A 115,343-nucleotide genomic window follows, 5' to 3' on the forward strand; every position below is an offset into this window, starting at 1 on the left:
AACCAGATGTGCAAAACCCGATCGCGATGACCTGGGATTCGAAAGGTCGATTGTGGGTGGCCGAAAACTACACGTACGCCGAACGCACTCAGCGATTTCAATTGGATCTTCGCGACCGTGTCGTGATCTTTGATGGCACCGATGGCGATCACTTCAAAAAGCGCACTGTGTTCACTGACAACGTGCAAATGTTGACAGGCATCGAGGTCGGCCATGATGGCGTTTGGTTGATGTGTCCGCCAAAGCTGATCTTCATTCCCGATCGCAATCACGATGACATCCCCGACAATGATGGCGAAGTGATCTTGGACGGATTCACGGTTGCCCAAGCTAACTATCACAATTTTGCGAACGGACTGCAATTTGGACCGGACGGTTGGTTGTACGGTCGATGCGGCGGGTCGTGCCCCGGTCGTATTGGTAAACCGGGGGCGCCTGACCACACACGATTAGCCTTAGAAGGTGGCATCTGGCGTTATCACCCCATCACCGGACAGACCGAGGTGCTGACCACGGGGACCACGAATCCATGGGGCCATGACTGGAACAACGTCGGCGAAATGTTCTTCGTCAACACAGTCAATGGGCACCTTTGGCACATGATTCCCGGCGCCCACTTCACTCGCCCGTTCACACTTGACCCAAATCCACGCACCTACGAACTGATCGACTTCCACGCCGACCATTGGCACTTTGACACCAAGGGGGCGTGGAACGAGTCTCGTGATGGAGTGGCCAATGCTTTCGGCGGTGGCCACGCGCACTGCGGAACGATGATCTATCAAGGCGGACGTTGGCCGGAATCCTACAACGGTAAACTGTTCACACTGAATTTCCATGGCCGCCGGGCAAACCAAGAATTCCTAGAACCCAAGGGCAGTGGCTACATCGCCCGCCACGGTGATGATTTCATGCTATCCGCGGATCCGTGGTTCCGCGGGATGGAACTGTCCAGTGGCCCCGACGGAAACGTCTTTGTGTTGGATTGGGCGGATGCGGGCGAGTGCCATGAACACACGGGCGTCCACCGAACCAGCGGTCGAGTCTTCAAGATCTCAAGCGACTCGCAGCACGATACATCGGAGACCGCCCACACGGATCTGCAAACCTGGACTACTCAACAACTCGTTGCCACTCATGATCAACCAAACGACTGGCTAGTCCGCCAGGCTCGCCTGGAACTGGCACGCCGGCATGCCAAAGAAGTTGACATGTCCGACGCAGTCGCGATCTTGAAACAGTCGATCGCAGATCCAACGGATGAAACCATTTTGGTACAGTCGCTGCTGACGCTGCATTCGATTGGCGGGACCGATCATCAATACTTGGTCGCGGCCCTTGATCACGCCAATCCACACGTTCGGTCTTGGATCATTCGCATGCTGACCGAAACGTGGCCAATCGATGACGCGCTCGGCCTGGCATGGATGGAACCAACGATCGCAAAATCGGTTAACGACCAAGCAAACGACCTGATCACAAAGCTCTGCGAACTTGCCAGCACAGAACCCGCCGCAAGTGTTCATTTGACGCTCGCATCAACGATCCAACGACTGCCCGTTGCTCTGCGACCGTCGTTGGCCAAGGCACTTGTTGGTCACGTCGCGAATGCCGACGATCACAACTTGCCGCTGATGATCTGGTACGGGCTGATCCCTGTCTCGATGGAAGATCCGACACAACTCGTCGATGTCGCCATGGCTTGCCAATTGCCGACGACACTGCGTCTGATTTCTCGGTCGTTGGCCGAACAGATCACCGAGCATCCAGAGGCAATCAACAATCTGCTTGCTGCCACGGCCAAGCAAAGTGACGACTCGTTCACGACCACCGTATTGATGGGTATCAGTGAGGGACTAAAGGGTTTAGCATCGGCACCCCAACCGGAATCATGGAACCAATTGACGAGTCTCGATTCACCCGCGATCAAATCGTACGTTCGCGAACTGAGCGTCGTTTTCGGGGATGGCCGCGCGATCGACGAACTCAAAAAAATCGTCAGCGGTAAGGTCCAAGCCGATGACGAAATCCGATTGTCGGCGCTAGCGTCGTTGATCCAAAACAACCCCGATGATCTGCGTCAGATTTGCGAGAGCCTGCTTCAGAATCCGAAAATGAACGTATTGGCCGCGCAGGGTTTGTCGAGGTTTGACGACCCCGAAATCGGAAAGGCGTTGGTCAAATCCTACAACCGATTCCGTGCTCCCCAGCGGCCCAAGATCATGTCGATCCTGGCGTCACGTCCGTCATTCGCAACCGCGATGCTGGCCGCCATCGAGAAGGGGTCCATCAATCGCCAAGATCTGTCTGCCTTTCAAGTACGTCAAATCCACAGCATGAACGATGCAGATTTAACGAAAACAGTGGGCGAAGTTTGGGGCGAAGTTCGCGATACGCCCGACGCCAAACAAGCGACGATCGATTCGCTGAAGAAGTCACTCGTTCCGAAACAATTGGCCGAAGGCGACAAGAGCCAGGGTCGGGCGTTGTTTGCCAAAGCCTGCCAAACTTGTCATCGCTTGTATGGCGAAGGTGCCCAAGTGGGTCCCGATCTGACCGGCGCGAACCGGGCGAACTTGGACTACTTGTTGACCAATATCATCGACCCCAGCGCGGTGGTCGACAAAGACTTTCGGATGACCATTTTGTTGCTTGAAGACGACCGAATCGTGAACGGATTGGTGACCAGCGAAAATGAGCGAACGTTGTCGATGCAAACAGCAACCGAATCATTCACGATTGACAAAGCAACCATCGCGTCGCGAAAGATCACCGAGAAATCGCCCATGCCGGATGGCTTGTTCGACACGTTATCGGCCGATCAAATCCGTGACCTGGTCGCCTACTTAAGCCATCCCAGCCAGGTACCCATGCCAACCGGTGATGCCAAGCCGTAGCCGGCGATAGTGCAGCTAACATCTGCCAGGATCCCGTTCATAAACGGGATCAATCCTTGGCTGGTACTTGTCCAAATGCTTCGCTAATCAGTTTGCGAACTCGCGCGCCGCTGGACTCGGCCATCGCCTGTTCCGCAACATTTTGAAGCGTTTTGATATCGAGCTTCGACAACAGCGCCTTCAATGCAAAAATCGAAGGCGACGACACCGAAAACTCTCGCAGCCCCAACCCCACCAGCAGTGCAAAGCTGGCGGGATCGCTAGCCATCTCTCCGCAAATGCACAGGTTCTTCCCACAACGTTTCGCCGTAGCGACGGTCTGGGCGATGGCAGCCAGCACGGCAGGGTGTAACGAATCGTAATAATGACTCACGGACGAGTTCCCTCGATCGGCCGCCAACAAGTACTGGATCAAGTCGTTGGTACCGAGCGCGAAAAAGTCAACTTCTTTTGCAAAATGAGTTGCCATCGCGATTGCACCTGGAACTTCGATCATCACTCCAAGCGGCACGTCAGGAATCGTCCAACCCTCGTTCATCAGATTCTGTTTGGCTTCGGCAACGACCATCTTGCACGCTAATACTTCATCCAACGTCGTGACCATTGGAAACATCAACTTGACGTTTCCGTGAGTCGCCGCCATCAAGATCGCTTCGATCTGCGTGCGAAACATATCGCGATGGTCTAACGAGACTCGCACACTTCGCCAACCCAAGAACGGATTGAGTTCTCGCGGCGTATCGAAGTAAGGCAACGACTTGTCGCCACCGATGTCGAGTGTCCGAACCGTCACCGATTGACTAGGAAACCCTTCAACGACGCGGCGATAGATTTCATATTGTGTTTTGCGATCTGGAAAACTTGCTCGCGCCATGTAGGGCAATTCGGTGCGGTAAAGCCCAACGCCTTCGGCACCAAACTGCTGAGCGATTGAAACATCGCTTAACAAACCGATGTTTGCACGCAGCGTGACTTTTGTCCCGTTGACCGTGACCGCGTCGCGCGTCTTGAACTGCTCGAGTTCCTCTTGATGGCGAAGACCGTCAATTTTCAGACGTCGATATTCGGATCGAATTTGCTTGGCGGGCTCGATATGCAACGCGCCGCTTGCCGAATCCAAAATCAAGTTGTTGCCCGGCCGAATTCGACGCGTCGCGTCGGCAACGCCCACCAACGTGGGAATACCTAACGATTTGGCGATGATCACCGCATGTCCGTTTGAATCGGACGCTTCCAAAACCAATCCCAAAATGCGTGCGTGATCCAATAATGCGATATCGGACGGCAACATTTCCTTGGCGACGACAATGGCTTCGTAAGGCAACTGAATGATGTCACGCACCTGTCCGCTTAAATTCGACAACAACCGGCGACCGATGTCCTCCATGTCGGCAGCGCGTTCCTGCAAGTACGGATCGTCCAACCGGCGAAACGCTCGGACGTAGTCTCCGATCACATGTTTGATCGCCGATGCGGCACTCCGTCCGTCATGGATGTCGGCACGCAGTTTCTCCAACAAGACTCGGTCCTGAAGAATCATCAAGTGACTATGGAAAATTGCTGCATCTTCTTCGCTGAGTCGCTGGGCAACTCGCTTTTCGAGACACAACGTTTCGATCTTTGCTTTTTCAATCGCCTCGGACAACCGTTCCTGTTCGGTCCCCAAATCGAAGGGTTCGTCATCGCCAATCTCTGACACGCCAAGATCTTCGTCGATCAGATAAGCCGGCCCCATCGCAACGCCACCGAAACCTAATTCGCCCTTTAACAATAGTGAATCAGTTGGCTCGACCCGTTCAGCGACGACCTGACCATCGGTGCCGACCGGAACGATGGCAACGTCCGTTGATGGCGAATCGTTGTTCCTGAAAGGTTCGTGATCGAGTTGGTCCAACAAACGAGCACTCGCAACGACTGCTGACAACTGAAACGCGATCGTCGTCAACGTGCTGATCTCGATTGGGCCAAACTGGCGCGGCTCGATGGTTTGGATCGCCATCACGCCAATCAAACGTTGACGATCTTGCAGCGGAATGCCAAGAAACGAGTGATAGATTTCTTCGTTCGAATCGGCGATGTAATGGAACCGCGGATGCGATTGCGGTTCACCCACATTGACGATGCTACGAGTTTCCGCGGTGTATCCGATCAAACCTTCGTTGAAACCCAAACTGATCCGACCGGTCGAATCGGATGCCAGCCCCAGAGTCGCTCGCAACACCAACCGATCATTTTCGCAGAGGTAGATCGAACAAACTTCGGACTGCATTCGATCGGCAACCAAACGAACGATATTCCGAAGCGTTTGATCGAGCCCACTCGATTGCAGGATCAGCTTGCTAATGTCCTCCAACGTCGAAAGCCCTAGTCGTTCGCTCTTCGCTGTGTCGGTATCGCGGATTGAATGAGGTTGAACCATGAATCAGCAGACGTCAGCGGAAGCGACGTTGAACGGGCAGACAGAGAATGGAAGGGTCGTAAGAAAGGTTCTGACGTCCTCGCAATCAGCATACCGAATCACAACGATCGACGCCTTCACGACCTCGGATCCCATGAAATCACTTGCAGACACGCAGAAACTAACCTTCGAATACGATTCTTAACAATCTAGCGAGCTAAAGAATGCGGTTTGCCACGATGACTGGCAAGACGAATGCCTTACCAGCGGGCATGTTTCGCTCAATCTGCGGGCATGAAAGATTGACGAAGACGCTTACTGGAAACCCAAGCCCCCGAAGACACCGTTTATCAGCAATTCGACGCCCTCAACAGACACCTTGGCATGAATGAAAGACGAGGTACGGTAACTGCTATCGAGTTGCTGCCGTACGCGACTCTTCTGCTGTTTCCCCAATTTTCGATCGGTCCATGCTCCATGGAGGCTAAGTTCCCCAACTATCGTCACACCAAGATCATTGCGACTCTGGGCCCAGCAACGGAATCGCGCGAGAAGCTAAGTCAGCTGATCAATGTTGGCGTCGATGTATTTCGATTGAACATGGCTCATGCAACTGGCCAGTGGGTCAACGATGTGATCGGATTGGTGCGAGAAGTTTCGGCCCAGATTGGTCGCGACGTCGCTGTGATGATCGACGTCAAAGGCCCCGAGATTCGGACCGGCAGCGTCGACGAACCGATTGAGTTAGTCGCTGGTGAGGAACTGCACCTGTACACCGCCAACGCTGAAGCTCCGATCGAAGGCGAGAAAAGTGTTTCGGTGAACTACCCAGACTTGCCACGCGACATTGACGTTGGCGCGACAGTGTTGATCGACAGTGGATTGATGCGACTGAAAGTTATTTCGAAGACCACCACTACCGTTCGATGCAAAGTGCTAACCCCCGGTTCGATCGGGTCACGCCGACACATCAACCTGCCTGGTGTCGAAGTCAACTTACCGGCACTGACCAAGAAAGACGAAGCCGACTTGATCGCGGGCATTGCTGCGGGCGTGGACTTTGTGGCACTTTCGTTTGTCCGCCGAGCTGCCGACATCCACACGCTTCGCAAATTTCTGGACGAACGCGGATCCAACGCTCGCATCATTGCAAAAATTGAAGAACAAGCCGGCGTTCGGAACATGGACGAGATCATCGACGCGGCTGACGCGATCATGGTCGCGCGAGGTGACCTGGGAATCGAAATCGATTACCACCGCTTACCACTGGTTCAAACTCAGTTGGTCAGCGCATGTCAGTTGCGTGGCAAACCCGTGATCATTGCGACTCACCTTTTGGAATCGATGATCCAATCACCGATTCCAACTCGCGCAGAGATTTCCGATGTTTCCAATGCTGTTCGCGAACAAGCCGACGCGGTCATGTTGTCAGGCGAAACGACGACGGGTCTATATCCACTTGAATCTGTCGATGCGCTCAAGAACATCATCCAAAGTATCGAACCATCGGTCAGCAGTGACTTGAACTCGCGGATTGAACTGCTTGAACCAAAAGCAAAGATGCTGCGAGCGGCAGCGGTACTGGCCCAAGATCTCGGTCAGTCGGGTATCGTTGTGTTCACGCGCAGCGGATTCCTGGCGTATGTGCTTGGCGCATTGCGACCGCGCGGCGTACCGATTTTTGCGTTCACGGACGTCGAATCGACCTTCCGACAATTGCTTTTGCCTTGGGGTGTTGAACCATTTCTGATGGAATTTTCAGACGACCCCGAACAAACAATTCAGGACTCGTTAGACAGGTTGAAACAGAACCGTTGGTGCGTTCCTGGTTCATGGTTGGTGGTGATCACCAATGCGCTAGCGAACGAAAAAGTGATCGACACGATGCAACTTAGAAAAGTCGAGTGACTAAGTCTTGCGATGAATGCGAATCGCAAGTTCGAAACCATCGACTCGAATCAACGACAAGGAACTTCCATGGCTATCGGATTCAATGCACAAAAACCATCCCACGATTTCGTGGGCCAAGTCGACGGTTGGCTCAAAGAGGCAAAGTGCACTGCCGAGAACTGTGATCATGCTGAAGTGATCGTTGATCTAAGCGACGTTACCCGAGTCAGCAGCCATGACCTAAACGAATTGATTCGGCTGCAATTGCACATCAAGAACGGCGGTCAACGATTGGTGTTGTCCAACGTGCAGGAAACAGTCTTTCAAGTCTTCACCTTAACGCGACTCGATCGGCTGATTGAACTGCGTCATGACGGCCATTTCGAACCGCCGAAACCCCACAAACAGCGTTGATGCACTTGAGTGCATTTCGCTTCAAGTACTCGCCGCAACTATGACGTTGATTTTGCTGGCTTGTCTTCTACGACGCTGTCGTCATCGATGTGATCCATCAGCAGTGTCGGACACGATTCTTGTTCGCCACATTGCTTGCAGACAATTCGGACCAAGTCGGATGCACCGATCTTGATGTCTTCTTTGGCACAGAGGTCGTATAACTTCTTCAGGTGAGCGCAGCTCATCAGTCTTCTCTGGGTTACAAGCGATATGGTTGGGAAACAGTCGACTCGTCCAGTGCGCCGCCTTCGCAGTAGCGATGAAATCAACATGGAAACAAGCCGAACTTTACTGTTTCATCGGAAGGTTTCCGACTACGATCCATCAGCGGCGTCAGTCTTGAAATTCTTGTTCGATCGATCGTCGACTCGCAACTTTGCAAGCGGCTTTTCGCTGACCGTTCCCGGCACCAACCAAGGCCCTTGGCTGTGCTGGCGAATCAATCGCATCAGTTCTTCGTTGTCGATCGCTTCGACCTCTAGCAAACGCTGCGTTACGGCTTCTAAAACGTCACGCCGCTGTTCCAAAATCTCGCGAGTTTGGGCCAGCGAATCGTCAATGATACGAGTCACTTCTTTATCAATCAGCTTCGCCATTTCTTCGCTGTGCACAGTTTGGTATCCCTCCCCGCCACCAGCCAAGAAAGCCGATCGATTGCTGCGACGGAAATTGACTCGACCAAGCCGACTCATGCCGTAATCCATGACCATGCTGCGAGCAATTTCAGTGCATCGTTCAAGGTCGTTTTGCGCACCGGTGCTGATGTCTTGGAACGTCATTTCTTCGGTCAACGTTCCGGCCAACAACACTTTCATGTTGCTTTCCAGTTCGGTCTTGGTCATCAAATAACGTTCCGAATCGGGACGTTGCATCGTGTAACCGAGCGCCGCCAAACCACGCGGAATGATGCTGACCTTGTGGACCGGGTCGGTGTTGGGAAGCGCGGCAGCGACAATCGCATGACCGGCTTCGTGATACGCAACACGAATCTTTTCGTCCGCGTTCATCACCCGGTTCTTCTTCTCTAAACCGGCTGTGACCCGTTCAACAGCGTCATTGAATTGATCGCTGCCGACCGTGTTCTTTTCCGCTCGCGCGGCCAACAGTGCCGCTTCGTTGACAAGATTAGCCAAGTCGGCCCCGACGAATCCAGGCGTAATCGACGCGATCTCTCGAAGGTCGACCTTCTCGTCCAATTTCACATTCTTGACGTGGACTTTAAGAATCGCTTCGCGGCCACCAACATCGGGCCGGTCCACCAACACGTGACGGTCAAAACGACCGGGACGAAGCAGTGCCGGGTCAAGTGTTTCTGGACGGTTCGTCGCGGCGATGACGATCACACCCGAGTTCGATACGAATCCGTCCATCTCGACCAACAGAGCATTGAGTGTCTGTTCGCGTTCATCATGACCGCCCACCGAGTTACCGCTGCGGCTCTTTCCGAGCGCATCGAGTTCGTCGATGAAGATGATGCACGGCGCTCGATTGGTGGCTTGCTGGAACATGTCACGAACACGCGCCGCCCCTACGCCGACATACATTTCGACAAAGTCGCTGCCCGAGAGACTAAAGAAAGGCACACCGGCCTCGCCTGCGATCGCTTTGGCAAGCAACGTCTTTCCTGTTCCCGGTGGTCCGACCAAGAGGACACCCTTGGGGATGCGTCCGCCAAGCGCCTGATACTTGTCGCTGTTCTTTAAGAAGTCGACAATTTCGCGGACTTCTTCGACTGCTTCGTCGATGCCCGCGGCGTCATCAAACGACAGGGCAAGCTCTTCTTGGCTGTACAGTTTGCCACGGCTGCGTGAGAACGACATTGGCGATCCAACTCCACCGATGCGGCGCAGCATCATGATGCCCAAGAACACCAGAATGCCGATCATCAACAGTTCAGGCCAATGATCTTGCAACAATCGGCTGGGGCGGGCGTTATCCCAGGTCACACCGGATGCTTCCAAATAACTGACCAAACGTTCGTGTTCGGATTCGTTGTAAGTGTCACGGATGGTCTGAAACTCAACCCGTTTGGCTGCTTCCTTTGGCGCGTTTCCGCCCATGCCAAGGGATCGGTACATCACGGTTCCCGTGATCAATTCGTCAGCCACTAAGACGTCTTGAAGTTCACTGTACTCGATCAAAATTTCTGGATTTTTGGTCGACTTGACGACCAATGTCGGCCTCGCCCGCGACGTTTTTTTGGTTGACGGCAATGCGACCGAAGACGCAGATCCAGCGTCTTTTGAGTCCGATTTCTTGATGTCGACGGACTCCGATTTCTGGTCTCCCGCTTCGTCGACCGGCGATTCCGCTAGATCGGCTTTGGCGACCGTTGTTTCGTCAACCTTTGGTTCGTCGCCGGCAGATTCGTCAACAATGGGTTCATCGACAGCGGCTGTCGCATCCGCGGCCACTTGCGTTTTTGCCTCAGCCGCCATTTCCAGCAATGACATCAGTTCCGGATAACGGAGCTGGCGCTGGGTGCTGCCAAACAGAAACGCGCTGACCAATACCGCCGTGGTGACCAACACCAGAACCAACCAGACATTTCCGCCCGGCTTGGAGTCACCATTTCGCTGTGGATTGTCGCTCATGGGCTATCGAATGTTCGCTTTTGGAAAACAAGAGTTCGTAAGGGGTTCAGAAGGCATCTTACCCCACTTCGCCAACAGAACGAATCGTCAGTCAAAATGGCGTAGATTGCCCAATCTTCAGTCTCGTTACGCATTGTCGGACTGACTATGTTCTTCGGCAACCGTCTGGCGTCACAACCTTCTTTGCGACCGGGTCGTAACGATGGTTCGGATCGTCCATCATGGTAAGCGATCGATTTTCTGCGGCTGCATCATTCGCGTTCCTCTCACTTTGTGCCACTTCGCTGTGATTGACCCTGGTTCCGACGCAACATCGACGCCCAATTCCACCCCACAGTCGGGTAAATCAGGGTCCGTTACCTCAGAGTCCCACCACTCCGATGACGCACCTGCTGCAGTCCAAGAACTCAAATCCAGCAATCGCAAAGTCCAAAACGTGGCAGTTTTGGGGGCCACCGGCAGCATCGGCACCGCGACCGCCGAAGTGATCACCCATCTGAATCAAACCGACACCGAGTCAGAATGGCGAATGTGGGCAGCCTCGGGACACCGCAATCTGGACGGATTGATGCAAATCGCCGCTGCCGCCGATCCTGGCCCGCAGTGGTTGGTGATGTCCGATCCGGAATCGGCCAAAACATTCGCGGATACCCGCAAAGATTTGATTGCTAGCAACAATCTGACCGGCATCCGGCTCGACTACGGATCGGATGCGTTGATCGAAGTCGCCCAGCACCCGGAGGTGGACGTCGTAGTGGCAGCGATCGTGGGGCGAGCCGGGCTGGAAAGCACTTTGGCCGCCGTCGAAGCAGGCAAACGGGTAGCTTTGGCGAATAAAGAGACTTTGGTCGTCGCTGGGCCGCTAGTTCGGCGGGCGATGCAGGCCAGCGGAGCCGAGATTCTGCCCGTCGACAGCGAGCATTCGGCAATCTTCCAGTGTATGGGGCCGGCGACGATCGCGGGATCAGATTGTCCAGCGCCGAAGCCCAAAAAGCTGATTCTAACCGCCAGTGGAGGCCCATTTCGCACCTGGTCCAAGCAACAGATGCAGTCCGCCACGATCGAATCGGCGCTCGACCACCCGACGTGGGATATGGGGCCGAAAATCACGATCGATTCCGCCACGATGATGAACAAGGCATTGGAAATCATCGAAGCACGCTGGCTATTTGATTTGCCGGCCGACGCGATCGAGGTGGTCATTCATCCGCAATCGATCATCCATTCCATGGTCGAATTCGATGACGGATCAGTGTTAGCTCAGTTGAGCCCCCCAGATATGAAATTGCCGATCCAGTACGCGCTGACCTACCCGCGGCGGCTGCCCTGCGCCTCGCCGGGTCTGGACCGAGGCCGGCAATGGGATTTGACGCTCGAAGTCGCTGACCTCGAGCGTTTTCCCGGTTTGGCGTTAGGATTCGAGGTTGCTGCGGCTGGCGGTACCGCTGGTGCAGTCGTCAACGCGGCCAACGAAGAGGCGGTCGGCCTGTTCCTAGACGGGCAAATTCGGTTTACTGACATTGTTTCGGGGTGCCGCGACGTGTTGGCAAACCACACTCACGAATCCGACCCACCGCTGGCTCGGTTACTGGAACTGGACCGTTGGGCTCGGCTAGAAACCCGAAACCGATTTAAGCTGTAAACCAATCAACGCGGATTCGCGTCGAACACGATAAGACATACCGAACTGAAACCCTGCATTCCCCACCCATCCGGACGCCGACATTTTGGTCGACAAATTTATCCCCGTCCGGACCGAACGTTTTAGGCACAACTGAAGATGTTGATTGACTCGATCGCAGCGGCGATTCCAATTTTTGATGCGATCGCTTTGGCGGCTTCCCTGCCGATTGCTGACCTTTCGCTGGTCGACCTGCCGCTGGCCGCCACGGATGACCCTGGATTCGTATCATCCTTGCTGACCAACATCATGCTGTGGGGCCGAGTCGCGCTGGGCATTGGCTTGGTGATTTTCGTTCATGAACTCGGGCACTTCGTCGCCGCCAAATCGTTCGGCGTCAAATGCGAAAAGTTCTATGTCGGCTTTGACGTGCCGATCAAAATCGGACCGATCAAGTTTCCGCGGACGCTGGGCAAGTTCACCTACGGCGAAACCGAATACGGCATCGGCATCATCCCGCTTGGCGGATACGTGAAGATGCTCGGCCAAGACGACGATCCGCGCAAACTCGAAGAAGAAAACAAACGCATCACCGTCGACAGTGACACGGCCGAAGAACCCGTGCTGGACCCGCGCAGTTTCCCCGCCAAACCTGTTTGGCAGCGAATGATCATCATCAGCGCCGGCGTCGTGGTGAATGTCATCACCGGTATCTTGTTCGCTGCGATGGCGTTCGGATACGGCGTCACTTACAGCCCCGCGATCGTCGGCGGCGTCACGCCAGGCGGCCCTGCGTGGCAAGCCGGAATCGAACCGGGCGGAAAAGTTCTATCGATCGGAACGTTGCATGACGACAACATGCACTTTCGTGAAATGAAGATGGAGATCCTGACGCAAGGATTCGAAAAGCCCGACCAACCGATCGACGTGGCCATCCAGTACGACGACGGTGTCCGCAACTTTAAACTGCAACCCAAGGGGCTGCCGGACAATAAAGAGTTCCGCATGATCGGTGTCGCGATTCCCGAATCAGTCACACTCGACACGAAATCATACGCACGCCCTCAAAGCGTCGCTGCCGAAGCATTCACCGAAGCCGATGCTGGCGCGACCATCACGGCATTCGGCGATACGGCGATCGACGATTCCTCGATCGTGCCCGGCACCAACTTCTTTGATTACTTGTACACACACCCAAGTGAATCCATCGAGTTGACCCTAACGCGCGCGGACGAGGCCAAGACCGTTACCAAGGTCACCCTGCCGCCGCAAAAAGCAAAATCGATCGGCATCCGCTACGCCGTCGGCCCGATCGTTGCCTTGGTTGACGGCGGACCAGCCGATAAAGCCGGACTAAAAGTCGGCGACATGATCGAAGCGGTTGCTGACAACGAATCGGTTGACGCCTACAGCTTGCCAAACCAACTGGTCGGATCGACCGAACCACTGACCTTCCGAGTCCGCCGAGGACAAGACGATGCAGCAGAGACCGTGTCGATCACGATCACTCCCAACGATTCGCTGCAAACGCTTTCGCCAACTGCGGTGCTGTCGGGCGACATCGGTGTCAACTCGTTTGGATTTGCTTACAAGCCATTGCCCACGGTAAGCCGTGTGCTGGATGAACAGTCCACCGATGGCGAGGCTTTGCAACCCGGCGATCAACTGCAAGAAGTCCGTTTGGTGATGGACGATGCAGACATGCCCGAGTGGTTGAAGGACGAACGATACGCACCGGTCCTTGAATCGCTGCGTGAAGGCCAGGAATTCACTTCGACGACGCCATTAAATGCGTTTGTCGATACGATCCAGTACTTGCCCATCGGGGCAAAGCTGGAAGTCAAAGCGACTCGCGGAACCGACAATAAAATCGTTTCATCAACGCTGGCCATCCAGGAAGACGACCGATACTTGTTCGATCGAGGACTCGGATTGCCTCCGCGCGAAGCCGTCCAGCAAGCCGACTCGATCGGCCAGGCGTTATCGCTGGGATTCCGCGAAGGTCAACGTCGTTTCAAAGATGTCGTGCGATTCTTGAAGATGTTGCCGCAAGGTCGCATCGGTCTGAAACACGTTGGCGGCCCGCTGGCGATTGTCGACATCGCCAAGAATGAAGCCGAAAAAGGGATCTCTCCCCAATTGATGTTCTTGACGATGTTGAGCATGAACTTGGCGATCTTGAACTTCCTGCCGATCCCTGCGCTCGACGGAGGTCACATGATGTTCCTGCTGTATGAATTGGTCGTCGGCAAGCGTGCGAACGAACAACTGGAATTCCGCCTGACCATCATCGGACTGCTATCGCTGTTGACCTTGATGGTCGTGGTCTTCGCCAATGACTTGTTCCGGTATCTGAACTAGCTGTCATGCCATCCGGCGAAGCATAGCTCGTCGGTCCCTGCCGCGTTTGCAGCAGGGACCCAAACCCATGCGTCTATTTTGCCAGATCAACAGCTACGATCTCTTTGTCGTTGCGTGCGAAAACAGTCTGTCCAGAATACGCGGGATGACTCCACACCACGGACCGGCCAAAACACTCTGAGGTCGGTTCGAGGACGTGGAAGCGACCGAGGTCTTCGTAACCCGTCGCCGTCAATTTTGCCATTTGCAGGTCGCCGGTTTCGCTGAAAATCAAATAGCGATCGGTGTCGGCCACTCGAGTCAAGAAAGCGGTTCCGTGTTTAATGAATCGTTTCTCGTCGGGCTTGGTGGCTTCGAACGTTGACCACAACCGCGAACCGTCTTTGGCATCGACCGCGATCAAGCTGCCTTGGTCACAATCGGTTCCGTAGACGACACCGTCTGCGAAAATCGGTGTCGCATTGGCGCTGTGAACTGCGTTCTTTGGTTCGCCTCGCCAAATTTCTTTGGCGCTAGGACGATCGTTTGCCAGTTCGATCATCACCGCTTCGGTGCGAATGCCACTGGCATACATCAGGTCACCGTCAACCATGGGACGCGCGATCGACATTTCAAAGCTCGGTTCGATCGGGATGCTCCAGTACTGTTTGCCGGTCGCAGGATCCAAACTAGTCACTGACGTTGGCGTGTAAGCGATCAATTGCCTCGCACCACCATGCTCGATAATCGACGGAGGACAATAACCGGCTGCCGAATCGATTGCTTTCCATTTCACTTCGCCGGTCAACTTGTCGAATGCGACGATGCCTTGTCCGTCGCCGCCGACCATGGTGTAAAGCAGATCACTATCGACCAACGGGTGTGCAGAAAATCCCCAGATTGGCACTTCCGCAGAAAAGTCTTCCTTCAGGCTTCGTTTCCAAACCAATTCGCCGTCGGTGACTCGCAAAGCCTGCAAGTCGCCTTCGCTGCCCAGAATGTAAACATGTCCGCCATCAACGGTCGGCGTGCAACGTGGGCCGGCTGGATAGGAAATGCTGTAGGGGCAATTGTAAGCATATTGCCAAAGCTGTTTTCCGGACCCGGCCTCCAGCACGGTCAAACGTTCTTGCCCTTGCAAATTGGCTCGTTCGCCGGGATTGTTAAACGCTTCGCCAGCGGTTTTTTGATAGTCAAACACGAACACGCGGCCGTCTACGACCGCAGGACCAGCGTAGCCGCCTGCGATCGGCGTTCGCCATTTGACCTTCAAGCCTTCGGCAGGCACCTCGTCGATGATTCCCTTTTCACGGTACACTCCATCCCGAGACGGCCCCATCCATCCCGGCCAATTATCAGCCATGGAATCACTCGCCGTGATTGCGGTAAAACAAAACGCCGCGACCGTTGAAAAGAGTCGCATTCGGCCAAAGGGTCGATAGAGCATGGATCAAGAGGTCCGTTATAAAGAGTGTGGGCAGCAAGACTTTTCATTGTAGGCTAGGACGAAAGTTTAAATGACCACCGATGCAGCCCAACCGCCCCCCATGCCAAGTCGAGCAACGAAAACGTTGGTTTTGATGCGACACGCAAAGAGCGACTGGGGTGATTCCAGCCTTTCGGATCATGACCGTCCGCTGAATAAACGCGGTAACCGTGACGCGCCGATCATGGGAAAATGGCTTGCCGACGTTGCCCCCACCCCTAGCTTGGTGCTGTCGTCATCCGCGGTCCGAACCCAAGAAACCGTTGCCGCGATGACATCGAACTGGTCGACCCAACCGACCATCAGGCTGTTGGAATCCCTGTACTTGGCCGGTCCCGAAGCGATCTGGCGAACGGCGGCCAGCGAAGGTGGTCAGCACGATTGCGTGATGATGCTCGGGCACAATCCGGGCATGAGCCAACTGACCAGTTTGATGGCCGACCGTGGGATCGAGATGCCAACCGCTTGCATGGCAATCTTTCGATTAAGCATCACCCGTTGGAGTGAATGGTCTAAGGATACGGATCTTGAATTCGTGCAATTCATGAGCCCCAAGCTGCTTTAGGATTTCGATGTCTGCAACGCTTGCATGGATCACCTCGCTTGCCATCCTTGCGGGGCACTTCGGTTTGATGCTGTCCAGTTACAACCGCATCAACGGGTTCGGATGGCCTCGCAAAAACATCAAACGATGTACCAAAGTCATGTTTGCGTTTACGCTTGCCTGGCCGATCATCGCAGCCGTCGTGTGGCGAGAATTCTTGACGGACTGGTTGGGCGGACACGCGGACATCGCGTCGGTGCCGCCGGTACTAGCGGTGTACTCAATCCTTTGCTTGATCGCGTGGCCGATGCTGGGGATTCCCTGGTTGTACTTCCGACCGGCCTTGGGAATCGAAGCGGTGAAAGCGATGGTCAAGACTGAAGTCGTTCCGGTGCAACAAGTGGTATCGAACCGATTGGCGTTGACGAAAAAGTGCAAACTCGAGTCTCGCTTGCCCATCAATCAAGTATTTGATCTGTCGATTGATCAGATTGATTTGCCCATCGTCGGCCTGCCTACAAAGCTAGACGGGTACCGCATTGCTCATTTGTCCGACATTCATTTAACCGGCGACATCCATCCGGACTTCGCGGGTTACGCAGTCGAACGAGCGAACCGCTGGAATCCGCACTTGATGGCACTAACCGGTGACATCATCGATAAACAGCCTTGCATCGATTGGCTGGGACAAATTTTCGGCCCCGCCCGAGCTCGAGACGGCTGCTACTTTGTGCTTGGCAATCATGACACACGGATCGTTGATTCGTGGCAAACTCGTGAAGCGATGGACCGTGCAGGATGGACAGACCTCGGCAGCCGGGGGCTAAAGACATCGCTCGGCGGAGTCGGCTCGATGATCATCGGCAACGAACATCCTTGGTACCAACGGCCAACGATCGATCCCAAATCTGAGGAAGGCTTCCGCTTGTTGCTGAGCCATAGCCCGGACCAATTCGGCTGGGCTCGACAACACAACGTCACGCTGATGTTGGCCGGACACACCCATGGTGGCCAAGGGCGATTACCAGTCGCCGGCCCCCTGCTAAGCCCCAGTTTCCACGGCAGCCGTTACGCATCAGGTAACTTCTATCGTTACCCAACAACGATGCACGTGACTCGCGGGTTGGCCGGCACCCATTTAATCCGCATCAACTGCCGACCTCAACTCTCGCTGCTGACCTTACGGGTCGCAACGTAAAACACAACGGCAAGGTTACTCGATTGTCAGATTACTGAGGACCGTGTGTTTAGCGAACGAAATTTCGCCGACGTGCATACTTGTAACCGGGAATGAAAAAACACGCGGCGGCAACAAGTCCGAACCAGAAGTGGGCAAAATCCGGATACATCGCCATCACCACCGAAACCGCCAACAGCGAGGCTGCTTGCAAGTAGAAGGTGCCGTTGAACATGCCAGCTTTGACGATAAATACCATCGCGCTGATAATTCCCAACATCGGCGACAAACTTAGCACCGGCATCTCAAGCCACCATTCCAGTGGGAACAGCAGGCCGATGGCAATCATGCTGGCGCCCCACACATGCGCGACTTGCCGTTCGATGAACGTAACCGGCCCCATGCGCCGGCGCATCGACCAAAACACGGTCGCCCAAGCGCCCAATCCAACCGTCCAAACAGCCGCATAGATCCAGCGCTGTTGGACGTTGTGATAGTCAAGCTGCCACGTCAACAGACACGCAACCAGGATGACCAACGAGTGCCAAATCCACAACGTGCCCCAATTCTCTAAAACGGCTGCGTGATGAGTTTCGCGGAACAGCCGAGCGACGACTTGACTGAACCGGCCGCTGCCAGCGGCAACCCGCTCGTCATCCAAGTAGGCTTTCAAATCGTCGGCCAACGCACCGGCCGATTCGTAACGTAAGTCAATCGGTTTTTGCAAACACCGAATCGTGATCATTTCCAAGTCACGATCCAAACTCGGACGCAGTGCACGGGGCGGTGCCGGGTCTTGTTCGATCACCAACATCACCAACTCCATCGGTGATTCGGCAACCAAGGGCGGACGTCCCGTCAGTGCGAAATACAGCACGCATCCGAGACCGTACACGTCGCTGGCCGGTCCCACCAAACCGCGTCGACCGCCGGCCTGTTCAGGTGACATATAAGCCGGCGTTCCCAACAACATGCCGCTACGAGTTAGTTCATCGCTGTCGGTGATCTGCTTGGCCAACCCAAAGTCAGTCACCATCGCCGTGCCATCATCGGCGATCAAAATATTGCTGGGCTTCAAATCGCGATGCAAAACTCCGTGTCGGTGAGCAAACTCGATTGCGCAAGCGATGTCCGCGACGATTCTGGCGGCCTGTCGCTGCGGCAGCGGTCCATCAGCGACCATCTCGGCCAGCGTCACTCCCTCAACCAACTGCATGCTAAAGAAGGGCCGACCGTCGACGTCACCCACTTCATAGACCGGTACGATCCCGGCATGTTCCAGCTTCGCCGTCGCCGCAGCTTCGGCCATGAAACGGTTCAGGTCCGTTTCGCTTGCTAGCCCTCCTCGCAAAATCATCTTGACCGCAACGTCGCGTCCGAGACTGATTTGCCGCGCCCGAAAAACAACGCCCATTCCGCCGCGGCCAAGTTCTTCGATCAACTGATAGTCGCCCACCGTCGTCGGCAATTGCAGACTTCGCCAACGACTGCCAGCCGCTGTTTCGTCGACCAAACCCTCGTCTCGACCAGCACCGGCGGTGTCCGTCACCAGTACGGCACCGAGCAAACTTTTTAGTTCATCCGCCAGATCGGGATTGCTGGTACAGACCGTTTCAATATCAATGATTTCGCCGCGACAGATCGCATCAGTAACCTCGGACAAGACATTCGCCAACCGTTGATCGCGATCGCTCACTCGCCGCTCTCGCTGGCATTGGGATTGATCGATTGATCTTCCAGCAACTCACGCAGACGCCGCACCGCACGCAGGTATCGCATGCTGGCCGCGGGCGGATTCAGATTCATCACTTGCGAGATTTCGAGATTCGTCAAATGCTCGTAGTGCCGCATCAAAATGATCTCGCGATCTTGATCGCCAAGTTGTTCGATCGCAGCCTCGACTTGACCGGCGATCTCTCGCTGAGTCGCCGCGGCAGCGGGTGTCAGCGCCGGGTCGCATAACTGAATCGCCAGTTCCATCGTCGAGTGATCCGATCCTGCCGGAACCGACATTGGTTGCTCGCGGTCCATGTTTCGCTTTGCCGAAACACGATGACGACGATAGGTATCGATGATTCGGTCCCAGGCGATCTGACGCAGCCAAAGATGAAACGCCATCGCTGGATCATCAAGGTATTTGCTAAGCCGATTGTTGGCTTCGATCATCACATCTTGAACGACATCGCTAACATCAACACGACGCTGGACTTTTCGATCCAGACGCATTTCCACCAGCCGGCGAATCGGTGCACGATGTCGTTCTAAAAGGGTATTCACCGCGTCAACATCGCCGTTCTTTGCCGATTTAAGCAAAGTTTCGGTACGGTCGTCGCTAGGCCAAATTGATTTTTCCAACAAAAACTCCTGGTGGCATGTTCGACACCAGCAAAGGTAAGAACGGTCTCTATAGTTTGCGAATCTTGATGTTCTTGAAACGTACTGTCATCGCCGGGCCTTTGTGCAATTGCAAAGCGATAATGCCTGTCTTGGCGGCCTTATCGGATTGCTCGTCGATCACTTCGCTGGTCATCGCGCCATTAATGAAGTGCTGAAGATGGTTTCCATCGGCAACGACACGAAAGTCATTCCACTTGCCCGGGTGAATGCCGTTGCCCAGCTTTTCGGCATTGCCAAACTGAACCTTAGATTTTTTACCGTCCGATCCAATGGTGACCGTTTCGCCACGCAGTGCCAGAATTCCGCGAGCCTTTTCTTCGTACAGAATGCCCGCAAATTTGTTCGCATCGTCAATGTCAGCCTGATAGCCCGACACAACGTACTTGGCTTCATCAACCACTCGGCTGCGATACTGGATTCCGGAATTGCCACCTTCGATCTTGAACTCGGCCGTCAATTCAAAGTTTTCGAATTCTTCCGCTTTGTAGATCAGGAATGTATTGCCATCGATCGGGTCACTATCGGTCGTTCGACCGACAATTTGTCCATCCTCGGTTGACCACAAATCTTCACGACCGACCCATCCGGTCAAATCCTTGCCGTCGAATAGCACCACCGTATCGGCTGCTTCGGCCGTGGCCGTATCCTCGGCGCTAGCGACCGAACCAACCGAAAACAAACAGACCAGTGAAAGTGCGAAAGAAATCTTCATGGGTGGGGACAACCTTTTAGGGGCGAGATGGAAATAGGGGGTGATATCGATGCCGACAGTGTAGTTGATCCGCCAATGCCTGGACTCATTCTGCCGGCCCGATTCCGCCCATCGTATTCCAATATCCGCCGCGTGAATGATCAAACTTCAGTTTAGCGCCGCGGAAAGACTCGTCGAATCCGGCTTCGTCGCTCCACACCCGGTGACCGCCAACGTACGTGGCAACTGGCCACCCCGTCAGGGTCGATCCGTGCCACGGACTCCACCTTGTCTTGGTGTGCTGTTCCTCGTCGCAAATAGTTCGCTGTTTCTGCAAATCGACCAGGACTAAATCCGCATCGTAACCTGCCTCGATTCTGCCCTTGCCAACGATATCCCAGACACGCGCAGGTGCATCGCACATCCACGACGCGACCTGGTTAATCGTACACCGCCCCGTCACCACTCGGTCCAACATCAACGCCAACGAGTTCTCGACTGCAGGCAAACCCGAGGGGCTCTCCGGATAGGGTTTTGATTTTTCTTCCAACGTGTGCGGTGCGTGATCCGTCGCAATCACTTGGATGGTTCCGTCGAGCAGTGCGTTCCACAAACCATCGTTGTCGGACTTCGTTTTGATCGAAGGGTTCATTTGAATTCGACTTCCCAGACGCGGGTAATCGTCAACGTTGAAAAAAATGTGGTGCAAACAAATCTCGGCTGTCACAAAAGGCGATCCATCGACCAGCAACGGCAATTCGGCGGCCGTCGAAACGTGCAGTACATGAAATCGATGTTGGTGACGACGGGCCAATTCAGTCGCTCGCCGAGTTGCAATCACGGCAGCGTTCTCGTCACGAATTCGCGAGTGGTCGGTGATGTCCGACGTACCGGCAAGCCGAGCCGCATTGGCTCGCACTGTCGTTTCATCTTCGCAATGAGCACAAATCGGCAACGTCGTTTCCGCAAAAATTCGCTCCAGTGCTTCCTGTTGATCGACCAACAAATTGCCGGTGCTGCTGCCGATAAAAATCTTGATGCCGGGAACATCCTTCGCCGCATTCAGCTCGGCAACGTTGTCAGGTGTAGCGCCGATGTAAAAACCATAATTCACCAGCGACTTTTGGGCAGCGATTGCGTCCTTCGCGCGGACGCCCTCGACTGTCACTGCCGGAGGCTTGGTGTTTGGCATTTCGAGAAACGAAGTTACTCCGCCAGCGGCACAAGCGTGCGATGCAGTCGCCAAGTCTTCTTTGTGAGTCAGGCCAGGTTCGCGGAAATGAACTTGGTCGTCGATCACACCAGGCATCAAATGCAAACCGGCACAGTCAATCACTTCATCTGCCTGAACGTTTGAACCACCGTCCACATCAAGGATTCGACCGTTTTCGACGACAACCGATGCCGTGCGAACCCCATCATGAAAAACGACTTCAGCGTTGCGAAAGACTGTGCGAGTCATGGTTGAATTTCCGAGTGGCAAGAGCGAAATCATGTCATCTTAAATTAACAACCACAGCGAGAGCGATGAACCCGACACATTTACCACCGCCAATTTCGCGTCTGACAAAGCAAAACTCACTTGCCCATCGATCGACGAAAAGCGTCAAAAGCGTCTCGATAGGCAGCCGGCGGTGGTTTGCGATTTCCCGAATCACGAATTCCTTGCATCGCATCCGCCGCGTCGCGAGCATTGCCAGTGGTCGCCGTACCCGGTTCACGCAGCCCCAAACTTCGCAGCGCGTCTTCGATTTGTTGATTCGACTTGGCCTCGCCCGCAGGACTGCCCAGATCGCGGACACCCTTCCATCGATCGCGAAACTTTTGCAAGTCGGCCGGAGTCCAATTCAGTTTTCGAAGTAACTCGGAATCCGGTTGGTCGCGAGTCTGTTCCAAGTAATCCAAAACCAGGTCGGTTGCTTCTTTGGCGTAGTCCGTGTTGACGGCATCAGGTGGCAATTCGACGTCACCACCTCTGCCCAAACCGTCATTGCCGTCGCCCATCCCCGGACTCATCTCGCTGTTTGCGTCGTCTTGATTTTCTCGCCTTGCCTTCGCCGATGCAGCGTTTGATCCACTTGAAGCGGATTCGCCCGAATCGGACGCGCTGGGTTCGCCTTTGGCAGAGTCGTCAGATTTGGCAGATCCGGATTTGCTTGAATCCGACGCTGCCGAATTTCCATCCGATTGACCAGGCTCGCCTGACTGACCGGATTGTCTCGATTCGGCCGAAGAAGCTGACTCGCCAGATTGCCCCTGATCACCGCTTGGTTCGCCCGTGCCGGGATCGGCTTTGCCAGCTTCACCGCTAGCAGACTGCGGGTCCGTTGGACTTCCGGTTGGATCGTCCGATGCAGACTGATCGCCAGACGATTCACCTTTCGAAGGATCTCCGGCCGCCGACTCGCCGGACTCCGGTGCATCACCTTGTTTCGAACCGGCGGACTCAGCACCGTTTTGATTTGCATTCGTTTGATCAGATCCTTTGTCACCGGCGTCTCGTTCGCCAGCACCTGTTTCGCTCGAACTTTCGCCGCCTTGCGATGGCTGTCCTTCGGCTTGACCGCCCTCTTTTGATTTCTGGTCGAGATATTCTTTGATTCGTTCGAACGCCTCGGCATCGTGCTGGGGCGATGCGGGCTCGCCTTGACCATCAGCCGAACCGGGTTGACCTGGTTGGCGATCGCTCTTGCCTTCGCCTTTGCTGCCGCTGCTGCTACTTTCACCACCCTGATTTTCACCATCCGATCGTTCACCACTCTGCGCAGGCGATGAATTTCTGTCGCTCTGCTTGCCGCTTGGCGTGCTACCCGAATCCGACGATTGCCCCTCCGTGCCGCCAGACTCAGCGCCTGGTTCCGCGTCAGATTCCTGACCGGGTTCCCTACTGGAATCACCACCGGACGCACCAGAGTCTTGACTTCCCGTTGATTTCTCACCCGGTTCGTTACCCTGTGGATCACTCGACTGATCACCGGATTGGGAATCGTTCGACTTCGATTCACCCGACTGGCCGTCCCCTGACGATCCGGCGTCCGAGGGTTCGTTTTCAGAGTCGTTCTGCCCTGATGATTCCCCCGAATCACCGCCCGATTCACCTTTGCCCGGTTGTTGCTGTTTGGCGTCTGGACCACCGCTGCCGCCGCCTGATTGCGGTTGACCTTCGCCAGACGAGTTACCACCCGCCCCATCGTCCTTCTTCTTTGCGTTGCTTGCCGGTTGGTCATCGGGCGCCGACATACCTTCGCTTTCCGGATCACCCGCGGGCGGCAGCGCGTCCGCGGCCACGATCCGTAACGTGATCGGGTCTGTCCGCGTCACGTTAGGTTCGATCGTCTGATCACCTTCGACAAATCGATTGTCAGTCGCCACCGCAATCACTTCGACGGTGTCACCGATCCGCATCCCCAAACCGCCCCGCAATTGATCGCCGGGACGAAACCGATATTCGGCAACTTGGTTGCCGGCGGCACGATTTCTGTTGTCAGCGCTGGGACTCCAAATCACCGGCTGGGCAATCATGTCGATGCCGCTGCGGATCTCTAACCGAATCTCTTTCAATCCAAAATCAGGGTCGGCTGCATGGACTTCGATGATTTGCTGAGCATTGATGGGGACGTTTTTCGGAGAATTGACTGGCATCACGATCGCAACTTCGGGTGCCAAGTCGGCGATCACTCGAATCGGATAGATAATCGGATCCGGATTGGTTTGATCGGATGGGTCCCAAACACGAATGCGATAGCTGTCCAGTTCCACCGCCGATGACCGCCCGCGTGTTCCCTTCAACACGAACGACGCCGACAGACGAGTACCCTCGTTCTCTAGTTTCATTCCCGCAACGCCAGCGGTGGCTCGAACCGTATCGCCAAGTGGACGCGGATTGAACTCGATCGCCGCGCGAGCCACCGAGCGATTGACCGTAGCTCGAACAGTAATTTTAGTGCCTTCGATCGCTTCGATTGCGCCGGTTGATCGAGTGTATTCCGATTGGCGGGTGTACCCCGGTGGCTGATATAGCACGGAATCGAGTGCGACAACGGGAATGTCCCGAACGTTCAAATTAAACGGTCCTGCGACGGCATCGCCAGCAATGATTCGGTATGGCACCACGCCTGATGCGGAATAAGGTAGTGTGAACGAACCGACGAATCGACGCGGTCCACCTTCTGCATCCGGTTCTAAAACTGCTTGCGACGATCCGGCCGGCAGATCCCACTGAACGATCGGTTGTTCGTCCGCTCGCATACCACCGATCATTGCCGATACATCGACCGCACGTCCGGCAATTGCTTCGGCGTCACCGGGCAAGACATCAGCAATCGAAACACGCCGCGGCGAGTCAATCGTTGCCATCGGAGCCGCCAAGCGGATCACTGACTGCAAAGAATTCTTCGGTGAAACGACCGCATAACCAACCAAGATTGACATCGCGATCGCGGTCGCAATCCACCACGCAAGCGTGCCAGTCGCTTCCACGGGCAGCGCGTTATGCTTCTTCAGCCGACCGGCTGCCGAGGCACCGATCGAACGCACCACACGTCCCGACAACCCCGATATGTCGGCGGTGCTGCGAAGGGTGATGTAACTGGTCAGCGCCTGACGCAGCTCAGGCATGTCTCGCTCGAGCGATCGCGCCGCGTACTCAGCCGAAACTTCGTTTCCGATCAGCGGCAGGACACGTTTGTACACGTACCACCCCGAGCCGACCAGAAATCCAACCAACGCGATCCATCGCACCAAAGCACCCGCCGAGTAGATCCACTGATCGACGATCACCCAAATCAAAACACCAACAATCGCGGCAATCACTAGCCCCAAAGACCGGCGAATCAACTCAGCCCACCACAAGGCGGACGCCGTTTCGATAATTCGAGCCTGAATCAACAACTCGGCAGCCGTTGAACCGGTCGGCTGCTTCACTGAATCGGCGGTCACCGCAGAACCAGCGGAACCGGGAGATCGGGACGACGATGAAGGAGAAACGATCGACATCAAGCTTCCAAGCTTCGAATGAGCCACGTCGGTAAGCCGCGTTGGCCAAGGTGAATGAACGCCCCAGTATAAACGAGGCGGCTGAAATTCCCGCATCGAACCTAGTCCCCGATCGCTCATCGGAGGGCGATATTCGCGATTGCAGTAGCAATTGAGGCAGATTCGACGCCGCTATTCAGATTTGAAATCTAATTTGTGGACCGTTTCAATTTGACTGCTAACATCGAAACTAGTGAACATCAAACGACTTACCTTGGCAGGTCCGTAAAACAAAGCAGGTTCAAACCGTATTTCCGCCGGCCAGCTTGATACACTAACAACAACTTTCGCCCCTTAGCTCTCTTCTTCCAAATCTGTCAGTAGACCAATGAGATATGCATTCCGTTTGGCGGAACTCCTCGGACACACTCCGGATCGCCGAAAACGCCCAGGCACCATCAAATCAATCGTCGAGCACACGGGCTTGGATCGTCACCAAGTCGCCTCGCTGTTGAAGAACGAAGCCAAGTACATCCCATTGGATGCATTGTCACGAATTTGTGACTACTTGATCGATCATGGTTACGCACCCGCCGACCAACTGCCAGGCGCCCTGTTTGCGGTCAATGCCGAGAATTTCTGGGAATTGCTCGCCCGCCGTGGTGAAATCGAAATCGTCTTGGGTGTCCGCGAAAACGCCGACACCGCTTCGCCAGACAACGCAACCGTCGTGGCCAGCGATGCGGTGCTGTTTGGCGAACTTCTCAACGGCGTCTCGACTTTGGGGGGCGCCGCCAAGCACCATGGTTTGAACGACGACGACGATAGCTCGGTACAACAAGTTCCCATGCCAGACCGTTTGCAACAAACGCTGGTTTGGAGCCCCGGACAAGTCTCGCTGGAAGACGCCCGGACGCGAGCCACCGAAGTCTTTGAAGGATTCGTCGAAGCTCAAGGTGACCGCGGCATGGTCTGCATCGGCAGCGTGAAAAGCAACCCTGTGGTGGAACTGTTGTTCGCCGATGCGTTCGGTTGCACCCCTTTCGTCACCGAAGACGATGTCGATGACGTATCGGCTCGTTCATGCCCGTTCTTTTTGCGTTACCGTGACAGCGATCCGCAACCCGGTGGCGCCTCGGCAGGCTTGCGTCTTAGCAAGAACGAAGACGCACCCGAGCCAGGTTTCTACTACGAAAAGGACGATGGAACTTGGGATTACGCAGGCGGCAAAGACAAAGACACTGCCCTGGTGTTTTATCTGTTCCGCGAAGCACTTGGCCGGCTCGACATGGTTCTTAGCGGATTCTCGGGACGTGCCACACGCTTGTTGGCGAAGACACTGGCAATCCGTGGCGAAGAGTTTTGGCCACCAGTTTACGAAGAAGATGGTCTGCAAATCGGTGCGTACTTGGTCCAGTACGACAACACTGATTCCAAACCGACTCGCGAAGACTTGCTGTTCAACTCTGGCGGAGCAGCGCAAATCATGCCGCTCTCGCGAGCAGCGATCGCCAAGCGAATTGCACGCCGCTAACCAGCCGCTCCGAACCTCGCCAAACCGCGATTCGGAACTTCAGCTCAGTATCGGCGGTGCGTTCCCCGTTTGGGAAGCACTCGCCGATCAAATGCTTGGTCGGACCTTCGCTGGCTCTTTCTCTGTGCTTGCCAACATCGGCATAGCTTCACTCTGCGACGATTGGGTTCGCTTCAACCAAGCGAAGTGGCGTTTGGCGGCCACCGAGTTACACGTCGCGAACGAACTGATCGTGACGGTATAGGCAATCGCCGCTCCCATCGCGCCGTACCATGAAAACAAAACGATGGTCAGCGTAAACATCATCACCGCGTGAATGCTCAGCAATACAAGCAGCGACTTGCGCTGATCCGAGAACAACAAAAACGTGGGCGCTAGCGAAAACATCGTCCACGCACTCGACCCCAACGCGATCAGGCATAGTTCGGCGTAAGACGTCGCATACTGGTTGCCGTAGAGTCTAAGAATGCGGTCGCCGAAACCCAAAACCACGATGATAAACGCAATGATGCCGATGCCGAGCACCATGAAGCGAGAGCGACCGAGCCGCACAATCCCGTCCCAGTCGCCCGACTCCATCGCGATCGCCAGTGCGGGCTGATAGTACTTGTCGATCGACTTTGACAATAATATCACCAAACAACCGGTTTCAAACGCGGGTGCCAACATCGCCAACGCGTTGGACTCGTGCGGCAGGTGGTGGACGATAAACAAACTTGATCGGAAAAGCCAAGCAATCAGAAACGAAAACAACAGATAGGTCACCCCTTCAATCATCCACGGTCGAAAACAATATTTTGGTGGCTCGGATGACTTGTAGGAACGCAAATGGAACTTGCCAATAGCCGTCCCCAACAGCACACAGCTAAGACTGCCCACTGAAAAACACAGCAATGCCATCAGGGGCGTCACAGTAAAAAAACGAACACTGATCACAACCAAAACAAGTGTCGTAAGCGGCATAGCAACTCGCGAAAGTATCATCGCCACAGTCGGCAACTGCAGTGACATCAGCAGGTCAACGACAACGCCAGCGGCTGCGAAAACCGGCAAGAATGCAATTGCAATCAACGTGGTTGTCAACTTGCTGCCACGCAGAGACGAGAGCTCGGCACCGGCGGCTGCGACGCCCAACACGACGCCCAAACCAACGGCGCCCAGCATTGCAAATCGCAGATAGCCTCGCAACAACGCGGTGTCCTGCGTTGCGGCATACACCGGTACGATCCGCAAGGCATACTTGCCAAACCCGGCTTCGGCAATCGAAGCCAACAAGCCAACCGTCACAATCGCGCCAATATAGTCGTCGAATTCATCCGGACTCAAATGCCGAGCCAGGACGATCGTGATTGCATAGGTCAGGAAAACACCAACCACGCTTAGGGCAATCAAAAACAACGGCACCGAATGAGTATGCGCCGATTCAACAGAACCAGGAAGGTCGCCCGAATCGCGAAAAATCCAAACGTCCGATTCTTTCATGCAAGCGAGTCGACTCTTGAAGCGTCTTAAGTATTTTGCGAACTCTAGCTGGACAGAGAGGTGACCGCGCAGAGGGACAAAACGTATTGTATTCCAAATACGTATCCATGTTCGATCGAACCCGACAAGTTACGACAAAGCGTTCTTAACGACGTCAGTAACACGACATGATCACGCCATCAACGCAATCCGTATGCCGTCCGCCAATCGCGACATCCTTGACTGCCGACGCGAAAATCACGGCACACACTCGGGCGCGATTCATGGTGCTTGCAACGTTTCGTATCCAGATCCAACCAAACACAGGGACCGTCCAGTTCATCGTCGGGAACGTCGTAGGATTCGACGTAAGCCAACCATTCTCGCTTCAAATCGGCTGGCATCGTCGTCCAGTACTCTTCGACCGGGCCTCCATTCTCGCCACGTAAATACGGCGGGTATCCCATGTGCATGCAGCACACACCGCAATCACCACAGTCTTCAATCGTTGGCAGCTTCATCGCGGTCGTTCGTCGGCTCGGTTTTTAGTTTCCACTGTTCATCAAAGAACCCATCGGCCACCACATCGCCTGCAAAAATCAGATCGTTGGTGGTGTCCACGTCAATGATCGCCCAATCTGGCAACATTGCAATCTGGCGTGAATTGCTGATGTTCGAAAAATCACGAAATGTCATTCCGCTGTTCACGACAACGTAACGATTTGGATTCTTCGGATTCGGAAAACACATCACGGCCGCGTGAGAAACCGGATTGTAAGTTTTGTTGCCGACCGTGATCTGTTCGCGACTCCAACCGATCGGCAAACCTGCCGCGATACTCGCCAAGTATCGATTGCTAGTAAAGTCACCAAAACAAACCAGATTGCAAGTCGACACCATCTCTTCGGTCACATCAACGTCATTCACCCATCTCGCTTTGCCGCGCATCAGTGTCTGCCAGCGTTTCGATACATACTGCATTTCTCGATCGATCCATCGCTCGACCTTGCCATGCGTGGCCGGCCGACTGGGCGAAACAAAGACAAACTTTTCGCAAAAAGCATCGTCGATCGGCCCCTGCATTCCGGGGCGTTTACGAAGCGCCGGATCATCGTCCATCGCTTGCAACCATGCACCGTCCCAAACAATCTCGCACTGCAATCCCGTCGCCCGACCGGTATCGCTAACCCGAACGGTTTGTCCGTCGATCGCCACCGTGACTTTCGCTTCATCGCCCGGCCAAGCCGACTTTGCAAAGTCCAAACGTAACCGAGTCACACCGCTCGTCGTCATCTCAATCGCATGGTCGCCCACAATTTTTGCACGAATGCGTCCCGGCAAGAACTGTTCTTCGAGTCCCTCGACCGACAGCCAATCGGCTTCATGATAGCGCAGCAGGTAGGTTGAAAAGTCGATCTGTGTTCTTGGCGACTCGGTTTTAGCACTGGCCAGTTTCCCCAGCGCAGCATCGATCGTTTTCGCCGAATTGGAATCGATCTTGTGCCCCATGCCTTTACCAATAATGTGCTGGTACTGGACGCCTTCCTGCTTTGCCAGCGATGTAACCCGTTCGGCTGCCGCTCGCTGCTTGTCCACTTCGCCGCTGTAGGCGATCAGGTTTGTGTTTCGTAAATTCGTTGTCCATGGCAAAACATCGTACCAGTTCAACAGCTTCTGTCGATTTTCGGTGATCTCGAACGGCTTCGTTTTATCCCAACCCTGATAAACGATCGTGTCCACAAATCCCGCACCCGGGTTGGCGGCAAACCAGCGAGTCGGATCATGGACCGCAAGATGCCAGACGCCCGCGCCACCCATCGAGAAACCGCGCATCGCAATGCGATCACGATCAACCGCAAACAACCGCGACACATGCTCGATCGCCTCGTAAACGTCCGTCTCGCCTGCAAATTTGAACGCGACACAGTGACGGCCAAACGGATGCAATACAAAGGTCTTCGCCGGCGCATACTCGCCAACCTTCGTCATGCGTTCTTTCAAAAACGGAATTTCTGTCTTTGTGTCGCCTCGGCCATGTAGCCAAACATCTAATCGAGATTCGCCCCGACCAACACGGTACCCCGCGGGAATCACCAATCCATACGGTTGGACCGAATCGTCGATCCGAGACGTAAAGCCACCGACCACCAAAGTGGGCTTTTCCGACGATCGGCCGCTGTATCCAAGTAGTTTCAGTCCCCGATCGCCCCGCATCGCAGCTTTCAATCGCCGATCGGCCTCATCCAATAGCATCCCCGCATCCTTGAGTTCCGATGCCTTGAAGAATCCGTTGTGATCGAGAGCCAAGCGAACCGCCCGGACCAATACCTCGACATCGGGCGCCCATCGATCGGCGTCCGCTGAACCTTTCGCCGACGCCTCGATCCGCGAATCCAAATCGGCTACTCGGGCCGATAGTTCGCCGCGGATTCCGGCATCGATTTCGATACCCGCAGGCGGCAACTGCTTGAACTCATCAGCCCTGCTATGCGCGGCTACGGCGCCAAACAAAAACACGAAAAACAATGCGAAACGATACACCGTGGGAATCTCCTACATTGGGTGGGAAGTCTGTCCATGATAACTGGACACACCTTCGACCACAGGAAAAGTCGATTCAATCGGCGTGATTACAAACCGCCTGTACAAACGACTGAATGCCAAAATGCGGCTCAAGCGTCTAAGTTGGTTTCACGATTGAAAACGGCTCGATGCCACGCATCGAAAATTTCGTCGTCAAAGGCAACCAACGTCACGTTTCGTACACCAGTATCGCGCGCAGTGGCCTCGAGAATGGCTCGGACCGAAATTTGAGCGGCTTCGTCAACCGGAAAACGATAGACGCCACAACTGATCGCTGGGAAAGCAATCGATGACGCCCCAATCGCGTCGGCGAGCCACATGGATTGGCGATAGCACGAAGCCAACAGTTCACGCTCATTTGCATTGCCACCCTTCCATACCGGGCCGACGGTATGAATGACATACTTGGCCGGCAACCGGAACCCAGGCGTGACACACGCTAATCCCGTCGGGCAACGAACACCCGGTCGACGCTCGGGAAATGCACGGCACGCAGCTACAATTCATCACCCGCAGCGAGGTGGATCGCACCATCGACACCGCCACCACCCAACATCCATTCATTGGCCGCGTTGACGATCGCGTGAACACTCAGTTTGGTGATGTCGCCGCGCCTGACTTCGATCATTGCTTCGCTTTCGTTCGGGCCACACGAAACTCGGCCAAATACCGAATCTGTTGTTGGTTTGTATCGAACACAATGTACTCGTTGTTCTGAACACCAGAATCAACCGCCTTGCTGAACACACAGTGATGCCCGTCTGGTAACACCGTGTAAGGTAGTGTCCGTCAGAACTACGCGTTCGCAAAAGGACTCACAGCGTTTCAGGCAGTTTCGGTTGCAAAGACGTCCCGCCCGGCGCAGAAAGTTTTGATTGCTGGACTCGGCGCTCTCGACAGTGAGCTAGATTGGTTCGAACAAAAAAGGGCACCAGCACGAACTTGATTTAAGTGCCGCTATTCATCCGATCGGTACGCGAGACGTTGATTACCAGGTCGCTTCCGCTTACACGCAGTCTTTCGAGCTGGTGCTGCCAATCCCGTGCGGCGTCGAGGCAGCCTCGCCGAGACTATCGCCGCCATGGTTCCCCGCATGAAATTACACCAGCATCTAGGTCATGAACTGGCTAGTTCGCTACAACAAGATCATTCTTACCAACCGTGGATCAAGACCCACGCCGGCGACGAATTCGGGCAACTCTGTGCGCAACTCGAATCGCTGCCCGACGATATCGCATCGAAAAGCGCCGCAGTTCATGACGCCTATCTTTACGCGATGCAGTGCGATCTAAAAACTTTCTCAGCAACTTTGCAGGACTAGTAATGACTTCAGTCGCTTTGACCATCGCAGGTTCAGATCCATCAGGCGGAGCAGGCTTGCAGGCTGATTTGAAAACGTTTCATCAGCACGGTGTTTATGGAACGAGCGTTGTCACGCTGCTGACGGTTCAAAACACTCAGGCCGTGTCTGCGGTTGAGATTCTCGACAGTAACTTTGTGCTCGCACAACTCGAGGCCGTCTTAGCCGATATTCCTCCCAACGCCGCCAAAACGGGCGCACTTGGAAACGTCTCCAACATCGAAGCCATCGCCGAGCGGGCGAAGTCATTTGCGTTTCCGCTTGTTGTCGATCCTGTCATGATCAGCAAGCACGGCACGGCGCTGATCGACGACGAAGCGGTTGATGCGTTCACGCATCAGCTCTTACCGAATGCGTTTCTTGTGACACCCAATCTTCACGAGGCGGCAAAACTGGCCGCGTTAGAAATCACCAACGTGCGTTCGATGGAACAAGCAGCGGAGGCGATCGCTCGATTTGGTGTCGCCAACGTACTTGTGAAAGGCGGACATCTCGACGGCGACGCGGTTGATGTGCTTTGGACCGACGGCCGAGCTCACACGCTTCCCGCACCGCGCGTGAATACCCAGCACACACACGGGACCGGCTGCGTTCTCTCAGCTGCAATCACGGCGCGATTAGCAAACGGTGAGAGCCTGGTTCCCGCTGTGAAAGCAGCCAAGCAATTCATCACAGCCGCAATCCGCACAAGCCCAGGCCTGGGCAGCGGCTTCGGTCCAGTGAACCTACACAGTGACGCGGACTCTTGAGCGATTTGGAACTCGATCCTATACACAAGTAAAAACATAGGTAATTCATGCCAGCTTGATTGCTGAGTAGCGGATCTTGGTGCGCCAGGGTATTTCCCAAGATCCATCACGGTCGACCCGAAAAACAAACTGTTATGGACCACTCGAAGGATGCGTAAAAGCATAAATTAACGGCTCTTGCGCATTGCTGTTTTTTTACATCAAGTAGTTTCAAGGGAAAGCCAAGCCGCTTTTCTGATCGAGAATCACTTAGAACGAGCGAGTGAACTCTAGCGACTGAGCCAGCGACGGGCTTCTCTTTCGCCCTCTAGCCAGCCACGTCTGATCCCACCCTCGGTAACGACTGTCGAGGGAGTTGGTCCGTATCTGTGTTCCCTCTTGCCCATTGGACTTCCCATGGTCTGTCTGTTCGTGCCGAAATGTACCCGCGCGATTGATTCGCCAAGGTAAGTTGCCAAGGTTTTACGCTCATGGAATTCTTGTTGGGCATTGGCGTATTGTTTGGGTCCCTTCTGCTTGTCGTGCAAGCCGGCCGCGAGGCTGCTCGCTAGATGCCGTGCGGCAACAACAGGGAACAAATCTGGTTGGCATGACACAACGATTACTCGGCCCTCAAGCGTTTTCCAGTTAGATACGTCTAAGCACATGCGATTCATTTCGATGTTGCCTCGACTACAATGTCAGCCACCAATGACGATTTGAACCACTCCCCATTTTTACGATTCTTGCTGCATCATGACGCACTTCTTCAGATCTGTACTCGTTACTTTGATGCTCGCTGCACACGCCTCGATGGCGCAAGCTCCTCCGTATGATGTTTTCCCGAAAACCGAGCCTCCTTACTACCAGGTGCGATACGAAGCATCCGGACAACCTAGTGAACTGATCTTTCCGGTGAAGTACACGGTCTGGATTCCCGCCAATATTCAAACGCTTCGCGGCATCGTCGTTCACCAACATGGCTGTGGCGAAGGATCGTGCAGTTCAGGATTGACCGGCGCTTACGACTTGCATTGGCAGGCGCTAGCAAAGAAGCATCAGTGCGCATTGTTGTCTCCATCGTACGAACAACCAACGGAAGCCGATTGTCAAATGTGGTGCGATCCACGCAACGGTTCCGCCAGTGCGTTTGATCGAGCCCTCACCGATCTTGGCAAGATGTCAGGACACCCGGAACTTTCCGAAGCTCCGCTTGCCCTTTGGGGACACAGCGGCGGCGGACACTGGTGCGGCGGAATGGTGATGACCCAGCCTGACCGAATCGCGGCCGCGTGGCTTCGTTCGGGCGTCCCCTTGTTCGAAGCCAATCCTGATCGAGGTTCCATCCAGCCACATGCACTTCCCGATGCAGCGCTGCGAGTTCCGATGATGTGCAATCTGGGAACTAAGGAAGGCGTCACTGTGACAGAGGGCCGATTCGCCAAAGTCTGGCCAGCGAATAGGGCGTTCTTCGAAAAGGTTCGCCGAAGCGGTGGATTGCTGGGCATTGCGATTGATCCACGGACAGCGCACGAGTGCGGGAACTCGCGTTACCTGGCGATCCCCTGGTTGGACAAATGTCTGAAGTTGCGATTACCGGTCGAGCCCGGCGAACCGCTACGAGAGATTTCGACCGATCACGCTTGGCTGGCCGAACCGACCGGATCAACGGCGATATCGGCAGCCGAATTCAACGGGGATCGACTCAGCATGATTTGGCTTCCTGACGAAGACATCGCCAAAGCATGGATTCAGTTTCGGCAGAATACGGATGTGGCTGACGTTACCCCACCGCCCGAACCCAGTCATGTCATCATTGATGGAAACCAATTGAGTTGGAATGCCGAAGCGGACCTGCAAAGTGGAATTGAAAAGTTCATTGTGATGCGTGACGGCGAATTTCTAGCTCAGATCGGTGGCGAGAATCGTTTTGGGCGGCCGCTCTTTCAAGGGTTGCAATACAGTGATACGCCGATTCAACCGCTGGCGAAAATGGAGTTCACTGACGAAACAGCAACGAATGGAAACGAGCATGAATACGCGATCATCACGATCAACACCGCGGGCCTGAAGTCCAAACCAACCATCGCTGATGAATACTCAAAGTGATCCCACGACGGACTCGATGCATTGAACATCGGGCGTTTGTTCCATGAACATGTGAGGCCCCCGCAACGGTTACCGACAATTCGCTCGGTTATTTGCTTTGGCCAACGCAAAACTAGATGCACAAACGACCACCTCCTTGAATCAGATTTAACAAATTTGTGCTCCCGATCGAGACAAATCGTTGCATGGGGACGAGGCTCCTACAACATTGGGGGTGAACGTCTGGGGGTACGTGACGTTGTTTCTGATCATCCTGCTTGAACCTACCTATTGAGACGCTCAGATGTTGCCCGATTGGACCTTTGGACGCATGAAATCTGCTTCGGCGAAGCAGTCATTTTCAACATCGGCCAGAAAACAGAAAAATCGACGACAGCGAAGATCACAAATCGAGCGTCTCGAAGTTCGGCAGCTGCTCGCGCGTGAAGTCACTGGCACGCTGGCGACCGACGACACATGGTCGGGGACGATCGAAGTCACAGGTAACGTGACGGTTCCCGATGACATCAAGCTGACGATTGATCCTGGCACGGTCGTGAAGTTTCGCACGGGTCAATTCTTGCGAGCGACAGGGACTGTCGACGCGATCGGAACATCCGCTTCGCCGATCATCTTTACATCGACCGAAGATGACTCCGTTGGCGAAGACCTAACCACCGACGTCACCGGAGCACCGGCGGCGGGTGATTGGGATTCGTTGTTCGTTTATAGTGGCGACTGGAACTTGCAACATGCGCAGGTTCGCTTCGCGGGACGCAATTCGTCGCAGGCTGCGATTTATGTCGACGAGAACCAAGATGCGACTGACAATGGCACCAGTGTCCTTCGCGATATCTTGGTCACCAACAGCGACACGACCGGCGTCGATGTCGTTTCGGGCGATACCGAACTGACACGGATTCATGTCACCGACAGTGATGGTGTGCCGTTTCGTCACCGCGCGGGCGCTACCGCAACCTACCTGTCCATTTCTGCCCAGCAGAATGCTGGTGGTGATCACGTTCGAGTCGACGCCAGCACGATCACAACTGATCAGGTCTGGGATTTCGGCGGACTGCCGGCGCACGTGTCTGGACGAACCACGATCAGCACATCCGGTTCGTTGACCATTGCGCCTGGCAGTGTGATCAAGTTTGAAGTCGGCGGCGATATCTATGCGAGCTCTGGCCCGCTGATTGCTGAAGGCACTCCACTTCTGCCAATTGTCTTTACCGCAACGACGGACGACACGGTTGGTGGCGACTCGAACGCCGACGGTGACGCAACCGCGCCAGCACCGGGTCACTGGGACACTCTGCGTTTGTGGCAAGGGTCATCCTCCATTGCTCATTCCGAAATTCGCTATGCGGGACGTAGCAATTTATCGAGTGTGGACATTCAAGATCCAACGACTTTAGATGACGGAATTGTCGATACGCTGTCGGACGTTCGCGTCATTTCCAGCAGCAATGAGGGTCTGCAACTGACTCGCGGCAATCCGATATTGCATAACGTCACCGTTGAAGACAGCGCTGGCGTAGCGATCAACCAAGCTTTTGCCGCACAGCCGATCTATGACAACGTTGTCGTCCGTGGCAACGAGGGCGATCACGTGCGACTTGCCGGCGGCACGGTCACAACCGACCGCGTTTGGGACTTCGACGGTCTACCGGTCCACCTGACCAATCGTACTCAGATCAATAGTCCCGGTTCGTTGACGGTTGTACCGGGTAGCGTCATCAAGATCGCCACCGGCGCAGATATCTACGCGGCTTCTGGTCCATTGTTCGCCGAGGGTACCGCGGATGCACCGATCGTGTTCACTGCGACGACCGACGACACGGTCGGCGGCGATTCCAATGCGGACGGTAACGCGACTAGCCCGACGCCAGGCCACTGGACAACGCTGTACTTGTGGAACGGTGACTCGTCACTTGCCCATGCCGAAGTTCGTTATGCGGGGCGCAGTAATGCTGGGGGTATCAACCTGCAAGACAGGTCGATCGTCGAAGGTGAACTATCCCAAACTCTTTCGGATGTGCGGATCGTTGCTAGCGGCAGTGACGGATTGCTGATCACCAACGGTAACCCGGCGCTCCAGAACGTCACGATCACTGACAGTATCGGAATCGGAATTGTTCAGGCGTTCGCGTCGCAGCCCACCTACGACGGCGTCAACTTTCGAGGCAATATCGAGGGCGATCATATTCGGATGGCGGGTGGGACCGTGACGACGGATCGCGAGTGGGATTTTGGTGGACTGCCGGTTCACCTGACTAGCCGCGTTCAGATCAATCAGCCTGGATCGCTGACGATTGCTCCCGGAACGTTGATCAAGTTTACGACCGGAGCGGATATCTATGCCGCCAGTGGCCCGCTGATTGCGGAGGGAACGGCAAATGATCCCATCATCTTCACGGCGACGACCGACGACACCGTCGGTGGCGACTCCAATTCGGACGGTGATGCGACGGTACCCGAATCGGGAAACTGGCGATCGCTTTATCTTTGGGAAGGCAACTCGTCGATCGCTCATGCGGAAGTCCGTTACGCCGGTGCCAGTGGTGCGGCGGGCATCAATCTGAACGGAGTCGCGGACGACGGTGGGATCTCAGACTCGATTTCCAATGTGCGAATCGTGTCGAGCGGCAGTGAAGGAATTGAAATTAGCCGCGGCAAACCGACGATTACTGATGTCCTGATCGCGGACAGTGCGGGTGTCGCGATCAACCAAGCGTTTTCGGCGCAACCGACTTATGACGGTGTGACCCTTCGCAACAACTTGGGCGATCACGTCCGACTTGCCGGTGGTACGGTCACGACGGATCGAGTTTGGGATTTCGACGGACTGCCGATGCACCTGAGCAGTCGGACGCAGATCAACAGTCCCGGATCGCTAACGATCGTCCCCGGCAGCGTGATCAAGATGGCCCCCAGTGCCGATTTATACGCAAGCAGCGGTCCACTGATTGCCGAAGGAACCGCCGACTCGCCGATCATCTTTACGTCCATCACAGACGATACCGTTGGCGGCGACACTAACGACGACGGTGCCACAACCCAGCCAACCCCCGGCAACTGGCGAGGTTTTTACCTCTGGCAAGGTGGTTCTTCGATCGCGAACGCGGAAATCCGATACGCCGGATCAAGTGGCACGGGCGCGATCGACATCAGCGAAAATTCAACGGAATCAGTCTCCATTGCTAACGTGACCGTCGCCTCCAGCTCGAGTGATGGGATCTACGTTGAGTCCGGCGATCCGGCAATCGACGGTTATCGATCCATTGGTAACACTCGAAACGGGATCTCTGTCACATCAGGCAGCACTGTAACGGTCACCGATTCTGACTTCTTTGGCGGTGCGCGCGGCGTCCAAATCGCCAACAGTTCAACGGCCATCGCCACCGTCACGGGCAGCAGTTTCGTCGGCCAAACGGAGTTCGGTGCGTTCAACGCCGGCAACAATCGCGACAACGCAGCCTTCACTGGCAACTACTGGGGACACGTTGGTGGCCCCCACGATCCGTCCGGCGCGGACGGATTCGTCAACGACAATCCAAGCGGAACACCGGTGGGCGACCACGTCGACTACGGCGCGTTCCTATCGACTCCGCCTCGGCCAATTGGGCCGGCGGTGACTTCGCTGTCACGGTTGCCACAAATCAAGACTCCGCTGCATCATCGCTACGAAGCTGAAACGAATTATCTGGACGAGTCGGGAACTCGAAATGGCGTGCAACTCGGCAACCTCCGCTTCGCTCCCGGTCGACTCGGTGGCAATGCGTTTTCCCTCGATGGCGACGACCAAATTGACTTGGGTGCTTGGGCCCCGAGTTCGGAGTGGACGATCGCGGCGTGGGTCAATCCGTCAGAGGTAGCGGCCACCGGACGGATCAGCATCGCAGGCATTTCCAACGCCTCAGCTGAATGGAATATCCTGATTCAAGACGGCAACTATGCCACCAGCACGCCAAACAGTGTGCTCGATAGCGGCGTCGCCGCAACGGTCGGCACGTGGGCTCACGTCGCGGCAACCACACGCGGGACGCAGACGTTTTTGTACGTCGACGGGGTCCTTGTGGGGACGCAGGAAAACTCGTTTGCATACGCGCCGAACGCGGTGGGGGTCCGCATCGGTGGCAACGTGTATGGCGGAGCCACACCGTTCATTGGTTTGATCGATGAAGTGTCGATTGTCGAACGAAGCGTCAGTGATGCCGAGATCGTTTCGCTGCGCGATGACGGAACGATCGACTTTGTTTCGCCGATCGATCGTCTGCTTGTTACATTCGATTCGCCGATCCTCGCCGACTCCGTCGACGCGAGCGACATTTCAATTTCGGGACCTGCGACCGTTGGGATCGAATCGGTCCATACCATCAGCGATCGCGCAATCGAAATCGTATTGACTGGACCGATCAACAACGCCGGCAGCTACACCCTTTCGGTCGGTCCGCAAATCCTTGGTGCGTCGGGAATCCCGATGGACCAAGACCAAGACGGCACCGCAGGTGAAACGGTCGAGGACGTTTTCACAGGCTCCTTCATCGTCGACAAAGCGGGTCCACGAATCGTTTCGCAATTGCCCAGCGAAACCACCTCGTCAGTCCTTACCAGCGTTACAGTGACCTTCAACGAACCGATCGATCCGACAAGTCTCAACGCTAAGTCGATTCAGTTGATCAGTCCCTCGGTACGCGCGGCTCAAGCCGCGTTTGCGCCACTAACACTGGCCGGTGACTATAGCGTTCGGGCGGCCAGGGCGATTGATACGTTCACGAACCTGGACGGGGCGATTGCCGTGTTGGAGAACGAGTCGCTGCGAAGCGAGCTGGTCACCGAGTCACAGCCGGTCATCAACTATGGACCATCCAGCAGCAACTTCGCTAACCCGCTTCAGAACCCACTTGAAATAGCGCCGGCTGACAACTACTTGGCGTTTGAAGCAACGACGACACTGGTCGTACCGGTGGCCGGTCCCTACACGTTCGCGATCGGCAGCGACGACGGTTACCGATTGGAAGTAGGCGACTTTTCGGCTGAGCTCACAAGCGGTCGCAGCTTTGCAACGGATTTGGTGACGTTCAACTTTCCCGCCGCTGGCGAGTACCCGCTGAAGTTCGTCTTCTTTGAGTTGGCGGGTAGTTCTGGATTCGAACTTTCCGCCGCCCAGGGTCGAAAGACTCGCTTTGACGATGACTTTTTCCTAGTCGGCGATACGGCTGTCTTCAATAACTTTGTTCCGACGCTCGGCGTTGAGCCCACCGACGCAACCAACACAACCTTCCGTCTGTACTTTCCGCCTCAACCGATCGATGGCGATTACGACCTGCGGATCCAGCCCGCAGCCCGCGACACATCGGGCAACCTGCACGATCAAAACAACAACGGCGTCGGTGGCGAAGCGGGCGACGTTTACGTCAGCACGATCACCGTCGACCGACAACCGCTGCGAATCGTTTCTCAGTCGCCCAGCGGTACCCAACAAGGCGCGCTGCAGTCGCTCGACGTCACGTTTAACGTGCCCATTGACGGCGGCAGTTTCTCGACCGGCGACGTTCGCATCGATGGCCCGGCCGGGCGTGTCGCTGTGACCAGCATCGATCGAATCAATGACACCACCTATCGCATCAATTTGGCTCGGTCGACTGCGGATGGGAACTACCAAATCTTCGTCGGCCCTGGCATTGCAGACGTCGGCGGAACGTTGATGGACAGCGATGGCGACGCGATCGCCGGCGAAGTCGAAGATCGTTACGAAGGCACGTTATTGGTCGCCGGTGCAGGCCCGTTCATCACCGATCTGACACCCCGTGGCATCAGCCCCGCGCCGCTTTCATCGGTGCAGGTGAAGTTTAGCGAAGCCGTTGATCTGACAAGCTTCACCCCGGGCGACGTCATGATCACGGGACCTGATGGAGTCGTGCCGGTCACCAGCATCGCATTTGATGGCACGCTGACTTACACGTTGTCGTTCGCGCCGCAAACGACTTCCGGTGATTACACGATCGCGGTCGGTCCGGCGATCGTGGACGTCGGTGGGATCGCGATGGACCAAGACCAAGATGGGACCGCCGGCGAAGCGACTCAAGACGTCTTCAATGGCATCTTCCGCATCGATTCGGGCGGACCGAAAGTTTTGTCGTACACGCCCGACTTCGTTTCGCGGCCTTACGCGTTCATCGACGTGGTGTTCGACGAAGACATCGACTTGGCAACGTTCACGCCGCAAGATGTTGCCATGATCGGACCCAACGGAGTCGTACCGGTCAGTCAGGTTGTCGGCATGGACATGAACAAAGTACGGATCTCGTTCGCCAGCCAATCGACGGTCGGCGACTACTCGCTGATCATCGGCCCGGACATCTTCGATCCGTCGGGCAACGCGATGAATCAAGACGGTGACGATGTCTTTGGCGAAGCAAACGAAGATACTTTCACGGCGACGGTCACGTTCGCCGCGCCCGATCTGATCTTCGATGCTGTCACGGTCCCATCGTCGGCACAGAACGGCGACGTGGTGCGAATCGAGTGGACCGTTCAAAACAATGGCGAAGCAACCTCGATCAACCCGTGGACCGACCGCGTCGTTCTTTCGCAAGACAATGTCTACGGCAACGCGGGCGACATCGAACTGGGCCGCGTCATTCAAAGCGACCCACTGGTCGATGGCGAGTCGTATACCGCGTTCATCGATGCGTCGATTCCGTTCGGTATCCAAGACGACTACTTCATCTTGATCCGAACTGATTCGTCGAATCAGGTCTTCGAAACCAGCGACACCAACAACACAACGTCTCAACCGATCACGATAGCACTCGCCGATCCGCTGGCCGATTTGATCGTCGACGCCATCACAGTTCCCGCGACCGGCTTCATCGGCGACAGCATCAATGTGACTTGGCGTGTTCGCAACGACGGCACCGCGACAACGATCGCGACCAGTTGGGTCGACCGAGTCTATTTGTCCAGCGATACCGACTTCGGTGGCGACATTTTGTTGGGCAACGTGACTCACAACAGCTCGCTGGGATCCAATGCGTCCTACACGACGACCAGCACGTTTGTGGTGCCTGCGTCCGTCACCGAAGGGAACTACTTCGTCATCGTGCAGACCGACGCGACCAATCGCGTCATCGAGCCGACCGCAGAAGGCAACAACACGACGTCATCGACCGCGTCGATCGCGATCAGCACCGCACCGCTGCCCGATTTGATAGCCAGCGGCGTGACACTTGCGGTCGGTCAATCGCCGACAAGCGGTGAACTAGTCACGGTCAACTGGACGATCGCCAACGACGGTGATAAAGCCGCCACATCGGACTGGACCGACACAGTCTACCTCTCATCCGACGACGCCTTTTCGACCGACGACGTTCTTTTGGGTGAACTGTTCACCGCGGACGACTTGGCGATCGGCGGTTCGATCGCCCGATCTCTATCGGTGCGTTTACCCGAATCCGTCTCGGGCGACTATCACTTCATCGTCGTCCCCGATGCAAACAACAACGTCAACGAGGGTAGCGGCGAAAACACGCCGCCAGCCGTCAGTGATGCGGTCGAGATTTCGCTTTTCCCGTATGCGGATCTGACGGTATCGCAAGTCATTGCACCGGAGCTATTGGTCGGCGACCCGGTGGACTTGACTGTTTCGTGGACCGTCAAAAATGTCGGCGCCGGCCCCGGACGAGTAAACACATGGACGGATCGTGTGATCTTGTCGACGGATGATATTCTCGGCGACGCCGACGATATCGTGCTGGGCACATACACGCATACGGGCGCGGTGCCCGTTGGCGCCGAATACTCAAGAACTGAAATCGTGCAGTTGGCCAATCGTACCAACGGTCGGTTCACGCTATTTGTGCAAACGGACTCTGGCGACGCCGTATTCGAACTTGCCGACGATGCCCCCAACGTTGGTTCGCCTGATCATTTCGTTGACGTGTCGCGAACTCCCTACAGCGATTTAGTTGTTGATTCCGTCACAACTGCCGGTGATCCGGTCTCGGGCCAACCGATCGAGGTCAGTTGGACAGTTCGCAACAACGCCGACCGTGGCATCGCAACGACGGATCGCGATACGTGGACCGATAATGTCTACATGTCGCCCGATCCGACCGGTGCTACGGGTTTGAAACTGATCGGCAGCAGCACTCGTGGCGGCGCGCTGTCACTAGGCGGCTCGTACACACGTACCGATAACTTTGTTTTGCCGCGAACCACCGGTGGCCAGCAATACGTGTTTGTTCGCACCGGCGGACCTAACGAGTTCATTTACAACTCCAACGCAGCCATCGCTGATGGGGGTGGCGGCAACCAGGCGCGTAGCGAAGCGATCGACGTATTTCTGGTACCGCCGCCGAATGCCGACTTGGTGGTGACCGATGTTTCGGTCGGCGGCGCGACCCAGTTCAGCGACGGCACCCAAGTCGAAGTGACATGGACGATCAAGAACGAAGGCGAAACGACCGAAACGGGTTGGCGAGACAAACTGTTTTTGCAATCAACCGGCGGCGGTGAAACGTATCAGTTCGGAAAGTACGCGGTCGATGAACCGATCGAAGCGGGCAAATCGATCACACGGACGGAAGTGGTGCTATTGCCAAGGACAACTGGACAATTTCGATTCTTTGTTGAAACCGATACTGACGATGTCATCTTTGAAACGGACAATGTTCTAAATACCGGGTTCACCGATCCGTTTCAAATTAACTTGAAGCCGCGTCCCGACCTGCAAGTCACCGTGCAAAGCGAGTATCCCGCCGCGATCACTGCGGGCACGCTCTTGCCGGTAGAGTTTCGAGTTCGCAACCTCGGAACCGCAGACACGCCGTCGGCGGGAAGTCGGTGGAAGGATCGCGTTTGGTTATCGTCGTCGTCCAGCAGCACATCGGGCGCACTCCTTCTTGGTGAGCTCGATAACGGATCGGCGCTGGGCTTCCCCGGTTCGCCGAATGGATTGTCGACCGAATACGTGACGACCGCCAGCTTCCTAATCCCACGAGCGATCTCGGGTAACTGGTTCGTGTTGGTCGAAACGGATGCTCGGAACACCGTTGACGAATTCCCCAGCGAGAACAACAACCGCGCGGCCGCAGCCGTCGCGATCGACGCCAACCCGGTACCACCACCGGACTTGGTTGTCACGTCGGTTCAAGGGCCCGGAGATTCGTTTGACGATACTTCGTTTACGGTTCGCTATGCCGTCAGCAACTTGGGCGCGGGACCGACGGATCCCGGTTCGTGGACGGACCAGATTTGGTTGACGCTGGGCAAGGATGGTCCAAAGCCCGGTCGCGGCGACCGCTTGGTCGGCACCTATCGCCACAGCGGTGTATTGGAAATCGGCGACAGCTACGAAGCCGAAGCCACCGTGAACATTCCCGCGGGTCTGACCGGCCAATACTTTTTGACCGTTTACGCCGATGGCTACGGCCGTGTGTATGAAGCCTCGTTTGCATCGAACGTGAACCCCGACGCGCCAAACGATTTGGATGGGTCCAATTTTGGCAGCACGCCTTTGAATGTGTTGTTGACGCCACCAGCCGACTTGCGAGTCTCGACGGTAACGGTTCCCACCGATACCGATGGCAGCCCGCTTCCGATCGTCGGTGGCGAGAAACTCTCGCTGACTTGGACGGTGGACAACATCGGAACCGCGGCAACCGACCGTGAGTCTTGGGCCGACGCGATTTACATTTCCGAAGACGATGTCTTCGACAGCAGCGACCAGCTGGTTTTTGCGCTACCGCATTCGGGACGATTGCAACCAGGCCAATCTTACACACAAGAGGCCGAGTTTACATTGCCCCCGACCGCGCGGGGCAGCCACGTGTTGGTTCGAACGAACGTCGACCCGCGAATCGCGTTGACCGACGAAGACAAGTTCCTTGACGAAGTCAAAGCGGTCTTGCAACGGATCGAAGCGGCCACGGGCAAACCCATTGGCGAAACGAAGATCAGCGATCTGAAGAAGTTTTCGCAAACCGAGCTTCGCGCGATCCTTGCCGGACCAACCAACACACTGAAACTGGTTTACGAAGGACCGTTCACGACCAATAACGTCGGTTCGGCCGAGATTCCGGTCATCGACGCGCTCACCGACTTGATCGTCGAAACCGTGACAGCAACGCCGACGAGCAAATCGGGCGAGCCGATCACTGTTCGCTGGACGATCACCAACGAAGGTGACTACGCGATTGCAGCGGACACCAAGTCAGTGTCCCAGCACGTGTTCCTATCGAAAGACGAAGTCTATGACGCGAGCCGCGACTTCTATGTCGGATCGAAGGTTCACGTTTTTGCCGACCCACTCGGCGCCGGTGAATCGTTCACGGACAGTTTGGTGGTCTCGACTCCGCCGGGCAGCAGCGGAACTTGGTACGCCCATGTCTTTACGAACGTGCCCCTGAGCCGACATGGCAATCCGGTACTGAATCGCTGGGACCGTGGCGGGTTCCCCGGCTGGGTCGATTACCTAGCGGACAAACCGTGGGAAGACGGTAACAAAGACAACAACTTCCGCGTTTCCAATCCGATTGACGTCGTATACGCCGAAGCCGATTTGACGATCACGAATTTGGCGGCTGTGCCAGTCGATCCAGACAGCGGCAGCTTGATCGATGTTTCGTTCACGGTGACCAATACAGGAACTCGAGCGACCCGCGTCGATGACTGGACCGATCGAGTATTCTTGTCCGTGGACACATCGACAGATGCTTACGATATCGAACTGGGCAAACTGCGTCATCGCGACGTGCTGGAGATCGGCGAGAGTTACGAAGTCAGCTTCCCGGTGCGAATCCCTGACAACATCGGCGGCGATTTCAATCTGATCGCGTTCGCCGATGCAACGTTTGGCAACGGAAGCTATGGACGTCCGCTTCCATATCCGGCGACGACAGGACCGACGCGGTCACTGCAAGTCAAAGACGCCGTGCTTGAGTTCGATGGCGAAGGCAACAACCAAGTCTCGGTGCCGCTGGATGTCACTCTGGTTCCAGCACCGGACCTCGTCATCGACTCTTTGAATCACACATCTAGCGTCGACGTCGGGAATGACTTTACGTTCACCTACGTTTACAGCAACGACGGTGGCGCGGTGCCCGATCGTCAAACGCCTTACTACGATCGCGTGTACCTATCTCGCGACCGTTTTCTAGACGTGTCCAGCGATCACTTCGTGCGAGAAATTGCCCGCAAGGACGCACTCGCGGCCAGCGAGACTGGATCGATCACCCAAACCGTTCGCGTTCCTCGTGGGTTGGTCGGCGACTACTACGTAATCGTCGCGACCGACGTGCCGCGATCATCAAGACCAGACGGCGAAGTGCTGGAAACGGACGAAACGAACAACATTATCATCAGCGAAACACCAATGCTGATCGTTCTGCCGCCACCATCGGATTTGCAGGTCGTTAACGTTTCAGCGGCCGCATCGGGACAAGTCGGTGATATTTCGTCGGTCAGTTGGACGGTGCAGAACACGGGCGACGAACGGGCGAGTGCTCGCATCGCCGACGCGGTCTATCTGTCCGCCGACAACGTCTGGGACGTCGGTGACTTGCTGCTCGGCCGCGTTGACCCGATCGGCATTCGCACGCTGAATCCTGGCGATACCTACACGTCGACCCTCGACTTCGAGATCCCAGCGACGCTTCCCGGTGACTACCGAATCATCGTTCGCACGGACATTTTTGACGATGTGTTCGAGGGCGAAAACAACCGCAACAACGATCTGCCTTCGGTCGAAGCGATCAACGTCACGGTTCCGCTGTTGCGATTGGACATCCCGCTGACTGATCAGTTGGCTGTTGGCGTTTCGCGACTATTCCAACTGGACACGTCACCCGGTCAAACGATTCGCGTTGGCTTGGACAGCACCACCGACGTCGGCTCGCACGAACTATATGCGAAGCACGAAGCACTGCCGAAGCCGTTCGACTTTGACGCCACTTACCAAGGCTATTTGAAAGCCGATCAAACGCTGGTCATTCCGGAAACACTAGGCGGTCGCTACTTCATCCTGGCTCGCGCCGGTATTCGGATTGATCTGGAAGACGAAACCTACGATCCGCGAACGCGGAACGAATATCCCGTCGCGATGACGGCGTCTCGTATTCCGTTCGGGATCACGGGCGTCACGCCCGACGCAGGCGGCGACGATCGTTATGTCACCGTAACGATCACCGGTGCCGAGTTCCCGGAACAAGCGGCGGTGCGTTTGGTTCGCCCGACGTATGCCGAGTTCGCGCCGGTATCGATCACGCGTGTCGATGCAACCAAGATCATTGCGGTCTTTGATCTACGCGATGCACCGCACGGATTGTACGACGTTCAAGTGCTGCATCCCGACGGTCGCATTGCATTCGATCCGTATCGTTTCCAAGTCGAATCGGCGGACCCGCTAGAAGTCAACGTAGGTGTCGGTGGACCAAGTTTGGTCGGCCTGGGCGAAACAGGCCCTTACGGTTTCGCTGTCCAAAACTTCGCCAATGTCGATACGCCGTACACGATCATTGAGTACGCCTTTCCCAACATTGAAAACGATTCAGGAATCATTCGCGGCCCGGCGCTCTCGTTCCAAACTGGCATTCGAGGCGACGCGGGAACGCTGTCGCCGCTGTTCGATTCGATTTCGACATTTGACTCGTCGGACATCACACCCGAACTGAACTTGAACGGCGTACTTACTGGTCGAGCGGTGGCGATCGACTTGCCAGCCAGTGGCGTGACCGAACTGGGCGGCATTGTGACCGTCTATCCGGGACTTCGAGAAGAGTTGGAGGAAAATCCAAACTTCTTGAAAGAACTCAGCCCCATGCAACTCGAAGACTTGGCGTTTGACTTCTACGTCACCGCTTCGGCAACTCCACTGACCAGCGCTCAGTACATCGACTACCAACGCGGTGAAGCGGCTCGCCTGCGCGATGCCATCCTGGCCGATGCCGATGCGCCGGCGGCTCTTGTTTCGATCGCCGGCGACGGGGATGCGTTTGCCGATCTGTTCTTGTCGGCGCTGGCCGACGTAGGATTGCTACGCGATGCCGACGCGCCGCCGACGGCGACACCAACGTCGGACAACGTGAACCTGTTCTTCAGCGCTCTGGGTGGTTTATTGGGCGGCGATGCCGGATCGGGAATCATCGATGATGCCGCGGCCAACTTGGCGACGGCCGAATCAACGCTCATTTTACTTATCGAGCGACTTCGTGGTTACTTCGGTCACACCGCCAACGTTTACGGTGGTGGAGCAGTTCCCGCTTTCGAACAATACGACCTGGGCTTGCCCAATCCGACATCCTTCGTCGCGTTTGAACTGCGTGCGGTTCAACCGGAAGAAGAGTTTGGTATCGTCGCCGACGAGATCGTGTTCAACCTGGATGATCTTGGCCAACAAATCGGCGACACGGTCACCATCACCGGACCAACCGGCGTCGGCGAAGAAAACTTTGTCCCGTTTGAAACGCCGCTGCCGTATAGCGTCACGGCAACGTACGACAGTGATTCGTCGGAAGCGGTTCGCGAGATCCGAATCCTTGTCCCCCTGGATGATACGATCGACGAACGCAGTTTCCAGCTCGGAAATCTGACGCTCGGTGGTCGCAACATCGCTTTGCCCCCCGGTCGCCCGAACTTCGTCGGCGAATTTGATCTGACCGACGACGAAGGATACCAACTGCAGATAACGGCCGGTGTCGATGCCAACACGCGAGTGGCTTCGTACCTGTTGCGCGCGATCGATCCTCGTGACGGTTTGCCACCGGTCGATTCCGATGTCGGTTTGCTTCAACCAGGTGAATCGGTGAAGGTCACGTTCTTTGCCAGCGTCAATGACACCAACGCGGCCGGCCAAACCGATGACCCGCAAACCGGTGACGCGATCGAGATGACCGCGCGGGTGATCATCGACGGTGCTGCGCCGGTCGACAGCGACGTCGCCGCGGCAACGCTGGACGCGGTCGCACCGACTAGCGCGTTCACGGTCACGCCGATCGGCAGCAATCGTTATCAGCTTGATTGGTCAGCCGTGGACGACGCTGGCGGCAGCGGTGTCGCCGCCTACTCGCTGCTGGTATCCAACGACGGCGGAACTCGGTTCCGCAGTGTGCTGTATCGAACCGATGAAATCACCTACATCTACGAAGCGGATTCCGGCGCGACACCGACTTTCTTGGTTCGCTCGATCGACGCCGCCGGAAATGTCGAACCCGTCGCCGAGGGCGTTCGTGCACCGCGTCTGGTCGCCGACATCAACCTGGGCGGTGCCGCGCCTATTACGGCCGTGGTCACGCCGCCGCTGCCCAAAGCAGCATCCCAACCGACAACCGTTGCGGACCGACTGTTCCAAGAATCGGCGTTTGGCATCCCATCGCGAACCAGCGCGACTCAGCCCAGTAAGTTTGCGCGAGTTATTCGCCCGCTCGCTGCCGAAAGATTTGCCACCATTTCGGGACTCTCCGGTGCGAGCATTGGTACGCTGGCAATGACCGTCGGACCGGACGGCAGCGTCTACGTGTCGGGTGGCGCCGGCCGGAATCAGTTGTACCGAATCTCTGGCACTTCCGGTCAATCGACGCGGATCGCAACCGGATCTTCCCCGATCTACGAACTCGTCTTCGATTCGGCCGGACAATTGTGGGCATCGACGGGCGGCGAAGGATTGTTGCAACTCGACCCGACCACCGGCGAGGTTTTGGATCGCGTCGGCGCTGGCATTTCGCTGGGCCTGGCCGCTATCCCAGGCCAGAACGCGATCTACGTCGCCACCACTGGCGGCATCAGCCGATTGAACACCGCGACTCGCAAACTGACTCCGTTTAGCGATATCCGCGTCGACGCGCTCACCGTCGCCTCCGATGGAACGCTTTACGGAACCGCGTGGCCGGCGGGTGGCGAAGTCCTGCGATTCGATTTCCGCGGCCGCGCTGAAGTGATCGCCACCATTGCGGGTGGCGCCGAATCCCTTGCCATCGGTGCGCCAGGATCATTGCTTGCCGATGCGCTGATCGTCGGACATCAGCAAAACGGACAATTATCGATCGTGGATCCGCTTTCGCTGCGTCAAACCGTCGTCGCCAGCAGCGGCACCGGACGCGTCGAAGGAATCGAGTCATTGCCCGACGGACGATTCTTGGTCACACAAGGTGAACAGGTCGATATCTTCTTTACTGTCGCTGCGCCGCGAGTTGTCGATACGATCATTCGAGAGAATAACCGAGCCGCATTGGTGTTCGACGTCGGTCTTAGCGCCACCGATGCGACCAAACCATCCAGCGCAACGCGTGGTGCGAACTACACGTTGGTCAACAAAGACACCGGACAATCCGTCGGCATCGGTGCGGTCCAGTACAACGCAGCATCGCGAACCAGCGAATTGCTGTTCGAGTCGCTTGCACCGGCCGAGTACGAACTTCGTGTTGCCTCGTCCGTCGAAAGCGAGCAGGGCATCCCGATCGGCGGCAGCGGATTCTCGACGACCTTCCGTGTCTTTGAAGACGTTTCGATCAGCACCAGCGTTTCCTACTCGGCCACGCGAGTCAACCGAGCCGATGGCACGCTGTTGTTCGACGTCATCGTCAACAATACCGCCGACTTTGACATCGCCGGTCCGATCAACCTCATCTTCGACGAATTCGGCGACGATTCGGTAGTTTTCTTTGGCAACGAAGGCGAACCCGCTGATGCCAACGGCTTCCAGATCCTTGGCGATGGCACGGTGCTCGCTGCCGGCACGTCGTCGCTGCCGCAAACGGTCGTGATCGCGAACCCGAACTTGCTGGACTTGAGTTTCGATCCGCGAGTGCTGGCAACGTTGCCACCCAACATGTTGCCCGAGTTCGCTTCGCAGCCAGGTCTTACCGCGGCCGCTTCGGCCGAATACGAGTACATGGCATCGGCGTCCGATCCAGACGGGAACCGAATCACTTACGTGCTGACCGATGCACCGGATAGCGCAACGGTCAATCCGGCCACCGGCGAAGTGACGTGGATGCCGACTCGAGGATCGTCGCCGCTGACTCGATTTGAACTTCGTGCCTACGACGCCCGCGGTGCCTTTGAACGTCAAACTTGGACCGTTGACGTCAGCGGTGCCAATCGCGCACCGATCATCGCACCCGTGGGCGAGCAATTAGCCACCGAAGGTGACTTGATCGAGATTCCGGTCAGCGCGTTCGATCCCGATGGCGATGCCTTGTTCTACTTTGCCGACAACTTGCCCGCCGGCGCGGTCTTCGATTCGATCGGCCAAGCACTCCGCTGGCGACCGGGTGGCGATGACGCGGGCGTCTACGAAGGCGTGAAGCTGATCGCCAGCGACGGATTCGTCGAAACCAGTATTTCCTTCGACATCGTGATTGCCAATAACAATGTTCCGCCGACTCTTGCGCCAGTCGCCGATCGCACAATCAACGAAGGCGATGCGATCACATTCCGATTGTTCGGTCAGGACGAAGACGGAGATCGGTTGCGATACGTATCACCAAATTTACCACCGGGCGCGTTCTTGGATCCGAACACGGGACTATTCGAGTGGACTCCCGGCTTCGATCAACACGGCGTGTTCGACTTGCGGTTCTTCGCGGACGACGGAACTTCGTTGACTCAGGTGACATCGACGCTGACGGTCAACAACATTAATGGCGCCGTTGCGTTCCCTGCCATCAACGAGTTCACGATTTTTGAAGGTCAACCGCTGCAAGTTCGTGTTGCCGCGTTCGACCCCGAGTTCCCCGTCGCACCCACCAATCCGCTCGCCACCAGCGAAGATTTCTTCGTCGACTTTGAAGGTCTGCTACCTAACCTAACGTACTCGCATGGTGAATTGCCGGCGGGCGCCACCTTTGATGTCGCACGACAGATTTTTGCATGGACACCTGCGTTTGACGCCACCGGTGTCACCGAAACCCAGCGATACGAAATCACGTTCACCGCAACCGACGACGGTGACGGAACCGGCACGCCGACCAGCGACACGGTGACGCTAGCGATCAACGTTCGCAATGCCAACTTCCGTCCCGAAATCACATCGATCGAGAACAAAGTCGTTCCGGTCGGAACGACGCTGGACATTCCGATCGTGTCCGTCGATCCCGATGGCACCGCGATTGCGTTGGACGTCAAAATCGGCCAAGCCACGACGCTGCCGTCATGGGCGACATTGATCGACAACGGCGACGGAACAGGAACCCTGTCGGTATCACCCCAACCCGGTGATCGGGATGACTATTTGGTGACGGTGACCGCAAAGGAAGCAACTGGCGAATCGCCTCTCGCTGAAACCGTTCAGTTCATTTTGCAGGCGACCAGCCCGAACGAGCCACCGAAACTCAATCCGATTTTCGATTCGGTTGCATTGGTCGGACAACCGTTCGCCCTGGTCTTGAACACAACGGATGCCGACCAGGATCCATTGACGTTCACGTCCAGCACGTTGCCAACCGGCGCGACGTTCGTCGGAAATGATTTCTACGGACGAGCGACGTTTGCATGGACGCCAACCACATCCGATATCGGTACGACGTCGATTACTTTCAACGTTGCCGACAGCGGCAACAACGGCGCCGGCGACGTGCTTAGCGACTCACGCAGTATCACGCTGACCGTCCGCGATACCAACACACGACCGAGCCTAGAACCCATCGGTGCACAAACGGTTGCCGAGGGTCAGACACTTCGCGTCAGCGCCGTAGCGACCGATGCTGAAAACGACAACGTGTTCTTTACCGCCGCGCTCGTGCAAGGTGTTTCGACGACGCGACTGCCAAGCGGCGTCGTCTTCGACGGAGCCAGCGGATCGCTGACTTGGACACCTTCGTCGACTCAGGCGGGCACCTATCGCATCCGCATCACGGCATCCGACGGTGCTGGATCACGCAGCGATGACGTGGTGATCACGGTCGACAACACCAATCAACCACCTGTACTGAACACGCTTCCCAAATTGTTCGCTCGCGAAGGCGATCAGACGGTCTTTTCGATCAGCGGTGGTGACGCCGACGGCGAGCCGTTGATCTATGGCTACACCGGCAACGCAATCAACGGATTCAACTTCGATCCGGCCACACGAACAGTCATCTGGGATGTCGACTACGATTCGGCCGGTACGTACACGCTGCCCTTCGTGGTCAGCGATCCAAGTGGCGGGACCGACACCGTCGATGTCGAAGTGCAAGTGTTGCCGACCAATCGAGCGCCGTCGATCGACGCACCCCAGCTTCGTAACTCGCAAATCGGCGAAGCGTTCACGTTGTCGATACCGACGGCCGACTTGGATGGCGATTCGGTAACCCTGACGGCGACCGATCTGCCCGAAGGTGCGACGTTGAATGTGACCGACGGAGTCGGCGTGATCGAGTGGACGCCGCAAAGTTTCCAAGCGGGAACCTACACCGTTCGTTTGACCGCCGACGATGGTGCGACCCAGACGCGACGTGCATTGACGCTGGTAGCCTCGCTCGAACCCGTCTCGCCCGACCTGCGACTCGTGTTGACGCCCAGTTTCCCCGCGACGCCGGGGCAAACTGTCACGATCGAACCGATCGCCGACAGCGACGTAGCGATCGGCGAAGCAACGCTAACGATCGACGGCAATCCGATCACACTGGATGCGCTCGGACGCGGCAGCTTCGTGGCAACATCGCCGGGACGATACGAAGTCACTGCCACCGTCACCGACATCGAAGGCCGAACGACGACCACCACGCGACCGATCTTCATCCGCGATTTGGCCGATCGTACGGCACCGCGGATCGAGATCACCGAGTTCGCGCCACCGATCGTGACCGGCACGCGCGACATGATGTTCGACATCTTCGACGATGGACTGGCCGAATACAAAGTCGAATTGGTTCCACGAGGTGGCGGCGAGCCAATCCTACTGCGTGAAGGCACGACCAGCATCGTCCGTTTGGTCACGATCGATCCGTCGAACTACGAAAACGGTTTTTATAGCGCGCGAGTCACCGCCAGCGATTTCGGTGGTCTGACTTCGGTGGCCACTTTCGACTTGGAAATCAATTCTGCCGACAAATCCGGCGCGGTCAGCGAATCGGCGACCGACATGACGGTGACGCTGGCAGGCATCGATGTCGACGTGACGCGTTTCTACAGTTCCATCGCCACACTCGGTGAAGGATCCGACTTCGGCAGCGTTTGGTCATGGCCACTGATCGATCCGCAAATCGCGATCGGCGGCAAGGCGACGACGGACACCTTCGCAGGACTCGCCGAAGGCACAAGGTTGTACCTAACGCTGCCCACCGGCGAGCGAGTCGGCTACACCTTCGCCCCCACCGAACTGACCGACGCCGCCTCCGGCGTACAAACGTTCCAACCCGCATGGACGGCCGATGATGACGTCACATGGTCACTGGAAAGTTATGCCGATGCGCCGCTGCGCAAGTCGGGCAACAAATACTTCGTCGTCGGCACGGGGCTGCCTTATTCGCCAACCATCACCGATGGCGTCGCCTTCACGTTGGTCTCTCCTGGCGGCCAACATCACGAATTCACAACCAAGGGCTCAGGAAACTTTACACTGACCCGAATCGTCGCCACCGACAACAGCACATCCCTAAGAGTCACCGATAGCGGCATCGTAGCGCCAGATGGTTCGCGTTTGACGATTGTGCGAAACAGTGAGGGCCAGATCACCGAACTGGTCGGACCAAGCGGCCAGCATTTTGTGTATCGCTACGACGGGGCCGGACAAATGTCTACGTCGATCGACACCCAGTCCGGCGATCGCACCTTCTTTGCTTATGACCTGACGGGCCGACTGACCACGACAGCTCCATCGAACACGTTCGGTTCGTTGCGGACATACAACGAAGCTGGCACCGTCGACCTGGTGTCATCGATCAAGCCTCACTCCGGTGGGACACGCGCGATCATTTCCGCCCCCATCAATGGCACCCTTAGTGCCGGATCCACCGATCGATACGCATTCACCATCACCACGGGTGAACTGCGAACAAGTCCCACCGGCAGCCTCACGATTGGCATCGAAGTCGACTCAGGCGACTTCACGCCGAGTCATTCATTCATCACTCTCAGCGAGCCGGGCACTCACACGTTTGCGATCAACGGCGACGCTGCCGGGGCCTATACCGCCACGTTGTACCTAGTCGGTGACGTCAACAACGACGGCCAAGTCGACGCCGTCGACAGCACGCTCTTTGCGGCTGCCTTCAACAGCACCACCGGCGACGCGAACTACGTCCGCGCCGCCGACTTCGACCGCGACGGTAATGTGGATGCGATCGACCAAGCCGCGATCAATGCAACGTTTGGGTTCGTTGCGAATCGGGCACCAAACGTTCTCGCAGAGGATATCGAGCAGCGAGAATTGGGTTCGACGCTTGTGGTCAATCTTGGAAACCAACTTTCGGATTCAGAGTCTGACGTTTTGGAAATCATTGCACCACAGACTTCCGGCGGAACAATGAAGCGACTTGGCGGTGGCTTTTTTAGATTCACCTTCGGCGACAACTCCACCGAAGCTGTGGTCAATTTCCTCGCCAGCGATGGGGTGCTGGAATCGATGCCCGGAGCCGTGTCGATTCTTCGATCAAGTGGCGAAGTGACCGGTTTGCAATTCTCGGAATCCGATCCGGATCTTCGACCTGGCGGTTCTACCTCGCTACTAGTTTCTGCGGAACTTGACGACGGAACGTTGCTTGACATCCCAGCATTCGATGTAACCTACCATTCGACGAATCCTGATATCGCTGTAGTGACAGACAACGGCTTGATCATTGCACAGCGACATGGTGTCACGACGATCATCGCTGAAGCACTCGGATTTCAGACCGCGACAGTGATACGAGTTGGAGATCCGGCAACGGAGTTCGTTGATGTCTATCCAGACAGTTACATCCTCGTCCCGGGCGAGCAACGACCGTTTGAAGTACGTAACCGGCAAGCGACCAGCTTGACCGATGTCACCGCTGATCCGGCGACCGAATATTATGTTGAGAACGATACAGTACTGAACGTTTCCGCTGACGGCATCATCACCGCCATTGCCGCGGGCATGACGGAGGTCATCGTCGTTCGGGGTGGTCGCAGCTATCTCACACAGTTCCGCGTTGAGGATCGCATCGATGACGCTATAGTGACGGTCGACGGTCGCGGCGGGTTGTTTGGCACCGCCGACGGACCACAGATTGGAGTTTCGCCCGGAACGCTCGCGCAAGCGACGGAACTTTCAGTTGCCTCCCTCGACGCAAATGCATTGCCATATCAATTGCCACCTGGGTTCGCGTTTCATAGCGGGTTTCAAGTCGGTGGTTTGCCTGATGAAAATCCGTATCCAGTGAGCGTGTCACTGCCGGCTGGACCAGGTTACTCGCCTGGGGACGTGTTCTATCTGTTTTCGCCCGTCGAGGTTTTTCTCACTGACGAATCGGGTGCAAGCACGGTCGAGCTTACCTGGATTCTTGTCGACTCGATGATCGTCGACGAGAATGGACGCGTGCATACGACGAGTCCGCCAAACGTTGGCGTCGGCGGTCGCGATCCAGTTCAAGGCAACACGTTCCGCGGCACTTCCGCCGGTATCGCGTTCGCTGGTGTGCCCTCGCTCGGTTCGAGCTTGACCGCCATGTCAGACTTGTCGACACGGCTTTCGACGCGTGGCAACCCACAAATCGGTGACTACATCAGCAGTATGCAAACCGACCGTAACGGCGCCGGTGATGGGTCAACGAAATTCTATGCAGCCCATGACGCGTACGGATTTTGGGAGGTCCCGCTCGCGTTTTCGATCCCCTACACGATGTCCTCCTACCAAACACGACCTTCAGGTTTGTTAGAAGTCGACAAACGAAGCGTCACTGTGGCACCAGGCCAGTCTCCCGTAATTATCCTCCCCGCCGTTAATCGTTCCGAACCGCGGGACAGCCCTCCGACGCTACAAAATGGAAAACTTCTTTTCCCAACAGGTCCCGGCCAGACGCTGAGACTAGAAATTGACGGAAACGAATTTATTGCTGCCAATCCCTATTCCAAAGCCCCGACATTTAATGGGTCAACGCTAGGCAGCAAAGTGCAGGATCTCTACGTCACCATCGAAATCGGCGGCCGTGATTCGTTTGACGAGGTTGGCAAACGACTCGTGATCGGCGGTCCCGACGTGCGGATCACCGGTGATAAGCTGACACTCGCCAACGGTAAATTGACGTTTGACATCCCAGACGGGGCACAGGTCGCCGGCGGTGCGATCACGGTAACACGACCGATGGATCTGCCGCTGGACGGGAAGTTCAAGCGTCAGGAGTTGACGAGTAATCCGATCCAAATACTCGGAGATCAACGCTACGCCGTTTCCGCCGCTGTGGGTCCCGATGAACTCTATTTCTACACGGTCTGCACGACACTCGATGGGTTCACTGCGGGCGAAGAATGCAAGCCTTACCTGCCGATCAAGGACGATACGAAGAAGCAAGACCCACGACTGCAAGCGGTTCTCAAACTCCGTGACGGCGATGGAACCGGTGACCTCGCGCCACGTAAGACGCTTGCCTCAACGGACGGGACCAAGTTCTATGTCACGCTCGAAGGCGCGGGTTCCGTGGCCGTCGTCGATGCGATCGCGATCGGCCAAATCGATGTTCTTCCGGACACCGACAAAGCGGATACCGACGGCAGTAAAGGTGTAAATGCGATCAAGCTTCCCGCCGGAGCGAAACCGTTCGATATGGCGATGGATACGACCGGCCGCCGACTCTACGTCAGCGATCTGCTACGCGGTTCAATTTATGTGATCAGTACCGATCCGTTCTCACCGAAATATCACCAGGTCATCTCAACGATTGCAATCCCCAATCGCATTGGCTCGGAGTTTTCAATCGGCGCCCTCGGCTTGCGTGGAATCGCGATTAGCGAAACCGGCGACCGATTGTACGTTGCCGCTCCTGGCACCGATTTGTTTCGCGCCCAGGTCAGTCAGAACGGCAGAGTTGTCTCCCTCAAGTTGCGTGACGACGACGGCGTGCTAGTCGAAAACCCCGTCGTGGATGAACAGGACCCACTTGCCGTCACCATTGTCGGACCCGCTCCGTATGAATTGACAACCACCGACGATCCCAACGTGATTCTTGTCGGTGATCGAGTCGCCGACTCGCAAGGTTTGTCGGTGTTGCGCAAAGACGTTAGTGGTGGGTTTGACGTCGACACGATCGATTTTACGACCTACGGGTTCATTCCACGATTGACCGAAGGCCGTCCCACCCAGGTTCACGGCGTCAGCAACACACAGGGCGTTGCCTTTGTTTCCAAAGACCAGTTTATTGACACGATTGGGCCTCACGAGTCGTATGCGATCGTGACCGGCTTTCGTCGGTTCTCTGCCGGTGACCCCAAAGCTGATCCGAATATTGGACCCTTCTTTGTTTACAATCCCTACCTCGTCGATGAAGTGACCGGTAAGTCAGAGTTCTACCTCGCTGCGGCTGGCGGGACGATTGGGATCATTCGCAATCCGCTCGGGGACTTTGATAAGATTGACGAGCGGCCGCGACTGATCGCTGCAACAGAACCGATACAAGGTGGGTTCACCGACGACCTGGCGATCGCGATTCAAAGTGGCTTAGTGTTTGCGCCCCAACAGGGACGCGATATTGTTACCGGGTACAACCTCGCGGCAATGATCTTCGGGATCGAAGATTTGGCGCGAGCTGACGCCGTGCCAAGTTATACACAATTCTTACCGGAGGATCCCGCAGCATCGGGACCGCTTTCGGCACTGCTTCGTGGTCCTCTGTCGACAGTCCCAATCGATCGAGTCTTTCCCACGACGGCGGTCGCCGCAGATATTCGGTTCTACAACAATGGTCAAAAAGCCGCTTATGGTGTTAACCCAGAGGGACCCGATGGTCTCACGCCCAATCGTTTTGCACCACTGCCGGCCGGTGAAGGACCTCGCGGCGTCTCAGTACAACCCGCTATCTCAGGTCAACTGCTAGCACTCGCGCCCACGCCATACAACCAAACCACGTCGCTGCTTGGTTTTCCTGATCAGGCTCTCTCCATCGAAGCCGGTTTCGCTGCGACAGCCGAGGTCCACAGCGGGGCACTCAATGAGACGCATACCCTCGTTGGCTATACCAGTGTCGAACAAGTGCGTGCCTTGCAATGGTCGTATGATTCATTGCGAGCCGACCCACGACCGATCTATCACATCAACGTCGCGGGTCTGGACGCGGCCAATTACGACCAAGTCCGCGATCGTCTCGGGTACCGATTGTCCGCCGTAGATAAGGACGGTGTTCGCTACACCGCCGAAGGAATCGAGGCGGCCGAAGCGATCAAGCTCGATATCCCAGAGAACACGAATCTCTTCAAACTGCCCGTCGCAACCAAGAATTTCACTTATGGAGCGGGACTCCAAATTGATTTGTCGGACGCCGAAACAGGGCTGTACACGATGGAAGTCGAATACGGCTTGCTCCGTGCTAGCGGCGACGCGTTTGCTGGAAGAATGGAGAAACAAACATTCGTCTATGCGCACGTCAATCAAACCAAATCAGCTTTCGGGGCTGGATGGGGCCTGTCAAATTACTTAAGACTCTACCCCGGTGATGCTGGTGCTCTGTTAGTTGATGGCAGCGGACTCGAGCAAATCTTCTTGTCGCCTGCGGAAAACAGCCAAATCTTTACACCGATCGTCAATGACTACTCTGTGATGACCGTCACAGCCGGAGGTTTTAGCCGCCGACTCCGAGACGGAACGGTACAAGATTTTGACCCGAAAGGCCTGCTGCAAACCGTTACCGATCGTAATGGCAACGTGACAACGTTCAATCACAGCGGCGAGAAATTGGTGTCGATAACCGACCCCGTTGGACTCGTGACGACGTTCAATCACGCGGGCGACCGTATCGCTAGCGTCACCGATCCCGCGAATCGTTCGACAACCTTCAACTACGATGCCGACGGTAACCTGCTCAAGATCACCGACCCCGATTTGATTCCACGGACGTTCAATTACACGTACAGCCATGACAAGAATCCGGAGCTCGGCATTCACCTGATGACGGGGCAAACCTTCAAGCGAGGTAACGATCCGGCCGATCCGCTTGTAGGACAATTTAGTGAGACTTATCAGTACGATAAGATCGATGGACGTTTAAGATCGGGCGTTCGAGTCGATGCACAATCGTTCTCTCTCGAGCCAGCACAAGTTGGATTCTTGCATCCGATTGAGGAAACAACGAGCGCCTCAAACGCTCCCGCTTTGGATACTTTGTCGTCGCCTAGCACAAAGTCGATATCCAACTTGTTTACCGAAGAATGTGGCGACACCCTAGTAAACGCCGATGAGGCAACGGAGTACTACGCAGAAGCGAATCACACTGACTTCAAGGGCAAACGGCACCGCTATGCGATGACCGGATACGGTCAATACGAGGACACGCTTGTCAGTCCGCGAAACCATAGTGAAGTTGCACGAAACGCCGTCGGTGGCCGCATCACTGCTGAGCGTGACGGAGTCGGCAACTTGGTCTGCTATGTTCGTGACGCCTTCAGTAACATCGTCCTGCAGACCGACTTTCCCGATGGTACCGCAGCGACTACGGAAACGCATTGGGACTATGAGTCCCTCCCCGCGGGTCAAGAGTCTTATAATATACCCATCGAAATTATCGACGAAATCGGGCGAATCACGACACATGTTTTGGATGCGAATGGCAATATTCTTAGCACAACCATCGAGGATCCGAACGCGCCTTCGGGTAGTCCTAATACCGTCTCGATCACATTCACGCACACGAGTCGTGGGCTGCCGGATGTGACTACGGACGGACGTGGCGTCACGGTCGACTTTGAGTACGACTCAATGGGACGCACGATCCAAGAAATTTACGCTGACGGGTCACGCACGTACGTTCTCGATCCGCTGACAGGTTTCGTTTTGGAAGCAATCGACGCGAACGGCAACACGACAGTCTATGTCCGCGATGTCATGAACCGCGTCACCGAAATTCGTAACGTTGGCGAAGGCGACACGCCCACATACACCTCAGCCGTGCAGTACGATGCGCACGCGAACGTCATTCGTGAGACCGATCGCGATCAAGTCGTCATGCTCAAGACTTGGGATATATTGGATCGGCCCAGCTCGGTGACCGAAGACGCACTCAAACTCAAATACGTCACACAATATGGATACGATCTCGCGTCGTTGCCACCCAATTATGCGGTCGCCGCCGACGGAGGTGATGTCCACGTCACAAAGGACCCCAATGGTGATTCCACCGTAACGGTATACAACCAATACAATGAGTTGACAGCGACGTACGACCAGCTTGGTCGCGCGACCACGTACAAACGTGATGCAGCCGGTCGCGTCGAGACCGTGATTCCACCCCACGGGCTGCCGATCGTCCATACGTTGGACCAACGTGGACGGGTAACCGTGGCTTCGGGGCCGTTGGCTGATCAAAGGACGGTTACCACGTACGACAAAGCCGATCGCGTCATCAGCACGCTGGTTGCAAATACGACCGGCGACCAACTTACCGTCATGTCATACAACGTATTTGACCAACTAGCCGAGCGGGTTGACGCGGAGAAGCATGTGACGCAGTGGCACTTTGATGTTGCCGGTAACATGACTGGTGAAGTCCTAGCGGCTGGCACCGGAATTGAATTCGTCACGGGCTACACCTTCGACGACCGAAATCGAGTTCAAACGCGTCAGGTCGGCAACGCAGAACCGACGACCTATGCATATTATCCCGAAGGCCAGATTAGTACGGTTACCGATCCCCGAAATTTTGTGACACAGTACTTCCTGGATACGATGAGTCGAAAAAGTTCGATCATCGACGCCGAGGGCGGTGAGACATTAATGACCTACAACGGTGAAGGGAGTTTGCTCACGCTCGCCGATGCGCGCCGAATCGACTCAGGCGCCGGTGCTGCCCCCGTCTTTACCGTTTACGAGTACGACGGCCTGCGGAGAATGACTACCCAAACAAACCCGGAACAGGAAACGATTCGTTACGAGTATGACAAACTGAGCCGTAATACCGCCACGTTTGATCCGCGTCATTCCGCAGTGGCGACCGATGACCAATTCGTTTCGCGAACCGAGTACGACAAGGTGGGACGGATCACCGCACGCGTGGACGGTGAAGGAAATCGAACCGAGTATGAGTACGATCCGGCTTGGGACACCGTGACCAAGGTTCATACGCCAGCACCGAATCTCGGTTCGTCCGGCCAAGTAACCACGACTCACAAGTACTCCTCGGATCGCCGGACGCTTCGCGTCACGAAGCCAACGGGCGAAAATCTTCCTCCGATCGTCCAGGTCGTGACTTACGATACGCTCGGAAATCCGCTCACCATGTCAATTGAAGGAACAAAGGTCCAGACAAGAACGGTCTACGACAAGCTGAATCGGGCCATTGAGACGATCGATGCATTTGGAACTCAGGATGAAGCGAAACATCAGGTGGTCTACGACGCTCGCGGTAAAACAGAACGAAAAATCGATCCGTTGGGATACGAAACAGCATACATTTACGATGACAAACTCGATCTGTCGGCGACCAAGTACGCGTTGGGCACGCCCGAGGAGTACACCGTGTTCAGCGAGATCGACGATGCTGGAAACCACACGAGCATCAGTGATCCACGTGATGCGTCTCTACGAACCACCACAAAATATGACGGACTGAACAGACCGTACGAGATCACCTCGCCTTATGGCGCCATCAGCGAGCCAGCGACGTCGACGATCACGATCGGGTACGACGCGGTTGGAAATATCATTTCCGAGACTGACCCCCGAAACCCCTTGTGGGTGACGACCAACGAATACGACGCAGCGGGAAGACTTACAGTAAAGACAGATGCACTCAATCATGAGTGGACCTACGGATATGACGCGGCCGGGAACCAGACGTCGGTATCCAACCCGTTGAACCACACAACGACGTTTGAGTATGACGGATTGGGTCGTCCAATCGGCCAGACCAATGCAATGGGTCTCACGTCATGCATCGTCTATGATGCCGCAGGCAATATGGTGGCTGAAATTGCTGCCAATGCGGGACTGACCTCCTGTGTCGGTGCTTCCCAAGTCCCCAACAGCCATATCACCACGCACGTCTATGACGACGCAAATCGCCGCGTTGAGATGATCGATGCCGAAGGGAACAAGACCGGATATGTATTCGATCCAGCGGGACGTTTGATTGAGATGAAAGACCCCCGCTTCTATACCCGGAACCAACCGTTTTCGACATTTTATGCGTATGACAATCGAAACAATCTGACGAGGGTTGAAAAACCATCTGGTCTTGAAGGAGACGATGAGGTTCTCATCCAAACGTATCAGTACGATAAGAAAGACGATCGTACCAAGTCTATTGATCCGAGAGGAATTGAAACAACGTTTGACTATGACCCGCTAGGTCGAGTGACGACTAAGACCCAGCAGATTGCTGTTCCCAGTTTGAATCATTCTGCTGATGCTGAGGTCACGGCTTATCGCTACGATGCCTACGGCAACGTTACTGAGGAGCTCGATCCACGAGGCGAGTTCTTCAATACAACATCCACCTACGATGCCGCTGGGCACTTGCAAACGTCAACCACGAACACCGGCACGCCGGAATTCCCCGGCGTTCCGGCGACTTGGGTCCATTCGTATGACCCCGAAGGCCGCGAGATTCTGGTTCAAGATCCGCGAGGTGTGTACTTCTCGACCATTAACAGCTACGACGCTTTAGGACGTTTGGAGTCCAAAAGCAGTCCGCGAGGCCTTCCCTCAGCACCACTTGACCCAGCGATCGATCGATACATTTACGATGCGGTGGGGCGATTGGTTGTCAAAGAAGGTCCATTACACGATGAAAATGGTGCGCTGACCCAAAACAAGTTCGAATACGATAATTCCGGACGGCAAATCAAAGTCACCAACCCTCTTGGTTACGTCAACACGTACGACTACGACCGCAATGGAAATGTGATCGAGGAAATCTATGAGGGTCATGATGTCGACGGAATGACCGTTCCAACGCGAACAGTCAGCCATAAATATGACGCTCTGAACCGGGCGTATGAAACGACCGATACGCTCGGCCGCACAATCGAGGTAACGTTCGATGAGGCCGGCAACTTGGTTGAGATGGTCGGCCCCAATTTCGACTCTACTGGCAGTCCCGCCAAGATGACGAAGCAATACGATGCGGCGAATCGTCTGCGATCAACAACCGATCAGGAAGATCACACCTCGCAATATCAATACGACGGATCGGGCAACATGATCGCTGCAATGGATCCGCGTGGTGACCATTACACGATCCAAAGAAAATACGACGGTGCTGGACGTCCGATCGAAATTCTGCAGCCGACCGGCACTACAGCGAGTCCTGGACCGGCTTCCAAGAAAACGATTGTCTACCGACGTGCTGGCAACATCATTGAGCAAACCGATGATCGCGGCGTCGAGTACAGATCCATCACGACTCTTGATGTCTTTGGAAACGTTGCGATAGCGGACCGACCGGACGGTCGTGAACGAGCTGGCTTGGCGCGTATTGTTGAACGATGGGAGTTCGATGCAGCTGGCTATTTGTCACGTAGCGTTGATCCACGCGGCACTGATTACGACAGCACATTCCTGTATGATGCGGCTGGCAACCTACTGCAGCGTCAACTGCCATCCGGAACCGCTACCCGTCCAGAAACTCTTACAGAAACCTTCACCTACGACGAAGTCAACGGTCAACTCACACATGTTGGCTTAGGTGGCCCAGGCTACATTACGACAATCGGTTATGACGATGTCGGACGTGCCACTTCCATCACCGATGCAGCGGGTGACTCGATCACCTGGTCGCTTGATCGTTACGGGAACCCGTTGATCACCGAAGATAAATTTGGGACGTCATCCACGACCTTTGACGCTGGCGATCGACCGTTGGTTGATACCGACGGCCAAGGCTTCCAAATCAGCAACGCTTACTCTCAATCCCCGCTCGGTGAGGTGGTGTTGAAAACGGACCAACGCGGTTTTACGAACGAGTATCTCTACGATGGTCTTGGACGGATCGTGAAGCAAACGGATCCCCTTGGCACGTCGACGATCTATGAGTATGACGCCGCAGGGAATCCCGTCACGCTGATCGACGCTCGTGGATTCATTCACCGGACCGAGTTTGATGCCAGGAACCTTTCAGTTCGGCAGGTACTCGCTGAAGGTACGCCCGAAGAAGCGATACTCCGATTTGAGTATGACTCAATCGGTCGTGAGGTCTTGCGAACCGATCCGCGAGACCCCACGGGACAGTTCTACGCGATAGCCACCCAGTACGATGCGCTCAGCCGTCCAATTCGAGTTACCCAGTCGGCCGCTACACCCACAATGCCCGCTGCAGCTCGATTCACTCCTGGTTTTGCTGACACACCTTACGACGGATTGCTCGTCCAAGAGTTGTACTATGACACGATTGGCAACGTCATCAAAAACGTGCCGATCGGCGGCGAGGAGTACGCTGAGGTGCTGGTCTATGACCGTGCAAATCGTGTCATTCAGAAGGAAACCCCGACTGGCACCGCGGCCCAGCCGAGAACGAGCGTCGTGCAAATGTCGTACAACGACAATGGGGACATAGTCGAGCGAATCAGCCCCCTCGGGTACGTTGAGAACTGGGTCTACGACGACCTGGGTCGCAAAACATCGCACGTCATCGTTGGCGGCGCAAGCCGTGATGACTTAGTCGAGACCTATGACTATATCAGCGATGCCACGGGCGTCCGCACCGTGATCACTGACGCGACCGGCGATGTCGCTCAAATCCATCATTACGATGAACTCGGACGCATCGATCGGATTGAGTATCGCGACGATCCAGATCTCGTCCGTGAGTTTGATGAGGCTGGGAATCTTCAAACGGAGACCCAGGGTCGCTGGACCATGAGCTACACCTACGACGCTCGTAACCATCGGGCGACAACCACGGACGGCGAAGGCAAGACCGCGCTGAGTGCGTTTGATGCCGTAGGCAATTTAGTAAGTTATCTTGCCGCCGGAGACACCAAGGCGACCACCTACACTTTCGATGGGCGAAATCGGCGCACCGAGACAAAGGATCCGCTCGATCGGGTCACGAAAATCCAATACGACGCATTTGGAAATCAAGTTTCCATCGTCGACAGCGGCTTGACGGAAACAACCTTCCAGTACGACGCAACTAATTTGATGATTCGCCAAACTGACCCGTTTGGTGACCAATTGAGAACCTACAATTCGGCCGGACAGCTCACCAAGTCGACTGATCGAGATGGTCGCGAACGGCAGTATCTCGTTGACCTTACCGGTGCCACCCGCGCGGAGCAATGGATCGGCACAGACGGTAGTGTTGTTCACGAAGTGACTTATGAGATCGACGCTGATGGCCGTTTGGTCTCAGCCCTTGACGGTGAAAACGCTATCGACTTGCAGTTGGTCGATGATGCATCGAGCCATCTCAATCAACAGGTTTTGCAATATACCGGTGGGCATTCGATTACGATCGATCGATCATTTGATGAGTTGGGTCGAACATCGTCCACAGCACTGTTGCTCGGTGCGTCCGCCACGCCTTTGATCACATCACAGTTCGATCGACCTGATGCTGACCAACGAATCAAGAAGCTTTCTCTGGGTGGTTCTTTTGCCGCACCTGTCAGCGTGAGCTTGGATTACATCACCAACCTGCCAGAGATGGTGTCGCTGATGACGTATCGTGACACGACAGGCAACCCCGTGGCCACGTCGACAATGCAGTACGATAATCGTGGATTGTCGGTAGCAATCGTCCATTCCCTCGGCAGTAACGTCGTTGATTCATTCAATTCAACCTACTATGACGACGGTAACGTGCGAACGGAGACTGACGTCCGCGGCTTGTCCACCTTCGTCTACGATGAAGCGAATCAATTGGCAGGTATCGACCGTCCAGGGACTGACGACGAAGTCTATTCATATGACTTAGCGGGCAACCGAACGGATTCACAAATCATTGTGGGGACGGCGAACCGCGTGGAATCTGCCGCCGGACGCACCTTCACCTACGATAAGGAAGGGAATCTGACCAAGGTCGATGACAGTGTCACTGGTGAGTCCATTGCCTACCGTTGGGACCACCGCAATCGACTTGTAGAAATCACAACAGTCGACAGCAGTGATAATTTGCTTTCGGTCATCCGTAACGAGTTCGACGCGTTTGACCACCGCGTGCGGCAAGTCACGCTCAGGCCAACTCAGCCAGGTGGTCAGCCGACCGAAGTTGAAGATCGCCGATTCATCTATGATGGCGAGACACTCGTCGCAGAGTTTGTCGAGAATCCAGCTGGAACGCTCGTCACCGATGTCGCGTACCTGACGAATCCGGTGACCGGGGCAACGTATGCCCAGACTTCCGCTTCCGACGGCGCTGAGTTCCTATTGATGGATCGCAGCCATTCGACGCGGCTGGTGGTTGATGACGATGGCACGCTCATCGATCGATTGCACTACAACGCCTATGGCACAATCACTGAATCGTTGGGCACCTCTCCAGCATCGCGATTGCTGTACTCGGGTGCGGAGTTTGATGCGTCGCTTGGTTTGTACTACATGTCGGCTCGCTACTACGATCCGGCACTTGGCCGGTTCTTGTCAATCGATCCGACTGGATTTGGTGGTGGTGATACGAATCTGTATCGCTATTCCGGTGGCGATCCGGCCAACTATCGCGATCCGTCGGGCTTAGCGAGAATCGCGATCGGCGGGCTGAGCAACCGTACGCAGCAGATGGCGTCCTACTCCAACGGCGTCCCAGCCGGATTCAGCGGCCAGGTGAGTACGCTGTCCTTCCAAACGGGCGTCTCTTTTGGCGGCGCCGCTTATGCTACTGGGGCTCATTCGTTTAGCCGGTATGCTTCAACGGGCGTCGACTTTGCCGCTGGCTTCACCAATTGGGCCGCCGGAGGAATCTATGGCGTGGCAAAGCCAGTCATTGGCACGATCGTTAGGTACAACGTGTACCGAGCTGCCGTTTACGAGTCATTGTTCACTGGCAAGATTCCTGATAGTCGCGAAGCGGTGATGAACACGTTCCGCAGTCGTCTAAACGCCGTTGGCAGCGCACTTCGAAACGAAATTGATACAGTCACCGGAGTCATGCAGAACTTGGCCGCGAAGGGACAGGCCAATCGGCGAACCTTCAAAGGTGCAAATGGTAAGCCCGACTCTGAGATCAGCAGCTATCAAACACATTTCGGCTTGATGGCGGATGCCGCAATCTTTTCTATCTATCAGGGCATGGCGGACATGGCGGCGCTTGGCGTCGACGTTGTCAATCAATCCGTCGCTCCGGGCAGTGGCAATAGCGATCGTGCACAACAGAAGAGCTATAGCCAAATCACTGAGGCCGTGCAAAAAATGGGTGCGGCCCAGGTAGCAGCGTCGATGGCCGAGGCAATCTTCATGCTGCCGTTGGACTTGGCGTCCGGAGATCCAGTCCGTCAAGGCCAAGCCGTCGGCATGATTGCCGAAACTGTGGCGGGAGCCGCAATTGGTTCCGCGTTTGCATCAAGGCTGAGCAAAGTCAAGACAGGCGGGCGAGCCCTGAATCACTTGATGCCAGACGCACCTCAGCCTGGCCGAACCGCTGCGCGGGCGACATCGGATGCGCCGACACCAAAAATCACATGGGAGGACATTCGCAAACGCGACGCAAACCAAACAGAAGCCGAGTTTGACATTGTTGAAGCGAAGGTCGAAGGCTTCTTCAATGACCCGAAGAACAAAGCACGTCTCGCCGATCTCGACGCAACCGACATTCAGAATCTAAAAAATGACGCGTTAACCGTAGAAATTTCGAGAACGCTCAAGGAGCCACCAAAGAACGGCGCCAAGGAAGGCTATACGGTCGGCAAGCCGGATGCCAACGGTATGGAGCACTACATATTTGATGATGTGGAGGGACTCGCAAATCGCACTCGTCGGCTCAAGGACCCCGACTGGAATGCGCAGACCAAGGTGATGGAATCCGATACGCGTTGGCTAGTCAACAAAGCCTATAGTAAACTTGATGTCAACCAGCGAAAGATGGTGGGTGCACTTGGTGAACTGATGGGGCCCGTTGGTCGCATCGGTTTACCGAATATTCACGCTCGTTTGCTGAACGTTATTTCTGAGTCTGTTGACATCGCACTCGGATCTGGTCGAAAAGGTGACCTGACATCAAAAATCAATGCGTTGGACGCCGATCAGGCCGCGAAAGTGATCGCACGGCTTGACGAAGTCTGGGTGCGTGACTCGGTAATGTCAGAGATATCGGCGCAGTTCGCCCGTGACTCGACGTTTGCTAAGCAACACGGCATCGCGGGGATCTTCGAACGCGGTTCGTTCGGTGCGTCGGCCGAACAGTTTCTGTTTCGCGCGAGAAAGGTTCATGGCATTGTTTCTGGAAAAACAAGTGCTCTGGACCTGCTGGATGGGTCTCAATGGAATACGGCGTGGAGATCCGTTTCCGATTTGTTCAAAACGCCGCTGGGAAGTGCCAGTGACTTTGACTTCAACCTTGTCACATTGAACAAAGAGCTGTTCGAGAAGCTCCACCAGAAGACAACGCTCATGGATAAAAGAACAGGTAAGGCGATCCAAGAAAAGGACGTAACCACCGGAAAGATGAAGGATGTCGTGATCGAGGGCAAAGAGTTTGTGGATGCCTTCTACGACTTTGCCGTCAAAGAGCTGGAATTTCGCATCACACAAGCAAGTGACAATTCGGCTTTAAGAAAGTCGTTGCAAGATAACTTAGATACGTTCAAAAACGCGGACGACGGAGCGGCCGGGAAATACAAGCTCGTCGAGTTGTATAAGCAGGACAAGAAAGAGTTTGGTGGATTGAACGACTACGATGCGATCGCCACTGGTCCAATCGAGAAAGGTGCTCACGGATATCTGGTGCCCTTTCAGGACTATCTATTTGGTCCTGTAAGCGACGTGCCAAGTTCCGACTTGTTCTTCCCGGCCTATCTGGAAGGCCAGCGTTTGAGAGCACAGTTGGGAGACTTGAAGGGACCAAATGTTCCCACTGGGATTGTCCGCACGCAACTGAAGTCAACAACGATGGCTGACGGAAGCGTTCTTTTTCTATCCCGGGACCACTTTGTTCCGCTCTCGCATCTCTCACTCCGGGCGATGGGTGTATACGGGCCAATGCCTTCCACAGGCGCGGTGATTTCGCTAGCAATGCCACCCGAGGACCAACGTGCGTCCATTGACGCGATCTTTGACCCCAACGCAATTGATCCATGCGAGAAGAAGCCGACTGTCGAAACGATTGCGGTTTGTGGTGCGTTCGCGTTGCAAGATTGGAGCGAAGAACTTGGATTCGCTCCGCCAGTTAACATCACTTTCTCACTGACTGATCTACCGCACGGCATGCTGGGTGCAGCAAAGATCGTCTCCCGTGACATGTTTGGACGACCCGCCGAGGCGACGATAACCATCGATGTCGATGCTTCGGGATTTGGTTGGTCCGACGTCGGCTATGATCTCCGATCGACACTCCTGCATGAAATTGGACATGCGATCGGTTTTGATCCAAGTGTTCCCGCCTTCTCGGCGGCTCAGACTGCTCGAGGTGAAGCATGGGTAATGGAAGTCGGCGACATTCATGCCGTCTTTGAACCAAATCGTAGCGAGCTGGACACGGCCATTCACCCGGATTCTGTCCTCGCCGGTGCATTGCGGCGGTCACATATAAAATCGTTAACGCCATGGGACATCGAACCGGTTCGGCATGTTTGGCAATCTACGGAGCTGTTTGAAGGTAAGTTTGCTTCTGAATCCACGCTCTACCTCGATGCGGCTGGCTCACTGGGCTTTGTGCTCTTCGCCGCAGAGCTGGCAGATTCACTGCTGAACGCACCAGCTATAGGAATCGCTAACCCTGGCATGACAGTATCGGATCCTGCAAGCGATTCTTTCGGGTGGAGAATCGTTGGCGATGTCTCAATCGCCGATGGCACCGCCACAATCAGCGAAGACGTGGGGATGATTTCGGACTTGTCGCAGACGTTTGTGGTGCCGGCTGGGATGCGTTCGATCTCGTTCACGATCGGCGGCGTGTCTATGGATGTGGCGGGCTCGCATCCTTCGGAAGCTTTTGAGGCGGCGATTTTGCGCGCGGTCGAGACCGATTCGGTTTCGGGTGAGATGGTTGGGATGACCGGTGGTGATGCGGCGTTTAATTTGCAGGCCGATGGATCGGTTCACTTTGCCAGCGGTGTGGTTGTTTCGGGTGCAGCGGTTAGTGGCGACATCATCGATGTGAATCGCGAAGACATCCGCATCACGTTGCCGGTTCCTGCATCCGCGACCGGCGAAGCGGTGACGCTTTACTTTGACTTGATCGGATTCGGGGCTGACGAAAGTAGCATCACGGTTAGCGATGTTCGCATGAACTTCAACCTCGGATGGCAGAATCCAATCGACCGCTTTGACGTCGATGACATGGGTGACGTTACCGCTCGTGACGCCCTGCTGATCATCAACGAATTGCATCGAAAGCGAGTTCACGATCCGGTGACGCGAGACCTGTTCGCGATCACTGATGACGTCGGTCCGCCACCGTTCTACGACGTCAATGGCGACGGAAAAGTATCGGCACTCGATGCTTTGCAAGTGCTGAACCAAGTTGGACGTCTATCGGGTAACCTGGAAAGCGAACTACCCGATTCTTGGCAGAACCCGATTCTGGCTGCCGACGTGAATGACAATGGAACCGTCACAACCGGCGACGCGCTCGTGATCCTGAATGAACTTGCTCGCGGAAGTGTTCACGACAAGGCGGACGGTCGACTGTACGCGATCACCGAAACCGTTCGGCCGGCCCCGTATTATGACGTGGACGGCAACGGTTTAGTTTCGGCACAGGATGCGCTTCGCGTCATCAACACGGTAGCCCGACAAGCAACCGCTGAACCGGAGGCGACTGACGAAGCGTTGTTGTCGCTGCTGGATGAGCGCTAACCGCGGCGACTGATCACGATCACTGGGCACTTAGTTTGCCCAGCGATTTGGCGAGTGAATCGGCCGAACAGTTTTTGTCGCGGGCCAATCCGCTGGACGCCCAAGATGATCAATCCAGATTCGTCAGCTCGCTCGACCACTGCCGCGATCGCGTCGTCGTGCAACAAGACTTCTCGCTCGCATCGCCCGCCAAAGTTGTCGTACGCCAATCGATCTAGTTCTTTCTTCACCCGTTTCAAATCTGCCGCTGACGTGTTAGTGGGAACGACGCGCAGAAACTTGACATCACAATTCTGTTTTCGTGCCAAACTGCCCAATAGCCGCGTCAGTAAGTAATCGTGACCACCCCGCCCGGCAACCGGAACCAAAATACGTTGCCGTTCGACAAGATGCCAGTTTTTGGGCGCACGAAGCACGACGACATCGGTATCTAACCGGCTCAGCAATCCTTCGATGGGCGTCGCTACGCCCTCTTCGGCGATCTCACTTAAACCCAACAACACAGACTCGCACCGATGCAGTCGAGCCACCCGTGCGATCTCTTCCATCGGCGACGCCGCCACCGTAGTCAACGTTTCGGCGCGAACGCCCTGTCGCACCGATGCGTGAATGAGTTCGCGTTGAACGGCATGAATACGGTCGGTCGGTTCCGGGTTCTCCTGCGGATTCCAGTCCGGCGGCGCCACCACGATACTTTGCAGTAGAACTCGGCCGACCGCGGCCGGCACCAATGTTTCAGCAAGCGCGATCATCGCGTCGGCGTTTTCGGGGTTGGCGATCGGCACCAACACCAGCGGCGTGTTCCCGCGCAGCCGCGACAATTCCGGATTGGACGCAACACTCGATACGTCTCGCAATCGTGCACTACGCGCAAACAACGTTAAAAACAACAACCCACCAAGACTCAACCAAATGACCGCGATCAATCCGGCTTGCGGAACCGCGATCCCTTGAAAAATTGCCAAGCCGATGCACGCCAAGCCGCCAACGATTGGGACGGCGGGATACCACGGCGACAAGAACGGTGGTGGGCTAGCTTCGCTACGCTGTCGCACCAAGACGCTCAACCAGTGTGCGATCGCAAAGGTAACCAGAAAAATCAAACTCGATGCCGCGCCGGCGGCCGACACATCGGGCAGCGCCAACACCAACACACACACCAGCGACGATGTCACAATCACCGAGACCGTCGGAATGTTCTTGCCTTTGCTAAGCCGGCTAATCACGGTTGGCAAAGTGCGATCACGAGACATCGCAAGAGCGATACGTGAAGCGGCAAACAAATTCGCTTGCAGTGCCGTGAACATCGAAAGTACGGCCGCAACAATTACTAGCCAGTAACCGATCGGACCCAGGAAGTGTCGCGCCGCCACGGCAACAATCCCTTCGGGATCTTCCGCCGCGGCCGACGCGATCGATTGTCCCTCGGACGTTCCCACCGCCACCATGACCGACAATAGCGGCATGTAAATCATTAACGCAATCACCAGAGACAAGATCATCGCTCGCGGGATCGTCTTTTCCGGTTTTTTGACTTCTCCGCCAACTGCCGCGATCAAATCAAACCCTTGCAGCGCAATAAAACTGTATCCCATCGCCTGGATCAGTCCACTAACTCCGCTGGAAAAGAATGGGCGGAACGCAGCCGATGTATCGCCGCCGCTCTGACGTGTCACCGCCCACAAACCGCCGACGATCACCACCGCAAAGACAGCCACTTTGCCAACGTTTGCTGCGTTGCCACCGCCGCCGGTTTTCACCATCAAACTGATCGCCAGCAAGATGGTCGTCACGATCGCTAACCCTGGAACCAATGCGGGCTGATCCAACCAGGCCCATTCCAAACCGGCAAGTGCGGCCACGTTTTGTAAAAAGATCATCCCAAAGTGGGCGAATCCTAACGCGTACAAAACTGCGGCAACGATCGAAGCGAACCACACCACCCAGCCCACGGTGAACGCCGATTCAACCGACAACACTTTGCGACTGAACGTATAGGTTCCGCCCGATTCGGGAAACTTCGACGCCATCTCAGCGAAGCTTAGTGCCGTCAGCAGCCCGATCACACCGTTAAGTGCGAAGGCAAGGATTGCCGATGGACCTGTTGTCGCAAACGCGACTCCGGCCAAAGCCAAGATCCCACCACCAACGATCGCACCGACACCAACACCGGTGGCACCAAACAATCCTATATGGCGAACTTGTTTCACAGAGACTTGATCCGGCGGCACCAACTAAACCTTCTGCGGTTGGATGACAACCTTCATTTGGTCAGGATCACCTGCATGCAATCGGTCAAACCATTTTGGTCCATCCGACAGACTGATCATTGACGTGATCAAAGGCGCGACGTTGATGATGCCACGGTTCATCAAGTCGATGCACTGCGGGTATTCTCCGTTGCAACCACATGTACCCTGCAAACGAATTTCGCGGGTGACGACCGACTGCAATGGCAACTCGATCGTCGGTGCGACGTTGCCAACCAAGGTGACGCAGCCACCTTTGCGAACCGATTCGATCGCCGTTTTGATCGTTGGCGTTGCACCGACCACTTCTAACGCCACATCAGCGCCGCGGCCACCGGTCATTTCACGAATTTTCGCAGGCACGTCGCACTGGTCGGCTCGCAGGACATCATCCGCACCAAGCTCTTTCGCGACCGCCAAACGCTTGTCGTTCAAGTCGACTGCGATTACTCGCGTCGCCCCCGCGGCACGGATCGCTTGAATGGCAAGCAAACCGATCATTCCGGCGCCGACGACGACAGCCGTATCGCCAAGTTTTACCGGAGTCACCGCGGCGGCGTGAACGGCCACCGAGACCGCTTCGACCAGGGCTGCATGCTCGAACGGTAACGAGTCAGGCAACGTGTAAACGATCCGGCGAGGCACACTGATCCGTTCGGCAAACGCACCGTGACGTCGGTAATCCCCGCACGACACGCCAAGGACCATTCGGTTGTCACACAGGTTGCCGCTGCCTTGCCGACAAAAGTGACAAGTACCACACGAGACCATCGAATCGAAAGTGACACGGGTTCCCTTTGGCATGTCCGTCACGTTCGCGCCGCTATCGACCACGATCCCGGCCGCTTCGTGGCCCATGACCAAGGGTGGAATCCGGCGACCCGTGCTGCCGTCGTAGCCGTGGATATCGCTGCCGCAAATCCCGCACGCTTCGACCTGTACCAGAACATCGTCGGCACCCATCTCGGGCTCGGCAACATCAGTGACTTCCATCTTTTCGTATTCGGTTAACAGCAGAGCTTTCATCGCGGGAGATCTATTTTGCGGGGTGATTGGTTCGGCTACAACTTTGAGATTGTCTTCACTGGTACCACTTTAGCACAGGTGACTTCCTGTTGAATTACGACTTAGAAGACGACGAGACCCTAACGGCCTACCACGAAGCCGGACACGCCGTCGTTGCCCACGCCCTAGGGGCAACCATCGATTCCATGCAACTTTGGGGCGAAGCCGACGAATTTCTGCCCGATCGGTTTGGCGACTGTCGCGTCAATTGGGGGCGAGTCGACCCGAACCTGGATTGGCAACGTCAACGAGAAATCATGACGTACTTGGGCGGTCCGGTCGCTGAAATGATCTACCGAAGCGAACCGCTGCATCCTGCCCTTTACGGGCCTTGGCAAGACGATTGGGCGAAAGCGATGCAAACTTGCGACGAGATCATTTCTGATCCGCAGCGACGGACACAGTTGCTGGAAAAGATCATCGTCACGCTGCACCACCATCTCGGTCGCGATCCCTACTGGCCCGCCATCGCCAGCCTGGCAGACGAACTGGCCGCGCACGAACAACTCGAATCCGATCAGATCGCCGAAGTACTAACTTTTTGGATTCGCTAGCTTGCGACAGATCACGTACGGGAACGGGCCGCGAGTCAAAACCCAGAGGGTTGCATTGACGTGCGTGAAACGAAATCTGTAAAAGCAGTCCAGTTTCACCACAGGAGTTCTGTCCATGTCGATGCCAATCATTTTCGTCCACTCGGGAAAAGCCGAGCATCTGTACATCGCGACTCGCCAAGCTCGGATCAGCAACCCGGACGCGGACGTGGTTCTGATTGGTGACTCCAGTAATCAGCGTTTGAAGTGGCCAACCCAACACTACCAAATCGACGACTACAACCAGGACATTAGGCAGTTTCAAGCACATTACCGACATCGCAGCCCAAATCCACCCTCGTTTGAAATGTTCTGTTTCGAGCGATGGTTCGTGGTCGCGAAGTGGATGCGAGAACACCACGTCGACAAGGCTTGGGTCTGTGATTCCGATTTAATGATTTTTAGCGATCTCAAATCGATTGCCAAAAAATTTGCTAGTTTTGATCTCGGGATTTCATTCATCAGTGGTCACTCGTTGATGATCAATCGACTCGATTGCTTGGATGGTTTTTGCGACTTCATCAATCGCATGTACGCGGATCCGGACCAACAACAAAAGTTCGATGATCTGTTTGCGAACAGCCCCAGCATTTGGGACCGATCGATTTCGGACATGACGGCTCTGACTCACTACACCCGCACGATTCCTGACCGTGTCATCGACTTGGCAACCATCCAAGACAGTTCGGTATTCGATTTCCACATCCGCCACCTTGATGGCTTCGCCGGCAAAAAGTCAAAACAGATTGATTGGCGAGACTCGAAACCCTTCGGCGTTCATCCTGATCACACTGACCCGATCCGTTTTCACACCTTGCACTTTCAAGGCCGAGCCAAACAATCGATGCATGCCTACGCATCGAATCCCGATTTGGATGTTTGGACCAGTTGGCTGCGTCGACGAACGACCACCCGACTCGCCAAACTGAAAAAGTACTTGCCATCGGCCTGCCGCAAAGTTGCCTAGGCCATAACGCATAAGCAGCCGATGAAATCACCGACGACGAACCACACCGAATTTACGTTTCAAAGATTATGGGCCGGCGTTGCCGTCGGACTGATTTGCACGACGTGGCGATTGTGGTTCCCGACCATCGCAGACTCGGGCTATCCGGCGATTGCATTTTTCCCATCGCTGGCTGGTTGTCCGGAATGGATTCTTGACGCAACCAGTTTTTTTATCGTAGCCGCATTGATTGCGATCGCGGCATTGGGGAATGCGGCACCGATCACCCGCGCAGGCTGGATCGTTGTGGTGGTTGGATTGGTTGTGTCGTTTGCTCTGGATCAACATCGATTGCAGCCATGGGCCTATCAATTGGCCATCTACGCGTTGATGTTCGCGGCACTGGATCCCGCTCGGCTGCGTCAATGGATCATCCCGGTGGCCGCCAGCGTCTATATCTACAGCGCAATGGGGAAGTTCGATTTTCAGTTTGCCCACACGGTCGGACAAGATTTTCTAGCGGCTGTCGCTCGTCCATTTGGCGTTAACCTTGACGCCATCGACGAGACCATGCGGACGCGACTAGCGTTGATCTTTCCGGCGACCGAATTGCTCGCTGGACTTGCTCTATTGATCCCGCGCATTCGGCCGATCGCAGGGGTAATTATCACGATGATGCATGCCACCTTGATTGCGATCTTAGGTCCCTGGAGTCTCGATCACAGTTTGGGTGTTTTGACTTGGAACGCGGCGCTGATGTTCCAGACTTATTGGTGGATGATCCGGCGTCCAATCCCGACCAATTTCACAGACGTCAATGGCAAGAAACAGCCAAGTACGCATCGGTCGGTGCTGACGACGATGGTGATTGGCCTTGTTCTGATCGCCCCACTCACCGAACGATGGGGCGTTTGGGACCACTGGTTGTCATGGTCGCTCTACTCGCCTCATACCAGTCGAGTAGACATCCAGGTGCACGATTCGGCAACATCGGCGATGAATGAGGACATCGTTTCGATGTTGGAAGCCGATGACGACAACGACGGTTGGCGAACATTTCCGCTGTCGCGTTGGGCGCTCGATTCACGTGGCGTTCCCGTCTATCCACAATCGCGATACCAGCTCGATTTAGCGATCGAGTTTGCCAAGCAACAGGGACTCGACCGTGACGTTCGAGCCAGCCTGCAGAGCATGTCCAACCGGTGGACGGGAACTCGCGACCGAAAATGGCTGGGTGGACTCGCGGAAATGAAAAAGGCGAAAAACTACTGAATCCATTATTATGGAAATAGATTCAGCAGCGTTAAATGCCCATCTGCTGCAACATATCCGCGATCTGGCCCAGCGTTTCAGTCAAACGTGGGTGCGACTGTTCAAACGACGACGCAGCGCTCGTAACGTTCTCGCTTAACGATTCTGAATTCTGCGGTTGATGCTGAAGCGCAGTTTCGATTTGCTCCATCGTCGATCGCAAACGGGCAACATCGGTGGGATCAAGTTGTTCGTTCGACGAGAGTTCGCGGCGAACGATTTCTAACGCTTCGTTGAGTTCTTTGTGGCTCACTAAGGTGACCTCCTATTTGAAATGGTTCGTCAGTTTGATTCATTTTAGCCATCTGAGAAATGGCCCGTGTCAAAACGTCGAGTTCTTCGATGTTTGATGAGTAATTTCCTTCCTCAGCATCGCTGCCCCACGACGATTGCTTTTCCAGAAGATGTCAAAGATGTCGCCGAGAACTGGAATCGTACCGACAATAAAGTCGATCAACGCGTACCACAGCAGCCACAGGTAGATTCGTTTTCGAGCGCCCGCACGCTTGGCTTGGACGACAAGAAACCCGTGCGCCAACAATCCCGCCACATCCCCGACGCCCGGGATGAACCCCAAAATGCTGTCCCAGCCCAATCGAATACCCAGCACAGGGATTTCGATGGCGTCATCCATCAGACGAGCAAAGCTGTCCGCTCGCATCTGAATCTCTTTCAGCTGCTTCGGATCTTTCATGACGGTATTCTTCGTACGAGAACCAATGGCCGATTATACATCGATACGGTCGGTGCAATCTGCAAGCCTCAACTTATACATCGGTCGATCGTGAACGTACCTCCCCCCGAATTCAACTTAGAGTTTGGGCGACGGCCAGCGAACCGTTGTTCATTTCCGGGTGTCCAGTCACACTACCATCATCTTAATTCCGTCCTTTTGAACGACAGCCAACCTTGATTCCTTCAACAACGTCCGCAACCGACAACCGATCCTTTCGTGTAGGTGTGGCTTGCGCATTGTTGGCTCATGTTTGCTGGGGCGTTTTCCCCCTGTACTGGCGAATGGTTGGGTCAGTCCCTTCCATTGCTTTAACTGCCCACCGAGTCATTTGGTCATTCGTGCTGTTAGCGATCTTGACCGCGTCGGTCCAACGGCTTCGTCGAATCGTTTGGACGCGGCATGAAAAGCGCACCCTACTAATTCACGCGTGCGCCGCCGTAATGATCGGAATCAATTGGTTGGCGTTTTTATACGCAGTGGAATCAAACCAAGTACTGCAAGCTTCGCTGGGCTACTACATCAATCCTCTGGTCAACGTGCTGTTAGGCGTGATGATCTTGCGCGAAAAACTTTATGTGCCGCAAATGGTGGCCGTTGGTTTGGCCGGGATCGGCGTCCTTGTGATGACGATCGCGGGAAGTGGCGTGCCATGGATTGCTTTGTCCATGGCTTTGTCGTTTGGAATCTATGGATTGCTGAAAAAGAAGGCGCCGCTTGGCCCGTTCGAGGGTTTGACTTTGGAAACCGGGATTCTATTCCCGATCGCGGCAACCTACGTGTTGATCGGTTTTCAATCGCCCAATGCCGCGTCTCTATCCGCATTGACTTGGGCACTGTTGATGATCGGTGGGGCTGTCACCATCACGCCACTCGCTCTGTTCGCCGTCGCGGCCCAGCGTGTTCCGTTATCGACCATTGGGATTCTGCAATACGTCGGACCGACGATGCAGTGGATCGTTGGTGCGATTATCCTGGGCGAACCCGTCAGCACCTCTCAGTTCATCGGTTTCGCGTTTGTGTGGGCCGGCGTCGTGGTCTTCATCGCCGGAAACCCCACAACCCGATGGTTTAAATCACGAATGAAAACGAAACCAGTTCTGGCAAAAAGATAAATCGAGTTACACAACTCAATGTCTTAGCCTAAGCCATTCATGGTTCCGGTACTGGTCGCAAACTGGTCAATTTCCATTCCAACGTTTTGCAAGAAATTGACGAACAGATTTGGCAATGGATAGTTGTTGTTACGGTCGAACGCCAAGTGACCAGCGTGACGCATTCCTCCACCAGCGACCAAGACGGGCATATTGCGGTTATCATGATTGGATGCATTGCCAAGGTTGCTGGTCAATAAGACGTTGGTGTGATCGAGCAAGGTTGCGTCACCGTCTTCGGATCGATTCAGGTCGCGAATGAATTCGCCCCACTGAGCCACGATCGCGCCTTCGACGATCGCCAGTTGAGCCAACTTTTCTTCGTCCTTGCCGTGGTGACTGAGGTTGTGATAGCCCTCGTCCACACCCTCGATCGGGATCACTCCGCCGGCACCCGGGATGTGCAACGAGATGAACCGAGCCGAGTCGGTCAAAAGCGCCAACTTAATGACATCGCACATCGTTTTTTGTTTGGCGATGATATCGCTGGGGTCATTAATATCTCGTGGCATCTTTGCGTCGACTTTGGGCTTGGGACGTTTCGCCCATTTCTCGGTCTCTTCCATTCGTTTTTCTAGCTGTCGAACACTAGTGAAGTATGCATCCAGTCGATCGCGGTCGCCGAGTCCCAGGTCGCGCTGTAATGACTTGGCATCTTCACCGACCAAATCCATAATGCTGCGCCCCTGGCGAACGCGGCCAGCCTGCTGTTCGCGTTGGTCCTTCGATTCGTCGACGAACAACTTCGCAAACAATCGCGACGGTGAATCTTCCGGTGGAATCATCGCGCCGCTTTCGGTGTAACACGGGCTAGAACTGCCGCTGGTGCTAAGCACCAATGATGGAAACCGTGTTGCGTCGCCCAAGTGCTTGGCCATCAATTGGTCGATGGAGATCGAATTGACGGCTTTACCCGACGTGCCCACTGGCGAAGCCGTCAAGATGCTTGCTTCGGCCCGGTGACCACCCTTTACCCCTGGATGCGAAACACCCGAAACCACCGTCAACTTAGCCCGCAGATCGGACAGTGGTTTCAGGTAAGGCGACGGCGTGTACTGCACACCTTTGTCGTCGGGAAATAGATTTTCCGCGACCAAACCCAATCCCAGGGTCATCGCGACAAAACGTTTCGGAGCAGCCGATTTATCGGACGCGGCGAACGAAGGTTGCATCGCGGTCAACCACGGCAAACTCATCGCCACGCCACTGCCACGAAGCACGGTTCGTCGATCAAGTGCCCGGCGAAAGTTGAATTGAACTTGTTGATTCAAAGCCATCGTTCTTACTTATTCAAAAAGGTGGGACTGGTGACAACCGCATACAACAACGACCGCAATCCGTAATTGTCACCAGCAGTACTTTCAACGATTTGGTCCAGTTCGTATCGGTCAGCAAACTGAATCGATCCGCCCGTACCGTAAGTCATCAATTGACCTGCAAAATTTCGGGCAACCGGTCGAATATCATCGCACACGATTTTCCGATATTCGTCAAAGTTGTTAAAGCTGAGTCCGTCAGCGGTAACGAAACTAGCGTCGACTGGCAAACCGCGACGTGACTTGCCACCGTTGACCTGGATGTACTGATCACGCCAACGTCCCCCGGCATCAAAGTTTTCGAGCGCGTAACCGGGCGGATCAATGTTTTGGTGACAACCGTTGCAGGAAACATCCGACAAGTGTTTCTGCAGCTGCTCGCGAATCGTTTTTGCGCCTCGAATATCAGGCTCGACTGCTGGAACACTTTCGGGCGGCGGCGGAATCGGCGTTCCCAAAATCCGTTCCGAAACCCAAACACCACGAAGCACCGGCGAAGTGTTGGTTCCGTTGGCGGTAACTTTCAAGATCGATCCTTGCGACAACAGGCCGCCTCGCGGCGAGTCGCTGGGCAGCTTGACTTTGCGAAGTTCATCGCCGTCGACACCTTCAATCTCATAGTAACGAGCCAGCCGACTGTTCAAGAACGTGAAATCCGAACGGATCAATTTGTCCGCCCCTGCGTTCGTTTTGATCAAATCTTCGAGGTACTGATGTGTCTCGTCCAGCATCGCGTTTTGCACGACCACGTCAAAATCGCGATAAAGCTTTCGGTCTGGTTCTGTAAATTCGATTTGCGACATGTCCAACCATTGATCGGCAAAGTCACGCACGAATTGGCTGGCGTACTTTCCTTCAAGTAAGCGATCGACCTGACCACGAATGACTTGGGGATCCTGCAACTTTCCATCGCGTGCTAGCTTCGTTAAGACCGCGTCGGGCATGCTGCCACGAAGCAGATAGCTTAGACGCGTTGCAATCGCAAAATCGTCGAGTGGGCCGGGCGGTTCAACGAAGTACATGAATCGCGGAGAACACAAGATTGCACGATACGAAGCCAGTAACGCGTCAATCGGCGATACCCCGCTTTCAAGTGATTCTCGCATCCACTGCCGGTACGGTTGCAATTCGATTTCACTGACCGGACGACGAAACGCGCGAGTCGCGAAGCGTCGAAGTTGCTTCGACATATCACCCAGCGGATTGTCGCTGACCAAATCAATCCGTTTCGCTTTTGTGTCAATCTTGACGTTCAAATCACCTAACAAGTTTCGTCGCGCGACGCTGAGTGAACCCGCCGGATGAATGCGATCCACCGTCATCGAGTGTAAGGCGACGCCAGGCACGTTTTGCGGACCACCTTCGCCCGCACCAACTTGGCCGCCGTTGAATCTGGCTCGTTTAAGAGTCTCGTCGCCCGGACGGATCTCGATCATATGGCCAGCCGGTATCCAGGCTTCGTAGATGTGTGTGGTGGGCTGCTGTTCGGCTTCGAAAGCACCAACCCACGAAAACAACGGTGCACCGGAAACACAGCGCCCGGTCCGAACACTGCACCAGACGCCGCCTTCCTTGGGCTTGTTGATTGCCGAAGCATCAAATGTGATTCGGTACCAACCCGATTCCTTCACAGTCGTCGACGTGATGCGGCCGTAGAAAACCAGTGTCGACGACCATACGACTGCTTTGCCGTCAATCATTTCAGGATCACGACATCGACTGAGCGGTCGCGCCCGAGCGAGCGCACGAGCGTCGTAATCGCGATGAAAATGATTTTCCGCATCCGTCACACGAGTTACTGCTGCATCAAGTGCTGCATCAACCACGGTTAGATGCGAATCAAGTTGAAAGTGAGAAATGGATTGATGATCGGCAATGCCCGTGAATCCATCGCTTCGTTGTTCTTCGGGCATCAGACGAGCCAGCGGAATATCGACTGCCAGCAAGTCCTGAAGTGTTCGTTCAAGTTGGGCGTTGGTCAGCCGTCGCGAACGGACTCGACCTGCTTTGTCAAACTCGGCTTTTTGGAAATCGTGCAGCCAAAGCGACGTTTCGTTCAGAAAGGAATCTGCTTCATCCGGATCCAATTCACCACCATCCTTGGGCGGCATCTCGCCGTCGTTGACCCGGTCGAACACACGAATCCAACGTGACATAGTCTTGGAATCTGACAAATCAGTGCCAAGCGATGCGATATCGAAACCACCGTCGGCGTTGGGGCCGTCATGACAGTCCATGCAGTTGTGATTGAGAAATTCGACGGTGTCCAATTTCGCTTCCACTGCCGAAACTGGTCCGGCAACTAACGAAACTGCGAAAGCTATGGCACAACCAAGGCCAACTGATCGGATCCGGTGGAAACGCGACATAAAGAGGATCAATGTCGAAAGTGCTAAGGCGGGAGCGGCATTTGAAGTACCGCCAGGAGGGATGCTTATTATAGTTTCGCGAGACGGTTCTTACCAATCAAGGGCGAACAAACGTTTTTCGCGCGTCTTCGATCCTCTCCCAGCAGTAGCAGGTCCGCAAGTGATCGTTGACCATGCCCATGGCCTGCATCATTGCAAAACAGGTCGTCGGGCCAACAAACGTCCAACCGCGTTTCTTCAGTGCTTTGCTCAGATTGGTCGATTCCTCGGTGATTGCGTTGACGTCGGACCGCAATTTGGGCGATCGGTGGTGTTTGGGCTCGAACGACCATAGGAAGGTGGCCAACGACCCAAATTCTTCGCCGACTTCGATTGCGCGGGCGGCGTTGTTGATTGCCGATCGAATCTTTCCGCGGTGGCGCACGATACTCGCGTTATTGACCAGCTGATCAACCTTGGCTTGGTCAAATCGACAAACCCGCTGAGGATCAAACCCGTCAAATGCCTCACGAAATGAATCGCGTTTTCGTAGGATGGTCAGCCAACTGAGCCCAGCCTGGAACCCCTCGAGGCAAACTTTTTCGAACAACCGTGTGTCATCCGCGACGGGCACGCCCCATTCGCGATCGTGATATTGAATGTATTGCGGATCGCTTCCGCACCACCAACATCGATCCACCGCAGCATCGCCGATCTGGGTTCCCCGGCGGTTTGTCATCATTAGCCCGCTTGAATGCGAAACCGGATGTCGTTGACCTTATTGCCAGCAACGTCTTTTTGAAATTGACGAAGGATCGCCCGTTTCTGAAAATTCAACTCTTGTAACGTCGCCGAATCGGACACAAAAACTTGTAATACGCCGGCGCGAAGATTGCCGACCCGGCACGAGGCAGCCAGCGATTCGCCAATGGCGGCGACGATCGTTTCGGTGAGATGTTCGTTGACACCGCTGCGGGCGTACCCTTTGCGCGACATCAACTGACTGATCAATGAACCGATTCGACGGACTTTTGGCTTATCGTCAGGCGAACTGGCCAACGGAGAAATCGCGGATTTAGCACGTTTTGCCATCGAAGCCTCCGGAGTCAATGAAAAGAAAACTGGTCGGGATTACTCGAGAACCAGACTGAACCCATGCATTGTAGCGGCCAACGCCGCATGGACATCCAGGCTCAAAATCGTTCCACTTATCGACGTTTCCGATGTTCACGCTTGATGCTTTCACTAGAGGAGCTTTCGATGTCAGATCAGTTGACACCATCGTCTGGTGAAACGCCGCTTGTCATCATCGGATGGCGAGAATGGCTCAGCCTGCCGGACCTGAAAATTGCCCACATCAAGGCGAAAATTGACACAGGTGCTCGTTCATCAAGTCTTCACGCGTTCGAGATCGAAGCGTTCGATCGCGATGGTGCACCTTGGGTACGATTTCAGGTCCACCCGATCCAGCGCCGCGATAAGTACTCGGTTCAGTGTGAAGCACCTGTCCACGACATCCGAAATGTTCGCAGTTCAAGCGGCGAGTCATCGATCCGGTACGTCATTCTGACGTCCGTATTATGGATGGGCGAAACATGGACGGTCGATTTGACTTTGGCCGATCGAACTCAGATGGGTTTCCGAATGTTGGTCGGACGCGAAGCCGTCCGAGGACGGATGTTGGTCGATCCAGCCCGATCCTATTTCGGCGGCCGACCCTCGCGAAAAAACCGTCATCCGCGTCATCGACATCATTAGTCATCCATTTCGCAAGTCATCCAAATCATTGAACGACATTACTAACCGATGTCCCATCCGCCCCTACCGAAGTTTTGATCATGAAGCTTGCGATTCTTTCTCGCAGCAATACCTGTTACAGCACAAAACGACTCGTCGAAGCTGCCCAGAAACGTGGGCATCAGGTCAAAGTCCTCGATACGCTGCGGTTCTCCATCGACTTGGAACAGGGCGAGCCCGACCTCTACTACCGATCCAAACAGCTAAGCCACTATGACGCGATCGTACCGCGAATCGGTGCTTCGATCACGTATTTTGGGACTGCCGTTGTTCGACAATTCGAACAGATGGATGTCTTCACAGCGTCTTCGTCAGCCGGGATTTCGAATTCTCGCGACAAACTTCGCTGTCTTCAAATCCTCAGCCGCCATCAAATCGGTATTCCGCAAACTACCTTCGTCCGTGAAAAGAAGGATGTTCTACCGGCGATCCAGCGAGTCGGCGGGGTGCCGATCATCATCAAACTGCTCGAGGGCACTCAAGGCGTTGGTGTGATTTTGGCCGACAGTGTCAAGATTGCCGAAGCGATCATTGAGACACTGCAGAGCACGCGGCAAAACGTTTTAGTTCAAAAGTTTGTCGCTGAGAGCAAGGGTCGTGACATCCGCGCGTTTGTCGTCGGTGACCAGGTTGTCGCAGCAATGCGGCGAGTCGCCCAAGGCAGTGAATTTCGCAGCAACGTTCACCGCGGCGGCAAGACCGAACGTGTTGAACTTTCGGAAGAGTACTGTCAAACCGCCGTTCGATCAGCCCAGATCATGGGACTGCGCGTCGCGGGCGTTGACATGCTAGAGGGCAATGATGGCCCCCAAGTCATGGAGGTCAATTCGTCCCCTGGTCTCGAAGGAATCGAAACCTGCACGCAGCTAGACATTGCCGGTGCGATCGTGGACTACATCGCAGCCCAAGTTGATTTTCCGGATATCGACGTGCGTCAACGATTGACAGTCAGCCGAGGTTACGGTGTCACCGAGATTTACATACCCGACGGTTCCGATTTCATTGGCAAGACGATCGACCAAAGTGGATTGCCCGAACAAGACATCAACGTCTTAACGCTTTACCGCGGCGCAACGGTAATCCCAAACCCACGACTCAAACGAACCCTTGAACCTCACGATCGACTGCTTTGCTTTGGAAAACTCGACGCCATGCGTGGGATGATTCCCGAAAAAACTCGCAAACGTCGAAGCCCGAAAATCAAAAAACTGTCAACCGAAGTCGAGATCCCTGGCTGAACAAGTCTGCGGTTGATCGACCAAACGGTACTTGGACAAAGAAAACGTTTTCGCGACGTGCTGGGTAATCAACCATCGTTGGTCAATGACAATGTTCAAATATCACGACTAAAATTCGTCGGGGCATGTCACCCTGATGTCATTCGTTGTGCCAGTTACGCCATGCCCGAATGAGACGACACAACTAAGAAAGCTCTAGCGAACGTAAAGCTCACTCGACAAAATTGCCGATGCGAAGGATGTCCTCGCCGCCAAGCCACGGCTACTGAGCCGCTGGTGAGCCGATCATCCATTCCAAAATTCCGCTGGAAACGTCTGGGCGTAACTGGACTTCGATTCGCATCGCCTTAGTCATCACCGGATCGAACGCACGCTTGTCCCATCGGTCCTTTTTGACCGACGCAGTCTGCGAATCCAAAACCGGTTTCCATTGATCGCCGTCGCGGTAGAGCACCTTCCATGACTGGGGGACGCGACACTCGCCTCGCCCGGTATCATCAAACCAAAAAACCGAAACGTCCGAGATCATCTTTGGATCGGCAAAGTCGTACTGGACCCATTCCATGGTTCCCTTGCGGTCCCACCACGTCATCCGTGGAATATCGTGGTCACTCGAATTTTGCGGTTCGAGGCCGTCGTCGATCGCATCCAACGAATCGCCCGCGTTGGTATGCGAAGCTGAGATCCGAAACTCCGATGGACGAGGCTTTGCGGGTTCAATCCATCGACGGCCGCCTTCCCCATTCGCGATAACCGGAAACGCCGAAATGCGAAGCCTCGCAGCCCCCATCGGGATCAACGTCACACGTTCATTCGATTGATCGCTTTCGACGGGACTGTCTTGCAGAACGGCGCAAAGTCCATAGCGGTCAAGCGTCCACTGGGGAATCTTTCGCGCGGTTGCCGTGATCGTGATGGGCGACGATTCGGTGGTGAATGGAAAGTCGTCCGCCGGCCAATCGTGGCGGTGTACTTCGAAATCGATGACGGGCTGATCTCCGTCGAGCACCAATCCGTAGTTCCAGTCCGTCGTCGGACGAATCTCGAACGAAGGCCACTGATCTTGATCGACGCCGGGTTGCCAACTCGAATCACCAATGGCCGTATCAACGCTGCTCTTTCGCTCATAGCGCTCACCGACTTTCAACGAGAAGGTCAGCGGGCCATGATTGACGCTGACGCTGTCGTGGTTATTCGCCCACGTTTGCAGCGACGTTTCCATCGGCAAGCTTAGCGAGACCGTGTCGCTATCGTTCCACGTTCGGTGGATGCGAATGTACTTTCCAGACGCATTTTCGATCGGTTGAACATCGCCGTCGATCGATAACCGCGCATCCTTGCACCAAGCCGGCACTCGCATGTAGATCGGAAACGAGTCCGGTTGATCGACGTGGATCGTCAAGTTGATGTTTTCGTCGAACGGGTACTTCGTCGATTCGACAATGCGAACGCAGGTGCCATCGCCGACCATGGCATCGACTTCACACGCGCTGTACATCGCCGCGCACACCCCGTTGTCGGGCGTCGCCATCCACAGATGCTTGGCAAAGTACGGCCATCCGTGCGAGTGGTTGTGTTGACAGCATCGCGAACTGAACGGATTCATCACCAGAAATGGGCCGCTGTTATCGATGCCAGGTGCGTGGTCCGCCGCATCGCTAAGCACCATGTTGGGCGCGGTCAAATAACGTAGCGATTTGAAGTCTGGCATCACGGCCGCAGGATAACTGTTCAGCGCGACCGTCTCGCAGTGGTCGGCCCAAAAGGGATCGCCCGTGATTTGCAACATGATTTCGTCAGACAACATTTGTTCGACAAATCCGCATGTTTCGGTCGCTTGGCGAGGATCATCGAAACCAACGCGACAATTTTCGTCGCCACCGAACATGCCGCCGGGAACCTGACCAAAACGTTTACGTATTTCGTGGAAATTCGCGTACGCGGCCTGCAAATCGCTGCTGTCATGCGTTTGCAGGAAGTACGTTGCCGGTTCTCGAAAGCACTCGGCGATGTTGACGTTGTGCCAGTTTGGCAAATCATCCGTCAACGTCCAATTCGCGGTGCAGCGATGGATCTTGTCAGCGATCGGCAACAGGTCGGCGTCGCCGGTTCGGTTGTACAACCAATAGATGCTGTGCAGGTTGTCACCGCCGCGCATTTTCTGCCAATAGCCCGTCAGCATCTGGTCGTCGGGGATGGTGGATTGATACTTGAAGTATCGCGTCATGAGGTCCAAAACCCGTTGGTCCGATTCGCCGTTCGCCGCACCATATTCGTAGTACGATTGCAAACAGAACAACATGACCATGTTAGCCCAGTAGTCTCGCGTACCATCGTCGAACCGTTGGTCGGGGCCAAAGTCGCCGTTGGGTCGTTGGCTGGCCAGGGCGCCCTCGATCCAAACGTTGCTTTCGGCAATCATCGCAGGGTCGTTTGACAAATACGCCAGCTCGATATAGCCCTTCAGCCAATAGGGCATTTCTTCCCACCCGTACTCTCCTTTTCCATCGCGACTCAGCCAGGCGTTGTCTTCCTTGGTCAACCACGCACTGATCTCACCAAGGTGACCGGTCAAACCTTCGCGTTGACGACGAAGCATCTCGGCCAGCCATCCGGCGGGAGTTACCGCGCCGGGCGGTAACGCGATCAGTCGGCTTGGGACCAACGGAACGCGATTGCCAACGTAAAAGTTGTTCGCGGATGATTCGTTCGAAGCATCGTTCGGTTCATTGTTCGGCACGACGACGATCGAAACTACGTCCGTCACGTCCGCGTGCAGTGCCCCGTTGTCGATCACGGTCAACGCGAAGATGGCCGTAACAAGCCGATAGTGAAGGATCGATGTCATTTGAAAAGCCACAGCATACGAATGAAAAACGAAACTACGGCAGCGGTGAGACTTCAACTTGTCGGATGTTCACGATGCTGCCAGGATCGTGCTGTTGGAACGCGAAGTGGCCTTCCTTGTACGTCTTGTCAAAATCCATGTATTCATACAGTTCGTTGCCATCGATCGTGATTTTGATTCGAGTCATTTCTCGGCCGCGCCATACGTCGTCGCGTACTTCCAATTCGTACGTGAACCATTGGCCGGGTTTGACGACTTGGCGGTACACATGACAGAAACCGTACAGCGATCCTGTGCGGATCGGGTCGGTGTGAGTGCTGTCGATCTGTGCTTCGTATCCATCCATGAAGCCGGGTTCTGGAGTCGTTCGGAAGTACAACCCCGAGTTGCCACCGTCGTTGATTTGAACTTCGGCGCGATACTTGAAATTCTTGTACGGACCAGACGTGTTCACCAGCATCGAGGCGTCGCCAGTGCCTTTAATCACACCATCTTTGATTTCCCAGTTGCTGTTGTCAGAACCGACTTTTTTCCATCCGTCCATCGAATTGCCGTCGAACAACGAAATCCATTCGGATTCCTGAGCGTTAACGGACGAAAAGGTAATTGCCATCGCCGCAGCGACGAATACAAAGCGAATCGGGTGCATCATTGTTTTGCTTTCCATGGAAGTGTTTTCAATACGGGACGCGGGAATCGCGAAACCCAAAAGAGACTACTGTTGTAGAACCAGTTTATCGATTCCGAAGTCGATGAATTGACCGCCCGTCGTTTGGCGAACGTGGATTGCGACGATGTTATCGCCTTGTTTCAACGATGTAGCGGGAATCTCAAACACTTCGTAGCCGGTCGTATAACCGCCCAGCGAGATGATCTGCTTCCCATTGATGTAGACCGTCGCATCCTCGTCGTGCCAAATCCGCAGGCCGACTTGATTGGGAATCGGCGAATTGATATTGACGGTACGGCGCGTCCAAATTTCGGACGATGCCCAACGTGTTTTGCTTGGCGTTTCAGTACCCAATCCGCCCATTCCTTTCTTCCAGCCGTCGATCGCAAAATCGCTGGTAAACCAGTCGTCGGTCGGCTTGGTCGTGACGTAGTGGTAGACCGCGTCATGCTTTTCGCCGGTGGGAATCAAAGTGATCGTCTTGGGCGGGATCGGCATCGGTGCCCATTCTTTGGCCTTGGTTTGGTCTCTTCCCGCGTGCTTGGCCCAAAGGGTCGAATCGTAAAGCATCTTCAAGAAGACACCGCCGACGACGGGCCGCGCGTCAAAGCCGACCTTGTCGGCCGTCGACGTGAAGTACCAATCCGTCATCGGTGTTCGCTGCGGCGTCGCGTTCAAGAACCGGTGAACGGGAAGCGTCAGTGCGTCGAAGTCCTTGCGATTCTGGGTCAGCGTCGCCGTCCACAATACCCAGTCCAGTTTGGTGTAGTCGGATCGACTGTCCAGCGGCAAACCGTATTCGTTCTGCGATTTGCGATAGAACGCCATCTCGGTTTCAAGTACTTCGTCGGGAAACAGATCTAGGCCCAGGATACGATCCCAAACCAAGTTGTATTTTTGGCTCCAGGTGTCTTTGCGATCGAACGCCAAGACAAAGTGATCGCCATCGCGAGCCGCCTCGATCCACTGCGCCGCATACTTCTTCGCGACCGCCTGATACTGTTGCGCCTCGTCGTTCATTCCTCGCATTTCGCAAAGCATCGCATACGAACCCAATCCCATGATTGCCTTCGCACTGAGGTTCACGTTATGCGCCATGTGTCCGGCGAAGTCATCGGTACACAGTTGGTTTTCCGGATCGAATCCTTTCTCCTTCAAATAGCTCGCCCACTGACTTACTTGGGGCCAATAGAGTTCGGCGAAATCAGCGTTCCCTTCCATTTTTGCAAGTGCCCCGAAAAGGATCAACAGATTGCCGGACTCTTCGACAGGCATTTGACCGTCTTCGCTGTTTTCGCCGCCGCCGTAGCGTTGGCCGTTGGCCTTGGGATAGGTGCCAAGATCATGTGGAGCGTATGGAAACCTCCAACGATCCGAGGCCGCATATTCCATGAACGGAACCAGGACGGACTTGGTCATCGTCGGCCCGAACAACAGAAACTGGGGAATCATCGGATAGAACACATCCGACGTCGCGATGCACCCGTTGGAATGATTTTCTTTGCAAAATTGAAGCGGCTGTCCGTTTTCGTCCGCAACAAACTTCCCCGCTGCCAAACACTGACGATAGGCGAGCGAACAGATATCGGCGTACTCTTGACCGCCGCTGTTTACTGCGTCGGCCATCAGCTCGGCATCAAAGGTTTCGCAGCGAGCGATCAGTTCATCATGTTCTTGGATCGCGGCCGAGATCAAGTCGTCGGCCTGCCATCCGTCTTTTCGCCAATAGGGGCGAAGTCGCTTTTTCATGAACTCGATCGAAAACAGGTCGTCGTACGCGATCAAGACGTATGCGTTCGAAACCTTTGCACCAACCTTTCCCATCGACATCGCGATCGACGCGACGACCTTGCCGGCATCCACCGGAAATGATTGTTCGGCGTGTTCAGGACCTGTGGCGGAAAGACTGGCGACACCCTTCTTGGCAAACCGTTGACGAAGCGATTTTGCATCACCGAAGGTCGCGACCGGTGCGAATTGATTGTCAGCGGCGACGTACAAGTATCCCCAATCGATTCGCAAATCGTCACCTGAACGCCCCAGGATCTTTTGGGTTTGCGTGCCGATTTCGAGCGCTGTGACTCCGGCGATCGACGCCATGTTGCCAGCAACCTGCTGGTCCAGTTCGTTGGTTGCAAGTTCGCCACCGGCGTCGAAATAGAATTCGACGTCGTGCAGTTTTCCGTCTGTCGCTGTGACTTCGCAATCCACGTAGGTCGTCGGACGACTGAGGATTGCAATGTCATCGGGTAACGATGGCGTTGTGAAGGTCAACTTGACGGCCACTTTGGCTTCCGAAAATCGATAGACCGTTTGCGTGGGCAGTACGTGAACCGACTGTTGTTCCATCGCGGCAATCGGTTGCGGACCGGCGCCCATCAAACGATAAGCGGTTCCATCAACTCGCACGATCGCTGCCATTCGGTGTTGCGTGCCGGTCCAGTGCGTCGTCTCGGTCGACCAAAGGTTGTCGGTTTGCGACCAGACGCTGAAATACGGATCACAGGCGACCAACGGTACGGCCGGTGGGCGGAAGGTCTTTGCTTCGTCGCAACGACCATGCGTTGTCGATAGCAGCATTGCGATCCCTGCTAGGGTCGTCGCAATCGTCGTTTTAAGGTTCATGGTGGCGAGTAACTTGATATTTCGTGGATGGTGGAAAAGGTAAGCATCGGACCGATTCATCAGTCCGGGAGGAATCGGGTTGGAAATCGTTCGACGCGCTCTGCGAAACCAAATTCCCGTCGCCCTAGGACGCTAGCGCGGAACGGAAGTTTCGATCGGTTCAAACAACACTTGATGCAGCTTGTTGAGTTCTTTCGGAGAGATCTTTTCAACCTTGCGGTCGTAGGTCATCAAACCATTGATTTCTCCTTCGACATCGGTCGTTTGTGTATAGACGCCGCCCGCAATGCCTTTCGCTCTGAGTTGGTTCAAGATGCTCAGCGACGTTTCATAGCGATCGTGATACTCAGACATCGTTTTCGGCAAACCGCCGTAACCCCAATTTTCGCGATCGGCGTCCCATAAATGGCCTTCGACCGGATAGCCGTGTCCGCCAAATTCACCGACGACTTTGACATAGTCATCGAATCGCGAGTCGTTGATCGGGAAAGCCGGATTTGGGTAAGCGTGTTCATCGGCGATATCACCGACCGGCCAAAAGTTGCCGCCGCTGGCGATATTGATCAAGCGACTCGGATCCCGTTTGACGGTCCACTTGCCTGTTTCAACGCTGCGGTGTTGGCCCCACGCTTCATTGAAAGGAACCCAAACGACGATCGATGGATGATTTTCCAGATTGCCGATCATCTGTTCCAATTCGAGCATGTATTGATCGTGGTTTGCGTTGCTCCAATCGGCATCGACGGGATCTGGCGCCATGCGTGTCCACGGTGGTCCCTGGCCGCCACTGACTTGGTCCTGCCACACCATCATTCCCAGTCGATCACAATGATAGTAGTACCGGCGAGGTTCGACTTTGATGTGCTTGCGAATCATGTTGAATCCGGCCTCTTTCAACCATTCGATGTCGAACAACATTCCTTCGTCCGACGGCGGCGTCAACAGTCCGTCAGGCCACCAACCTTGGTCCAGGGGGCCCCAATGAAAAATGACTTTACCGTTCATCGTCATGCGCCAATTGCCGTCCGCGTCGCGGACTTTGCCGACGGTGCGAATACCAGCGTACGAATCGACTTGGTCGATCATTTTGCCTGCCGCGTCAATCAACGAGACTTCCAATTCGTACAAATGCGGCGAATCGGGTGACCATAGTTTCGGTTGCGCGACGTTAATCGTCACGTGCCCGGCACCGGCCACCACTTCGCCGGCTATGTCAGATACTTCGGCGCCGTCATCGGCTACGACGACACGCAGTCTACAGTTTTGCGAATTGCCATCGACCATTCCCTTGACCGTGATCGTTCCCGTTTTCACATCAGTAGCGATCTTCAATCCGCTCAGGTGCGTTGCGTTGACTTGTTCCATCCACACCGTTTGCCAAATACCGGACACTTGGGTGTACATGATTCCGCCGGGCGAGACGACTTGCTTGCCGCGCAGTTGCCATGCTTCGGTTTCGTCTTCGACGCGGACCACCAACGTGTTCTTGCCATTCTCGATGGCTCCGGTGATGTCGAACGAAAACGGCGCGTTGCCGCCTTGGTGGCTGCCCACCGAGATTCCATTGACGAAAACTTCGCAGCGATAATCGACGGCTTCGAAATTCAGAAGCAAGTGTTTGTCTGCTTCGACTTTGGCGTCAAATTTGCGGTGATACCAGAGTGTTTCGGCTGCGTCCAACATACGTTGCGCGCCACCGAGTCGCGATTCCAAGCTAAACGGAACCAAGATCTTTCCGTCCCAATCGGTCGGCGTTTCTGTCTGTTGTACAGTGGTGACGCTGTAGTCCCACAAACCGTTCAGATTCGTCCATGCTTCGCGAGCCTGTTGGGGCCGCGGGTATTCGGTCCAAGCATTCTCTGGCGTCAACTCGCTGCCCCACTGGGTAATCAGATCTGATTTGAACGGCGACATCGGGGGCAACGCTGGCGGATCGTCGATGTCGATCACGTGGACGTCAATGTATTGGCCACCAGCGTCTTGGTGGCAATGGACGGCCAAAACGTTCTCGCCCTGCTTCAGAGTTTGACGGTGTTGGTCGTCAAGTGGCTTGATTTCGTAAGCGGTCGACCACTTGTCCAACGAGGTGACCAGCTTGCCGTTGATAAACACTTCGGCTTCGTCATCGTGATGAATCAGCAATCCGGGATGGTCCGGAATCTTTTCGAGCGAGAACGATTTTCGAACGTAGATGTGGTTCGTCTTCCATGTTGTCCCGACCCGAGCGGCCGGAGTGCCGCGGGTTCCGAAACCGCCCAGACCTTCTTGCCAACCACTGTCGTCGAAGGCAGGCAATTCCCATCCCGACTCGGGATCTTCGAACGTGTAGCGCCAAGCGTTCTGAAGCGGTTCGTCGGCGTATGTCTGATCCATCGCAAGCCACAATGACGCTACGAATAGCAAACCGACGCATCGAAGCGACGATCCGATCGTACGAAAAGTTGGTGGGGGAACCACAGGAAAATCTTTTGGTTAGCGAGACGGGACTGGGATCGGGATCGGTTGGACAGTCACAGCGACAACAACGGGTGCCGAATCGTCGACGCCTTTGAGCAGATCGATGGAATCGATCGTTTCCCCGCGTCGAGGTGAAATTTGAAGGTAACGCAGTTGCTGACCTTGCTCGAACCCGAATGCAAATTCGCTTCCGGGTACCTCGATTCGCGAGATGTAGTCGGCAAAGTGAACGCCGTTGATCAACGGGTGATCTTCGACGATTCCGTCGTGATAGTTCAAACGGACGGTCATCGTCAGCGACGGGTTGATGTGGGACGGGTAGCCCCAGCCGGCAACACCGGACAAGAAGTGGATGACGCTGGCCGGCATGTTGCAGGGTAGCCTGACCGACATCGGCATCGACGATGGGATCGGTGCCTTTGTGCAGTTCAGCATGATGACGTTGGGTCGTGACTGACCCAGCGGGTTGATCAATTGAAACGGAACGCCCTTGAATTCCTTGGGGCTCCAATCAACGAACTTAAAGTGGTCGGGTCCGTCATCCAGAAACATGCCTTTGGTGCTGATGGCGGTTGCGTATCGATCCAAGGGTATTGGAACAAACTCACTTTGACGAACCAGGAACTCCAAGAGGTCAGCCATCGAATCGACATCGATCGAATTTTCGAATCCAGTCGGCATGATCGAAACTCGCGAGGCAACCAATTGATCGATTTCGTCTCGCAAAATGTGGGCGATCTTGCCGTGAGCGTCGATCAGCTCCACCACAGCCTTCGACTCGCCGGCGAGCATGCCGGTGTGGACAACACCATTGGTCGTTAGCACCGTGTAAGCGAGATAGTTGCCTTCGACGCTTCGATCGGGATCAAGAATGTGAGTCAAGAGTTCTCGTTTGGGATGCACTGCCATGCCTGTCAAATCGGGGCCGACACGTTTTCCCAGTTTGCCGTGAAGGTGGCACGTCCCGCAGTGCTCGTTAAAGATTTCTTTGCCGCGTCCGATATCGCCACGCACCAACGTGGCACGCCGATATCGGTCTAGGACCTTCACACGATTGGGATCGGTTGCGGTTCCGCCAAGGGCGAGCAACTGATTCGCCATTCGTTTGACCGAAGTGTCGGGATGTAACGACAACGACCTTTGCTGTTCGAAAGACAACTCGCCAAGCGACACCTTTCCTTGACGGGCCGCGTCCAATAGGGATCGGGTCGATTCGGTGCGCTGCAGCAACAGATCGAACGCCGCTTGGCGGGCCGATGGGGTGAAGGCGGCAAGTCGTCCCACGACCTCGTCACCCAAACCGCTCCACTGACTTGCCTCCATCGTACGAATCAGTTTCACCGCAAGCGTGGGTTCCGTTCGCGGCGTGATTTCGTTGAACACATTGACAACGATATCGCGATCCGACGGCTGGTACTCGATCGCGTCCGTGGCGGCCGCAACGCGTTCATCTTCGCTCTCGTCACTATCGTGAACGGTGCGCATCAGATCGGCTACTAAGTCTTGACGGTATCGCGTCAATCCACGGCTGCTCCAACGAGACGCGAGTCGAATCAGCTTCCTCTTTGATTCCAACGAAACGCGTTCGAACACCGACTGCAACTTCTTGTCCGTCTTAGGGTCAAGCGTTTGGTGCGTCACGCCGCTGCTTCCCTTTGCGAATCCATCGATCACGCTGTCTAAAACGTCCGTCGATGCCAATGCCAGGTTTGCCAGGATTATCGGTTCATCACCGGCCGCTTCGCTTCTGGCGTGATGTTCGGCGACACGTTGGATGATCGATTGGCCCGAAGGCGGCAATTCGCTCGCCAGACCAAGCGTGTTAAGAAAGGGGCGACTGTATTGCGCTGCGGCACAAGTCAACGCGTCGGGAATCCAACGGTCCGCCATCGCGTTGTAGTTTTCCATGACGGCCAAAAGAGAGCTGGCTACGGATTTCCGGGTGTCATCGTCGGACGAGGTATCGGCCGAAAGACCCGCGACGCCGAAGTCCGAGAAAGCCAAGATCGCCGCAAGTTGGACTTGTCGATCACCATCGCTTAAAAGCTCGGCGTCCAACAGCGCCGATGCCGATTCCTTCGTCGGCGGCAGAACCATCACCGCGTTTCGGCGCACTCCCGACGACGGGTGACGCATTGCGTCATGGGCTGCATTGGTCGCATCCGCGTGCCGACCGTCAAGCAATCCCAAACCAGACAACGTCCACAATCCATGAATGGCGCCGACGTTCAAACCGATTTCGTCGGTCGTTTGGTCGCGAACCAATTCAATCAGTTCCGGTGCCACATCTGTATCGCCACGCTCGACGATCAACCGCTGCGCGTGTTTTCGAATCGCCATCGTCGAGTGCGATAACGCATCGACCCATTCGTCGGGGCTGACTTGGTGCAGATCCACCACTGGTTTTCGAACCCAATCATCAGCGACGATCCGATAGATCCTGCCGCGGCGATTGTCTCGCAGTTCTGTTTCGTAAGCTCCGCCCCGCCCCGTCTCGAAACCTTCGGGCGCCGGATTGTGCTGCATCACGTAGTTGTACCAGTCGGCAACCCATACTTGGCCATCGGGGCCGACCTCGGTCATCGTCGGAGCGGTCCATTCATCGTCGCTGGCCAACATATTGAAATCACTGCGGGAACTGAAATCGCTGCCATTGCGTTTCAGCAAAAACGCGCCGATCAAATGGCCGGTCGGACCGTTCACAAAAGCAACCGAGTTCCAGTATTCTTGCGGGTACTCCCGCGCGGTGTATAAGGCATGCCCCGTCGCCGATGTGTAACCACCTTGCCAGTCACCTTGGCGAATGTTTTCGGCGACCGGGTCGAACAAATGGTTGTCCGCGATCGACGATAGTGTCAATGAAGGCGTCCACCCCTGGACCCGTTCGTAATATCGATTCGCGATCGGCATGTAGACGCTGGGATTGCCGTTTGCGGTGGACCCGAAAACAAACCCTTCTTCGCTGAACCCGAGCCCCCAAGTATTGTTGTTGGTCGAGCGGATAAATTCGATCTCCGATGCATCGGGACGCATTCGAAAGAACCCCATGCGGAATCGAGACACGACATTGCCGCCGGCTTCAGGCTCGGATTGGTTGTAGCCCTGCATTCCCCAAATCCAATTGTCCAATCCGTATTGGAAATTGCTGACGCCGCCGTGCGTGTCTTTCAAATCCCAATTGGAAAGCAGAAGTTCGCGAACGTCGGCGCAATCGTCGTTATCACTGTCGCGAAGAAAAATCGTTTGGGTTCCGTTTTGAACGATGACACCGCCGCCTGAAAAAGCCATCGCCGAAGGTATGCTTAGGTTTTCGGCAAATACAGTGAATCGGTCTGCCCGCCCGTCACCGTCGGTGTCTTCGCAGATTCGGATTCGATCGTTGCCGAAACCGTCTTCGTGTAAGAGGTTGGGATAGTCGATCGTTTCGGCAATCCAAAGACGTCCTCGGTCATCCCATGCCATACAAATCGGTTTCCCGTTGATGTCAGGATCCGAAGCAAATAATTCGACGTGAAAGCCCTCGGGAACCACGATGTGCTTCAGCGACTCTTCCGCCGCCAAAGGTTTCTGCATCAAGTTCTCAGTATTCGGCTGGCCAGGCGCATCGTCACGCCCGAAGTACCTCGGCAACTTTCCACCAACGTCAACGAAGTCAAACGGCGGAAGGTCCGTTTGCAACGGCTTGATCTTAGGAATTGGAAATGCCTGATCCGCCAAATAGTCCCCGGCATCCCGAGGGTCTCGGCCGACCGACCAACGAATGCCTCGCTCGATTAGGTTCTGGAAGCCGGGGTTGGTCCACGTAACCGCGTCGTGTCCCCACGCGGTGTAGAAAACTCGCCCTTTGCCCTCGTGGCGAATCCATGTCCATGGCTCGCGACCTCCGTCGGTCAATCGATATTCTAAAACCGTTCGGCTTACGTCGTTGTGAAATTGATGCACATACGTCTCGTCCCAACTCTCAAAGCCTCCATAGCCGATCATCAAGGGATGTTCCGGACGAGCCACTTGGGCACGGAACACGCCCGCGCCGTGCTCCTTGAACTGGGCGCCGACGATGTCGACAAATTCGGGAATGTTGCGGAAGCAATCACTGGCACAATGAATCGGAACAAACGCGCCCCCGTCACGAACGAAGTTCATCAGCGCGTCGACATGGACACGATCGACGAATGCAATATCGGCAAATAGCAACACAGCGTCGAAATTGGCCAAATTCTTCGGCGTCAGTTCGGACGTTTCGTCGGTGTATGTCAGCGCAATGCCACGGTCCTGCAGCGTCTGGCGCAGTTCGCTGCAACGCAGTCGCGGTTCGTGGTTGCGTCCCGTGTCACCGAGAAACAAAACTCGAATGGTGCCAGAATCCGCATCGGCCGCAGCGCGATCCGGAAGCCCTGCGATCCACGCAACGAGAAACAACGATAGGGGAAGTAACTTGATATTCATTGGAAAGGCTCATTGTAAAACCGAGACCCTTGAATGAAATGCTAGAATGCGCAATTAACATGTGAGTACACGCAAACGCCAAAACTAGACCGAAATGAAGAAGAAGAAGGCAAAATCCGTCGCTCTGCTGATCGAGTCATCTAATGCGTATTGCCGCGGCATGCTGCAGGGGATCGCCGCCTACATGCACGAGAACGAACAGTGGTCGATTCGGTTGCCGGAACTGGAACGCGACGCACCGCCGCCACGTTGGCTAAAAACCTGGAAGGGCGACGGAATCATCGCCCGGATCGAAAACGAACAATTTGCCGACGCCCTGCGTTTTTCGAAAATTCCGTTGATTGACGTCAGTGCCGCGCGATGTATCCCAAAGCTTCCGCTCGTCGAGATCGATGAAGCCGGTATCGCCGAAGCCGCATTTGATCACCTACGCGAGCGAGGGTTCGAAAATCTTGCGTTCTGTGGTGAAGCGAAGTTCAAGTGGTCGACACTTCGTCAAAACGCATTCGTGAAACGGGCGGCAGATGCCGGTCTGGCGTGCAACGTTTTCCAGCCGCTCCGATCGTCGCGAGGGCGCGCATCAATTGACCGTGAAACGAAGGAACTCGCGAAGTGGCTTCAATCCTTACCACGTCCCGTCGCGGTTCTAGCTTGTTATGACCTGAAAGCGCGTCAGATTCTAGACATTTGCCGCGAAATCCCACTGAGGGTTCCCGAGGACATTGCTCTGTTGGGCGTCGATAACGATGAAGTGTTGTGCGATCTGGCAACGCCACCGCTATCGAGCGTGATCCCAGCATCTAGAAAGATCGGCTACACGGCTGCTCAGTCGCTCGATCACTTGATGCAGGGCAAGAAGCTTAAACATCATATCCAGTTGATCGGACCGCTCGGTGTTGCAACTCGCCAATCGACAGAAATTCTTGCCGTCGAGGACCTCGATGTTGCCGAGGCGATGCAGTTCATTCGTGATCATCAAAGCGAACATATCAACGTGCAGGATGTGATGGCGGTCGTTCCGGTATCCCGACGCTCGCTTGAAGTTCGTTTCCGAAAAATTGTTGGACGAACGATCTATCAAGAGATTATTCGCCTGCGCATCGACAGGATCTGCCAGTTGCTTGTCGATTCGAAACTATCGCTCGCTCAGATCGCCAGGCGGACAGGTTTCGATTCAGTCGAATACATGAGCGTTGCATTCCGCCGCGCAAAAGGAATGCCACCCGGCCGTTTCCGCAGAAACCAACCTTGAACCGGCGCGTAGCTCAAGTTTGTCTCGGCGGAAGCGTAAAGCGTGGCCGAATGGCCGGCAGTCGGAGAAATCGCAAACGCCCTCGGAGCTTTGGTCCGCTCTTGCAGACAAAACCGACAAACCTTAGCGACTGTCATTAAGGAACACGCAGAATTCGGTTTTCGCGAAGCACTACTGCGACAATGAAAACGCGTTCGGATTGTTCTGTACAATTAGCCATCGCTGGTCCACCGTGATTTCGGAGTATTGCGACTGCGATCCGTCGGGCCATGTCACGGTGACGTCATCGATTCGTTGTTCCTCACCCAGCCCGAATGAGACGACTTGTTCATTGCGGCAAAGATAGCCGTCGCCGGTCACGACCCAACCGGTCCATGTTTGATCGCCGACATTCACCTCGATCGTCGCTCCGATCGCATCGCGTTCGCTACTGACGCCCACCAACGACAATTGCAGCCAGTGATGGTCGGTTTGAGTTTGATTGATTAGCAGCCCCGACGGCTCGCCCATGTGAGTGACCACAAAGTCTGATTTTCCATCACGGTTGAAATCCAATCGGGCCATCGCGCGCCCGACGTGCAATGATCCAAAATAGCTTGACGGATCGTCATGACGTTGCAATTCAAAGTGATCGCCAAAGTTGGCAAACACCTGGGGTGGCTGCTGGAATGGCGACGTTGGCAAGTCCATATTTTCCACGTGCCCATTGGCAACTACCAGGTCCTCACAACCGTCGTTGTTGTAATCCAACGACTGTGACCCAAATCCCAAGACTTTGAAACTGTCGTCGGACAACTTCATCGACATCGCCCGGTCTTGGAACGATCCACCGTAATTCAAATACAAACGAGCGGGACTGTCTTCGAAATTAGTGACATGCAAATCGGGCGTGCCCGAGCGATCAAAGTCACCCATTGCAATGCCCATCGACGCCGTCAAGGATCCGTCGAATCCCAAGGAGTTGCCCGCCGTCGGTGCTGCGTCAAACCAATCCCCGGCGGAATCTCTTCGCCACAATTGATTCGCCCGGACGTCGTTTCCGACAAAGACTTCGTTGCCCGGAGACAAATCAAGATTCGTGATCACGATGCCTAACCCCGTTCGGCGATCCGAATCCAGAACGCTGACCGGTCGGCTCGTTCGGTCGCCCGACCCGAGACTTTCGCAGATGCGATCGATCGCCGGTTGGTAATCCGATGGCGCGACGATCTGCAGCACGCCCTCGCCGTCGACCTTGGGCTTGGCCGCGATGTCAGGATCACCTACGTAGTTTTCTTCGTAGATGTCCGGCAAGCCATCGCCCGATAAATCGGCCATCGCGATCGAAGTGCTTAACTGAGTTCGATCGTCACTTGAATCGATCGCTTCAGATCGAAACGTCCCGTCACCGTTGTTGATCATCAGTGTGTTGCTGCCGATATTAGAAATTGCCAAATCTGCAAACCCGTCCTGGTTCCAGTCGCCAGCGGTGACGCCGGTCGAATAACGTCGCTCGGTGGTTGCCGATAACTGCGTCACATCGACCAGCTGTCCACCGAGGTTTCTAAACAACTGGTTCGTCATGCGGCCAATGAATTCGGGCGGATCGGCGCCTCCCTGGGCAAAGTAAAGATCACACTCGCCGTCTAGATCAAAATCGATAACCGCAACTCCGCCGCCGACGCTTTGCTGGATCATGAATTGCGATTTTTGAACGACACTGGCGACTTGGAATGTGTGATTCAGACCAACGGCAACCGCGATGTCGTCGAAACGAGGCGGTTGGACCGAAGCGATAGATTGCCGCGATTTAGAAACGGATGCTTCGGCCAGCATCGCCGGGTCAACTAGGTTGGCGAAATCAACTTTCGGAAAACGGTTGATGTCCAATCCACACAGCCGAATATTGGCCGACGGAAACGCATCGCCCGACTGAACAAGGTCGAGCCTTTTTTGATTCAGTTCGTTAAGCATGTCCCGCGACTGGGGTGCAGCAGCGTTTGGCTGCTGGGAAATTGCAAGAGCGTTCCAGAGCACTGATTCGAGCGGACGGCCCAGCCCAACCAGCCCGTCGATCACCGTGTGGTAACGCGCGGCGTCGCCCTGATGAGTGGTTCCCAGTTCGTTGCTGGCGATCGTGACTTCGCGCAGCTTCGCTTGTTGCGTCTCCCACTTCTCAGCTTCAACATTCATGCCCAGTGCGACCAGCGATTGATGCATCCGGCGGTAAGAACGAGCATCGGTAGGATCGCGGAGAATCGCTTCGGCGAAAGCACCCACGGCTTCTTCGAAACGTTGATGGTTGACCATCCAAGTACCGATCGCCGACCATGTTTCGGCGTACGATTTGGTCGGCGTATCAAGTTGCTCCATCCAACGTAGTAGTCGTTCGTCATCCTGCATTTCCGCCAAGCATCGTCCGTAGAACGCACGGACTGCCGGAGGATCCGCGGTATCAACACCGTCATCACCGAACGCGTCAGCAGCTAGGGCGAACTTTTGTTTGGTGAACAGCACACGGGCGCGGCCACTGGGACCGAACGGGATTTCGGTGTTGGTATCGCTTAGCACCATCAACGAATGCAGTTCGTCTTGGCGAACGTCGCCGATCTTGCACAACAAACGAACATGGCGAGCTGCTTCATGTCGTCGCCCCAAGTCGTTGTAGAGCGATGCGAGGCGGCGATGGGCTAATGCTGACGTTGGGATCAGCTTGATAAGTTTCAAGTAGCGGTTAACTGCATCGTCGTACCGCTTCAGCTCGACACATAACTCGGCGGATCGTCCGATTGTTTGGATCGCCAATCCGTTTTTAGAAACGGGTATTTCGTCGAGCAGTTCGATCGCTTGGGACGTCTCGCCCCTGGCGTGGAAAACGATTGCCATCAAGAACAAGGCTTCTGAATCCGTTGGGTAGATCGCAAGCAACTTCATCAGCGATTCGTTAGCGGATTCCCAATGCTCTTGATCGATTTGTTGTCGCGATCGTCGGATTGAATCGACGCGAACCGATGACAGAGAATCTATACTCGCGTCCGGCGGCGGGTCCTCATCGAGCGTTCGAGAAGCAGTCTTGGCAACCGACGATGCCGATGCTGCCACACCATTCGACGACGGGTCGTCGTCAAATGATAAACTACGGTTGCAGCCGATCTGCAGCGATAGGGATATCGCGATTGCGAGTCCCAACAAATACGGAGGTCGGCGGAACCGATTGATATTCAAACCAGTAGCTTCCTTACTTTTGACCTGGTCGCTTGTAATCGCTCGGGGCGTTGGCTGCGCTCTGAGCCGCCATTTCTGCTTCGATCGTTGCCTTGTCTTTTGCAACGGGTTCGTTGATCACGGCTTCGCCAGATCCACTGCCACAGCCCGAAAGGGCGAGAGTCAACGTTAGAATGGCAAACAGAGGGAGTACTTTTTTCATAGGTATCGAGAATGTTATGAGAACGGGAGGGAAGTATTTCAATGGTTAATCGGATCAGCGCTCACGCATCGTTCGCCTGAACTCTTCATGAAAAGAAGGGTGAGGCAGACGCCCCACCCTTCTTAGATTTCGACAACTGCAAATCTTGTTTGCGGTCGATCAGTCTTCTAGTGAGAGCGTTTCCTTGCTGGCGATTGTGCCTGCGGCACCCCAAACGCCATACGGGCTTTCTTTGCCAAGTCCGCGACCTTGGTCCAACAACGGAAGCGCTGTTTGATCGCCGGTGTCGATCGAATCGGTGATAAACTTGACGGCTCCGTCACCCATCAACACGTGAGCACCGCCTTGGTGCCGGCTCGATGCGCACCACATTCCGTTGTTGTCCCACCAACGCATCACGTTGTAACTGTTAGGCGGACGGATTGAGTGGAAGCGAGTAAACATTTCACGACCGTTGGCCCATTGGCGTCCCCGACCCCGGTCATCGTTCCCAGGACTCAACTGAACGTCGCGACCGGTATAAAACCGTGGGCGCAGTGGGTCGACCATGATTCCGCCTTCGCCGGCTTGGGTCGCCCACGCTCCGGGCGATGTGCCTTGCATGGCACCTTCGGCACGAATCGCGGCACCCGAAAGTTCCATTTCACCAGTGTCAGCGATGATCTCGCCACACATCAATGAACCGGACAGACCGTCCAAGAAGTCACGAAAGCGAGTCGTGTGACGTGCTTTGAAAGCGCCGCGAGCATACTTCTTAGCATTGCCTTCGCCCCAAGTCGCGTCGGTCACGGTGTTACCATTCTCTTCGATTCCGATTTCTGTTTGTTCCCAGAAACAATCGCCGTGCGAAGCGGCATAGTTCGTGTAGGCGGGAAGGTCGGCCGATGGTACCGAAGGATCGCTCGGGCAACGGAAACCAGGAACTTGAGTGATCCAAGGCGCGTAGTTGTTGCGAAAGGGGACTGGCCCCATCGCTGGGTAAGTCAGCACAATTCCACCACCAGCATCCAACAACGGGCGCGGATTGGAAATTTGCTCCCACAAACCTTGCTGCTCCAGGAATGGAAGCGTTCCAACCAAGAAGCTCAATCGCCCCCTGTTCGATGTGTTGTCGTTTCCGCCTGGCGAAGCATAAGTTCCGCCGAATTGCTTCGGCAATTGCTTGTATGCGGAATGATAGTTGTGCAGACCAAGTCCAATTTGCTTGAAATTGTTGCTGCAGCTCATTCGTCGGGCAGCTTCACGTGCCGCCTGGACCGCCGGCAGCAGCAGTCCAACTAGGACACCGATGATCGCGATGACCACCAGCAGTTCGACGAGCGTAAAACCGCCACGTCTTTTTAATGCAGTTCGCATCAAATGCTTCCTCAGAAAAGGGAAAATGGAATTAGAGAACATCTACTAGAATTTCATGTCACGAACCGACCGACAGGAACTTCCACAAAGTCGTCGTCTCCGCTCGGAAAACGATCAATCAAACCCGTCAATGACATGTGAAACAATCGTCCTAGCAATGAGCCCAGATTCCAATGCGAGAACACGCAAAAAACATTAGTTTTCGCGCAATCGGAGGCGGCATAATGGACCTCACCCTGCTTTTTCAGGATAAGCTGCACCCAGTAACGCGAATCGGCAGGTGATCGCGGAGGAAGGGCAACGATCGGGAATCCGACTTGTGTCTATCATTTCTCAGAACTGCCAGAGTGCTTTAACCTTACCCCTTGGCGTCGATGCGAATTCTAGCCTTCACGAATGCCGCCTTGTTGGTTCTCGCCGCGATCGCGGCGTCGTCGTCCGGATGCAGTCGCGCCTCCACCAACGATCGGATCATTGACGGCGAGTTGGCTACAGACAAACCTCCAGCCGTACTGACCCCGAACGACCGATTTAAACAAGCCGGCCAAGCAGCCGCGAAAGGTGATTGGGAATCGGCGGAGAGTTTGCTGCGCGAACATTTGCTAACCCAGCCCACCGATACGCAGCTTCACTTCCAGTTGGCGGCAATTGCCGAACAGCAAAACGAGAACGATCGAGCCATCAACTTGCTTCAGTTCGTGGTCGAAGCGAATCCGCAAACCGAGATCACGATTTATGATCGCCTCGCCCGTTTGATGCTGACCCAGGCCCGCGCAATCGACACCGTCCAGTTGTACGAACAACTGACGCAGCGGCATCCGACGGTTGTCGAACAACGATTCGCGCTAGCCGGGTTCGCGTCGATGCTGGGTTTGGAAAAAACGGTGATGGATCAACTGAAATGGTTAGCCCAACACAACCAAGGTGAAGACGAAGGTCTTGCGGTTCTCGCGCAACCCGCCCAAGTCGAGCCCGACCCCGAAATGTGCCGCAAGCTGCTCGATCGCAACCCCAACGACTTGCGCCCGCATTACGGACTCGCAAAAATGGATGCGATGAACCAGCGCTGGGACGCGGTCGTCGATCGATTAACACCCGTTGTCAAAAAGCACCCGGAATTTTTAGAAGCGTCCGCGTTGTACGGCCGCGGCTTAGCAGAAGCCAGCCAGTCGCTAGACCTGCAGCTTGAAAACTTGGAACGCTGGGCGGCCGATGTGCCCGACGGAATCGAGGAGATGCCGGACTATTGGTTGGCTGCGGGAGTCTGGGCTGATCGTCAGGGCAATCATGAATCGGCCGCGCGCGCATTTTACGAAGCCGCCAAACACGAAGACGCCAACAATGGCGAAACTCTCAACCGGCTTGCGCGTTCGCTTCGCCAGGTCGATCGTGACGCCGAAGCCGGTCGCATCGAGCAACGCAACCAACGCCTGACTCAATTGCATGAAGCGACCAAGACTTTGTACGAGCGCGAGACTAGATCGCAAACGTGGGCTTTTAACATTGCCGACGCGATGACAAGTCTCGGTCGTCCGTGGGAAGCCGAAGCGTGGGCGCGATTGGCGATGACACTTCCCGACGATCATGTTCCCGACGCGCCAGCACGTTACTTAACGATTCGTAAGCAGTTGAAACCCACGACGCCGTGGCAGTCCGCAGCAATGATCGACGAACTGAAAGACTCGCTTGCTGATCTTCCCCACATCGATTGGAGCCGCGCAGACAAGGACTCGCGACGTATCGAAACAAAACATCAGGGCAACATCCGATTCAGCGATGCCGCGAAGTCGTGCGGACTGATCCACACGATGACCTTTCACTCGGATTTCGACAATCGTGGATTTTCGATCTTTCAAGGCAACGGCGGCGGCGGCGCGATCATCGATTTTGATCTCGATGGTTGGCCCGATATCGCATTGGCCAATTTGAATGGATGGCCGATGAAGGATGACTCTGGCACCGATCGGTTGTTTCGAAATCGAAACGGCCATTTCGACGAAGTCACCGGCGCAGCCGGATTCATCGACCACGGCTTCTCGCAAGGCATTTCGTCGTGCGATTACAACGCCGACGGTTTCCCCGATCTATCGGTGGCCAACATCGGCCGAAATCGACTGTTTCGCAATCAAGGTGATGGTACGTGGGTGGATGTCACCGACCAAGTCAGACTAAGCGGCGAAAGGTGGACTTCATCGGTGGCAATTGCCGACTTTGATGGCGATGGATTTGCTGATATTTTTGAAACGAACTATTGCGCCGGACAACGTCCCTACGAAAAAGAATGCAGCAGCCGAACGACGGGCCGATTGACCAGTTGCACGCCGCTGGATTTCGACGCCGAGGCCGACCGAGTTTGGGCCGGACGCAGTGACGGCACTTTTGAAGATAAGACCAGCACTTGGATGGCGAACAATGATCCAAACCCAGGCCGTGGGCTAGGTGTCTTGGCGGCGAATTTAGACGGTTTGCCGGGACTAGAAATTTTTGTCGCCAACGACATGTCAGCGAATCACCTATGGTCGTCGTCGCGCGATCCCGGTGAATTCGTGATGAACGAAATCGCGACGGCACGCGGTGTCGCGCTCAGCGGCCGATCGTTGTCGCAGGCATCAATGGGCATCGCCCAGGGCGATCCAGATCACGATGGTGACCTCGATTTGTTTGTGACGCATTTCTTTGATGATCACAACACATTTTACGAACAAATTAGCAGCGGTGTTTGGGCCGACCGCACCCATCGTGTCGAACTGGCCGAACCGTCGATGAAACAACTCGGCTTCGGTACTCAGATGGTTGATTTCGACAACGACGGGAATCTGGAATTGTTCGTTGCCAACGGACATGTCGGCGATTTGGGAAGAGACGATACGCCGTTTCAAATGCCAGCCCAAGTGTTTCGATTGCGAACTGATTTGCGATGGAAAATTCTCGATCGATCGAAACTCGGTGACTACTTTACGCAAGACCATGTCGGACGCGCAGTCGCCACCTTGGACGCAAATCGTGACGGGTTGAACGATCTGTTGATCACGCAGTTGATCGAACCAGTCGCGTTGCTGATCAACGAAACCCATTCGACGCATGACGGTGCATCCGTAGGGCAATCGGTCGGCATGACTTTGATCGCGACGCAAAGCCACCCGGACGCGGTCGGTGCGACCGTTCACGCGACGATCGATGATCGCATGCACAACGCCCAGGTCACCGCCGGGGACGGATACATGTGCTCGAATCAACATCGATTGCCGATCGGATTGGCGGGCGCGTCAGACATCACCGAATTGACGATCGATTGGCCATCAGGCAACCGGCAAACGTATCGTGAGATCGCTGGCGGCGCGGACTACTTGTTTGTCGAAGGCCAAGACGAACCGTTTCAGTTGTTCGAACACGTCCCCCATTCACCACCAGTCACCCAAGAAACCATCACGCCCGAGTAGGATGGCGATCGTTCGCACCCAAAATCCCAAACAGCGGTGAGAAAATTCTGACTTCCTCGGTCATAGAGGGCGATTTGGCTCGACCACTTGGTAGTCACTCACTTTCTCGAAGGAGACCCAATGTGTCTGATCCTGATGTCCCTGACTGGGGAAGAGTCATTGAAAAACATGCGGATCGCGTCTTTCGCATCGCGTACCGCATCCTGGGATCGGTTCACGATGCCGAGGATGTCAGCCAAGAGGTCTTCACCGAGGCAATGGCCGTTCACCAATCTGGACCGGTGCGCACTTGGACAGGCTTGATGGTTCGCTTGGCCACCGTTCGCTCGATTGATCGACTCCGCCGCGACCGTGGACGGCCGGAACCGTTGCCGAGTGTTGATGTTGTTTCATCGGCACAGCAACCGGACCAACAACTCATCGCGACCGAACTCGCGACGTGGCTTCGCGCGGCAATACGAAGTCTGCCGGATCAACAGGCCGCAGTCTTCAGCCTCGCGTACTTTGAACAGCTTTCCCGAAACGAGATCGCAACGGCTCTGGATGTTTCGCCAGAAACGGTATCCACAACGCTCTACAAGGCTCGCAATAAACTCTCCAGCCAATTGGCTGTCGTTCAAGGAGATCATTCATGAATCCAAACTCCGATAACCAAAACCATCCAGAACTGGATGGGCAGCTTGAAACGGCTGTGTGGGCAGTGCTGAGTGATCCTGTTCCTGCCGACGCGATCGAACGCGTGAAGCAACGGGCCTATAGTGCGGCAACGGTTCGATCGACAACGACAAGCCATCCTGTCGATTCGCGGCGGTACCCGGTCGTCTTACGATTTGCGGTCGCAGCGTCCGTCTTGGCAGCGATCGTTAGCGGTTTCGCTTTGATCGGGATTCCGTTCGAGAATTCCAACGTCTACGCACAGGCAGTCAAACGTCTGGAGTCACTTACATCGATGGTTTGCCAAGTTCAGTTCTCATCTACGGGAACACTCAATGAAATGGTCAGTATGGAAGGCTACCAGAGGGTCGTCTATCTCGCTCCGTCGCAGCATCGCATCGAAAACGATCGTTTGCGGACGGTTCAGATCATTGATCGAAAACAGAACCGCATCGTTCTATTGCAGGAAGACACGAAACAGGCAATCGTCATGGAAGGCCCTTCAGCTTTAGTTTTGGATGCAACGTCTCCAGCGAGGTTGATCGAAGCGTTGCTGCACCATTTTCGTGTCGACAGAATCGGCGACGAGAGTGTCAAATCGCTCGGTACGCAGATGCGAGACGGCGTCACATTGGAAGGGTACGAATCAACCCTCGGTGGCGAAGTCGTCCGAGCATGGTTCGACGTAGAAACACTCGCGCCGGTGATTGTTGCCGTCCGGTTTGAAATCCCGGCACACATGAACGATGGCGAACCCGTGCCAATGTGGCGAATCATGTCCGATATTCAAATGAACGTCGATGTCAGCGAGGATCAGTTTTCCACCACCCTGCCCAACGGTTTCGAGTCGCTGGTCGTTAGCGAAGATCCTCAAGATCTTTCGCCGGCGAAGCTCGACGACGTCATCGAGATGTTGCGACTGTGCGCCCAAGCGAACGAATCAAAGTTCCCGCTTTGGTTGTCGATTGGTGATTCAACCGGCACGCAGATGGAAATCCTAAGCAAGTTTGCCGCTTCGCTCGAAAATCAGGTGCATAACGGAACCGAATCAGAAAAGGCTGCGGCACTAGAATCGGCTCAGGAATTTGGTGCCGCTATCGGGCGGGCGATCGCATTTCAATTTTCGATGAAACCAGAGAATGACTGGAACTATTTCGGTGGTGCAGAATTGAACCAATCGAATCGCCCGCTGTTTTGGTACTCGCCCGAAGCAGACGATCAGTACACGATCGTTTACGCGGATCTGAAAACCAAGCAGGTCACTCGAGCTGAACTGCCCGCGCAGCCAGACGCGGTTGTGCGACCGGAATCGTCTCGCAATGCGGTGCGAGTCTCTACGCCTCGATTCGAGTTGCCCGCCAACGCCATCGATGATTTCGCGAAGCTGCAAGCGATTCGCGAGCGTGGTCGGCAAGCCGAGGTTGAATACCTGGATTTGGGAAGGATGCGTGAATTCCGTGAGTCTCAAGTAACGTTTGTGCCGGGTGAAGAAATCGTCATGCAGGAGGTGGACTCGAGCTGGAAGCCGGACCGCGACGGAAGCTCCTCGCGTTTCGCGTTCTTGAAGGAATTCACTCATTTGAAAGGACTCAACTTGATGCACCTTTATCTGACGCAAAACGATCTGGACACGATTGGCAGTCTCACCAGCCTGCAACGGCTTTCACTGAGCGGTGTTTACGTTTTCGATTCTTCATCTCGACGAATGATTGGGGATGACCTCACCAGGCTCTCATCATTGAAGTCTCTGGAATTGCTTGATTTAAGTCAATCAAACTTCGTCGGAGGTTTGAAACACATGCAAGAACTACCCAGACTACACACGCTTTACCTCGGTTCATTCGAGCATCTCAATGATGCGTCGATTGGCGAGCTGAGCGTATTGAAAAATTTGGAAACTCTGGTGCTCGCACCGGTCTATGCAACGAATCCGAAGACTACGGTGACTAACGCAGGACTGGAGAGTCTGAAAGATTTGTCACGTCTGAGGACCTTGTACGTTGGCTACCACGGCAAATGGACGCTCCCCATCGACCAACTGCGAGAATTGCTTCCTGGTGTCGACGTGCGATCACCTGTAGAAGGTGTGTCACAGACTCGATAGCGGCGGCCAATGGCTATGTCCAATGTTCGACTTGGCGATGAAATGCAAAACAAGTCATCGCCAAGTCTTGGGTTTCTGGTTTCCGTCGCCTTGAATTTTCCTTTGACGGTTTTCAACACATCGGAAGACTTGTGACCACAAGGGTGGCATTCAATTAGGTGAGACTCTCAGAGAGAGACAGACCGATATGGGCAAAGGGCGGCAGTGCTCTGGTTTCGGACATACCGGACGTCTCGCGCTGTTCAGCTCGAAACGTATAGTTGTTCTGGGCTAGTCCCTGATTGGAGCGGAGTCAATAGTCAGAGAGGATCAGGCTATCGTCATTTTTCTTTGACCATTGGCAGCGTTAGCGTCTAGGGAGCCAGCACAGCCAAGCGGTGCGAAAAGTCGTTTCATTCCCAGACTTGCCCGTGGCAAGAACCTTGATGCGACCAAAGTTCAAATCGTTCGCGGCGCTGAGCGGCGTATCCACCTGGCCTTTCTTTGTGTCGAAGATCCGGACGTGGGTAAATCCTTTGATTGTCGCCAAGAATGGATTCGGTAGCGGTTGGAGTTCCTGGCTAGTATTTTGCCACTGACTTCTGACCCAGCTCTCAATTTTTGACGTGGATTCGACTGTTCAAACAAGGTTACCCTGGCCGGTAGCGTATCTGCCCGTAACCCAGCGCACCCGACGTACTACTCAAGCTCTGACAACCGCCAGTTTCCCAGTTGTGTTTCATGAAAATCGCACTCGCATTCTCCGGCGGCGGTGTTCGCGCGACCGTTTTCCACTTGGGCGTGCTGGCTCGACTGGCACGCGAAGACCTGCTGCCCAAGGTCAAAATCCTGTCCAGTGTCTCCGGTGGCAGCCTGGCAGCTGGGCTGGTCTTTGCCCGCGCTGGGTTTTGCTGGCCCAGCAGCCGGCAATACCTGCATGATGTGGTTCCGCAAATTCACTCGCTCTTAACAAGCCGTGACGTTCAGCGATCCTATGTGATCAAGTCGCTGATGTTTCCGTGGCGAATCGCGCAAGGCCGGGCCGCAGTGCTTGGCGATGAACTGGAACGACAATGGGGAATCACTGGCAAGCTAGCGGACTTGCCGATCGCACCCGAATGGATCGTCAATGCGACGTGCTACCAGACCGGCAAAAACTGGCGATTCCAACGCGACTTGATGGGCGACTATCAAACCAAGTACATCACCAATCCTGATTTTCGTCTCTCGCATGCCCTGGCTGCATCGGCCGCCGTGCCGGGGTTGATTGGTCCGCTGATCGTGAAGTCTCGCCGACACCAATGGAGCGAATTTCGTGATGACGACTGGCACTCGATCGAGCCCAAGTATCGCCGACTACATCTTTGGGACGGCGGTGTGTACGACAACCTAGGCGTCGAGGCACTGTTTAAACCGGGCGATGGCCTGCGCGAGGGAACGGACTTTCTGATTGTCTGTGACGCATCGCGTCCTCTTGCCGCCGAAACGCGCGCCTCGCGGTGGCGCCCAGGTTACCTGAAAGCATCGATGCGATTGGTCGATGTCGCCACTGACCAGGTCCGCAGTCTGCGGGCGCGGATGCTGATCGAATTCTTCAAACAGAATCCCGGTAGCGGTGCGTACTTGCGATTGGGACTGAAAACCAAGAGCGTTTACGCTCGCAGCAAGATCGGCGGGCAACCAGCGCTGACGGACCAAGAGGTCGGGCAAGCCTCGGCCATCGAAACAACGCTTCGGCGATTGACGCATGAGGAATTCAGCCTGCTGTTTCGCCACGGTTTCGAAGTAGCCGACGCGACGATGATCCGGCACTGCGAACAGGTCCTCAACAACGTGCCAAGAAAACACGTCCAATTCAAGGTCGCTTAAGAGGCGGCCCCTCCGAAGCCAAAGATGGCTATGCGGTCCTGGTAACCAATGCACGCGGCTGATCAAGTCTCACGCCCCGCCCGCGAAATTACCGATCCCAAATCTTACTAAGTTTCGCGGCGCGCATAGCGTGTACGTACCGATGCTTCGTCACTGCTTTCTTGGTCTGACGCGATCCACGAAATCGACTCATTGCCTGTCCCTTTTCGGGTCGGTACACAGAGCCGTTTTTTTGTTGGCTAGGTGCTGGTATAAAATTCGGTGGCGCAACTACGAACCATCAATCCAGAGTTGCTCGTAAACGCTTGGCGATTGCGCTGCAGCGGTTTGCTTCTTCTGGATCGGATTTCTGCAGAATGATCGCCAGGGTTTCATATAAATAGGGATCGGCCGCGAAGATGTGAATTGCGTGGCGCAGTGCGAGTGCCGCTTGCTCGTTCGCCCCGAGCCTGCTAAGGCTTAAACCCAGAGTCGCCCAATCGTCCTTACGCCGACGAATTGCAGTCAGTTCACTGAATACTTCGGCTGCGCTTCGATGCTGACCCGCTTTGGAAAAGAAGGTACCGGCGATCTCCATCGCATCGCCGAAAGCCTCCGTTGGCTTTGGGTTCCCATTCGGATCTAGACTCAACCGAATAGCTTCTTGAGCACATCGCACGGCGTATTCGCGCTGTTGATTCACGGATGCTGATGAGCTTGGCGAAGACTGCAGTTGCAAATAAGTCAACATTGCCAAGGCACCAAAAACCTCTGCGTCACCGTGACCCGAGTTAGCTATATCCGCGAGTGCCTGATTTGCATTGCGAGCAAGTTCGTTCATATGCGGATTGCCTGTATTCATTCGATACAGCAAGAACAAACCAAGAGCATCCATTCGTTCCGCTACAGCCGTATTCATCGATTCCGGTGGCTCTTGAAGCGGGAGAACAATCGGAGATGTCAACAGGCTTGGTTCTTGGGTTTGTGGTTGGTGAACCGCAATTCGATGATCATTCGTCGAAGTGTGAGGAACCTTGCTGTCTCGGACCGGCATATGGCAAGTCACGCAGCGGTTCTTCGCTTGATCCATCCGAACTTCCAGTTCTAATCCGCAAGAGTCCACTTCATTTTGGTGACAGGAATTACATTGCTTGCGACGGAGTTGATGCAGGGCTTCGCCGCTGGCGTGTTGGTGCGGCGAATGGCATGTGATGCAAGTCATCTCCGATTGCTGATAGCACTTGCTTTGACCGAGT

General features: G+C 55.2%; 53 protein-coding genes and 1 pseudogene (2 of these 54 only partly in view). 24 read left to right on the forward strand and 30 right to left on the reverse strand.

Annotated features, from left to right (window positions below; genetic code table 11):
• On the forward strand, nucleotides 1-2,897 hold the 3' portion of the coding sequence (locus Poly59_RS03470; RefSeq protein ID WP_146532641.1) for a PVC-type heme-binding CxxCH protein. 190 nt of this gene lie to the left of the window's left edge; 2,897 of the gene's 3,087 nt are visible here — the last part of the coding sequence; its start codon lies beyond the left edge, outside the window; its stop codon occupies nucleotides 2,895-2,897.
• A 49-nt stretch (nucleotides 2,898-2,946) separates the two neighbouring features.
• On the opposite strand, the gene ptsP is transcribed toward Poly59_RS03470, so the two are convergent.
• Nucleotides 2,947-5,316 (reverse strand): phosphoenolpyruvate--protein phosphotransferase, encoded by a 2,370-nt coding sequence (gene ptsP / locus Poly59_RS03475; protein ID WP_146532642.1) that lies wholly within the window; start codon nucleotides 5,314-5,316, stop codon nucleotides 2,947-2,949.
• A 363-nt stretch (nucleotides 5,317-5,679) separates the two neighbouring features.
• On the opposite strand from ptsP, the gene pyk reads away from it, so the two are divergent.
• Both pyk and Poly59_RS03485 read left to right on the forward strand, forming a co-directional pair.
• Nucleotides 5,680-7,203, forward strand: coding sequence for a pyruvate kinase (gene pyk / locus Poly59_RS03480; RefSeq protein ID WP_246151347.1), 1,524 nt, complete (start codon nucleotides 5,680-5,682; stop codon nucleotides 7,201-7,203).
• Between the two features lie 69 nt (nucleotides 7,204-7,272).
• Nucleotides 7,273-7,599 (forward strand): STAS domain-containing protein, encoded by a 327-nt coding sequence (locus Poly59_RS03485; protein ID WP_186775998.1) that lies wholly within the window; start codon nucleotides 7,273-7,275, stop codon nucleotides 7,597-7,599.
• Nucleotides 7,600-7,637: 38 nt separating this feature from the next.
• Here the strand turns inward: Poly59_RS03485 and Poly59_RS03490 are convergent, their stop codons facing one another.
• Both Poly59_RS03490 and ftsH read right to left on the reverse strand, forming a co-directional pair.
• A complete protein-coding gene (locus Poly59_RS03490; protein WP_146532644.1) occupies nucleotides 7,638-7,826 on the reverse strand; it encodes a hypothetical protein in 189 nt (62 codons plus the stop codon).
• 129 nt (nucleotides 7,827-7,955) lie between these two features.
• Nucleotides 7,956-10,235, reverse strand: coding sequence for an ATP-dependent zinc metalloprotease FtsH (gene ftsH, locus Poly59_RS03495; protein ID WP_146532645.1), 2,280 nt, complete (start codon nucleotides 10,233-10,235; stop codon nucleotides 7,956-7,958).
• Nucleotides 10,236-10,671: 436 nt separating this feature from the next.
• On the opposite strand from ftsH, the gene dxr reads away from it, so the two are divergent.
• Together dxr and Poly59_RS03505 are read left to right on the forward strand one after the other, a co-directional pair.
• A complete protein-coding gene (gene dxr, locus Poly59_RS03500; protein WP_246151348.1) occupies nucleotides 10,672-11,877 on the forward strand; it encodes a 1-deoxy-D-xylulose-5-phosphate reductoisomerase in 1,206 nt (401 codons plus the stop codon).
• A gap of 138 nt (nucleotides 11,878-12,015) precedes the next feature.
• Complete coding sequence (locus tag Poly59_RS03505; RefSeq protein WP_146532647.1) at nucleotides 12,016-14,217, forward strand: M50 family metallopeptidase; 2,202 nt, start codon at nucleotides 12,016-12,018, stop codon at nucleotides 14,215-14,217.
• A 73-nt stretch (nucleotides 14,218-14,290) separates the two neighbouring features.
• Here Poly59_RS03505 and Poly59_RS03510 read toward each other — a convergent pair whose 3' ends face one another.
• Nucleotides 14,291-15,559, reverse strand: a complete 1,269-nt coding sequence (locus tag Poly59_RS03510; RefSeq protein WP_246151349.1) for a PQQ-binding-like beta-propeller repeat protein — start codon at nucleotides 15,557-15,559, stop codon at nucleotides 14,291-14,293.
• A gap of 154 nt (nucleotides 15,560-15,713) precedes the next feature.
• Here Poly59_RS03510 and Poly59_RS03515 point away from each other — a divergent pair, with 154 nt between their 5' ends.
• Together Poly59_RS03515 and Poly59_RS03520 are read left to right on the forward strand one after the other, a co-directional pair.
• Nucleotides 15,714-16,247 (forward strand): SixA phosphatase family protein, encoded by a 534-nt coding sequence (locus tag Poly59_RS03515; protein ID WP_146532649.1) that lies wholly within the window; start codon nucleotides 15,714-15,716, stop codon nucleotides 16,245-16,247.
• Nucleotides 16,248-16,254: 7 nt separating this feature from the next.
• On the forward strand, nucleotides 16,255-17,424 hold the full coding sequence (locus tag Poly59_RS03520; RefSeq protein WP_146532650.1) for a metallophosphoesterase: 1,170 nt from the start codon (nucleotides 16,255-16,257) through the stop codon (nucleotides 17,422-17,424).
• 49 nt (nucleotides 17,425-17,473) lie between these two features.
• Here Poly59_RS03520 and Poly59_RS03525 read toward each other — a convergent pair whose 3' ends face one another.
• The 5 genes from Poly59_RS03525 to Poly59_RS03545 all read right to left on the reverse strand — a co-directional run bounded on the left by Poly59_RS03525 (nucleotide 17,474) and on the right by Poly59_RS03545 (nucleotide 25,486).
• A complete protein-coding gene (locus tag Poly59_RS03525) occupies nucleotides 17,474-19,099 on the reverse strand; it encodes a serine/threonine-protein kinase (RefSeq protein ID WP_246151350.1) in 1,626 nt (541 codons plus the stop codon).
• The gene (locus Poly59_RS03530) at nucleotides 19,096-19,758 is read right to left on the reverse strand and encodes a sigma-70 family RNA polymerase sigma factor (RefSeq protein WP_146532652.1); all 663 of its coding nucleotides are present in this window, start codon (nucleotides 19,756-19,758) and stop codon (nucleotides 19,096-19,098) included. Before Poly59_RS03530 ends, Poly59_RS03525 begins: the two co-directional genes overlap by 4 nt.
• Nucleotides 19,759-19,807: 49 nt before the next feature.
• Complete coding sequence (locus Poly59_RS03535) at nucleotides 19,808-20,512, reverse strand: 3-keto-disaccharide hydrolase (protein ID WP_146532653.1); 705 nt, start codon at nucleotides 20,510-20,512, stop codon at nucleotides 19,808-19,810.
• An 85-nt stretch (nucleotides 20,513-20,597) separates the two neighbouring features.
• Entirely contained in the window at nucleotides 20,598-21,953 is a 1,356-nt protein-coding gene (locus Poly59_RS03540; protein ID WP_146532654.1) for a dihydroorotase, read from the reverse strand.
• Between the two features lie 116 nt (nucleotides 21,954-22,069).
• Nucleotides 22,070-25,486, reverse strand: a complete 3,417-nt coding sequence (locus Poly59_RS03545) for a circumsporozoite protein- membrane associated protein (RefSeq protein WP_146532655.1) — start codon at nucleotides 25,484-25,486, stop codon at nucleotides 22,070-22,072.
• A 367-nt stretch (nucleotides 25,487-25,853) separates the two neighbouring features.
• Between Poly59_RS03545 and Poly59_RS03550 the strand changes: the two genes are divergently transcribed.
• Complete coding sequence (locus Poly59_RS03550; RefSeq protein WP_146532656.1) at nucleotides 25,854-26,999, forward strand: helix-turn-helix domain-containing protein; 1,146 nt, start codon at nucleotides 25,854-25,856, stop codon at nucleotides 26,997-26,999.
• An 87-nt stretch (nucleotides 27,000-27,086) separates the two neighbouring features.
• On the opposite strand, the gene Poly59_RS03555 is transcribed toward Poly59_RS03550, so the two are convergent.
• The 4 genes and pseudogenes from Poly59_RS03555 to Poly59_RS03570 all read right to left on the reverse strand — a co-directional run bounded on the left by Poly59_RS03555 (nucleotide 27,087) and on the right by Poly59_RS03570 (nucleotide 31,671).
• Nucleotides 27,087-28,481 carry a lipopolysaccharide biosynthesis protein gene (locus Poly59_RS03555; RefSeq protein ID WP_146532657.1) on the reverse strand — a complete coding sequence of 465 codons (1,395 nt, stop codon included), beginning with the start codon at nucleotides 28,479-28,481 and terminating at the stop codon, nucleotides 27,087-27,089.
• 179 nt (nucleotides 28,482-28,660) lie between these two features.
• A complete protein-coding gene (locus Poly59_RS03560; protein ID WP_146532658.1) occupies nucleotides 28,661-28,981 on the reverse strand; it encodes a YkgJ family cysteine cluster protein in 321 nt (106 codons plus the stop codon).
• Nucleotides 28,962-31,001 carry a prolyl oligopeptidase family serine peptidase gene (locus tag Poly59_RS03565; RefSeq protein ID WP_146532659.1) on the reverse strand — a complete coding sequence of 680 codons (2,040 nt, stop codon included), beginning with the start codon at nucleotides 30,999-31,001 and terminating at the stop codon, nucleotides 28,962-28,964. The genes Poly59_RS03560 and Poly59_RS03565 overlap by 20 nt, the downstream gene beginning before the upstream one ends.
• A gap of 131 nt (nucleotides 31,002-31,132) precedes the next feature.
• Nucleotides 31,133-31,671: pseudogene (locus tag Poly59_RS03570) on the reverse strand (O-acetyl-ADP-ribose deacetylase).
• Nucleotides 31,672-32,085: 414 nt separating this feature from the next.
• Between Poly59_RS03570 and Poly59_RS03575 the strand changes: the two are divergent.
• The 4 genes from Poly59_RS03575 to Poly59_RS03590 all read left to right on the forward strand — a co-directional run bounded on the left by Poly59_RS03575 (nucleotide 32,086) and on the right by Poly59_RS03590 (nucleotide 72,252).
• Nucleotides 32,086-32,364 (forward strand): thiaminase II/PqqC family protein, encoded by a 279-nt coding sequence (locus tag Poly59_RS03575; protein WP_261343480.1) that lies wholly within the window; start codon nucleotides 32,086-32,088, stop codon nucleotides 32,362-32,364.
• A 2-nt stretch (nucleotides 32,365-32,366) separates the two neighbouring features.
• Complete coding sequence (gene thiD, locus Poly59_RS03580; protein WP_146532661.1) at nucleotides 32,367-33,152, forward strand: bifunctional hydroxymethylpyrimidine kinase/phosphomethylpyrimidine kinase; 786 nt, start codon at nucleotides 32,367-32,369, stop codon at nucleotides 33,150-33,152.
• Between the two features lie 771 nt (nucleotides 33,153-33,923).
• Nucleotides 33,924-35,240, forward strand: coding sequence for an alpha/beta hydrolase family protein (locus tag Poly59_RS03585; RefSeq protein ID WP_246151352.1), 1,317 nt, complete (start codon nucleotides 33,924-33,926; stop codon nucleotides 35,238-35,240).
• Nucleotides 35,241-35,523: 283 nt separating this feature from the next.
• Nucleotides 35,524-72,252, forward strand: coding sequence for a CARDB domain-containing protein (locus Poly59_RS03590; protein ID WP_146532663.1), 36,729 nt, complete (start codon nucleotides 35,524-35,526; stop codon nucleotides 72,250-72,252).
• Here the strand turns inward: Poly59_RS03590 and Poly59_RS03595 are convergent.
• Nucleotides 72,249-74,462, reverse strand: a complete 2,214-nt coding sequence (locus Poly59_RS03595) for an amino acid permease (RefSeq protein WP_246151353.1) — start codon at nucleotides 74,460-74,462, stop codon at nucleotides 72,249-72,251. The genes Poly59_RS03590 and Poly59_RS03595 overlap by 4 nt on opposite strands.
• 24 nt (nucleotides 74,463-74,486) lie before the next feature.
• The gene (locus Poly59_RS03600; protein ID WP_146532664.1) at nucleotides 74,487-75,527 is read right to left on the reverse strand and encodes a galactitol-1-phosphate 5-dehydrogenase; all 1,041 of its coding nucleotides are present in this window, start codon (nucleotides 75,525-75,527) and stop codon (nucleotides 74,487-74,489) included.
• A gap of 89 nt (nucleotides 75,528-75,616) precedes the next feature.
• Here Poly59_RS03600 and Poly59_RS03605 point away from each other — a divergent pair, with 89 nt between their 5' ends.
• The 3 genes from Poly59_RS03605 (at nucleotide 75,617) to Poly59_RS03615 (ending at nucleotide 78,377) form a co-directional block, all read left to right on the forward strand.
• Entirely contained in the window at nucleotides 75,617-76,120 is a 504-nt protein-coding gene (locus Poly59_RS03605; RefSeq protein ID WP_146532665.1) for a cell division protein FtsH, read from the forward strand.
• A gap of 115 nt (nucleotides 76,121-76,235) precedes the next feature.
• Nucleotides 76,236-77,126, forward strand: a complete 891-nt coding sequence (locus Poly59_RS03610) for a hypothetical protein (protein WP_146532666.1) — start codon at nucleotides 76,236-76,238, stop codon at nucleotides 77,124-77,126.
• Between the two features lie 21 nt (nucleotides 77,127-77,147).
• On the forward strand, nucleotides 77,148-78,377 hold the full coding sequence (locus Poly59_RS03615) for a hypothetical protein (RefSeq protein WP_146532667.1): 1,230 nt from the start codon (nucleotides 77,148-77,150) through the stop codon (nucleotides 78,375-78,377).
• A gap of 31 nt (nucleotides 78,378-78,408) precedes the next feature.
• Here the strand turns inward: Poly59_RS03615 and Poly59_RS03620 are convergent, their stop codons facing one another.
• Nucleotides 78,409-78,669 carry a DUF4404 family protein gene (locus Poly59_RS03620; protein ID WP_146532668.1) on the reverse strand — a complete coding sequence of 87 codons (261 nt, stop codon included), beginning with the start codon at nucleotides 78,667-78,669 and terminating at the stop codon, nucleotides 78,409-78,411.
• Between the two features lie 69 nt (nucleotides 78,670-78,738).
• Nucleotides 78,739-79,110: a DUF4112 domain-containing protein gene (locus tag Poly59_RS03625; RefSeq protein ID WP_146532669.1), complete on the reverse strand. Its 372-nt coding sequence runs from the start codon at nucleotides 79,108-79,110 to the stop codon at nucleotides 78,739-78,741.
• A 215-nt stretch (nucleotides 79,111-79,325) separates the two neighbouring features.
• Between Poly59_RS03625 and rarD the strand changes: the two genes are divergently transcribed.
• On the forward strand, nucleotides 79,326-80,264 hold the full coding sequence (gene rarD, locus Poly59_RS03630) for an EamA family transporter RarD (RefSeq protein ID WP_246151354.1): 939 nt from the start codon (nucleotides 79,326-79,328) through the stop codon (nucleotides 80,262-80,264).
• A gap of 23 nt (nucleotides 80,265-80,287) precedes the next feature.
• Here the strand turns inward: rarD and Poly59_RS03635 are convergent, their stop codons facing one another.
• The 4 genes from Poly59_RS03635 to Poly59_RS03650 form a co-directional block, all read right to left on the reverse strand.
• On the reverse strand, nucleotides 80,288-81,580 hold the full coding sequence (locus Poly59_RS03635) for a DUF1552 domain-containing protein (RefSeq protein ID WP_146532670.1): 1,293 nt from the start codon (nucleotides 81,578-81,580) through the stop codon (nucleotides 80,288-80,290).
• 5 nt (nucleotides 81,581-81,585) lie between these two features.
• Nucleotides 81,586-83,889 carry a DUF1592 domain-containing protein gene (locus Poly59_RS03640; RefSeq protein ID WP_246151355.1) on the reverse strand — a complete coding sequence of 768 codons (2,304 nt, stop codon included), beginning with the start codon at nucleotides 83,887-83,889 and terminating at the stop codon, nucleotides 81,586-81,588.
• Nucleotides 83,890-84,085: 196 nt separating this feature from the next.
• Complete coding sequence (locus Poly59_RS03645) at nucleotides 84,086-84,709, reverse strand: DNA-3-methyladenine glycosylase I (protein WP_186775999.1); 624 nt, start codon at nucleotides 84,707-84,709, stop codon at nucleotides 84,086-84,088.
• Nucleotides 84,709-85,059: a DUF721 domain-containing protein gene (locus tag Poly59_RS03650; protein WP_146532672.1), complete on the reverse strand. Its 351-nt coding sequence runs from the start codon at nucleotides 85,057-85,059 to the stop codon at nucleotides 84,709-84,711. Before Poly59_RS03650 ends, Poly59_RS03645 begins: the two co-directional genes overlap by 1 nt.
• A 168-nt stretch (nucleotides 85,060-85,227) precedes the next feature.
• Between Poly59_RS03650 and Poly59_RS03655 the strand changes: the two genes are divergently transcribed.
• Together Poly59_RS03655 and Poly59_RS03660 are read left to right on the forward strand one after the other, a co-directional pair.
• Nucleotides 85,228-85,725 (forward strand): ATP-dependent zinc protease family protein, encoded by a 498-nt coding sequence (locus tag Poly59_RS03655; RefSeq protein ID WP_146532673.1) that lies wholly within the window; start codon nucleotides 85,228-85,230, stop codon nucleotides 85,723-85,725.
• 80 nt (nucleotides 85,726-85,805) lie between these two features.
• Nucleotides 85,806-87,002: a RimK family alpha-L-glutamate ligase gene (locus Poly59_RS03660; protein WP_146532674.1), complete on the forward strand. Its 1,197-nt coding sequence runs from the start codon at nucleotides 85,806-85,808 to the stop codon at nucleotides 87,000-87,002.
• A gap of 262 nt (nucleotides 87,003-87,264) precedes the next feature.
• Here the strand turns inward: Poly59_RS03660 and Poly59_RS03665 are convergent, their stop codons facing one another.
• From Poly59_RS03665 to Poly59_RS03685, 5 genes are all read right to left on the reverse strand, one after another.
• Complete coding sequence (locus Poly59_RS03665) at nucleotides 87,265-89,850, reverse strand: beta-L-arabinofuranosidase domain-containing protein (protein WP_146532675.1); 2,586 nt, start codon at nucleotides 89,848-89,850, stop codon at nucleotides 87,265-87,267.
• Nucleotides 89,851-89,884: 34 nt separating this feature from the next.
• The gene (locus Poly59_RS03670) at nucleotides 89,885-90,463 is read right to left on the reverse strand and encodes a 3-keto-disaccharide hydrolase (protein WP_390621436.1); all 579 of its coding nucleotides are present in this window, start codon (nucleotides 90,461-90,463) and stop codon (nucleotides 89,885-89,887) included.
• A gap of 102 nt (nucleotides 90,464-90,565) precedes the next feature.
• Nucleotides 90,566-93,145, reverse strand: coding sequence for a glutaminase family protein (locus tag Poly59_RS03675; RefSeq protein ID WP_146532676.1), 2,580 nt, complete (start codon nucleotides 93,143-93,145; stop codon nucleotides 90,566-90,568).
• A 132-nt stretch (nucleotides 93,146-93,277) separates the two neighbouring features.
• Entirely contained in the window at nucleotides 93,278-95,518 is a 2,241-nt protein-coding gene (locus Poly59_RS03680; protein WP_146532677.1) for a glycoside hydrolase family 2 protein, read from the reverse strand.
• 99 nt (nucleotides 95,519-95,617) lie between these two features.
• Nucleotides 95,618-100,048 (reverse strand): PVC-type heme-binding CxxCH protein, encoded by a 4,431-nt coding sequence (locus tag Poly59_RS03685; protein WP_146532678.1) that lies wholly within the window; start codon nucleotides 100,046-100,048, stop codon nucleotides 95,618-95,620.
• A gap of 94 nt (nucleotides 100,049-100,142) precedes the next feature.
• Between Poly59_RS03685 and Poly59_RS03690 the strand changes: the two genes are divergently transcribed.
• On the forward strand, nucleotides 100,143-101,300 hold the full coding sequence (locus Poly59_RS03690; RefSeq protein ID WP_146532679.1) for an AraC family transcriptional regulator: 1,158 nt from the start codon (nucleotides 100,143-100,145) through the stop codon (nucleotides 101,298-101,300).
• Nucleotides 101,301-101,471: 171 nt separating this feature from the next.
• Here the strand turns inward: Poly59_RS03690 and Poly59_RS03695 are convergent, their stop codons facing one another.
• From Poly59_RS03695 to Poly59_RS03705, 3 genes are all read right to left on the reverse strand, one after another.
• Entirely contained in the window at nucleotides 101,472-104,504 is a 3,033-nt protein-coding gene (locus tag Poly59_RS03695) for an FG-GAP-like repeat-containing protein (RefSeq protein ID WP_146532680.1), read from the reverse strand.
• 13 nt (nucleotides 104,505-104,517) lie between these two features.
• Nucleotides 104,518-104,706 carry a hypothetical protein gene (locus tag Poly59_RS03700; RefSeq protein ID WP_146532681.1) on the reverse strand — a complete coding sequence of 63 codons (189 nt, stop codon included), beginning with the start codon at nucleotides 104,704-104,706 and terminating at the stop codon, nucleotides 104,518-104,520.
• A gap of 159 nt (nucleotides 104,707-104,865) precedes the next feature.
• Complete coding sequence (locus tag Poly59_RS03705) at nucleotides 104,866-106,062, reverse strand: DUF1559 domain-containing protein (protein ID WP_146532682.1); 1,197 nt, start codon at nucleotides 106,060-106,062, stop codon at nucleotides 104,866-104,868.
• Between the two features lie 374 nt (nucleotides 106,063-106,436).
• Between Poly59_RS03705 and Poly59_RS03710 the strand changes: the two genes are divergently transcribed.
• The 5 genes from Poly59_RS03710 (at nucleotide 106,437) to Poly59_RS03725 (ending at nucleotide 114,108) form a co-directional block, all read left to right on the forward strand.
• Nucleotides 106,437-109,502: an FG-GAP-like repeat-containing protein gene (locus tag Poly59_RS03710; protein ID WP_146532683.1), complete on the forward strand. Its 3,066-nt coding sequence runs from the start codon at nucleotides 106,437-106,439 to the stop codon at nucleotides 109,500-109,502.
• A 122-nt stretch (nucleotides 109,503-109,624) separates the two neighbouring features.
• Complete coding sequence (locus Poly59_RS03715; protein WP_222436033.1) at nucleotides 109,625-110,137, forward strand: RNA polymerase sigma factor; 513 nt, start codon at nucleotides 109,625-109,627, stop codon at nucleotides 110,135-110,137.
• A complete protein-coding gene (locus tag Poly59_RS03720; protein WP_146532685.1) occupies nucleotides 110,134-112,260 on the forward strand; it encodes a hypothetical protein in 2,127 nt (708 codons plus the stop codon). The genes Poly59_RS03715 and Poly59_RS03720 overlap by 4 nt, the downstream gene beginning before the upstream one ends.
• Nucleotides 112,261-112,269: 9 nt before the next feature.
• The gene (locus tag Poly59_RS30380; RefSeq protein WP_261343481.1) at nucleotides 112,270-112,395 is read left to right on the forward strand and encodes a hypothetical protein; all 126 of its coding nucleotides are present in this window, start codon (nucleotides 112,270-112,272) and stop codon (nucleotides 112,393-112,395) included.
• A gap of 585 nt (nucleotides 112,396-112,980) precedes the next feature.
• On the forward strand, nucleotides 112,981-114,108 hold the full coding sequence (locus Poly59_RS03725) for a patatin-like phospholipase family protein (protein WP_146532686.1): 1,128 nt from the start codon (nucleotides 112,981-112,983) through the stop codon (nucleotides 114,106-114,108).
• A 280-nt stretch (nucleotides 114,109-114,388) separates the two neighbouring features.
• Here the strand turns inward: Poly59_RS03725 and Poly59_RS03730 are convergent, their stop codons facing one another.
• Nucleotides 114,389-115,343, reverse strand: partial view of a multiheme c-type cytochrome gene (locus tag Poly59_RS03730; RefSeq protein WP_186776000.1) — the 3' portion only. Its footprint extends 953 nt past the window's final position; only the last 955 of its 1,908 coding nucleotides appear in the window; its start codon lies off the right edge, out of view; the stop codon is at nucleotides 114,389-114,391.

The organism is Rubripirellula reticaptiva, from assembly GCF_007860175.1.
Taxonomy (GTDB): Bacteria; Planctomycetota; Planctomycetia; order Pirellulales; family Pirellulaceae; genus Rubripirellula; species Rubripirellula reticaptiva.

Bases quoted from the DNA above. Each gene is read 5' to 3' on its own strand.
- ptsP (WP_146532642.1), bottom strand. From the start codon at position 5,316: ATGGTTCAACCTCATTCAATCCGCGATACCGACACAGCGAAGAGCGAA.
- pyk (WP_246151347.1), top strand. From the start codon at position 5,680: ATGAATGAAAGACGAGGTACGGTAACTGCTATCGAGTTGCTGCCGTAC.
- Poly59_RS03485 (WP_186775998.1), top strand. From the start codon at position 7,273: ATGGCTATCGGATTCAATGCACAAAAACCATCCCACGATTTCGTGGGC.
- Poly59_RS03490 (WP_146532644.1), bottom strand. From the start codon at position 7,826: ATGAGCTGCGCTCACCTGAAGAAGTTATACGACCTCTGTGCCAAAGAA.
- ftsH (WP_146532645.1), bottom strand. From the start codon at position 10,235: ATGAGCGACAATCCACAGCGAAATGGTGACTCCAAGCCGGGCGGAAAT.
- Poly59_RS03505 (WP_146532647.1), top strand. From the start codon at position 12,016: ATGTTGATTGACTCGATCGCAGCGGCGATTCCAATTTTTGATGCGATC.
- Poly59_RS03510 (WP_246151349.1), bottom strand. From the start codon at position 15,559: ATGGCTGATAATTGGCCGGGATGGATGGGGCCGTCTCGGGATGGAGTG.
- Poly59_RS03515 (WP_146532649.1), top strand. From the start codon at position 15,714: ATGACCACCGATGCAGCCCAACCGCCCCCCATGCCAAGTCGAGCAACG.
- Poly59_RS03520 (WP_146532650.1), top strand. From the start codon at position 16,255: ATGTCTGCAACGCTTGCATGGATCACCTCGCTTGCCATCCTTGCGGGG.
- Poly59_RS03535 (WP_146532653.1), bottom strand. From the start codon at position 20,512: ATGAAGATTTCTTTCGCACTTTCACTGGTCTGTTTGTTTTCGGTTGGT.
- Poly59_RS03540 (WP_146532654.1), bottom strand. From the start codon at position 21,953: ATGACTCGCACAGTCTTTCGCAACGCTGAAGTCGTTTTTCATGATGGG.
- Poly59_RS03545 (WP_146532655.1), bottom strand. From the start codon at position 25,486: ATGTCGATCGTTTCTCCTTCATCGTCGTCCCGATCTCCCGGTTCCGCT.
- Poly59_RS03550 (WP_146532656.1), top strand. From the start codon at position 25,854: ATGAGATATGCATTCCGTTTGGCGGAACTCCTCGGACACACTCCGGAT.
- Poly59_RS03555 (WP_146532657.1), bottom strand. From the start codon at position 28,481: ATGAAAGAATCGGACGTTTGGATTTTTCGCGATTCGGGCGACCTTCCT.
- Poly59_RS03560 (WP_146532658.1), bottom strand. From the start codon at position 28,981: ATGAAGCTGCCAACGATTGAAGACTGTGGTGATTGCGGTGTGTGCTGC.
- thiD (WP_146532661.1), top strand. From the start codon at position 32,367: ATGACTTCAGTCGCTTTGACCATCGCAGGTTCAGATCCATCAGGCGGA.
- Poly59_RS03585 (WP_246151352.1), top strand. From the start codon at position 33,924: ATGCTCGCTGCACACGCCTCGATGGCGCAAGCTCCTCCGTATGATGTT.
- Poly59_RS03590 (WP_146532663.1), top strand. From the start codon at position 35,524: ATGTTGCCCGATTGGACCTTTGGACGCATGAAATCTGCTTCGGCGAAG.
- Poly59_RS03600 (WP_146532664.1), bottom strand. From the start codon at position 75,527: ATGAAAGCTCTGCTGTTAACCGAATACGAAAAGATGGAAGTCACTGAT.
- Poly59_RS03610 (WP_146532666.1), top strand. From the start codon at position 76,236: ATGTCGATGCCAATCATTTTCGTCCACTCGGGAAAAGCCGAGCATCTG.
- Poly59_RS03615 (WP_146532667.1), top strand. From the start codon at position 77,148: ATGAAATCACCGACGACGAACCACACCGAATTTACGTTTCAAAGATTA.
- Poly59_RS03625 (WP_146532669.1), bottom strand. From the start codon at position 79,110: ATGAAAGATCCGAAGCAGCTGAAAGAGATTCAGATGCGAGCGGACAGC.
- Poly59_RS03635 (WP_146532670.1), bottom strand. From the start codon at position 81,580: ATGGCTTTGAATCAACAAGTTCAATTCAACTTTCGCCGGGCACTTGAT.
- Poly59_RS03645 (WP_186775999.1), bottom strand. From the start codon at position 84,709: ATGATGACAAACCGCCGGGGAACCCAGATCGGCGATGCTGCGGTGGAT.
- Poly59_RS03650 (WP_146532672.1), bottom strand. From the start codon at position 85,059: ATGGCAAAACGTGCTAAATCCGCGATTTCTCCGTTGGCCAGTTCGCCT.
- Poly59_RS03655 (WP_146532673.1), top strand. From the start codon at position 85,228: ATGTCAGATCAGTTGACACCATCGTCTGGTGAAACGCCGCTTGTCATC.
- Poly59_RS03660 (WP_146532674.1), top strand. From the start codon at position 85,806: ATGAAGCTTGCGATTCTTTCTCGCAGCAATACCTGTTACAGCACAAAA.
- Poly59_RS03665 (WP_146532675.1), bottom strand. From the start codon at position 89,850: ATGACATCGATCCTTCACTATCGGCTTGTTACGGCCATCTTCGCGTTG.
- Poly59_RS03670 (WP_390621436.1), bottom strand. From the start codon at position 90,463: ATGGCAATTACCTTTTCGTCCGTTAACGCTCAGGAATCCGAATGGATT.
- Poly59_RS03675 (WP_146532676.1), bottom strand. From the start codon at position 93,145: ATGAACCTTAAAACGACGATTGCGACGACCCTAGCAGGGATCGCAATG.
- Poly59_RS03680 (WP_146532677.1), bottom strand. From the start codon at position 95,518: ATGGATCAGACATACGCCGACGAACCGCTTCAGAACGCTTGGCGCTAC.
- Poly59_RS03685 (WP_146532678.1), bottom strand. From the start codon at position 100,048: ATGAATATCAAGTTACTTCCCCTATCGTTGTTTCTCGTTGCGTGGATC.
- Poly59_RS03690 (WP_146532679.1), top strand. From the start codon at position 100,143: ATGAAGAAGAAGAAGGCAAAATCCGTCGCTCTGCTGATCGAGTCATCT.
- Poly59_RS03700 (WP_146532681.1), bottom strand. From the start codon at position 104,706: ATGAAAAAAGTACTCCCTCTGTTTGCCATTCTAACGTTGACTCTCGCC.
- Poly59_RS03705 (WP_146532682.1), bottom strand. From the start codon at position 106,062: ATGCGAACTGCATTAAAAAGACGTGGCGGTTTTACGCTCGTCGAACTG.
- Poly59_RS03710 (WP_146532683.1), top strand. From the start codon at position 106,437: ATGCGAATTCTAGCCTTCACGAATGCCGCCTTGTTGGTTCTCGCCGCG.
- Poly59_RS03720 (WP_146532685.1), top strand. From the start codon at position 110,134: ATGAATCCAAACTCCGATAACCAAAACCATCCAGAACTGGATGGGCAG.
- Poly59_RS30380 (WP_261343481.1), top strand. From the start codon at position 112,270: ATGGCTATGTCCAATGTTCGACTTGGCGATGAAATGCAAAACAAGTCA.
- Poly59_RS03725 (WP_146532686.1), top strand. From the start codon at position 112,981: ATGAAAATCGCACTCGCATTCTCCGGCGGCGGTGTTCGCGCGACCGTT.